Annotated in this window: 106 protein-coding genes (1 of these 106 only partly in view); 56 read left to right on the top strand and 50 right to left on the bottom strand. The window is 63.7% G+C overall.

Going from position 1 to position 112446, the window contains the following annotated elements; all coding sequences use genetic code 11:
• The 4 genes from AC07VU_RS02610 to AC07VU_RS02625 form a co-directional block, all read right to left on the bottom strand.
• Positions 1 to 75: the beginning of an SEC-C metal-binding domain-containing protein gene (locus AC07VU_RS02610; RefSeq protein ID WP_007923047.1), read on the bottom strand. The gene continues 126 nt to the left of window position 1, outside the view; only the first 75 of its 201 coding nucleotides appear in the window; its start codon is at positions 73 to 75; the stop codon falls past the left edge of the window.
• Positions 72 to 566 (bottom strand): LEA/WHy family protein, encoded by a 495-nt coding sequence (locus AC07VU_RS02615; protein ID WP_053259848.1) that lies wholly within the window; start codon positions 564 to 566, stop codon positions 72 to 74. Before AC07VU_RS02615 ends, AC07VU_RS02610 begins: the two co-directional genes overlap by 4 nt.
• Before the next feature lie 73 nt (positions 567 to 639).
• Entirely contained in the window at positions 640 to 1116 is a 477-nt protein-coding gene (locus tag AC07VU_RS02620) for a YchJ family protein (RefSeq protein WP_053259849.1), read from the bottom strand.
• 4 nt (positions 1117 to 1120) lie between these two features.
• Positions 1121 to 1618 carry a DUF6231 family protein gene (locus AC07VU_RS02625; protein WP_009042468.1) on the bottom strand — a complete coding sequence of 166 codons (498 nt, stop codon included), beginning with the start codon at positions 1616 to 1618 and terminating at the stop codon, positions 1121 to 1123.
• A gap of 195 nt (positions 1619 to 1813) precedes the next feature.
• Between AC07VU_RS02625 and AC07VU_RS02630 the strand changes: the two genes are divergently transcribed.
• The 4 genes from AC07VU_RS02630 to AC07VU_RS02645 all read left to right on the top strand — a co-directional run bounded on the left by AC07VU_RS02630 (position 1814) and on the right by AC07VU_RS02645 (position 4476).
• On the top strand, positions 1814 to 2506 hold the full coding sequence (locus tag AC07VU_RS02630) for a PA1041 family peptidoglycan-binding anchor lipoprotein (protein WP_062823485.1): 693 nt from the start codon (positions 1814 to 1816) through the stop codon (positions 2504 to 2506).
• Positions 2507 to 2608: 102 nt separating this feature from the next.
• Positions 2609 to 3328 carry a PA1041 family peptidoglycan-binding anchor lipoprotein gene (locus AC07VU_RS02635; RefSeq protein WP_274306752.1) on the top strand — a complete coding sequence of 240 codons (720 nt, stop codon included), beginning with the start codon at positions 2609 to 2611 and terminating at the stop codon, positions 3326 to 3328.
• 118 nt (positions 3329 to 3446) lie between these two features.
• Complete coding sequence (locus AC07VU_RS02640) at positions 3447 to 3725, top strand: DUF1145 domain-containing protein (protein WP_007923058.1); 279 nt, start codon at positions 3447 to 3449, stop codon at positions 3723 to 3725.
• Entirely contained in the window at positions 3718 to 4476 is a 759-nt protein-coding gene (locus AC07VU_RS02645; RefSeq protein ID WP_087089241.1) for a hypothetical protein, read from the top strand. The genes AC07VU_RS02640 and AC07VU_RS02645 overlap by 8 nt, the downstream gene beginning before the upstream one ends.
• Before the next feature lie 118 nt (positions 4477 to 4594).
• Here AC07VU_RS02645 and AC07VU_RS02650 read toward each other — a convergent pair whose 3' ends face one another.
• On the bottom strand, positions 4595 to 5059 hold the full coding sequence (locus AC07VU_RS02650) for a CopD family protein (RefSeq protein ID WP_495029487.1): 465 nt from the start codon (positions 5057 to 5059) through the stop codon (positions 4595 to 4597).
• 99 nt (positions 5060 to 5158) lie between these two features.
• Between AC07VU_RS02650 and dinG the strand changes: the two genes are divergently transcribed.
• From dinG to pdxH, 5 genes are all read left to right on the top strand, one after another.
• On the top strand, positions 5159 to 7303 hold the full coding sequence (dinG, locus tag AC07VU_RS02655; protein ID WP_007923064.1) for an ATP-dependent DNA helicase DinG: 2145 nt from the start codon (positions 5159 to 5161) through the stop codon (positions 7301 to 7303).
• 95 nt (positions 7304 to 7398) lie between these two features.
• On the top strand, positions 7399 to 9822 hold the full coding sequence (locus tag AC07VU_RS02660) for a beta-galactosidase (RefSeq protein WP_495029488.1): 2424 nt from the start codon (positions 7399 to 7401) through the stop codon (positions 9820 to 9822).
• 219 nt (positions 9823 to 10041) lie between these two features.
• A complete protein-coding gene (locus AC07VU_RS02665; RefSeq protein WP_009042473.1) occupies positions 10042 to 11187 on the top strand; it encodes an EstA family serine hydrolase in 1146 nt (381 codons plus the stop codon).
• A 140-nt stretch (positions 11188 to 11327) separates the two neighbouring features.
• The gene (locus tag AC07VU_RS02670; RefSeq protein WP_495029489.1) at positions 11328 to 12500 is read left to right on the top strand and encodes an OmpA family protein; all 1173 of its coding nucleotides are present in this window, start codon (positions 11328 to 11330) and stop codon (positions 12498 to 12500) included.
• A 31-nt stretch (positions 12501 to 12531) separates the two neighbouring features.
• Entirely contained in the window at positions 12532 to 13179 is a 648-nt protein-coding gene (pdxH, locus tag AC07VU_RS02675) for a pyridoxamine 5'-phosphate oxidase (RefSeq protein WP_150049338.1), read from the top strand.
• 13 nt (positions 13180 to 13192) lie between these two features.
• Here the strand turns inward: pdxH and AC07VU_RS02680 are convergent, their stop codons facing one another.
• Positions 13193 to 13429, bottom strand: coding sequence for a hypothetical protein (locus AC07VU_RS02680; RefSeq protein ID WP_053259856.1), 237 nt, complete (start codon positions 13427 to 13429; stop codon positions 13193 to 13195).
• Between the two features lie 173 nt (positions 13430 to 13602).
• On the opposite strand from AC07VU_RS02680, the gene AC07VU_RS02685 reads away from it, so the two are divergent.
• Positions 13603 to 14067, top strand: a complete 465-nt coding sequence (locus AC07VU_RS02685) for an outer membrane lipoprotein (RefSeq protein ID WP_007923357.1) — start codon at positions 13603 to 13605, stop codon at positions 14065 to 14067.
• Between the two features lie 79 nt (positions 14068 to 14146).
• On the opposite strand, the gene nhaA is transcribed toward AC07VU_RS02685, so the two are convergent.
• Positions 14147 to 15334 (bottom strand): Na+/H+ antiporter NhaA, encoded by a 1188-nt coding sequence (gene nhaA / locus AC07VU_RS02690; protein ID WP_087089228.1) that lies wholly within the window; start codon positions 15332 to 15334, stop codon positions 14147 to 14149.
• A gap of 323 nt (positions 15335 to 15657) precedes the next feature.
• Here nhaA and AC07VU_RS02695 point away from each other — a divergent pair, with 323 nt between their 5' ends.
• Positions 15658 to 16752: a PLP-dependent cysteine synthase family protein gene (locus tag AC07VU_RS02695; RefSeq protein ID WP_495029490.1), complete on the top strand. Its 1095-nt coding sequence runs from the start codon at positions 15658 to 15660 to the stop codon at positions 16750 to 16752.
• A gap of 67 nt (positions 16753 to 16819) precedes the next feature.
• Here AC07VU_RS02695 and AC07VU_RS02700 read toward each other — a convergent pair whose 3' ends face one another.
• From AC07VU_RS02700 to AC07VU_RS02710, 3 genes are all read right to left on the bottom strand, one after another.
• Positions 16820 to 18433, bottom strand: a complete 1614-nt coding sequence (locus AC07VU_RS02700) for an NAD(P)/FAD-dependent oxidoreductase (RefSeq protein ID WP_150049342.1) — start codon at positions 18431 to 18433, stop codon at positions 16820 to 16822.
• 110 nt (positions 18434 to 18543) lie between these two features.
• Positions 18544 to 19227: a COG3650 family protein gene (locus tag AC07VU_RS02705; protein ID WP_457275769.1), complete on the bottom strand. Its 684-nt coding sequence runs from the start codon at positions 19225 to 19227 to the stop codon at positions 18544 to 18546.
• 169 nt (positions 19228 to 19396) lie between these two features.
• The gene (locus AC07VU_RS02710; protein WP_495029491.1) at positions 19397 to 19996 is read right to left on the bottom strand and encodes a short chain dehydrogenase; all 600 of its coding nucleotides are present in this window, start codon (positions 19994 to 19996) and stop codon (positions 19397 to 19399) included.
• A 106-nt stretch (positions 19997 to 20102) separates the two neighbouring features.
• Here AC07VU_RS02710 and AC07VU_RS02715 point away from each other — a divergent pair, with 106 nt between their 5' ends.
• Complete coding sequence (locus tag AC07VU_RS02715) at positions 20103 to 21011, top strand: LysR family transcriptional regulator (RefSeq protein WP_495029492.1); 909 nt, start codon at positions 20103 to 20105, stop codon at positions 21009 to 21011.
• A 133-nt stretch (positions 21012 to 21144) separates the two neighbouring features.
• Here AC07VU_RS02715 and AC07VU_RS02720 read toward each other — a convergent pair whose 3' ends face one another.
• From AC07VU_RS02720 to AC07VU_RS02760, 9 genes are all read right to left on the bottom strand, one after another.
• Positions 21145 to 21648 (bottom strand): DoxX family protein, encoded by a 504-nt coding sequence (locus tag AC07VU_RS02720; RefSeq protein ID WP_495029493.1) that lies wholly within the window; start codon positions 21646 to 21648, stop codon positions 21145 to 21147.
• Positions 21649 to 21650: 2 nt separating this feature from the next.
• A complete protein-coding gene (locus tag AC07VU_RS02725; RefSeq protein ID WP_495029494.1) occupies positions 21651 to 22436 on the bottom strand; it encodes an HvfC/BufC family peptide modification chaperone in 786 nt (261 codons plus the stop codon).
• Positions 22433 to 23317, bottom strand: a complete 885-nt coding sequence (gene bufB / locus AC07VU_RS02730; protein ID WP_238437528.1) for an MNIO family bufferin maturase — start codon at positions 23315 to 23317, stop codon at positions 22433 to 22435. Before bufB ends, AC07VU_RS02725 begins: the two co-directional genes overlap by 4 nt.
• Positions 23318 to 23345: 28 nt before the next feature.
• On the bottom strand, positions 23346 to 23651 hold the full coding sequence (locus tag AC07VU_RS02735; protein ID WP_007926622.1) for a BufA1 family periplasmic bufferin-type metallophore: 306 nt from the start codon (positions 23649 to 23651) through the stop codon (positions 23346 to 23348).
• Positions 23652 to 23951: 300 nt separating this feature from the next.
• Positions 23952 to 24653: an ABC transporter ATP-binding protein gene (locus AC07VU_RS02740; protein ID WP_007926621.1), complete on the bottom strand. Its 702-nt coding sequence runs from the start codon at positions 24651 to 24653 to the stop codon at positions 23952 to 23954.
• A complete protein-coding gene (gene livG, locus AC07VU_RS02745; protein WP_007926620.1) occupies positions 24654 to 25421 on the bottom strand; it encodes a high-affinity branched-chain amino acid ABC transporter ATP-binding protein LivG in 768 nt (255 codons plus the stop codon).
• On the bottom strand, positions 25418 to 26674 hold the full coding sequence (locus AC07VU_RS02750; RefSeq protein ID WP_009042486.1) for a high-affinity branched-chain amino acid ABC transporter permease LivM: 1257 nt from the start codon (positions 26672 to 26674) through the stop codon (positions 25418 to 25420). The genes livG and AC07VU_RS02750 overlap by 4 nt, the downstream gene beginning before the upstream one ends.
• Positions 26671 to 27594, bottom strand: coding sequence for a high-affinity branched-chain amino acid ABC transporter permease LivH (gene livH, locus AC07VU_RS02755; protein ID WP_007926616.1), 924 nt, complete (start codon positions 27592 to 27594; stop codon positions 26671 to 26673). The genes AC07VU_RS02750 and livH overlap by 4 nt, the downstream gene beginning before the upstream one ends.
• Positions 27595 to 27825: 231 nt before the next feature.
• On the bottom strand, positions 27826 to 28953 hold the full coding sequence (locus AC07VU_RS02760; protein WP_457275775.1) for a branched-chain amino acid ABC transporter substrate-binding protein: 1128 nt from the start codon (positions 28951 to 28953) through the stop codon (positions 27826 to 27828).
• A 339-nt stretch (positions 28954 to 29292) separates the two neighbouring features.
• On the opposite strand from AC07VU_RS02760, the gene AC07VU_RS02765 reads away from it, so the two are divergent.
• Positions 29293 to 29604 (top strand): DUF2288 domain-containing protein, encoded by a 312-nt coding sequence (locus tag AC07VU_RS02765; protein WP_457275776.1) that lies wholly within the window; start codon positions 29293 to 29295, stop codon positions 29602 to 29604.
• Positions 29605 to 29931: 327 nt separating this feature from the next.
• Here the strand turns inward: AC07VU_RS02765 and AC07VU_RS02770 are convergent, their stop codons facing one another.
• Positions 29932 to 32115, bottom strand: coding sequence for a hypothetical protein (locus AC07VU_RS02770; RefSeq protein ID WP_007926612.1), 2184 nt, complete (start codon positions 32113 to 32115; stop codon positions 29932 to 29934).
• Positions 32116 to 32307: 192 nt separating this feature from the next.
• Here AC07VU_RS02770 and AC07VU_RS02775 point away from each other — a divergent pair, with 192 nt between their 5' ends.
• Positions 32308 to 33204 (top strand): NAD(P)-dependent oxidoreductase, encoded by an 897-nt coding sequence (locus AC07VU_RS02775; RefSeq protein WP_457275777.1) that lies wholly within the window; start codon positions 32308 to 32310, stop codon positions 33202 to 33204.
• Here AC07VU_RS02775 and AC07VU_RS02780 read toward each other — a convergent pair.
• Positions 33095 to 35383 carry a putative bifunctional diguanylate cyclase/phosphodiesterase gene (locus AC07VU_RS02780; RefSeq protein WP_457275778.1) on the bottom strand — a complete coding sequence of 763 codons (2289 nt, stop codon included), beginning with the start codon at positions 35381 to 35383 and terminating at the stop codon, positions 33095 to 33097. The genes AC07VU_RS02775 and AC07VU_RS02780 overlap by 110 nt on opposite strands.
• Positions 35384 to 35526: 143 nt before the next feature.
• Positions 35527 to 35886: a YkgJ family cysteine cluster protein gene (locus AC07VU_RS02785; RefSeq protein WP_007926609.1), complete on the bottom strand. Its 360-nt coding sequence runs from the start codon at positions 35884 to 35886 to the stop codon at positions 35527 to 35529.
• Between the two features lie 337 nt (positions 35887 to 36223).
• On the opposite strand from AC07VU_RS02785, the gene AC07VU_RS02790 reads away from it, so the two are divergent.
• Positions 36224 to 37570 carry a spinster family MFS transporter gene (locus AC07VU_RS02790; RefSeq protein WP_457275779.1) on the top strand — a complete coding sequence of 449 codons (1347 nt, stop codon included), beginning with the start codon at positions 36224 to 36226 and terminating at the stop codon, positions 37568 to 37570.
• A 75-nt stretch (positions 37571 to 37645) separates the two neighbouring features.
• On the opposite strand, the gene rapA is transcribed toward AC07VU_RS02790, so the two are convergent.
• A complete protein-coding gene (gene rapA, locus AC07VU_RS02795; protein WP_007926606.1) occupies positions 37646 to 40492 on the bottom strand; it encodes an RNA polymerase-associated protein RapA in 2847 nt (948 codons plus the stop codon).
• 219 nt (positions 40493 to 40711) lie between these two features.
• Here rapA and AC07VU_RS02800 point away from each other — a divergent pair, with 219 nt between their 5' ends.
• The 3 genes from AC07VU_RS02800 (at position 40712) to ccoM (ending at position 41707) form a co-directional block, all read left to right on the top strand.
• Positions 40712 to 41059 carry an aspartate-semialdehyde dehydrogenase gene (locus AC07VU_RS02800; RefSeq protein WP_085530013.1) on the top strand — a complete coding sequence of 116 codons (348 nt, stop codon included), beginning with the start codon at positions 40712 to 40714 and terminating at the stop codon, positions 41057 to 41059.
• 212 nt (positions 41060 to 41271) lie between these two features.
• Positions 41272 to 41445, top strand: a complete 174-nt coding sequence (locus AC07VU_RS02805) for a hypothetical protein (protein ID WP_007926604.1) — start codon at positions 41272 to 41274, stop codon at positions 41443 to 41445.
• A 145-nt stretch (positions 41446 to 41590) separates the two neighbouring features.
• The gene (gene ccoM / locus AC07VU_RS02810; protein WP_007926603.1) at positions 41591 to 41707 is read left to right on the top strand and encodes a cytochrome c oxidase subunit CcoM; all 117 of its coding nucleotides are present in this window, start codon (positions 41591 to 41593) and stop codon (positions 41705 to 41707) included.
• Between the two features lie 152 nt (positions 41708 to 41859).
• On the opposite strand, the gene AC07VU_RS02815 is transcribed toward ccoM, so the two are convergent.
• Together AC07VU_RS02815 and AC07VU_RS02820 are read right to left on the bottom strand one after the other, a co-directional pair.
• Complete coding sequence (locus AC07VU_RS02815; protein WP_007926602.1) at positions 41860 to 43335, bottom strand: inorganic phosphate transporter; 1476 nt, start codon at positions 43333 to 43335, stop codon at positions 41860 to 41862.
• Positions 43336 to 43688: 353 nt separating this feature from the next.
• Positions 43689 to 43889, bottom strand: a complete 201-nt coding sequence (locus AC07VU_RS02820) for a hypothetical protein (RefSeq protein WP_009042495.1) — start codon at positions 43887 to 43889, stop codon at positions 43689 to 43691.
• Between the two features lie 633 nt (positions 43890 to 44522).
• Here AC07VU_RS02820 and pcaR point away from each other — a divergent pair.
• From pcaR to pcaC, 11 genes are all read left to right on the top strand, one after another.
• Positions 44523 to 45365: a pca regulon transcriptional regulator PcaR gene (gene pcaR, locus AC07VU_RS02825; protein ID WP_007926599.1), complete on the top strand. Its 843-nt coding sequence runs from the start codon at positions 44523 to 44525 to the stop codon at positions 45363 to 45365.
• Positions 45366 to 45675: 310 nt separating this feature from the next.
• On the top strand, positions 45676 to 47022 hold the full coding sequence (gene pcaK, locus AC07VU_RS02830; protein WP_495029495.1) for a 4-hydroxybenzoate transporter PcaK: 1347 nt from the start codon (positions 45676 to 45678) through the stop codon (positions 47020 to 47022).
• Between the two features lie 311 nt (positions 47023 to 47333).
• Entirely contained in the window at positions 47334 to 48191 is an 858-nt protein-coding gene (locus tag AC07VU_RS02835) for a CoA transferase subunit A (protein WP_457275780.1), read from the top strand.
• A complete protein-coding gene (locus AC07VU_RS02840) occupies positions 48188 to 48970 on the top strand; it encodes a CoA-transferase subunit beta (RefSeq protein ID WP_172833204.1) in 783 nt (260 codons plus the stop codon). The genes AC07VU_RS02835 and AC07VU_RS02840 overlap by 4 nt, the downstream gene beginning before the upstream one ends.
• Positions 48967 to 50172, top strand: coding sequence for a 3-oxoadipyl-CoA thiolase (gene pcaF / locus AC07VU_RS02845; protein ID WP_495029535.1), 1206 nt, complete (start codon positions 48967 to 48969; stop codon positions 50170 to 50172). Before AC07VU_RS02840 ends, pcaF begins: the two co-directional genes overlap by 4 nt.
• Positions 50173 to 50201: 29 nt before the next feature.
• Entirely contained in the window at positions 50202 to 50906 is a 705-nt protein-coding gene (gene pcaH, locus AC07VU_RS02850) for a protocatechuate 3,4-dioxygenase subunit beta (protein WP_007926590.1), read from the top strand.
• A 1-nt stretch (position 50907) separates the two neighbouring features.
• A complete protein-coding gene (pcaG, locus tag AC07VU_RS02855) occupies positions 50908 to 51474 on the top strand; it encodes a protocatechuate 3,4-dioxygenase subunit alpha (protein WP_274305756.1) in 567 nt (188 codons plus the stop codon).
• 130 nt (positions 51475 to 51604) lie between these two features.
• Entirely contained in the window at positions 51605 to 52900 is a 1296-nt protein-coding gene (locus tag AC07VU_RS02860) for an MFS family transporter (protein ID WP_007926588.1), read from the top strand.
• Between the two features lie 47 nt (positions 52901 to 52947).
• On the top strand, positions 52948 to 54312 hold the full coding sequence (locus tag AC07VU_RS02865) for a 3-carboxy-cis,cis-muconate cycloisomerase (RefSeq protein WP_277588033.1): 1365 nt from the start codon (positions 52948 to 52950) through the stop codon (positions 54310 to 54312).
• A gap of 11 nt (positions 54313 to 54323) precedes the next feature.
• Entirely contained in the window at positions 54324 to 55124 is an 801-nt protein-coding gene (pcaD, locus tag AC07VU_RS02870) for a 3-oxoadipate enol-lactonase (protein WP_495029496.1), read from the top strand.
• 10 nt (positions 55125 to 55134) lie between these two features.
• Positions 55135 to 55527: a 4-carboxymuconolactone decarboxylase gene (pcaC, locus tag AC07VU_RS02875; RefSeq protein ID WP_007926582.1), complete on the top strand. Its 393-nt coding sequence runs from the start codon at positions 55135 to 55137 to the stop codon at positions 55525 to 55527.
• Positions 55528 to 55749: 222 nt separating this feature from the next.
• Here pcaC and AC07VU_RS02880 read toward each other — a convergent pair whose 3' ends face one another.
• The 4 genes from AC07VU_RS02880 to emhA form a co-directional block, all read right to left on the bottom strand.
• Positions 55750 to 57015, bottom strand: a complete 1266-nt coding sequence (locus AC07VU_RS02880; RefSeq protein ID WP_274305760.1) for an OprD family porin — start codon at positions 57013 to 57015, stop codon at positions 55750 to 55752.
• A 299-nt stretch (positions 57016 to 57314) separates the two neighbouring features.
• A complete protein-coding gene (gene adeC / locus AC07VU_RS02885) occupies positions 57315 to 58775 on the bottom strand; it encodes an AdeC/AdeK/OprM family multidrug efflux complex outer membrane factor (RefSeq protein ID WP_053259877.1) in 1461 nt (486 codons plus the stop codon).
• Positions 58772 to 61918: an efflux RND transporter permease subunit EmhB gene (gene emhB, locus AC07VU_RS02890; protein WP_277588035.1), complete on the bottom strand. Its 3147-nt coding sequence runs from the start codon at positions 61916 to 61918 to the stop codon at positions 58772 to 58774. Before emhB ends, adeC begins: the two co-directional genes overlap by 4 nt.
• A gap of 3 nt (positions 61919 to 61921) precedes the next feature.
• Entirely contained in the window at positions 61922 to 63079 is a 1158-nt protein-coding gene (gene emhA / locus AC07VU_RS02895) for an efflux RND transporter periplasmic adaptor subunit EmhA (protein WP_009042509.1), read from the bottom strand.
• A gap of 264 nt (positions 63080 to 63343) precedes the next feature.
• On the opposite strand from emhA, the gene emhR reads away from it, so the two are divergent.
• The gene (gene emhR, locus AC07VU_RS02900; protein ID WP_277588036.1) at positions 63344 to 63976 is read left to right on the top strand and encodes an efflux system transcriptional repressor EmhR; all 633 of its coding nucleotides are present in this window, start codon (positions 63344 to 63346) and stop codon (positions 63974 to 63976) included.
• Between the two features lie 162 nt (positions 63977 to 64138).
• Positions 64139 to 65026 carry a DMT family transporter gene (locus tag AC07VU_RS02905; protein WP_009042511.1) on the top strand — a complete coding sequence of 296 codons (888 nt, stop codon included), beginning with the start codon at positions 64139 to 64141 and terminating at the stop codon, positions 65024 to 65026.
• 76 nt (positions 65027 to 65102) lie between these two features.
• Here AC07VU_RS02905 and AC07VU_RS02910 read toward each other — a convergent pair whose 3' ends face one another.
• The 3 genes from AC07VU_RS02910 to AC07VU_RS02920 are packed head-to-tail and all read right to left on the bottom strand — an operon-like array spanning position 65103 to position 67675.
• Positions 65103 to 66152, bottom strand: coding sequence for an alkene reductase (locus AC07VU_RS02910; RefSeq protein WP_007926565.1), 1050 nt, complete (start codon positions 66150 to 66152; stop codon positions 65103 to 65105).
• A 28-nt stretch (positions 66153 to 66180) separates the two neighbouring features.
• Complete coding sequence (locus tag AC07VU_RS02915; protein WP_277588038.1) at positions 66181 to 67347, bottom strand: MFS transporter; 1167 nt, start codon at positions 67345 to 67347, stop codon at positions 66181 to 66183.
• Positions 67348 to 67360: 13 nt separating this feature from the next.
• A complete protein-coding gene (locus AC07VU_RS02920; RefSeq protein WP_007926562.1) occupies positions 67361 to 67675 on the bottom strand; it encodes an ArsR/SmtB family transcription factor in 315 nt (104 codons plus the stop codon).
• 153 nt (positions 67676 to 67828) lie between these two features.
• On the opposite strand from AC07VU_RS02920, the gene AC07VU_RS02925 reads away from it, so the two are divergent.
• On the top strand, positions 67829 to 68410 hold the full coding sequence (locus AC07VU_RS02925) for an acyl carrier protein phosphodiesterase (protein ID WP_053259880.1): 582 nt from the start codon (positions 67829 to 67831) through the stop codon (positions 68408 to 68410).
• 27 nt (positions 68411 to 68437) lie between these two features.
• Here AC07VU_RS02925 and AC07VU_RS02930 read toward each other — a convergent pair whose 3' ends face one another.
• Complete coding sequence (locus AC07VU_RS02930) at positions 68438 to 69232, bottom strand: lysophospholipid acyltransferase family protein (RefSeq protein WP_053259881.1); 795 nt, start codon at positions 69230 to 69232, stop codon at positions 68438 to 68440.
• The gene (gene olsB, locus AC07VU_RS02935) at positions 69232 to 69987 is read right to left on the bottom strand and encodes an L-ornithine N(alpha)-acyltransferase (protein ID WP_007926556.1); all 756 of its coding nucleotides are present in this window, start codon (positions 69985 to 69987) and stop codon (positions 69232 to 69234) included. Before olsB ends, AC07VU_RS02930 begins: the two co-directional genes overlap by 1 nt.
• A gap of 140 nt (positions 69988 to 70127) precedes the next feature.
• Between olsB and AC07VU_RS02940 the strand changes: the two genes are divergently transcribed.
• The 9 genes from AC07VU_RS02940 (at position 70128) to AC07VU_RS02980 (ending at position 79654) form a co-directional block, all read left to right on the top strand.
• Positions 70128 to 71003, top strand: coding sequence for an acyl-CoA dehydrogenase middle domain-containing protein (locus AC07VU_RS02940; protein ID WP_495029497.1), 876 nt, complete (start codon positions 70128 to 70130; stop codon positions 71001 to 71003).
• Positions 71004 to 71175: 172 nt separating this feature from the next.
• On the top strand, positions 71176 to 72273 hold the full coding sequence (locus tag AC07VU_RS02945; protein ID WP_495029498.1) for a serine hydrolase domain-containing protein: 1098 nt from the start codon (positions 71176 to 71178) through the stop codon (positions 72271 to 72273).
• On the top strand, positions 72270 to 72599 hold the full coding sequence (locus tag AC07VU_RS02950; RefSeq protein WP_495029499.1) for an amidase: 330 nt from the start codon (positions 72270 to 72272) through the stop codon (positions 72597 to 72599). The genes AC07VU_RS02945 and AC07VU_RS02950 overlap by 4 nt, the downstream gene beginning before the upstream one ends.
• Before the next feature lie 214 nt (positions 72600 to 72813).
• Complete coding sequence (locus AC07VU_RS02955; protein ID WP_495029500.1) at positions 72814 to 73989, top strand: M20 aminoacylase family protein; 1176 nt, start codon at positions 72814 to 72816, stop codon at positions 73987 to 73989.
• 108 nt (positions 73990 to 74097) lie between these two features.
• Positions 74098 to 75408 (top strand): citrate-proton symporter, encoded by a 1311-nt coding sequence (locus AC07VU_RS02960; protein ID WP_495029501.1) that lies wholly within the window; start codon positions 74098 to 74100, stop codon positions 75406 to 75408.
• Entirely contained in the window at positions 75408 to 76865 is a 1458-nt protein-coding gene (locus tag AC07VU_RS02965; protein ID WP_495029502.1) for an amidase, read from the top strand. The genes AC07VU_RS02960 and AC07VU_RS02965 overlap by 1 nt, the downstream gene beginning before the upstream one ends.
• 86 nt (positions 76866 to 76951) lie before the next feature.
• Positions 76952 to 77719 (top strand): IclR family transcriptional regulator, encoded by a 768-nt coding sequence (locus AC07VU_RS02970; protein ID WP_007927441.1) that lies wholly within the window; start codon positions 76952 to 76954, stop codon positions 77717 to 77719.
• Between the two features lie 185 nt (positions 77720 to 77904).
• Complete coding sequence (locus AC07VU_RS02975; RefSeq protein ID WP_085530028.1) at positions 77905 to 78495, top strand: YceI family protein; 591 nt, start codon at positions 77905 to 77907, stop codon at positions 78493 to 78495.
• Position 78496: 1 nt separating this feature from the next.
• Positions 78497 to 79654, top strand: a complete 1158-nt coding sequence (locus AC07VU_RS02980; protein WP_062823445.1) for a phospholipase D-like domain-containing protein — start codon at positions 78497 to 78499, stop codon at positions 79652 to 79654.
• Between the two features lie 127 nt (positions 79655 to 79781).
• On the opposite strand, the gene bglX is transcribed toward AC07VU_RS02980, so the two are convergent.
• On the bottom strand, positions 79782 to 82103 hold the full coding sequence (bglX, locus tag AC07VU_RS02985) for a beta-glucosidase BglX (protein WP_087089172.1): 2322 nt from the start codon (positions 82101 to 82103) through the stop codon (positions 79782 to 79784).
• A gap of 253 nt (positions 82104 to 82356) precedes the next feature.
• Here bglX and AC07VU_RS02990 point away from each other — a divergent pair, with 253 nt between their 5' ends.
• The 4 genes from AC07VU_RS02990 (at position 82357) to AC07VU_RS03005 (ending at position 85889) form a co-directional block, all read left to right on the top strand.
• A complete protein-coding gene (locus tag AC07VU_RS02990) occupies positions 82357 to 82965 on the top strand; it encodes a LemA family protein (RefSeq protein ID WP_053259892.1) in 609 nt (202 codons plus the stop codon).
• A 73-nt stretch (positions 82966 to 83038) separates the two neighbouring features.
• A complete protein-coding gene (locus tag AC07VU_RS02995; RefSeq protein ID WP_062823442.1) occupies positions 83039 to 83788 on the top strand; it encodes a TPM domain-containing protein in 750 nt (249 codons plus the stop codon).
• Positions 83789 to 83817: 29 nt separating this feature from the next.
• Positions 83818 to 84435 carry a TPM domain-containing protein gene (locus tag AC07VU_RS03000; protein ID WP_007927435.1) on the top strand — a complete coding sequence of 206 codons (618 nt, stop codon included), beginning with the start codon at positions 83818 to 83820 and terminating at the stop codon, positions 84433 to 84435.
• A gap of 236 nt (positions 84436 to 84671) precedes the next feature.
• A complete protein-coding gene (locus AC07VU_RS03005) occupies positions 84672 to 85889 on the top strand; it encodes a class I SAM-dependent methyltransferase (RefSeq protein ID WP_007927434.1) in 1218 nt (405 codons plus the stop codon).
• A 136-nt stretch (positions 85890 to 86025) separates the two neighbouring features.
• Here AC07VU_RS03005 and AC07VU_RS03010 read toward each other — a convergent pair whose 3' ends face one another.
• Positions 86026 to 86922, bottom strand: a complete 897-nt coding sequence (locus tag AC07VU_RS03010) for a DMT family transporter (RefSeq protein WP_053259896.1) — start codon at positions 86920 to 86922, stop codon at positions 86026 to 86028.
• A gap of 326 nt (positions 86923 to 87248) precedes the next feature.
• On the opposite strand from AC07VU_RS03010, the gene AC07VU_RS03015 reads away from it, so the two are divergent.
• Together AC07VU_RS03015 and AC07VU_RS03020 are read left to right on the top strand one after the other, a co-directional pair.
• Positions 87249 to 87830 (top strand): DJ-1/PfpI family protein, encoded by a 582-nt coding sequence (locus AC07VU_RS03015; RefSeq protein ID WP_007927432.1) that lies wholly within the window; start codon positions 87249 to 87251, stop codon positions 87828 to 87830.
• A 78-nt stretch (positions 87831 to 87908) separates the two neighbouring features.
• Complete coding sequence (locus AC07VU_RS03020) at positions 87909 to 88214, top strand: ribbon-helix-helix domain-containing protein (RefSeq protein WP_097136505.1); 306 nt, start codon at positions 87909 to 87911, stop codon at positions 88212 to 88214.
• A gap of 125 nt (positions 88215 to 88339) precedes the next feature.
• Here the strand turns inward: AC07VU_RS03020 and AC07VU_RS03025 are convergent, their stop codons facing one another.
• From AC07VU_RS03025 to AC07VU_RS03040, 4 genes are all read right to left on the bottom strand, one after another.
• A complete protein-coding gene (locus AC07VU_RS03025; RefSeq protein ID WP_007927423.1) occupies positions 88340 to 88693 on the bottom strand; it encodes a DUF6124 family protein in 354 nt (117 codons plus the stop codon).
• 583 nt (positions 88694 to 89276) lie between these two features.
• Complete coding sequence (locus AC07VU_RS03030) at positions 89277 to 91850, bottom strand: TonB-dependent receptor (protein WP_495029503.1); 2574 nt, start codon at positions 91848 to 91850, stop codon at positions 89277 to 89279.
• Between the two features lie 120 nt (positions 91851 to 91970).
• Positions 91971 to 92942 (bottom strand): FecR family protein, encoded by a 972-nt coding sequence (locus AC07VU_RS03035; RefSeq protein ID WP_495029504.1) that lies wholly within the window; start codon positions 92940 to 92942, stop codon positions 91971 to 91973.
• Positions 92939 to 93478 carry an RNA polymerase sigma factor gene (locus AC07VU_RS03040; RefSeq protein WP_009042532.1) on the bottom strand — a complete coding sequence of 180 codons (540 nt, stop codon included), beginning with the start codon at positions 93476 to 93478 and terminating at the stop codon, positions 92939 to 92941. Before AC07VU_RS03040 ends, AC07VU_RS03035 begins: the two co-directional genes overlap by 4 nt.
• Positions 93479 to 93693: 215 nt before the next feature.
• Here AC07VU_RS03040 and AC07VU_RS03045 point away from each other — a divergent pair, with 215 nt between their 5' ends.
• A complete protein-coding gene (locus AC07VU_RS03045) occupies positions 93694 to 94029 on the top strand; it encodes a YegP family protein (RefSeq protein WP_007922249.1) in 336 nt (111 codons plus the stop codon).
• A 200-nt stretch (positions 94030 to 94229) separates the two neighbouring features.
• Here the strand turns inward: AC07VU_RS03045 and AC07VU_RS03050 are convergent, their stop codons facing one another.
• Together AC07VU_RS03050 and AC07VU_RS03055 are read right to left on the bottom strand one after the other, a co-directional pair.
• A complete protein-coding gene (locus AC07VU_RS03050; protein WP_085530035.1) occupies positions 94230 to 95117 on the bottom strand; it encodes a dihydrodipicolinate synthase family protein in 888 nt (295 codons plus the stop codon).
• Between the two features lie 30 nt (positions 95118 to 95147).
• Positions 95148 to 95930, bottom strand: a complete 783-nt coding sequence (locus tag AC07VU_RS03055) for an aldolase (protein ID WP_277588048.1) — start codon at positions 95928 to 95930, stop codon at positions 95148 to 95150.
• Positions 95931 to 96089: 159 nt separating this feature from the next.
• On the opposite strand from AC07VU_RS03055, the gene AC07VU_RS03060 reads away from it, so the two are divergent.
• Positions 96090 to 96632, top strand: coding sequence for a helix-turn-helix domain-containing protein (locus tag AC07VU_RS03060; protein ID WP_007922237.1), 543 nt, complete (start codon positions 96090 to 96092; stop codon positions 96630 to 96632).
• A 151-nt stretch (positions 96633 to 96783) separates the two neighbouring features.
• On the opposite strand, the gene AC07VU_RS03065 is transcribed toward AC07VU_RS03060, so the two are convergent.
• On the bottom strand, positions 96784 to 97803 hold the full coding sequence (locus tag AC07VU_RS03065) for a DUF4917 family protein (RefSeq protein ID WP_274305772.1): 1020 nt from the start codon (positions 97801 to 97803) through the stop codon (positions 96784 to 96786).
• A 156-nt stretch (positions 97804 to 97959) separates the two neighbouring features.
• Between AC07VU_RS03065 and yiaY the strand changes: the two genes are divergently transcribed.
• From yiaY to AC07VU_RS03095, 6 genes are all read left to right on the top strand, one after another.
• A complete protein-coding gene (gene yiaY / locus AC07VU_RS03070; RefSeq protein WP_274305773.1) occupies positions 97960 to 99108 on the top strand; it encodes an L-threonine dehydrogenase in 1149 nt (382 codons plus the stop codon).
• Positions 99109 to 99376: 268 nt separating this feature from the next.
• Positions 99377 to 100123 (top strand): PA3715 family protein, encoded by a 747-nt coding sequence (locus AC07VU_RS03075; RefSeq protein ID WP_495029505.1) that lies wholly within the window; start codon positions 99377 to 99379, stop codon positions 100121 to 100123.
• A gap of 84 nt (positions 100124 to 100207) precedes the next feature.
• Positions 100208 to 100624 (top strand): fosfomycin resistance glutathione transferase, encoded by a 417-nt coding sequence (gene fos / locus AC07VU_RS03080; protein WP_495029506.1) that lies wholly within the window; start codon positions 100208 to 100210, stop codon positions 100622 to 100624.
• A gap of 127 nt (positions 100625 to 100751) precedes the next feature.
• Positions 100752 to 101390, top strand: a complete 639-nt coding sequence (locus AC07VU_RS03085) for a LysE family translocator (RefSeq protein WP_007922230.1) — start codon at positions 100752 to 100754, stop codon at positions 101388 to 101390.
• Positions 101391 to 101500: 110 nt separating this feature from the next.
• Positions 101501 to 102847 (top strand): sensor domain-containing protein, encoded by a 1347-nt coding sequence (locus AC07VU_RS03090; protein ID WP_087089148.1) that lies wholly within the window; start codon positions 101501 to 101503, stop codon positions 102845 to 102847.
• Between the two features lie 138 nt (positions 102848 to 102985).
• Positions 102986 to 103510: a DUF4142 domain-containing protein gene (locus tag AC07VU_RS03095; RefSeq protein WP_274305774.1), complete on the top strand. Its 525-nt coding sequence runs from the start codon at positions 102986 to 102988 to the stop codon at positions 103508 to 103510.
• A gap of 92 nt (positions 103511 to 103602) precedes the next feature.
• Here the strand turns inward: AC07VU_RS03095 and AC07VU_RS03100 are convergent, their stop codons facing one another.
• From AC07VU_RS03100 to AC07VU_RS03130, 7 genes are all read right to left on the bottom strand, one after another.
• Positions 103603 to 104493 (bottom strand): AarF/UbiB family protein, encoded by an 891-nt coding sequence (locus tag AC07VU_RS03100; protein WP_277588052.1) that lies wholly within the window; start codon positions 104491 to 104493, stop codon positions 103603 to 103605.
• 487 nt (positions 104494 to 104980) lie between these two features.
• Positions 104981 to 106222, bottom strand: coding sequence for an MFS transporter (locus tag AC07VU_RS03105; protein ID WP_495029507.1), 1242 nt, complete (start codon positions 106220 to 106222; stop codon positions 104981 to 104983).
• Between the two features lie 243 nt (positions 106223 to 106465).
• Complete coding sequence (locus AC07VU_RS03110; RefSeq protein WP_274305779.1) at positions 106466 to 107242, bottom strand: AraC family transcriptional regulator; 777 nt, start codon at positions 107240 to 107242, stop codon at positions 106466 to 106468.
• 112 nt (positions 107243 to 107354) lie between these two features.
• Positions 107355 to 108620 (bottom strand): NAD(P)/FAD-dependent oxidoreductase, encoded by a 1266-nt coding sequence (locus AC07VU_RS03115; protein ID WP_274305780.1) that lies wholly within the window; start codon positions 108618 to 108620, stop codon positions 107355 to 107357.
• Positions 108617 to 108850 (bottom strand): 2Fe-2S iron-sulfur cluster-binding protein, encoded by a 234-nt coding sequence (locus AC07VU_RS03120; protein ID WP_101337072.1) that lies wholly within the window; start codon positions 108848 to 108850, stop codon positions 108617 to 108619. Before AC07VU_RS03120 ends, AC07VU_RS03115 begins: the two co-directional genes overlap by 4 nt.
• Positions 108847 to 109980 (bottom strand): NAD(P)/FAD-dependent oxidoreductase, encoded by a 1134-nt coding sequence (locus AC07VU_RS03125; RefSeq protein WP_274305781.1) that lies wholly within the window; start codon positions 109978 to 109980, stop codon positions 108847 to 108849. The genes AC07VU_RS03120 and AC07VU_RS03125 overlap by 4 nt, the downstream gene beginning before the upstream one ends.
• Positions 109977 to 110909, bottom strand: coding sequence for a 4-hydroxyproline epimerase (locus tag AC07VU_RS03130; RefSeq protein ID WP_274305782.1), 933 nt, complete (start codon positions 110907 to 110909; stop codon positions 109977 to 109979). Before AC07VU_RS03130 ends, AC07VU_RS03125 begins: the two co-directional genes overlap by 4 nt.
• Before the next feature lie 482 nt (positions 110910 to 111391).
• Between AC07VU_RS03130 and AC07VU_RS03135 the strand changes: the two genes are divergently transcribed.
• Positions 111392 to 112312, top strand: coding sequence for a dihydrodipicolinate synthase family protein (locus AC07VU_RS03135; protein WP_495029508.1), 921 nt, complete (start codon positions 111392 to 111394; stop codon positions 112310 to 112312).
• Positions 112313 to 112446: the final 134 nt, after the last annotated feature.

Here is a 112446-nt window from a genome sequence, read left to right on the forward strand (position 1 = left end):
ATGGCCATGGTCGTGATCGTGGTGGTCATGATCGTGGTTGCAGTCAGGGCCATGGACATGGGGTTGCTGGGTCATCGAGGTTGCTCCGGAATAAAATCGGCGGGAATTATCTCGCCTTTGCGCGCCAGGTGCACGTCATGGCCGATGAATAATCCGGTTTCCAGCAAACCGTCCAGACGATAGGGGATCGGTTGCTGCGGTTCCTTCAGCCATTTCACCACCTGGCGTATCTGCGGCCACAGGTTGGTGCGCACGGGGACCTGGAAGTAGGCGCTGTGCTTGGGGCCGATGGTGAACCAGTGTTCATGCTCACCCTCCGCCAGCAACACGTCGCCGAGATGAACCCGGTATTCCAGGGCGCGGACGGTCAGGTCGGCATCGTTGGGGTTGTCGACCCGAAAGTGCAAGAGTAGGCGCTGCTCCAGCAAATTAGCCTTGATCACCTCGACCTTGACCAGGTGCACCTGCGGGTCGAGGGTGTCGTCGACGAACCACGAGGCACAGCCCGAAAGCGCCAGCACCGTGAGCAGTCCGAGGGTCCGTAGTGCGCGCAGCTGAACGACCATGGGGGGTACTCCGTTTGAACTCCCAGTCTAGCAACCATGGAGCGCACGCGAGGACAGGCTCAGGGGCGGGTATTCAGCTGGTGAAGTAGCTGGCGCAGCACTTCTTGAATTTCTGCCCGCTGGCGCAGGGACAGGCGTCGTTGCGGCCGGCCTTGAGTTGTACGGTCGGGTCGATGAAATACCAGTGCCCGTTGTTCTGCACGAAGGATGAGCGTTCGCGATGGCTGTGTTCGCCGTGGCTGTCGTGCCAGCGCGCGGTGAAGGTGACAAAGGCGTGCTCCGGCTGGCCGCCGAAGACTTCCGAGCTTTCGACTTCCAGGCCCAGCCAGGTGCTTTGCGCGCTCCAGTCGCCGATGGACTGACGATCCAGGCCGCTCTGTTGCGCCGGCAGCGTGGTGGCCACCAGATAATCCACCAGGCCCAGCACGTAGGCGCTGTAGCGCGAGCGCATCAGGGCCTCGGCGCAGGGCGCGGGGTGGCCGGCGTGGTAGTGGCCGCAGCAGGCATCCAGCAGGTTGCCGCTGCCGCAGGGACAAATAGAGGTACTCATTGCATTACCACCAGTACTTTCCGAAGTTTTCCGGATTCGCCCAGAACCTGGAATTGAGCCAGTCGGGCACTTGTTTGTATTCAAGCAGATCGTAGGTGAACAGGGTCAGGACCTGTTCGTCGCGCTGGAAACGTTCGCTGGCCTGCAGGGCCAGGGAGAAAAAGTCGGTCTCCTGCCAGCCGCAGGCATTCAGGTCGGCCAGTACCGCGATGCGGCTGGCATTGAGGTTGCGGATGCCGCCGAGCAGGTTCAGGCCGTCGCGCTTGGGCAGGTGCTCCAGGCAGTCGACCGCCAGCGCCAGGTCGAAACGGCGCGCCGCCAGTTCCGCCGGCAAGGGGCCGGGCGCGGTCTGGGCAATGGCGGTTTCGGGGTGCGCCTGGCGAAACGCCTCCAGGGCCGGAAACCCGCTGGCACCGATCAGCAGCAGCTGTTGCGGGGCGTAGCGATCGAGCAGGGCGGCCAGGGCCTGCTGGGGCGTGCGCGAAGAAATACCTGCGGTCATCGAAGTTCCTCACTCTTTGAGTGGCAAAGACTAGCCTGCCCGGACCCGCGGGCCTAGAGCCGTTTTGTCTGAAATGACAGCCGATCCTGGGTAAATCCAGGGGCAAAGCCCGCCGGCCTGATGCTGGCGGAGATTTAAAGCCAGGTCTTTACTCCCCCAATCGGTTCTAAGCCGATTCCCTCAGGAGATAACTAGATGAGCATAGTTAGGACAGCATTACCCTTGGTTCTGCTAACCAGTGTGTTGACTGGTTGCGCAGGTTTGCAGAAAACCGACTGGCCGACCTGCGCCGCTGTCGGGGGTGTCGGTGGGGCCGCGTTGGGCGCGATTGAAAGCTCGTCCTGGGCAGGCTACGGCGCCTTGCTGGGGGCTGGTGTCGCGGCCGGTTATTGCTGGGTGCACGGTGATGGCGACGAAGACGGCGATGGCGTGCCGGACAGTCGCGACAAGTGCCCAGGCACGCCTAAAGGCGTACAGGTGGACGCCAACGGTTGCCCGCCAGAGCCTGTGGCGGTGGTTGAGGAAGTGGTGGTGGTCAAGGAAGAGACCATTGTTATCCGTGATGTGCACTTCGAGTTCGATTCGGCCAGGCTGACCGCTGCCGACAAGGCCAAGCTCGACACCATCGCCACGCGCCTGAAGCAGGAAGCGCCAAGTGCGCAACTGCGGGTGACCGGGCACACCGACAGCGTGGGCAGCGATGCCTACAACCAGCGCCTCTCGGAAAAGCGCGCGCGCTCGGTGACCGAGTACCTGATCAGCGCGGGCGTACCCCGCAGCAGTTTCGTTTCGGTCGTCGGTGCCGGCGAGAGCCAGCCGGTCGCGGATAACAAGACCGCCGACGGCCGGGCGATGAACCGTCGCACGGAAATCAAAATCAACCGCTGATTGCCCGGCGTGATTGCCTGGCATGGGCGGCTTGTGCAGCCGCCCATGCGGGTCTTTACTCCTGTGTGACCGGTATGGGCCGGTGACACAGGAGCATTCATGATGAGTCTTCTCTCGCGAGCCGCCTTGCCGGTTCTACTGCTCGGCAGCCTGCTCACAGGCTGTGCTACCCACAGCGACGGCACTGCCCCCCTCAACCAGCGTACGTGGCCAATCTGCAGCCTGCTCGGCGGCCTGGTGGGCGGCGGCCTGGGCGCCATTGAAAGCGGTGGCTGGGCCGCGGGTGGCGCGGCACTCGGCCTGGTGACCGGCGGCTTGATCTGCTACGCCCAGGATGGTGACAAGGACGATGACGGCGTGTTCGACCGCCGTGACCGTTGCCCGGATACCCCGGCCAATACCCCGGTCGACAATCGTGGCTGCCCGCTGCCGCAATACCCGGCCGCACCGGCAGCCGAGCCGGCGGCGCAATCCGAGGTGATCACTCTCAGCGATCAGGGCGATGTGCTGTTTGCCTTCGACTCGGCGCAGCTGACCCCCGAAGCGCAAAACCAGCTGCTGGGGCTGCTGGCCAAGCTTCAGGGCGCCGACGTGCAGAGCATCAAGGTCATCGGTCACACCGACAGCCAGGGGACGGATGAATACAACCAGAAACTCTCCGAACGCCGCGCCAGCAGCGTTGTTGCCTTCCTCCTGAACCAGGGCCTGACGCCGGACAAACTGACCAGCCAGGGCAAGGGCGAGAGCGAGCCGGTCGCCGATAATGCCACCGAAGAAGGGCGGGCGCAGAACCGCCGGGTGGAGCTGCATATTCAGCGTTGAGCACCAGGCGCCAGGGCGGCTTGGCAGGGGGCGGCGGGAGAATTTTCGCCGCCCTCTGGCTTATTCCGCGCCGAAGTCGGTACTGTGCGCGCAAAGAAAAATTCGCAAAGGGGGGCATATGAAGGTGTTTTGGGGGCTGGGCAAGCTGTTGACGCTGCTGTTCTGGTTGCTGGTGCTATTTAATCTGGTCAGCCCGCTGATCAATCCGATTCATCTGTTGCTCAATCTGGCAGGCAGCCTGTTGCTGCTGACCCATCTGATGGAGTTGCTGCTGTTCAACGGCAGCCTCAAAGGCCGCGCCCACCCTTGGCGCGATCGCCTGCAGATTCTCCTGACCGGCATTTTCCATCTGCAGACCTTCAAGGCGGCGAAGCCCGCGGAGGCCGGCCATGCGTAAGCTCTGCCTGCTCGCGGTACTGTGCAGCCCGCAGGTTTTGGCCCAGGTGGTGACAGTCGAGACCCACTCCCTGATGCGCCTGCCCAACACCACCAGCAGCCTGCGACTGGAACGCCTGGAAGTGGCCGACTACGGCACCTTACTGATTCCGTCCACGGTCACCGAGGTCAAGGTCGGCGAGTTGCGCCTGGGGCGCGAAGCGCGGATCGCTATCGTTCCAGCTGAACAAAGCCTGCAACTGGACATCGACCATGCCGATCTGGAGGCCGGCAGCCAGATCACCTCCCGCGGGGCTCCGGGGACCTATGAGAAGGTGGCCAAGCCCGGACGTAACCTGACGCTGCGCATCACCTCGCTGCAGGCCGGGGAGCTTTCGGTGGATGCGCGCGGTGGCACCGGCGCGCCGGGTTATGTCGGCCTTGATGGCGCCAACGGCGAGGAGCCGGGTTGCACATGGGGCCAGGCCGGGCGTGGCGCCGATGGCGACAACGGCGGTGATGGCCAGCCGGGGGCGGCGGGCGCCCAGGTGCGGGTCGAACTGCCGCGGGATTATCCGGCGGAGCAGATCAAGGTCTTAGTCGATGGTGGGGCCGGCGGTGTGGCCGGTGCGGGCGGCAAACCCGGGGCCGGTGGCAAGTCCAAAGGCTGCTTCGTCTATCGCGCCGACGGTGGCAAGAGCGGCCGTCCTGGTGCCGAAGGCCATGCAGGGCCGGCAGGCCCCGCGGGTTCGGTAACTGTACAACGCCTGTAGGCGGCCTTCGAACAGGCGCTGCTGACTCTGACGCTATCGCGGGCAAGCCTCGCTCCTACAGGATGGTGCTGTCTGTAGGAGCGAGGCTTGCCCGCGATGCTTTTTCCGGTATCGGCTTTTAGAACATCGGCCGGGCCGCCGCCACCGCCACCAGCAACAGGCCGATGATCAGATTGATCCCCACCAATTTCCGAATATTGCCCAGGGTCGTGGCCCCCGTCGGCCAGTCCTCGGCCGCCACCGCCTGGCGCAGCGCTGGCAGCTGCAACGACTGGATCCGGATAAACAGCGCGGTCATCACCACATACAGGCCCATCATCACCTGCACATAACGCGGCGCGGTCTCGAAGCCGCTGAAACGCAGGTGGATCAGGCCGACGCCGCTGATCGGCAACAGCACCACCGCGACCCAGACCCAGACGAAAAACCGTGGGAACACCTCGCTCCACAGCTTCAACCGCGCCGGCCCCTCAAGGGCCGCCACCGCCGCGGGGCGCAGCACCATCCAGGCGAAAAACATGCCGCCGACCCAGACCAGGGCGGCCAGGACATGCAGGGTGTAGGCAAGGGCAAAGGCTGTCATTCGGGTACTCCGTTCTGCGCGGGATGAATTAGCGGGGTATGATAGCGGCCGATCCGAACCACTGAAAATTTATCCAGCGTTTCTCGCGCCCGAAGAACCATGATCAGCAACGAACTCAAAACCACGATCCAGGGCGCCTACTCGCGTTTTCTCGAAGCCAAGAGCCTGAAACCGCGTTACGGCCAGCGCCTGATGATCGCCGAAGTGGCCAAGGTCCTGGGCGATGTCGACACCGATGACGAAGGCCGTCGCTCCGGCGACCCGGCCGTGGTGGCTGTGGAAGCCGGCACCGGTACCGGCAAGACCGTGGCCTACAGCCTGGCCGCGATCCCGACCGCCAAGGCCGCCGGCAAGCGCCTGGTGATCGCCACCGCCACCGTCGCCCTGCAGGAGCAGATCGTCTACAAGGATCTGCCCGACCTGATGCGCAACAGTGGGCTGAACTTCACCTTCTCCCTGGCCAAGGGCCGTGGCCGCTATATGTGCCTGTCCAAGCTCGACATGCTGTTGCAGGAAGGCCACGCGCAAACCGCCACCGCCCAGTTGTTCGAAGAAGAAGGCTTCAAGATCGAGGTCGACGAGGCCAGCCAGAAGCTGTTCACCAGCATGATCGAGAAGCTCGCCGGCAATAAATGGGACGGCGACCGCGACAGTTGGCCCACCGCCCTGGAGGACTCTGACTGGGCGCGCCTGACCACCGATCACAGCCAGTGCACCAACCGCCATTGCCCGAACTTCGGCCAGTGCGCCTTCTACAAGGCCCGCGAAGGCATGGGCAAGGTCGACGTGATCGTCACCAACCACGATATGGTCCTGGCCGACTTGGCCCTGGGCGGCGGCGCGGTGTTGCCGGACCCGCGCGACACCCTCTATGTGTTCGACGAAGGCCACCACCTGCCGGACAAGGCCATCGGCCACTTCGCCCATTACACTCGCCTGCGTTCCACCGCCGACTGGCTGGAGCAGACCGCCAAGAACCTCACCAAGCTGCTGGCCCAGCACCCGTTGCCGGGCGATCTGGGCAAGCTGATCGAGCAGGTGCCAGAGCTGGCGCGGGAGATCAAGACCCAGCAACAGTTCATGTTCACCGCCTGCGAACAACTGGCCGACTTCAAGACCGGCGAAGACATGGAGGGCCGCGAGCGGCCGCGCCACCGTTTTGTCGGCGGGCTGATCCCCGACCATATGCGCGAAATGGGCATTGAGCTGAAAAAAGGCTTCTCGCGCCTGACCGACCTGTTCACCCGCCTGACCGACCTGCTCAAGGAAGGCATGGACGGCGAGGTCAATATCGGCATCGCCAGCAACCAGGCCGAAGAGTGGTACCCGCTGTTCGGCAGCCTGCTGTCCCGCGCCTCGGGCAACTGGGAACTGTGGACCGCCTTCACCACCGAAGACCCGGAAGACAACCCGCCGATGGCACGCTGGCTGACCCTGGCGGAAAGCGGCTCGCTGTTCGACATCGAGGTCAACGCCAGCCCGATCCTCGCCGCGGAGATGCTCCGTCGCAACCTGTGGAACGTGGCCTATGGCGCGCTCGTGACCTCCGCCACCCTGACTGCCCTGGGCAGCTTCGATCGCTTCCGCATGCGTGCCGGGCTGCCGAAAAAGGCCGTGACGGCGGTGGTGCCTAGCCCCTTCCATCACGCCGACGCCGGGGTGCTGCGCGTCCCCGACCTGCGCGCCGACCCACGGGATGCGCCGGCCCACACCGCGGCGATCATCCGCGACCTGCCGGAGTTGGTGGAGGGCTCGCGGGGCACCCTGGTGCTGTTCTCGTCGCGCAAGCAGATGCAAGACGTGTTCGACGGCCTCGATCGCGACTGGCGCAAGCAGGTGTTCATTCAAGGCAACCTGTCGAAACAGGAAACTTTGAACAAGCATAAGGCGCGGGTTGATGGTGGCGATTCCAGCGTGCTGTTCGGCCTGGCCAGCTTTGCCGAGGGTGTGGACCTGCCCGGCGCTTACTGCGAGCATGTGGTGATCGCCAAGATCCCGTTCTCGGTGCCGGACGATCCGGTGGAGGCCGCGCTGGCCGAGTGGATCGAAGCCAGGGGTGGCAATCCGTTCATGGAAATCTCGGTGCCGGACGCCTCGCTCAAGCTGGTCCAGGCCTGCGGTCGCCTGCTGCGTACCGAGCAGGACCGCGGCACCATCACTCTGCTGGACCGGCGCCTGGTCACCCAGCGTTATGGCAAGGCTATTCTCAATGCGTTGCCGCCGTTTCGCCGGGAAATTTCCTGAGCGCGGCCGGCCTGTGGGCCGGTCGCGTTGTCCATTGCATATCCCTCTGATTGCACACAGGCCGCTCATCGGCCGTTAAGGAGCACCAGGTCCCTATGATTCGCCGTTCGTTACCCGCTGTCTTTGCCCTGCTGTTCGCCACGCCGCTGCTCGCCGCGCCCGCGGGGCAACAGACGCTGTTCAACTTTGTCCGGCCTGCCGATGTGGTGCAGGTGGCGACAGTGGATGCCAGCCTGCCGCAAGCCAACGCGGAGCAGACAGCCGAGGGCGAAGTACTGCGCCGGGTGACCTTCAATCCGGCGATTCAACCCAGCCTGCGCCTGACCCCGCAGACCGGTGCCTGGGACTGGTCGCAGTCCGGGGCCATGAGCCTGCGGATCCAGAGCGCGATGAACTGGGCCCTGACCCTGTACGTGAAGATCCAGAGCAATGACGGCAAGACCCTGGTCAGTCGCATCGACCTGCCGGCCGGCCCGGCGCAGACCCTGCTGGTGCCGCTGGTTGCCAGTTCGCCGCTGAGCCAGGGCATGAAGGCCGGTCCGCCGATGCCGATGACCTTCGAAGGCCAGCGCGTACTGCTGGCCAGCAGCGAAGGCGAGCTGGACCGCAGCCAGGTGATCTCGGTGACCTTGTCCATGGATCAACCGAAAGCCGCCCAGAGCATCCTGCTCGAACGTTTCGGCGTGCAGGACGGCGAGGCGGTGGCCAAGGCGGCCTACGGTGGTCTGGTGGATGCCTATGGCCAGTCGACCCGCGCCAAGTGGTCGGAAAAAATCGCCAGCGACGAGCAGCTCAAGGCCGCCGCGAGCAAGGAACAACAGCAACTGAAAACCTGGCTGGCCGAACGTGAGCGCGCCTCCCTGGACACCTTCGGTGGCTGGAGCAACGGGCCAGCCTTCAAGGCCAGTGGTTTCTTCCGTACCGAGAAGCGCGATGGCCGCTGGTATCTGGTAACGCCCCAGGGGCATCCATTCTATTCCCTGGGGGTCAATGCGGTCGCGGCGGACAACAGCCAGACCTACGTCGCGGGTCGTGAGTGGATGTTCGCGACACTGCCCAACGTCGGCGAGCCGCTGGCCGGTTATTACGGAGAAGGCGACAACCGCGGCGGCAATGGCGCCGACCAGGGCCGCGCCTACAACGCCGGTCGCTGGTACGACTTCTATGGCGCCAATCTGCAGCGCACCTACGGCGTGCCTTGCACTCCGGGCAGCGAAACCAAGGCCGGTGTGGCGGATGCCACCCAGGCCGACGCCCAGGAGGCCCAGGCCGGGCCGGGCACCGAGCCGCCAGCCGCAGCACCTTGCCCTGCTGCGGCCCTGGACCAGAAACGCTGGGCCAGCCACACCCTGGATCGCCTGCAAGCCTGGGGCTTCAACACCATCGGCAACTGGAGCGCGCCGGCGCTGGGCCTGAACGACCGCGTGCCCTACACCTTGCCGCTGTCGATCGTCGGCGACTATGCAAGCATCAGCACCGGCACCGACTGGTGGGGCGGCATGCCCGATCCGTTCGATCCGCGTTTCGCCATGGCCACCGAGCGCGCCGTGGCTATTGCCGCCCGCGATCACCGCGACGATCCCTGGCTGATCGGCTACTTCGCCGACAACGAACTGGCCTGGGCCGGCCCCGGCGATGACCCCAAGTCGCGTTATGCCCTGGCATACGGCACGTTGCGCATGACCACCGACGTGCCGGCCAAGCGTGCGTTCCTCAAGCAACTGCGCGACAAGTACCGTAACCAGGAGGGCCTGTCGAAGGCCTGGGGCATCAACCTGACCGCCTGGGAGCTGATGGAAGACCCGGGGTTCGAGCCGCCTTTGCCTAGCCCGGAACATCCGGAGATTGAAGCCGACTTCAAATACTTCCAGAAGGTCTTTGCCGACACCTACTTCAAGACCATTTCCGATTCGCTGAAGTGGCACGCGCCGAACCACCTGTTGCTGGGTGGACGCTTCGCCATCAGCACCCCCGAGGCTGTGGCGTCCTGCGCTCAGTATTGCGATGTGTTGAGTTTCAACATGTACACCCTCAAGCCACAGGACGGTTACGACTTTGCCCGGCTGAACACGCTGGACAAGCCGGTCCTGATCACCGAGTTCAACTTCGGCTCACGGGATCGCGGCCCATTCTGGGGTGGTGTGACCGAGCTGGTGCGGGAGGAGGATCGCGGCCCGGCCTATACCCAATTCCTCAAACAGGCGCTGAACGAGCCGTCGATTGTCGGCGTGCACTGGTTCCAGTACCTCGATCAACCGGTCACCGGCCGCCTGCTGGACGGCGAGAACGGCCATTTCGGCCTGGTGGGCATCACCGATGTGCCGTTCCAGGGTTTTGTCGACAGCGTGCGCAAGAGCAACCTGCAGGCCCTTGAGCAGTTGGGCAAGGAAGCCGGGAAGGCCAAGGCAGAAGCCGACAAGACCGCGGGTCATGCCGATGGTGGCAAGCCGGGCCATGATGGCAAGGGCGCAGGGCAGGGCGGCGGCCATGCGGGTGGTCATTCGGCGAATGGCCATTAATCGCTGAGCCAGGCCTCTAGGGTACGGCTTCCCTCGTGCGGGCCGGTCCGCCTCTGCAGTCACTCGTAGGGGCTGGCCGGCCCGCGCTACGTTCAATGTCCGTCGATTTCTGAACAATTCTTCCGGTGGATCGCCGCCGGGCTCGCTTCTGTTCCCAAAACCCTCAAGGGCTGGAACAATGCGCATCACTTTGTAGAGCATGGTCTGGGGGAGTCACGGGTGCAGATTCAGGGTCATTACGAGCTTAAATTCGAGGCGGTGCGCGAAGCCTTCGCGGCACTCTTCGAGGATCCCCAGGAGCGCGGCGCGGCGTTGTGCATTCAGATCGGCGGGGAAACCGTGCTCGACCTCTGGGCCGGCACCGCCGACAAGGACGGCAGCGAGGCCTGGCACAGCGATACCATCGCCAACCTGTTTTCCTGCACCAAGACCTTTACCGCGGTCACCGCCCTGCAACTGGTGGCCGAAGGCAAGTTGCAGCTGGACGCGCCAGTTGCCCGGTATTGGCCTGAGTTCGCCGCGGCCGGCAAGGAAGCGATCACCCTGCGGCAGTTGCTCTGCCATCAGGCCGGGCTGCCGGCCTTGCGTGAGCTGCTGGCGCCGGAGGCGCTCTACGACTGGCAAACCATGGTCGATGCCCTCGCGGCGGAGGCTCCTTGGTGGACTCCGGGTGAAGGTCATGGTTATGCGGCCATTACCTACGGCTGGCTGGTGGGTGAGCTGCTGCGGCGGGCTGACGGGCGTGGTCCCGGCGAGTCCATAGTGGCACGGGTCGCCAGGCCGCTGGGGCTGGATTTCCATGTCGGCCTGGCGGACGAGGAGTTTTACCGCGTGGCGCATATCGCCCGGGGCAAGGGCAACGTCGGCGACGCGGCCGCGCAGCGCCTGCTGCAAGTGACCATGCGCGAACCCACGGCCATGACCACCCGGGCGTTCACCAACCCGCCGTCGATCATGACCAGTACCAACAAGCCGGAATGGCGGCGCATGCAACAGCCAGCGGCCAATGGCCATGGCAATGCCCGCAGCCTGGCCGGGTTCTACAGCGGTCTGCTCGATGGCAGCCTGCTGGAAGCGGACATGCTCGAAGAGCTGACGCGCGAACACAGCGTCGGCATGGACAAGACCCTGTTGACCCAGACCCGTTTCGGCCTGGGTTGCATGCTTGACCAGCCGCAGGTGGCCAACGCGACCTTCGGTCTCGGCCCACGTGCTTTTGGCCATCCGGGAGCGGGTGGCTCCATCGGTTTTGCCGATCCTGAGTACGATGTGGCCTTCGGTTTTGTCACCAATACCCTGGGGCCGTACGTGCTGATGGATCCAAGAGCGCAGAAGTTGGTGAGGGTTCTGTCGGATTGTCTGTAAAAAAGTTGCTGTCAGGATTTTTTTTGCCTAAACATGAGTAAAGGCATCAGAAAGGAACCCTGTGGCTTTTATACTTTCAAAGCGTCTGTTTGTACGGTTCGTAGAGACCGTAATTTTTGATCTCATTTTGTGGATATCCCATGTCGTCGAACAAGTCTTTAGCCTTGGCTCTTTGCCTCACTGTCACCGGTTGTGCACAAACTCCACAAAATGACGCAGAAGGTGGGCATTGGTGGTCCTTCGGTTCCGATAAGGCCGCCAGCAAGGAAGCGGTGCAACCGGCAGCAAAAGCAGCTGCCAACGAGGTTTCCGCGGCCAAGTCCGCCGCCACATCCACTGCCAAGTCCGCGACCGCTCCTGCAGTGGCCAAGGTCGAAAACGCAACCGCTTCCGCCGCTGCTCCGGCCGCCAAGGCCGAGACCAGCAACTGGTGGTGGCCGTTCCCTTCCAAGGACACGAGCAAAGACGCAGTCAAAGAGCCAGTAGCCGACGCCAAGGCCAAGGCGGACGCCGCGACCGCGGCTCCGAAGGTCGCCAAGACCGAGACCGGCAACTGGTGGTGGCCTTTCAATCAGCAGCCCACGTCTCCGACCAAGGCAGATGTTAAAGACATCCCGATGCCGGATCCAAAAATTACCCAGGCCTGGCTGGACGACTACGAGCCGCGCCTGCGTGAAGCCATCAAGGACAGCCGCCTGCAACTGGAGCGTCGCGAGAACACCCTGGTGGTGACCGCCCCGGTCGACGGCTCGTTCAACCCGGATCGCCCGGCCATGTTGCTGCCGGTCACCCTGAGCCCGTTCACCCGCGTGGCCAAGGCCGTGGGTACCGACGCCAAGACTTCCGTGCTGGTACTGGGCCATGCCGACACCACCGGTGCCGCGGCGGCCAACCAGAAGCTGAGCCGTGACCGTGCGCAGTCCGTCGCCGCGATTTTCAGCCTCACCGGCCTGAAGCGCGATCGCCTGATGTTGCGTGGCATGGGTTCGGTGATGCCTCGTGCGGCCAACGACAGCGCCGAAGGGCGTGCGCTGAACCGTCGGGTGGAAATCATCGTCACCCAGCGCAGCACCATGCTGGCCCTGCTGAGCAAGTACAACCAGCCGACTCCATCCGAGGCTGAACTGGTTGCCGTGCAGGATGTGAAGTCGGTCGTTCCTGCTGCTTCCTCGAAGAAAGCCGTCGCCGCGAAGAAAGCCGCTCCGGCGAAAAAAGCCCCAGCCAAGAAGTCTGTAGCGAAGAAAGAAACCGCCAAGAAAACCACCACTGCCAAGGCTCCAACCAAGGCAGCGACCGAACAGGCGAAGAACTGATTCATCAGGCATCGGGCAAAAGGAACCTGCAATGACCCAGGGACTGGCGGACATGCGCCGCGACTACACCCGTGACGGACTGACCGAAGCCCAGGCTCCGGTCGAGCCCTTCACGCTGTTTCACCGGTGGTTCGCGGAGGCGGTGAAAACCGAGCAGCCGCCGGTCGAGGCCAATGCCATGACCCTGGCGACCGTTGACGAAGAGGGGCGCCCCCATTGCCGCATCCTGCTGCTCAAGGGGCTGGATACGCAGGGGTTCACCTTTTTCACCAACTACGACAGCGCCAAGGGGCAGCAACTGGCCGCACGGCCTTTTGCCGCCATGACCTTCTTCTGGCCGGCCCTGGAGCGTCAGGTGCGTATCGAAGGGCGGGTGGTCAAGGTCACCGCCGAGGAGTCCGATGCCTACTTCCAGGTCCGCCCGCTGGGCAGCCGTCTGGGCGCCTGGGCATCGCCGCAGAGCCAGGTGATAGCCGATCGCCAGGAGCTGGAAGCCTTGCTCAAGAACACCGAGGAGCGCTTCAGCGATACCCAGCCCCATTGCCCCGAGCACTGGGGTGGTTATCGCCTGCTACCGGAGCGTATCGAGTTCTGGCAAGGGCGCGCCAGCCGTTTGCACGATCGCTTGAACTACCGCCTGCAAGGTGCCGACTGGGTGCGTGAGCGCCTGGCCCCCTGAACCAGGAATCAGGTCATTCGCCGGGATAACCGGCCGCGGCGGCTTCAAGCCACCGTGGCAGGTCCCGGCGTTTTACTTTCTGGCGATGGGCATTCGCCAGTTGTTGCAGCATGAAGGATTTCTTCTTCTCGTCCCCGCCGGCCAGCGACAGCGCCAGGTCCCGGTCCATCCAGCGCTTGATCCGTACATACAGCCACCAATGGAAGTACAGGCCGGCAACGGTGGTCACGACGATGATGAAGTAATCCATGGAAAATCCTTTGGCCGGTGGCGCAACTCGGGAAATAAGCGCTACCGTGTGAAGAGTTTTTATATTCAAGCAGTCTGTACTGCTGCTGAATGGAACACATTTTATCCGGGCGACGCCGTGACAGGCGTCAAGCTGCGGAGTTTAATGATTATCTGTCCTTTGGAGTTGATCCTATGCGTAAGTCTGTTTTGCTGGTTGCTTCCTTTTCCACGATGGCCATGTTGCTCACCGGTTGCCAATCCAATCTGTCCGGTGACTCTTACTCCCGTGACGAGGCGCGTCGCGTACAGACCGTTCGCATGGGCACCATCGAATCCCTGCGCCCGGTGAAAATCGAAGGCACCAAGACCCCGATCGGCGGCCTCGCCGGCGCAGCGGTCGGCGGCGTTGGCGGCAGCGCCATCGGCGGCGGCAAAGGCAGCATCGTGGCGGCGGTCATCGGTGCGGTGGCGGGCGGTCTGATCGGTTCCGCCACCGAGGAAGGCCTGACCCGTACCCAGGGCGTGGAAATCACCGTGCGTGAAGACGACGGCAGCATGCGTGCCTATGTACAACAAGTTGAACAAAACGAAGTGTTCCGCGTTGGCGAGCGCGTACGCATCATGAGCGTCAACGGCACCAGCCGTGTTGCGCACTAAGCGTTAACCGCGACAAAACAAAACCCCGGCCAGGCAACTGGTCGGGGTTTTGTGTTTTCAGCCCTGGCAACGCCGGCGGTTATGCCGGCAGTTGTGGGTTCTTGCGGCTGGCCGCGGCCGTCACCGCGTAGCCGATCAGGGCGGCGAAGAGCGAGCCGGTGAGGATGCCCATGCGGTCCATGCCGGCGTATTCGCTGCTGCCGGGCACAAAGGCCAGGGAACCCACGAACAGGCTCATGGTGAAGCCGATCCCGCAGAGGATCGCCACGCCCAGCACCTGGCCCCAGTTGGCGCCGCCGGGAAGGGCGGCCAGCCCCATCTTCACCGCCAGCCAGGTCAGGCCGAACACGCCGACGGTCTTGCCCAGCAGCAGGCCGATGGCGATGCCCATGGGCACATAGTGGGTGAAGCTTTCCACGGTGATGCCCTGCAGCGACAGGCCGGCATTGGCGAAGGCGAATAGCGGCAGGATGCCGTAGGCGACCCACGGATGCAGCGCATGTTCCAGGCTCAGCAGCGGCGAAGGCTCGGCATTGCGGGTGCGCAGCGGGATGCAGAACGCCAGGGTCACGCCGGCCAGGGTCGCGTGGACGCCACTCTTGAGCACGCAGACCCAGAGGATCAGGCCGATGATCATGTACGGCCCGAGCTTGACCACCCCCAGGCGGTTCATCGCCACCAGCGCCGCCAGGCAGGCAGCCGCGAGTACCAGCGACAGGGTCGACAGGGCGCCGGAGTAGAAAATCGCGATGACGATGATGGCTCCCAGGTCGTCGATGATCGCCAGCGTCATCAGGAACAGCTTCAGCGACACCGGAACCCGCTTGCCCAGCAGGGCGAGCACGCCGAGGGCGAAGGCGATGTCGGTGGCCATGGGGATCGCCCAGCCGCTGAGCGCCGGCGGATTGTCCTTGTTGAGGAACCAGTAGATCAGCGCCGGCACCACCATGCCGCCGATGGCGGCGGCGCCCGGCAGGACGATCTGCGAAGGCTTGGACAGGTGGCCGTCGAGGAGCTCGCGCTTGACCTCGAGGCCGATCAGCAGGAAGAACATGGCCATCAGGCCGTCATTGATCCACAGCAGCAGCGGCTTGGCGATTTTCAGGGCGCCGATCTGGGCGACCACGGGTGTGTCCAGCAGGCCGTTGTACAGCCAGGACAGCGGTGAGTTGTTGATGATCAGGGCAAGCACGGCAGCGGCAATCAATAACAGACCGCTGGCAGCTTCCAACTGAAAGAAACGCGTGAAAGTGCTACGCAGAGGCAAGGTCGCTCTCCATCAGAAAACTAAAAAGGTGGCACACCCTAACCCGTACTGTTAGTTGTTAAAACAAAAGTTATATTCTTTTTTGTTATATGCAGCAGAGCAGCGGCCTGCTGGAAAACCAGCCTAGCAGTTGTGTATCCAATTGATTCAAAACTGTACCTGTGAGAGACCGGGGATGTTTCCTAACATGTCCGGCCCCAGCCCGACGGGCCGGGGACTTTTGCCTGTTGCAGCGCCTGATTTTCCTTGTGCCTGGATCGCCTATGCTGGGTGCACTTCATCTTTCTGCGTCCATGTGGCGTTCGAGCCAACGAGAAAACACCATGAGCGACAACCGTCAGTGGGCCCGCGAGGCCATCCGGATCATCGAAGCCGACTTCCAGCGCAGCGCCGACACCCACCTGATCCCCTTGCCTCTGCCGGGCCTGCCGGGCATCGAGCTGTATTTCAAGGACGAGTCCAGCCATCCCACCGGCAGCCTCAAGCATCGCCTGGCGCGTTCGTTGTTCCTTTATGCGCTGTGTAACGGCTGGCTCAAGCCCGGGGCGCCGGTGATCGAGGCATCCAGTGGTTCGACGGCGATTTCCGAGGCCTATTTCGCGCGCCTGCTGGGCTTGCCGTTCATTGCGGTGATGCCGGCCACCACGTCCCAGGAAAAGATCGCGCAGATCGCCTTCTACGGCGGCAAGAGCCACCTGGTGCAGGACCCGACGCAGATCTACGCCGAGTCGGAGCGCCTGGCCCGGGAGAGCGGCGGGCATTTCATGGACCAGTTCACCTACGCCGAGCGCGCCACCGACTGGCGGGCGAACAACAACATCGCCGAGTCGATCTTCCAGCAGCTGCGCTTCGAGCGTTACCCGGAACCCAAATGGCTGATCTCCAGCCCGGGCACCGGCGGCACCACCGCCACCCTGGGGCGTTATGTGCGGTATCGCCAGCATTGCACCCGGGTACTCTGCGCTGACGCCGAGCGTTCGGTGTTCTTCGATTACTACCAGAGCGGTGATGCCAGCCTGCGCCTGGATTGCGGTTCGCGCATCGAAGGGATCGGCCGGCCACGGGTCGAGGCGTCGTTCCTGCCCAAGGTGATCGATGCGATGGTCAAGGTGCCGGATGCCCTGTCGCTGGCGGCCATGCATTACCTGGCGCAGCGCCTGGGGCGGCGGGTGGGCGGTTCCAGCGGTACCAACCTGATCGGCGCGCTGATGGCGGCGCAGCAGATGAAACAGGCCGGGGAGAGTGGCTCGATCGTCGCCATCCTGTGTGACGGTGGCGAGCGTTATGCGACCACCTATTACGATCAGGCCTGGCTGGCCGCTCAGGGCTACGAATTGAGTGAGTTGATCGAGAGCGTGGCGGCGAGTGTGGAACGTGGCGAGGCGTTGCCGGCCAGCGTATTGCGCGCCGGCATCTGAGCGTGCAAGCCCGCTCCCCCGAGGAGCGAGCCTGTCTGTGACAAGGCCCCTGCAGCAGGGGCCTTTTTTACGCCTCGATTCCGAGGATATTTCGCGCCACGGCTTCGGCGATGCGGATCCCGTCGACACCGGCCGACAGAATGCCGCCGGCATAACCGGCGCCTTCGCCGGCCGGGTACAGGCCTTTCACGTTCAGGCTCTGCATCGATTCGTCGCGGGTAATGCGCAGCGGCGACGAGGTGCGGGTCTCGATTCCGGTCAGCACCGCGTCGTGCAGGGAGTAACCCTTGATCTGCCGCTCGAAGGCCGGCAGCGCTTCGCGGATCGCCTCGATGGCGAAGTCCGGCAGGGCCAGGGCCAGGTCGCCCAGGGCGACGCCCGGCTTGTAGGACGGCTCGACGCTGCCCAGGGCGGTGGACGGCTTGCCGGCGATAAAGTCGCCGACCAGTTGCGCCGGGGCTTCATAGTTGCTGCCGCCGAGCACGAAGGCGTGGGATTCCAGGCGTTCCTGCAGCTCGATACCGGCCAGCGGGCCGCCCGGGTAATCCACTTCCGGGGTGATGCCGACCACGATGCCGGAGTTGGCGTTGCGCTCGTTACGCGAGTATTGGCTCATGCCGTTGGTGACCACGCGGTTCGGCTCGGAGGTCGCCGCCACCACGGTGCCGCCCGGGCACATGCAGAAGCTGTAGACCGAACGGCCGTTCTTCGCGTGGTGCACCAGCTTGTAGTCGGCGGCGCCGAGCTTCGGGTGACCGGCGTACTTGCCCAGGCGTGCGCTGTCGATCAACGACTGCGGGTGTTCGATGCGGAAACCCACGGAGAACGGCTTGGCCTCCATGTACACGCCACGGCCGTGGAGCATGCGGAAGGTGTCGCGGGCGCTGTGGCCGAGGGCCAGGATCACGTGTTTCGAGTGAATCTGTTCGCCGCTGTTGAGCTCGACGCCGACCAGCTGGCCGTCTTCGATCAGCACGTCGGTCACCCGTTGCTCGAAACGCACTTCACCGCCCAGGGCGATGATCTGCTGGCGCATGTTCTCGACCACGCCGGTCAGGCGGAAGGTGCCGATGTGCGGCTTGCTGACGTAGAGGATCTCTTCCGGCGCGCCGGCCTTGACGAACTCGTGCAGGACTTTGCGGCCGTGGTGTTTCGGGTCCTTGATCTGGCTGTACAGCTTGCCGTCGGAGAAGGTCCCCGCGCCGCCTTCGCCGAATTGCACGTTGGATTCCGGGTTGAGCACGCTTTTGCGCCACAGGCCCCATGTGTCCTTGGTGCGCTGGCGCACTTCCTTGCCGCGCTCGAGGATGATCGGCTTGAAACCCATCTGCGCCAGCAGCAGGCCGGCGAAAATCCCGCAGGGGCCGAAACCCACCACGATCGGGCGCTGCTCCAGGTCGGCGGGCGCCTGGCCGACGACCTTGTAGCTGACATCCGGCGCCGGGTTGACGTTACGGTCGTCGGCGAACTTGTGCAGCAGCCTGGCCTCGTCGCGCACGTTCAGATCGAGGGTGTAGATGAAGCACAGCTCGGACGACTTCTTGCGCGCGTCGTAGCTGCGCTTGAACAGGGTGAAGTCGAGCAGGTCCTCGCTGGCGATGCCCAGGCGCTGCAGGATGGCGGGGCGCAGGTCTTCATCGGGATGGTCGATCGGCAGCTTGAGTTCGGTGATTCGTAACATGACAGGGTCCGGTTCGCGGGACGCACCAATGCGTCAGGGCGGTTTTACAAACCGGCGATTATAAGCCGCAAAGCCCGGACCCCGTGAGGTTAAAACGGTTGCCCGTCGCCTCAGTCGCTGCGCGAGCCGCCGAAATAGGCGCAACCGCGCTGGACCTGGCCATCGACCCGCAGTTCCGCCGTCAGGTGCTGCACGCTGCCGGTCTTGCTGTCCATGCAGCGCTGCGGCGCGACCCAGAGTTCGACGTGGCGGTTGTTGGCTTCGCTGCTGAGGTTGAAACGGCCGTCGCCCAGTTGCTCTTCCAGGTAGGGCAACGCCAGCGCCGGCTGGCCGGCGCGTTCGATGCGCATGCCCTTGGCGCTGACGTCGACGTTCCAGTCCGGGGCCTTGCCACTGGCCCGCAGGATCAGGCGCGGGAAGTCGGGATCGCTGCAGGCGTCGTTCGAGCGTTCGACGCGGTACAGCTGGCTCAGCGCCACTTCACTGTCGGCACCGCCGGACTTGCTCGGGGAGAAATGCCCGCGCAGGTCGGCGAACAGCGTGCCCTGCTGGTCGGCCAGGCTGGCGGCTTCCTGAAGGATGCTGGTACCGCCGTTGTCCTTGACCACATAACGCTGCTCGCCGACGCAGGGCTTGAACAGCAACTGGCCGTCGGCGGCGGTCAGCGTGCCCTGCATGCGGGTCTGGCCGGCCTGGGACTGCGTCCGGGACTGGCCATCGAACACCGACAGCATCTGGCAACCGGCAAACAGGGGGAGCAGGGCAATACAAACAAGGGAACGGGCGGCACGCATCGTCGGGTCTCCAATCAAGTGCCGCCACGTTACGCAGCCTGACCGTTCATCACAACCCTGGATCCACTCATGTCTCTGTAGGAGCCAGGCTTGTCGGTGATCCAGGTGCTGCGGTATGCCGGGTGCAGCGTTATCGCGAGCAAGCTTCGCTCCTGCAGAGGCATGTGGGTCAGCCGACGATATAGGTCTGGCCAGTCTGCAGGCCTTCCACGCTCTTGGCGTAGGCCAGCGCCACATCGGCGCCGGGAACCGGTTTGTAGCCACGGAAGTACGGGGCGTAGCTGTCCATGGCTTCTTCCAGCACGGTCGGGCTCACCGAGTTCACCCGCAGGCCGCGTGGCAGTTCGATGGCGGCGGCGCGGACGAAGCCGTCGATGGCGCCGTTGACCAGGGCCGCCGAGGCGCCACTGCGGATCGGGTCGCGGTTGAGGATGCCGGAGGTGAAGGTGAACGAGGCGCCGTCGTTGGCGAACTCGCGGCCGATCAGCAGCAGGTTGACCTGGCCCATCAGCTTGTCCTGCAGGCCCAGGGCGAAGTGCTGGGCGCTCATCTCGCCCAGCGGCGCGAAGCTGACATTGCCCGCGGCGCAGATCAGCGCGTCGAACCGGCCGGTTTGCTCGAAGAGTGCGCGGATCGAGGTGCTGTCGCTGATGTCCACCTGGAAGTCACCGATGCTGCGGCCTATGCGGATGATTTCATGGCGTTGCGACAGCTCTTTGTCGACGGCCGAACCAATGGTGCCGCTGGCGCCGATCAGAAGAATTTTCATGGGGCGGTTCCTCGCGTGGGTTGAACGAGGTTGCAGTCTAGTGCTGGTTTTTCCTGTTGATTAGCGCGCTAATAGGCAACCTTTGGTTTTCAAATGGAAACAATCCATGAGCGAGATGGATGACCTGGCGGCGTTCGCTGTGCTGATCGAGGCCGGCAGTTTCACCCTGGCCGCCCAGCAACTGGGGTGCAGCAAGGGGCAATTGTCCAAGCGCATCAGCACCTTGGAGGCGCAGTTCGCGGTGGTGCTGTTGCAGCGTACCACACGGCGCTTGAGCCTGACCGCGGCGGGCGCCGCCTTGTTGCCCCAGGCCCAGGCGCTGCTGGTTCAGGTCGAGCGGGCGCGCCAGGCGCTGGCGCGGCTCAAGGACGACATGGCCGGGCCGGTGCGGCTGACGGTGCCGGTGTCCCTGGGCGAGACCTTCTTCGAAGGCCTGTTGCTGGAGTTTTCCCGGCAGTACCCCGAGGTGCAGATCGAGCTGGAGTTGAACAACAACTACCGCGATCTGTCCCGGGACGGTTTCGACCTGGCGATCCGTTCGGAAGTGGCCAATGACCAACGACTGGTGGCCAGGCCGCTGCTGGCCTGGCACGAGATGACCTGCGCCAGCCCGGCTTACCTGGAACAGTATGGCGAGCCACAGGTGCCCAGGGACCTGGCCGAGCATCGCTGCCTGCTCAACAGCCATTACAGCGGCCGTGAGGAGTGGCTCTATCACCAGCAGCACGAACTGTTTCGGATACGGGTTTCGGGACCTTTCGCCAGCAATCACTACAACCTGCTGAAAAAGGCCGCGCTGGTGGGGGCGGGGATCGCCCGGCTACCGTCCTACCTGCTGCAGGCGGAACTGGCCGACGGGCGTTTGCGCGGGCTGTTGCGCGACTACCAGACCCGCAGCATGCCGATGTACCTGGTGCACCCATATCAGGGTGGGCTGCCCAGGCGCACCCAGGTCCTGGCCGATTACTTGATCGGCTGGTTCAAGCGCAGCGGCGAAGCGCTGGATCGCCTTTGACCTGACGGTTTGCGCCTGTAGCCGCTGCCGCAGGCTGCGATAAGGCCGAAGGCCTTCAGCGATCTCAAGACCTTGCGTCCCCTTCGGGGCCGATCGCAGCCTGCGGCAGCGGCTACAGCACTACAGCGGGGGCTCAGCGATAGCGGCGGGCGATCAGGTGGTCGATGGACAGCTTGCCGGGGCCGCGGGCCATCAGGTACAGCAGCACCGCCGCCCAGGTGCCGTGGGTCGGGTAGGCGTCGGGGTAGACGAACAGCTGGATGGTCAGGGTCATGCCTAGCAGCGCCAGGGCCGAGAAGCGCGTGGCGAAACCGACCAGGAGCAGCAGCGGGAACAGATGCTCGGCGAATGCCGCCAGGTGTGCGGCCAGTTCGGGGGAGAGCAGCGGTACCTGATACTCGCTCTGGAACAGCGGAATGGTCGAGTCGGCCAGGCGCGGCATGCCGAGCTCGAACGTCCCGGAGAACAGGTCGATGGCCAGGCCCTCGATTTTGGTCTGGCCGGACTTCCAGAACACCGCGGCAATGGAGAAGCGCGCGATAAAGGCGATCAGGCTGTGGGGAATACGCTCCAGCAGCTGGATGAGCCGGTTCACCCCATGGGTGAGCGGGTGATGCTTGGTGCAGTGGGTGTGCATGTTCAGACCTCGGAATGGGGGGACAGGCGAGTGATGGCGCCGCGACCGATCAGCAGCGCCAGGGCTTGGCTCGGCTCGAACGCCGGATCGACAGCCAAGGCATTGGCCGCGGCGACTTGCAGTGGCTGCGAGTGGTGCAGGGCGTGGATGAAGCAGGCGACCCCGGCGTCGATGGCGAACACCTCGACCTCCAGCTCATGACGCAGTACCAGGGCGTCTTGTCCTTGGCACAGGTCGATGTTCTTTAGGTCGACGCCTTGCCAGTCGTCATCGCCCTGGTGGGCGGCCCATACATCGACCACCGGATAGGGCGAGTTCAGCAGGCCGAGCGAGGGATGCAGTTCCAGGTGCAATTGCCCCAGCGTTTGCGGCTCGGCCATGGCCGTCGCGAGCTGCGCCAGTGGCACCGGGCAGGCGTCGGCGGCGTGGTAGGCGGTGACCCGCAGGCGCTCCAGGCGCGCGACATCGGCCAGGTAAGGCACGCCGGCGGCGGGAGGGAAACCACCGATGAAATCGGCGAAGTCATGGCCATAGTCGCTGAGCACGGCGCTGGTGGGCGGGAAGCGCCTGACGTAGAGCGCGGCCATGGCCCGGAAGAACTCATCGCCCACCAGTTGCGCCACCACCGGATAGGCATCGGCCAGGGCATTGATCAACGAGCTCTGCACATTGTTGCGGTACACCGCGAAGCGGCTGGCCGGGTCGGCGCCGTTGCCGCAGTACAGGCCCGCGGGGCAGGGCTGCTCGGAGTCGAGCAGGGCGCTGGCGAAGCTGGCTTGTGTGTTCACGGCAGCCTCCTGGCGCATTGCAGCAGCTCATCCGCCTGGCGTACTTCAGCGTGCAGCACGGAAAACGCCGGCACCTGGTTGTCGCGCTCGATCAGGGTCGCGGTCGCTCCGATCCGTTCCAGCAGCCGCAGGTACAGCGCCCACACGGCGTTATCGATCGGCGCGCCGTGATCGTCGATCAACAGCCGGTCGCCCAGGCTGTCGGTGTCTTCGGCAAACCCGGCCAGGTGGATCTCGCCCACCGCGTGCAGCGGCAGGGCATCGATATAGGCCAGCGGGTCGCGCCGGTGGTTGATGCACGACACGTAGACATTGTTCACGTCCAGCAACAGGCCGCAGCCGGTGCGGCGTATCACCTCGCGGATGAATTCGGCCTCGGCCATGCTCGACTGGCGAAACTCCAGGTAGGTCGCCGGGTTCTCCAGCAGCATGGGGCGGCGCAATGTGCTCTGCACCTGGTCGATGTGTTCGCAGACGCGGTTCAGGGTCGGCCGGTCATAGGCCAGGGGCAGCAGGTCATTGAGAAACACCGGGCCATGGCTGGACCAGGCCAGGTGTTCGGAAAAGGACTGGGGTTGATACCGCTCGATTAGCACGGCCAGGCGTTTCAGGTGCTGTTGGTCCAGCGGACCTTCGGCACCGATCGACAGGCCGACGCCGTGCAGCGACAGCGGATACTGTTCGCGGATCAGCCCCAGGTAGTGATGGAACGGCCCGCCAGCGACCATGTAGTTTTCCGCATGGACTTCAAAGAAGCCGATATCGGGCTGTTCCTTCAGGACCTGGCGAAAGTGCTCGGTCTTGAGTCCCAACCCGGCGCGTTGCGGCAGGCTGGAGACGGTCGCCTGAGTGGCGGGATGCAGGGGGAGTGGTACGGCCATGTTCATCATCGACACTCAGGCAGGTTGCTTACGACTTGGCTTTGTAGGCTTGCAGTTGGCCGAAACCGGTAGGCGAGGTGCTGCTGGCGGTTTTCTCGCAGGTGCCTTTAGGAACCAGCTTCCAGGCGTTGGCCTGGTGGTCGACCTTGGCGGTACCGGCACAGGTGGTGCCCGCGCCTGCCGCGCAATCGTTCTTGCCTTTCATGGCGACGCCAAAGCATTTCTCCATGTCGTCGGCGGCCTGGGCGGTGGTCGGCAGCGCGGCGATGCTCAAGGCAGAACCGAGGGCCAGGGCCAGGGCGGCGGCGGACAGGGTGCGAGTGGTAGCGGTCATGGTGTTTCTCCAGAAAAGGTAGTGGTGTAGGCAGGCATTCGTGCCTGCTTACCCCTCTAGAGAAAGGTCGCTGGGGTTTGTTACAAGCCGCGGTGGAAATTTTTCTGTAGCCGCTGCCGCAGGCTGCGATCGACGGCGAAGCCGTCGCAATCAATGGCAGCGTGGTGTACCGAGCCTTCCGAGTGGTCAGCCTGTGCGGGGCGTTGCCCCGATCGCAGCCTGAGGCAGCGGCTACAGGAGGGGCGATTTCCAGGCGAAAAAAAACGGCCCCGCAGGGCCGTTCTTGTTTGCAGCAAGTGCTCAGCCGCCCAGATAGGCTTCGCGCACCTTGGGGTCGGTCAGCAGGGCTTCTCCGGTGCCTTGCATCACCACCCGGCCGTTTTCCAGTACATAGGCACGGTCGGCGATCTTCAGCGCCTGGTTAGCGTTCTGTTCCACCAGGAACACCGTCACGCCGTCACGGCGCAGCTGTTCGATGATGTCGAAGATCTGCTGGATGATGATCGGCGCCAGGCCCAGGGACGGTTCGTCGAGCAGCAACAGCTTGGGCTTGCTCATCAGCGCGCGGCCGATGGCGAGCATCTGCTGTTCGCCGCCGGACATGGTGCCGCCGCGTTGGTTGAAGCGTTCCTTGAGACGCGGGAACAGGCCCAGGACCTTGTCCATCTGCTCCTGGTAATCGCCCTTGTCGGTGAAGAACCCGCCCATGGCCAGGTTCTCCTCCACGGTCAGGCGGGCGAACACCCGACGACCTTCCGGCACCACGGCAATGCTCTTGCGCATGATCTGCGCCGAGGTTTGCCCCACCAGTTCCTCACCCAGGTAACGGATGCTGCCGCTGTGGGCCTGCGGCGAACCGCAGAGGGTCATCAGCAGGGTGGATTTGCCGGCGCCGTTGGCACCGATCAAGGTGACGATCTCGCCCTGGCGGATCTCGACGTTGACGCTGTGCAGCGCCTGGATCTTGCCGTAGAAGGTGGAAACGTTTTCGAACTGCAGCATTTACGCTTCCCCCAGGTAGGCTTTGATCACTTCAGGATTGTCGCGGATCTGTTCCGGCGTGCCGTCGGCCAGGGGCGTGCCTTGGTTGATCACGACGATGTGGTCGGAAATGCTCATGACCAGCTTCATGTCGTGTTCGATCAGCAGCACCGTGGCGTTGTGCTCTTCGCGCAACACGCCGATCAGCGCCTTGAGGTCTTCGGTTTCCCGCGGGTTGAGGCCGGCGGCCGGTTCGTCGAGCATGAGGATCCGCGGACGGGTCATCATGCACCGGGCGATTTCCAGGCGCCGCTGCTGACCGTAGGCCAGGGTGCCGGCGGGACGGTTGGCGAACTCCTTGAGGTTGACCTTTTCCAGCCAGTACTCGGCGTATTCCATGGCCTCGCGCTCGCTCTTGCGGAACGCCGGTGTCTTGAACAGGCCGGCCAGGAAGTTGGTGTTCAGGTGACGGTGCTGCGCGATCAACAGGTTCTCGACCGCAGTCATGTCCTTGAACAGCCGCACGTTCTGGAAGGTGCGCACCACACCCTTGAGGGCGATCTTGTGGCCGGGCAGGCCCTGGATCGGCTCGCCGTCGAGCAGGATGCTGCCGGCGGTGGGCTGGTAGAAACCGGTCAGGCAGTTGAACACCGTGGTCTTGCCGGCGCCGTTCGGGCCGATCATCGATACCACTTGTTTCTCTTTGACGGTCAGGGCCACGCCGTTGACCGCCAGCAGGCCGCCAAAGCGCATGCTCAGGCCCGTTACTTTGAGGATCTCACGGCTCATTTGCGCAGCTCCATGTGGGGACGTTGCATGGGCAGCAGGCCTTGAGGACGCCAGATCATCATCAGCACCATCATGGCGCCGAACATCAACATGCGGTATTCACTGAATTCGCGCATCAGTTCAGGCAGCAGGATCATCACGGTGGCCGCCAGGACCACGCCCAACTGCGAGCCCATGCCGCCCAGCACGACGATGGCGAGGATGGTCGCGGACTCGATGAAGGTGAAGGACTCCGGCGTCACCAGGCCCTGGCGCGCGGCGAAGAAGCTGCCGGCGAAACCGGCGAAGCAGGCACCCAGGGTGAAGGCCGACAGCTTGATCACGGTCGGGTTCAGGCCCAGTGCGCGGCAGGCGATTTCGTCTTCACGCAGGGCTTCCCAGGCACGCCCCAGGGGCATGCGCAGCAAGCGGTTGATGACGAACAGGGCGAACAGCGCCAGCAACAGCGCGACCAGGTAGAGAAAGATCACCTTGTTGATCGAGTTGTATTCGATGCCGAAGTACTCGTGGAAGGTCTGCAGGCCCTCGGCGGCCCGGCGTTCGAAGGTCAGGCCGAAGAACGTCGGTTTATCGATGTTGCTGATACCGTTCGGACCACCGGTGAGGTCGGTCAGGTTACGCAGGAACAAGCGGATGATCTCGCCGAAGCCCAGGGTCACGATCGCCAGGTAGTCACCGCGCAGGCGCAATACCGGGAAGCCCAGCAGGAAGCCGAAAGTGGCCGCCATCAGGCCGGCGATAGGCAGGCAGATCCAGAAGCTCAAGCCGTAGTAGTGCGACAGCAGCGCGTAGCTGTAGGCGCCCACGGCGTAGAAGCCGACGTACCCCAGGTCCAGCAGGCCGGCCAGGCCGACCACGATGTTCAGGCCCAGGCCGAGCATCACGTAGATCAGCACCAGGGTGGCGATGTCCACCGCGCCGCGGGAGCCGAAGAACGGCCAGACCAGCGCACCGATGATCAACGCAATGATGATCCAGCGCTGGGTGGTCGGCAGGGTCAGGAAGTTACTGGCCTTGGCCGGGATTACCGGCATGTTGGGCGAGGACTTCCAGGCCGCGCTGATCTGCTGGTCGAACAGCACCCGCAGGAACATCAGCACCGAACACGCGGCGATGATCATCAGGGTGGTGGGGCTGGTGCCATGGACTTCCAGGTTGATGCCGACGATGGTCAGTTTCAAACCGAGTATCGGGTAGGCGACGGCCCACACCAGCAAGGCGCTGAAGAACGCCTGTCGAAGATTCCTAGTCATACTTTCTCAACCTCCGGACGGCCCAGCAGGCCGGTTGGCCGGAACAACAACACCAGAACCAGCAGGCCGAACGCCACGACGTCCTTGTACTGGTCGCCGAAGATATCGGCACCGAAGGCTTCCGCCACCCCAAGTACCAGGCCGCCCAGCATGGCGCCCGGAATGCTGCCGATGCCGCCCAGTACCGCGGCGGTGAAGGCCTTGAGACCGACCAGGAAGCCGGCGTTGGGGTTGATCACACCGTATTGCATGCTCAGCAGCACGGCCGCGATCGCCGCCAGCGCGGCACCGATCACGAAGGTCAGGGCGATGATGTTGTTGGTGTTGATACCCAGCAGGTTGGCCATCTTGATGTCCTCGGCACAGGCACGACAGGCGCGGCCCAGGCGGGAACGGGAGATGAACAGGGTCAGGCCGAGCATGGCGATCAGGGTCACCACGAACACCACGATTTGCATGTAGGAGATCAGCACTTCATGTGCGCCACCTGGCCCGATGGAGAAGTTGCCCGGGATCAGGTTGGGGATGGATTTGTCCTTGGAGTCTTGCGCCAGCAGAACCGTGTTCTGCAGGAAGATCGACATGCCGATGGCCGAGATCAGCGGGATCAGACGGTTGCTGCCGCGCAGGGGGCGGTAGGCGATCCGTTCGATGCTGTAGCCATAGGCACTGGTAACGACGATGGTCGCAATGAAGGCCGCGGTCATCAAGAGCGGGACACTGTCGAGTCCCATCATGGTCAGGCCCGCGATGGCGATGAACGCCACATAGGAACCGATCATGTACACCTCGCCGTGGGCGAAGTTGATCATTCCAATGATGCCGTAAACCATCGTATAGCCGATGGCGATCAGGGCATACGTGCTGCCAACGGTGAGACCGTTAACCAGCTGTTGGAAAAAGTGATAGAGGTCAGGCATTACAGCGCTCCTAAAAACCTGATACGCATTTCACTGGTGGAGTCATTTTCCCGCCTGTGCCCCGTGGATCTGCATCCACTTCGGGTCAGGTTTTGCCAGCGAACCGCTGATGACGGTTTTGAGATTTTCAGGTGGGCGGGCTTCCGGATCACGGAAAACAGGCCCAATACGTTCGCAAAACAAAGCCCACGGCACGCCGTGGGCTTTATTGGCAGTCAGTCAGACAGGGCCTTATTGAGGCGAGACTTCGGTTTTAGGTTTGCCGAAGTGCCACTCGTAGACCACGAACTTGAAGTCTTTCAGGTCGCCCTTGGTGTCGAAGCTCAGGTCGCCGGTCGGGGTCTTGAATGTACCGGCGTGGATGGCTTCGGCCACTTTGGTGGCGTCTTCGGACTTGGCGGCCTTGATGCCTTCGGCAATCACTTGGACAGCCGAGTAGGAAGGGAACACGAACGGACCGCTCGGGTCTTCTTTCTTGGCCTTGAAGGCATCCGCCAGGGCCATGTTGGCCGGATCCTGGTCGAAGGATTTCGGCAGGGTCACCAGCAGGCCTTCGGAAGCGTCCTTGGCGATCTGTGAAATGGAGTCGTTACCCACGCCCTCCGGACCCATGAACTTGGCTTTCAGGCCTTTTTCCTGGGCTTGACGCAGGATCAGGCCCAGCTCCGGGTGGTAGCCGCCGTAGTAGACGAAGTCGACGTTGGCTTGCTTGAGCTTGGCGATCATCGAGGAGAAGTCTTTGTCGCCGGCGTTGATGCCTTCGAACACGGCAACCTTGGTGCCTTTCTTCTCGAGGGTCTGCTTCACGGCGGTGGCGATGCCTTCACCGTATTGCTGCTTGTCGTGCAGCACGGCAACGATTTTCGGCTTCACGTGGTCGGCGATGTAGTTGCCGGCGGCAGGGCCCTGGGCGCTGTCCAGGCCGATGGTGCGGAACACCATCTTGTAACCACGGGTGGTGATGTCCGGGCTGGTGGCGGCGGGGGTGATCATGACCACGCCTTCGTCTTCGTAGATGTCCGAAGCCGGTTGAGTGGAGCTGGAGCACAGGTGACCGATCACGAACTTGACGCCGTCGTTGACGACTTTGTTGGCTACGGCGACGGCTTGTTTCGGATCGCAGGCATCATCGTATTCGACGGCCTGGAGCTGCTTGCCATCGACGCCGCCCTTGGCGTTGATTTGTTCGATGGCCATTTTGGCGCCACTGAACTGCATGTCGCCGTACTGGGCTACAGGGCCGGTCTTGGGGCCGGCGATGCCGATCTTGATGGTGTCAGCTGCGAACGAATGGCTGGCGACTCCGGCCAGAACCATAGCGGCAAACAGTTTGGAAATCTGCTTAGTAGCCTTATTCATAGTGCTCCACTCTTACTGTTGTAATTTTTATAGTCCTGGCGCCGTAGCAGCAGAACCGGGTCAGATATCTCTTGGATATCCCCGGAAAATGCCCCCGGCAACTGTACCGGTACAGTGTAGAGCGCCGATTGTTAGCCTGGGAAGCTGGCGCCAGGGGGCAAAATCAGGGGGTGTCGCTTTATTGAAAGAAAAAGACAGAATCGCGGCGGGGTTTTGACCGTATTCAGCGAGCAATCCCTGGCTCTCCTGCACTTCTCTATCGTTGACGCAATTGCAACCGGGTTTGTCTGCCAGAGCACCGACGTTATCATTGCGCCGATTTCTTTTCGGGACAGGCCCATGACTCAAGAACCTAGCACCCTCTATGCCAAGCTGCTTGGTGAAACCGCATCCATTACCTGGAAGGAGCTGGAACCGTTCTTCGCCAAGGGTGCCCTATTGTGGGTCGACGCCAGCCTGGATTTGATCGAGGCAGCCGAGGCCATGGCCGAGAACCAGGCCGAGAAAGTCTCTGCCTGGCTGGCCGCCGAGAAGGTGGGCAAGGTGTCTGCGACGCGGGTGCTGGATCTGGTGGAGCGCGATCCGCTGCTGTGGGCGGTGGTGGTTTCGCCGTGGATTCTGGTCCAGGAAAGGGCGCAGGGCGAAGACTGAGCACCAAAATAGTGCCTGGTTTTTCCGGTTGAAAGTGTGTAGCCGAGTAACCGCGATCAGGGTGATGGCAAGTTGCCCGTGGAGAAAGGCCCCACCCATTTCAGGCTGACGGTGACGTAAGCGGAATGGGAACAGTTTGCAAGGCAGCCCGAGGGCTGCCTGATTGTTTCAGGGGATTAACATCACTTCCCTGTAAACGCCATTTCCCCTGTAGGAGCGAAGCTTGCTCGCGATGGCGTCCTGCCAGTCGACATCGCTTCAGCTCGATGCCGCTGATCGCGAGCAATCGAGCGTCGACCGGCTGTTCCTACAGAAGAGGGACAGCTGTTAGTAAGCCGTCCTGCCCGTATGGTTGTTCAGCGAGATGACCTTGGTCTTGCCGATGCGGTGGCGGTAGATCTCGCGCAGGTACTTGATGGCTTTCTTCACGCAATCGCGGGACAGGCGGATGTCGTTGATCGAGACGAACTTGTCCTTGTCGTTGATCAACTCGCGGTACTTCTTCTCGTACATCGGCTTGATCGCGTACCAGTTGGTATCGAGGATCTTCGCCGGGTTCTCGAACTCGTTGAGCAACTCGTCGATGCGGCTTTCATCGAATGCCTCGCTGACGATGAAGTCGAGGATCGAGTTGTCCAGGGTCTCGTCGAAGCGGTACGGGTTGCGGGCGAAGCAACGCTTGATAAAGGCCACGATCAGGGTCAGGAAGTCGTCCGACAGGCACGGGCTCTTGGCAATCAGGGTGGTCAGCGACAGGTTGGCCGAGGCGCCGATCACCAGGGCGTAACGCTTGAGGGTGGTATTGGGGAACAGGCTGTTGAGGTGGGTCTTGAGCCGGTTCAGGTCCATGTACGACAGCTTGTAGTCCTTGGGCAGGGAGACGATCGACACCACCGACGAGCAGTTCTTGAAGAAGTGCAGATCGTGCAGGGCGGCGGCGTCGTAACCGGAAGCCTTGTATTGCTCCAGCGCCGCGCGATAACGCTTGGACTCGATCGGCAGCAGGCTGATGCCTTCGATGGCCTGGGTCACCTTGTTGAAGTGCGGCAGGTCGATGGAGCGGAAGAACAGGTCGTCGATGTTCAGGCGCTGCGGCTCTTTCTCGAACACCTTGAACTTGTCGCCACTCGGCACCGGGGTTTCCGGGACCACGGACTCGGCATAGGCGATCGCCACCGGGCCGGCCAGGCTCATGAACAGGTCGTTGGCATCCAGGCGGATGGTCTCGCCGATGTCGATGCCGGCGCGGCGGAAGTAGTTCTGGTCGTAATCGGTGGTCACCGCCTGGGCGGTGAGGATGTTGAAGATCTGCTGGGAGATGTACTGGTTGGCGTGCTTCTCCATGGCGTTGACGTCGATGTTCTGGATGTTGCCGTCATCGCTTTCTTCGGCATAACGCATGATGTCGTTGGAGATCAGCATCATCGCGTTCCATGGGCGGATGCGCCCCATGACGCTGGCTTCGCTGCTGTCTTCGTTATCGAAGTTGTAGGAGAAGTCCCATTCTTCCGACAGGTATTTGCACAGCAAGCGTCCGGCGTTGATGTGCAACGCTTCGGACATTTCGCTGCGGTGATCGGAGATGTTCGGCAGTACGCAGATGCCGCTGGTGAAGATCGGCTCGAAGACGAAGGAGTGGCCGCTCTTGCTGTCGTGCTCGTCGATCGGCTTGGTGTCGAACGTCTTGTTCATGTACGAGTACTGCTGGGCCAGGCCGAACTCCGAGGCCATGCCCGAACCGGTACCGCCGCCGGCGCTGAAGATCGAGAAGTACAGGCGCGACTGGTTGGCCTTGATGCCGCAGGAGTCGATCAGGTACGAGTGGATCATTTTCCAGTCGGGGCTGGAGAAGCGCTGCGTGTCCTTATTGAGGATGATCTTGGCCAGGTACTGGCCGAGGATCGGCGCGTTGCCGGCGCCGCCGGCATGGACTTCCGAGAGGTCCATGATCTTCATTTTGCTGTAGTCGCGGATGAAGCCGCTTTTTTCGCCCTTGCGCGAGAAGCGGATGCGCCCGGCGATGTCCTTGTCCAGGTCGCCCAGCATCACCAGCGGTTCGACCAGGAACACCGGTTTGCTGGCCTTGCTCTGGCCCAGGCGCAGGTTGTGGCGGATCCACTGGGCGGGGCTGTAGCCCTTGTCGGCATAGGCCTTGTCGTCGGTGTTGAATTCGTTGAGGTAGAACTTGCGGGCGTTGTACACCAGCTCCGCGACATCCAGGGCGATGTTCGACCCGCAGCGGCCCAGGCCGATCAGGCAGACCGAGGGAAACTCCTGCTCGCGGCGCGCCTCGAGTTCGTCTTCCAGGTGCGGCGCGCGGGGAAATACCGAGTCGCGCAGGCCGTCGAGGTTGTCGAGGATGCGGTCGGTGTTGGTTTCGGTGAAGTAGAGGTATTGCTGGGGCGCCTGCGGGCGCGAGCTGGACAATGGCTTCGAATCTGAAAAGCTCTGGCTGCCCGGGGTCAGCGTGAGTTCGGATACTGCGTTGGCAGAATTGTTTTTAGAAGTCATTGTGCGCCGTGTGTCTGGACTGGTCGGCTCGGTGACAAGATATCAAAGAGCCATCAAGTGGGATCTCGCGACTTTACAGCGCGATATTGGCCCCAGCGATAGGGATAAGTCTGATGGCCGCTAGGGGGAATCCTTTCCTAAGCTCAGATAAATCGGCCAGTTTTTGGTGATCTTTAATCAAAAGGAGGCAAGATGATGGCAACGTTACCCACCCTCGGGTTCGCCGGTATTGGCCTGATGGGCTTGCCCATGTGTCGCCGTCTGCTGGCGGCGGGTTATCCCCTGGTGGTGTGGAATCGCAACCGGGAAAAATGCGCGCCACTGCTGGAGGCGGGCGCGCAACTGGCGCAGACCCCGGCCCGGCTATGCGAGGCAGCGGACCTGGTGCTGCTGTGCCTGGCCAATACCGAGGTGGTGCGCGAGGTGGTGTTTGGCGCCGAGGGTATCGCCCAGGGAGCCCGGGCCGGCCAACTGCTGGTGGACCTTTCCAGCCTGGAGCCGACCGCCACCCGGGAAATGGCCGCGCAACTGGCCAGCAGCACCGGCATGGGCTGGGTCGATGCCCCGGTGTCCGGCGGCACGCCCGGTGCCGAGGCCGGCAGCCTGGCAATCATGGTCGGCGGCGAGGCGGCGGATATCGAACGGGTGCGCCCGGTCCTGCTCAATCTGGGGCAACGGGTGACTCATATGGGCGGCGTCGGCGCCGGCCAGGTGACCAAGGCTTGCAACCAGATGATCGTCACCTGCAATGCCCTGGTGATCGCCGAAGTGGTGGCGCTGGCCGAGCGTTCCGGGGTCGATGCGTCATTGCTGGCCGAGGCGCTGGCCGGTGGTTTCGCCGATTCCAGGCCGTTGCAGATTCTCGCTCCGCAGATGGCCGAAAGCCGCTTCGAACCGATCAAATGGCATGTGCGCACCCTGCTCAAGGATCTGGACGGGGCGGTGAAGTTCTCCCGCGAGCAGGGCTCGGCCACGCCGATCAGCGGATTGGCTGCACAACTGATGCGCCTGCATGGCGGCCAGGGCTATCTGGAGCAGGATCCCGCGACCCTGATCCGCCTGTATCGCGAACCGACGTCAGAGGGCTGACCGCGGCGACGGCGGGCAGCATGCGCTGCTCGATCTCGTCGATCACCCCGGGCAACTCTTCCAGGGGCAGCGCCCGGCTGAGCAGGTAACCCTGGATGAAGTCGCAGCCGTATTGGGCGAGGAACTCGTACTGCTCCATGCTCTCGACGCCTTCGGTCACCACCTGCAGGTGCAGGGTATGGGCCATGACGATAATCGCCTGGACGATTTCCTTGTCCTGGGTCGACTGGGGCACGTCCTGGATGAACGAGCGGTCGATCTTCAGGGTGTTGAGCGGCAGGCGCTTGAGGTAGGCGAGGGACGAATAACCCGTGCCGAAGTCGTCGATCGACAGCGACACCCCAAGATTGCGGATCTGCCGCAACAGGGCCACGGTGCTGTCGATGTTGCCCATCAGGGCGTTTTCCGTGACTTCCAGTTCCAGGCGCTGGGGCGCGACACCGGCGCTGCTCAGGGTGTTGGCGATCTCCTCGGCCAACTCCTCCCGCGCCAGGTTCAGGGCCGAGCAGTTCACCGCGATTTTCAGCTCGGCAAAGCCATGGCGGGACAGGGCGGCCAGGTCCTCGCAGGCCTTGCGCAGGACCCAGTTGTCCAGTTCGGCAATCAGCCCGTTGGCTTCGGCGATCCCGATGAAACGATCAGGGGCCAGCAGCCCGTGCAACGGATGCCGCCAGCGCACCAGCGCTTCGAGCTTGCTGACCTTGCGGCTTTCCAGGTCGTAGATGGGTTGGTAATACAGGGTCAATCCGGCTTCGTGGCGCAGGGCGTTGCGCAATTCTTCCTCCAGTTGCAGCTCCAGGCTCGCCCGGGTCTTCAGGTTGGTGCTGAAGAAATGCAGGCTGTTGCGACCGCTGCCCTTGGATTGATAGAGCGCCAGGTCGGCATGCTTGAGCAGTTCTTCGCAGGTTGTGCCATCGTCGGGAAAGACGCTGATGCCGATGCTGGTGGTCATCACCATGCGCCTTCCTGCCAGCTCGATGGGCTCCTTCATCTTGCTCATGATGCGTTGCGCCATGTGCTGGGCTTCGTCGCGGTGGCTCAAGCTCATGAGGATGCAGAACTCATCTCCACCGAAACGCGCCACCACGTCTTCATGGCTGCGGGTGGAGCTTTTGATATGGCCGGCAATCACCTTCAACAGTTGGTCGCCGGCATCGTGGCCGAGGCTGTCGTTGATCCGCTTGAAGTGATCGATGTCGAGGAACATCACCGCCAGCATGCCGCCCTGCACGGTTTTTTCGATGAGCTTTTCGGCGAACAGCTGGTTGAAGCCGCGACGATTGATCAGGTTGGTCAGGGCATCGTAGTGCGCCACCTGTTGCAGCGCCACCCGGGCCTGGTCCAGTTGGCTCAGCAGGGTGTTGACCCGGCGCAGGTCCTGTTCCTTGTGCTGGAGTTTCTTGTCCGCCAGGGCCGCGCTGATGCTGCTGCCGATGATCAGCAGGGCGATGACGGCGATGGTCAGGCCCAGTTGCAAGGGGTTGTCGTCCACCGCTATCGAAGGCGTGCCCGCCACTGGCATCACCAGTTTCAGCGCCCACATGCCGGTGAAATGCATGGCGACTATGCCGCCCCCCAGCAGCAGGCTGGCCGCGTATTTGAGCAGCTGGTGGAGCACGCCGCTGCCATTGCTCAGGTAGCGGGACAGCAGCAAGGCGACCAGGCTCGCGCTGATGGCGATGGCAATCGACAGGCCGAAGAGGTCGGGTTGGTAGTAGGCCGTGGCTTGTGAGCGCATCGCCGCCATGCCGACATAATGCATGACGCAGATGCCCAGGCCGATCCAGATCGACGCCAGCAGGTAGCGCCACAGTTGCAGCTGGGTATGGCTGAGGGTCTTCATCGCCAGCCAGGATGCAATCACCGCGATCAGCAGCGACAGCAGGGTCATCGGCAGGTCGTAATGGGTTTCGATGGGGATTTGCAGTGCCAGCATGCCAATGAAATGCATGGCCCAGATGCCGCCGGCCAGGCAGAAGGCGCCGATCCAGCGCCAGCGTTGCTGGGCGGCTGCCAGGTCGACGTGGCGCACCCGTTCGGCCATGTCCAGGGTGGCGAAGCTGCCAGCGCAGGCCACCAGATAGGCGAGGATCACCAGCACGGGGTTGTGGCTGCAGGTGAGTAATACCTGCCCGCCTTCGGGGAGCTCGGTAAAAAAATGCAGACCAAGCCATTCCATCGCAGGCCCCGTTTCTTGAGTCATCCAGGGCCAGCCCTGATGGCTGACCAATGGGAGTGAGTATAGGAAGCCGAGGCAAGGCCGGGAGCGATGGTGGCAGATTGACTTAAATGATTTTGGAATTCATCCCATAGCCAATCGAGCTAAGCACTCTGTTCGAAGTACAGCGTCGGCTCCAGGGGCGCGAGCCCGAATGCCGCCCGCGCGGCGTCGCAATCGACGTTCTGTTGGCCATTTTCCCAGGACGCCTCGAACTCGCGGCAGGTACTGGAACGCTGGTGATAGATCGAACAGCTGACTTCCTTGCCGACCTCGCCGGTCAGCGCGGTGCAGCGGGTCGGCTTGCAATCGGTACCGAGCATGGCGACCCGGCTGGGGCTGATGGACGCCACCAGATCGTCGGGGACCGTACCGCCGGAAGAGGCGCATTCACCCCAGAAAAAAGACACACGAAAGTGTGAACAGCAGGCACCGCAATTCAGACACGGACTGGCTTCGGACATGGGCGTATTCAAAGGGGAGGAGGTTGATGAGGGGGTCAGCAAGGCCGCTATTCTAGGCTTCGCAACGGCCTTGGGAAGGGGGCGCGCGAGGTATTTTTCAGGCCCTGCGCAAGCCCTTGAAAAATCGGGCTTTAGCCCCGGTATCCGGGGGCTTGCGGCGGATTTTTCGGGGGCGATGGCGTTGTTCGGGCGGCCGTCGAGCGCGGTCGACGACCTGTGCTTCGGATTGCCTGGTATCAGCCTTACGAATCATTACAGACAAGTGCGGCGGGGCTGACTAGATTGCAACTTCCAGGCTCGGTTGCGTCTGGCCGAATAACAATAAAGAGACCGACCCATGCAGAACTCGACCCAAGCGGCGAATGCCTGGCGCATTCTGTTCCTGTTGTTCCTGGCTAACCTGTTCAACTTCTTCGATCGCACCATTCCGGCCATCATTATCGAGCCGATCCGCATGGAGTGGCACCTGAGCGACTTCCAGATCGGCATCATCGGTACCGCCTTCACCATCGTCTACGCCATTGCCGGCCTGCCCCTGGGGCGCATGGCCGATACCGGGTCGCGCAGCAAGCTCATGGGCTGGGGCCTGGCGGTGTGGAGCGGGCTGACCGCGGTCAACGGCCTGGTGGGCAGCTTCTGGAGTTTCCTCGTCGTGCGCATGGGCGTCGGCATCGGCGAAGCCAGCTATGCGCCGGCGGCCAACTCGCTGATCGGCGACCTGTTCCCGGCCCATCGCCGGGCCCGGGCCATGGGCATCTTCATGCTTGGCCTGCCGCTGGGCCTGTTGTTGGCGTTCTTCAGCATCGGCGCCATGGTCAAGGCCTTCGACAGCTGGCGCGCGCCGTTCTTTATCGCCGCGGTGCCGGGGCTGTTGCTGGCGGTGTTCATGTTCTTTATCAAGGAGCCCAAGCGTGGGGCGGCGGAAGCCGTCAAGGTCTCCCTGGAGCGCGTCGACCGGCCGATCCGCCGGGTGCTGGCGATCCCGACCTTTCTCTGGCTGGTGCTGGCCGGGCTGACCTTCAACTTCGCGACCTACGCCTGCAACTCGTTCCTGGTGCCGATGTTGCAGCGTTACTTCCTGATGCCCTTGCAGGAAGCCGCGGTGGCGACCGGGGTGATAGTCGGGGTGACCGGCCTGTTCGGCCTGACCCTGGGCGGCTGGGTCGCCGACAAGATTCACCAGCGTGTCGCCAATGGCCGGTTGCTGTTCGCCGCCTTCAGCATGTTGATCTCGACCCTGTGCACGGCCTGGGCCCTGCATGCCGGGCGCATCGAGATCGGGGTGTTCGTCGCGGTATTCAGTGTCGGCTGGCTGTTCGCCTACAACTTCTATACCTGCGTTTACACGGCGATCCAGGATGTGGTCGAACCACGTCTGCGGGCCACGGCCATGGCGCTGTTCTTCGCCGGCCTGTATCTGCTGGGCGGAGGCCTGGGGCCGGTGGTGGTGGGGGCGCTGTCCGATCACTTCGCCCATGCGGCGATGTACGCCGCCGGGGCCGGGCAGATGACCGAGGCGTTCAAGGCGGTCGGCCTGCATGACGCCATGTACCTGATCCCGGTGGCGTTGCTGTTGACCATGCTGTTCCTGTTCCTGGCCTCGCGCTGCTTCGTGCGCGATGCGCAGCGGATGAAGGACGGGTTGGTACCGGGCGAGCCGGCGGTGGCGGCGGTGGCGGCTTGAACAGTGCTTCTATAGAAGCAGATAAAAAAGGCCCGCATTGTGCGGGCCTTTTCATTTACCGGCAGAGCAGGGGGATCAGCCCGCCACCAGCACCCGGATCGCTTCCAGGCGCAGCGCGGCTTTCTCAAGCATCGCCAGGCCTTGTTCGCGTTGTTGGCGCAGGGCCACCAGTTCGCTGTCGCGCACGGTCGGGTTGACCGCCTGCAACGCGGTCAGGCGCGCCAGTTCTTCGTCGGTGTCGGCGGCCAGGCGCCGTTGCGCCTCGGCCACGCGCTCGGCGTGACGCGGGGCGATCTTCGCTTCGCCGGCGTTGATCTTCGGCGTCAGCTGGTCGCGCTGGGCCTGGATGAACTTGTTGGCGCTGGCCCGTGGCACGCTTTCCAGCTGGTCGTTGAGGGTCTCGAAGGCGACGCGCGCCGACAGGTCGTTGCCGTTGGCGTCCAGCAGGCAGCGCAGGGCGGCCGGTGGCAGGTAGCGGCCCAGCTGCAGCGAGCGCGGTGCCACCACTTCACTGACGTACAGCAGTTCCAGCAACACGGTGCCGGGCTTCAGCGCCTTGTTTTTGATCAGCGCTACGGCGGTGTTGCCCATGGAACCGGACAGCACCAGGTCCATGCCGCCTTGCACCATCGGGTGCTCCCAGGTGATGAACTGCATGTCTTCGCGAGACAGCGCCTGGTTGCGGTCGTAGGTGATGGTCACGCCTTCGTCGTCGCCCAGCGGGAAGCTGGCGTCGAGCATTTTTTCACTCGGCTTGAGGATCAGCGCGTTGTCCGAATGGTCTTCGCTGTCGATGCCGAAGGCGTCGAACAGGGTTTCCATGTAGATCGGCAGGGCGAACTGGTCGTCTTGCTCGAGGATCGCTTCCACCAGCGCATCGCCTTCGCCGGCGCCGCCGGAGTTGAGCTCCAGCAGACGGTCGCGGCCGGTGTGCAGCTCGGCTTCCAGGCGCTCGCGCTCGGTGCGCGCCTCGTCGATCAGCGCTTGCCACTCGCCGTCGTCGGCTTCTTCCAGCAGCGGCAGCAGGCGCGGGCCGAACTGATGCTGCAGGGCGTTGCCGGTCGGGCAGGTATTGAGGAAGGCGTTCAGCGCTTCGTGGTACCACTGGAACAGGCGCTCTTGCGGGCTGGTTTCCAGGTACGGCACATGCAGCTCGATCACGTGTTTCTGGCCGATCCGGTCGAGACGGCCGATCCGCTGCTCCAGCAGGTCCGGGTGCGACGGCAGATCGAACAGCACCAGATGGTGGGCGAACTGGAAGTTGCGACCTTCACTGCCGATTTCCGAGCAGATCAGCACCTGGGCGCCGAACTCTTCGTCGGCGAAGTAGGCGGCGGCGCGGTCGCGCTCGAGGATGTTCATGCCTTCGTGGAATACCGTAGCCGGGATACCGGAGCGCACGCGCAGGGCGTCTTCCAGGTCCATGGCGGTTTCGGCGTGGGCGCAGATCACCAGGACCTTGGTGCGCTTGAGCATTTTCAGCTGGTCGATCAGCCACTCGACGCGCGGGTCGAATTTCCACCAGCGCTCTTCTTCGCTGGCGTCCGGCTGGGCCTGGAAGCTGACTTCCGGGTACAGCTCGGCGTGCTCTCCCAGCGGCAATTCCAGGTACTCGTCCGGGCATGGCAGCGGGTAGGGGTGCAGCTTGCGTTCGGGGAAGCCTTGCACCGCGGCGCGGGTGTTGCGGAACAGCACGCGGCCGGTGCCGTGGCGGTCCAGCAACTCGCGCACCAGGCGCGCGCTGGCTTCAGTGTCGCCGTCGTTGACGGCGGCGAGCAGGGCTTCGCCTTCGTTGCCGAGGAAACTGTGGATGGTCTTGTGCGCTTCTGGCGACAGGCGTCCTTTATCCAGCAACTCCTGCACGGCTTCGGCCACCGGGCGATAGTTTTCGCTCTCGGCGCGGAAGGCGGCCAGGTCGTGGAAGCGGTTCGGGTCGAGCAGGCGCAGACGGGCGAAGTGGCTGTCCTGGCCCAGTTGTTCCGGGGTGGCGGTGAGTAGCAGGACACCGGGGATCACCTCGGCCAGCTGTTCCACCAGCGCGTATTCCGGGCTGACCTGGTCTTCGTGCCACACCAGGTGGTGCGCTTCGTCGACCACCATCAGGTCCCAGCCGGCGGCGAACAGCGCGTCCTGGGCCTTCTCGTCGTCCACCAGCCATTCCAGGGCCACCAGGGCGAGCTGGGTGTCTTCGAAGGGGTTGGCGGCATCGCTTTCGATAAAGCGTTCTTCGTCGAACAGCGCGACCTGCAGGTTGAAGCGCCGGCGCATTTCCACCAGCCACTGGTGCTGCAGGTTCTCCGGGACCAGGATCAGCACGCGGCTGGCGCGGCCCGACAGCAGCTGGCGATGGATCACCAGGCCGGCTTCGATGGTCTTGCCCAGGCCCACTTCGTCCGCCAGCAGAACCCGCGGCGCGATACGGTCGGCGACTTCACGGGCAATGTGCAGCTGGTGGGCGATAGGCTGGGCGCGTACGCCACCCAGGCCCCACAGCGACGATTGCAGCTGGCGGCTGGTGTGTTCCAGGGTGTGGTAGCGCAGGGAGAACCAGGCCAGCGGGTCGATCTGCCCGGCGAACAGACGGTCGCTGGCCAGGCGGAACTGGATGAAGTTCGAGAGTTGGGTTTCCGGCAGGGTGACGACTTCGTTCTGTCCGTTGAGGCCGTGGTAGACCAGCAGGCCGTCGACGTCGTCGACTTCGCGCACGGTCATTTTCCAGCCTTCGAAGTGGGTGATGGTGTCACCCGGGGAAAACCTCACGCGAGTGAGGGGCGCATTCCGTAGCGCATACTGGCGAGTGTCGCCAGTGGCCGGATAGAGCACGGTCAGCAAGCGGCCGTCCTGTGCCAGAACGGTGCCTAGACCTAGCTCGGCTTCGCTGTCACTAATCCAGCGTTGCCCCGGTTGATACTGCTGCGCCATGCTGCCTGACTCCCGCCTTGAAAAAGCCGACTATGTTAACGGATCGGCGGCCTCAGGCCAAAGGACTCTAACAAAAACAACTACGCTGGAAGGTAGCGTATCGGGCGCATTTGTCGGGGCTCGGGGCACTATCGGGTGACGACTGGGTCACAAGTTTGCGACCGATGGCTCAAGTCGCCCCCGCAGCAGCCGACAGCCTGCCGACAGGAGACCAATAATATGCTGCCCCCGATGCTGCCCTTGAGTGCCGTGCCCGTGACCTCCCAGCAGGATCCGATCCGGCCGCGCCCGGATATCCCGCCGGTGGTGCCGGTGCAACAGAGTTCCAACGAAAGCACCATCGACCTGCAAAAGCGCGATGCCGAACAGTCGGCGCTGCTGCTGCGCGAAGAACAGCAGCGCCAGCAGCAAAGGCACAAACGCCAGCGCGAAGCCGAGGCTGCGGACGATCCCGAACTGCACCTGGCTGTGCCCGGGGACGAGTTGAATGCCGACAACACCGTGCCGGTGGCGCCGCTGATCGAGGACGCGCCACGCCAGGGGCTGTGGGTCGACGTCGAGGTCTAGATGCTGTCCTTTAATGCCTGCAACAGTGGCGCGCAAGGGATCACAGGGTGCACTTCGCGCGATGCTGGTCAAACTGCGGCCCCCCTTTAATTGCGCTCAATATCCGCCGATCACTGGTCAGGCGCCGCGTCACGCCGCATTATTGGCAAACCCGCAAGGGCCGCAGCCGCGCTATCGCTATATAGAGGCTCCGGTCGACATAGACCTGAACGATGCAAGCCAACGCCATGAGCCAAGACGACAACCTGATCGACCTGAACGCCGAACGTGCCAAGCGTGTGCATGACTTGAAGGAAAAGCGCCTGAACGAAGTGCGCCAGGCATTCGAGCAGGCAATGCCTTTGGGCAAGCCGAAGAAGAAACCGAAAAAGCCGAAAAAGCGCTGAATCGGGCGCGATCTGTTGATGTAAGTCAGTTATTTCCCCTCCCTGTCGTCCTGTCTGGGTCGACCATTGACCCCGGTCAATTTTCCCCGCCGCCTCTTTGGTTAACTTAGCCCCATCGCAACAGGGCAAGAGCAGGAGGCCAGTCATGTTTTTCGACAATGTGGTGATCGCCGGAGTGCTGACTGTCGGCCTCATGGTTCTGTTTTTCGCCGGGTTTGGATTTTTCATCTGGAAAGATGCGCATAAACGCAAAAAACCTTAAGTCTTTCCGGTTACGAGCACGCAAGGCATTTTGGGCAACTTCGGTTGCCCTTTTTTTTGCCTGTGTGTTTTGTGGCAAAGCCATCATTTATTTCAGGCACAAAAAAAGGTGCGACCCGAGGGGCGCACCTTTTTTGTCGCGGACCGAGCGAATCAGGTCCCGAGGGCTTTCGAGGCCAGCCAGAACAGACCGGCCGACAGAGCCACGGTTGCCGGCAGGGTCAGCACCCAGGCCAGCAGGATGGTGCGTATGGTGCCGCTTTGCAGGCCGCTTTTGTTGGCGACCATGGTTCCCGCCACGCCCGAAGACAGCACATGGGTGGTCGATACCGGCAGGCTGAAGATATTGGCCATGCCGATCAGGCCGGCGGCGGTGATCTGCGCCGACATGCCCTGGGCATAGGTCATGCCCTGCTTGCCGATCTTCTCGCCGATGGTCTGTACCACACGTTTCCAGCCGATCATGGTCCCCAGGCCGAGGGCCAGGGCCACGGCCAGGATCACCCAGAACGGCGCGTACTCGGTGGTGGCGGTCAGGTCTTTGCGCAACTTGTCCAGGTCAGCCTTTTCACGGGCCGCAAGGTGCGGCAGCTTGCCGACTTTCTTCGCGGTGTCATCCAGGCAGAGCAGGTAGCGACGCACTTCGATACGGCTTTCGGCCGGCAGCGAGTGATAGTCGGCTACCCCCTTGAGGGTGCCCAGCAGCGCGGCGATGGTCGGTTCGGTCTGCTGCGGGTTGCAGCGGAACTTGCCTGGCAGGTCGTCTTTCACGCTTTTGCCCAGGGCCAGGAACTCGCCCAGGGAGTCCTCGTTACGCTGATAGAACTGGCTCAGGTGCAGGGTGGCGTCGCGGGTACGCTCGATCTGGTAGGTGGTGCTGTTCAGGTCGAGCACGAACTGCGCGGGCACGATACCGATCAGTACCAGCATGATCAGGCCGATGCCTTTCTGGCCGTCGTTGGAACCGTGCACGAAGCTCACGGCCATGGCCGAGATCACCAGCACCAGGCGATTCCAGAAGGGCGGATGTTTCTTGTCGTCGACCTTGCGGCGTTGTTCCGGGGTCTTGTGCATCTTCGAGATCGGGCGCCACCACTTCAGGCCGATCAGCACCAGGGCGGCAATCAGGAAACCGGCCATGGGCGAGAACACCAGGGAAGCACCGATGTCGATCGCCTTCTGCCAGTTCACGCCATCGCCCAGCGGGATGTCGTTGAGCAGGGCATTGGCCAGGCCGACACCGAGGATCGAACCGATCAGGGTGTGGGAGCTGGAGGCGGGAATACCGAAGTACCAGGTGCCCAGGTTCCAGGTAATGGCCGCGGCCAGCAACGAGAAGACCATGGCCAGGCCGTGGCCGGTGTTGACATTGATCAGCAGCTCGACCGGCAGCAGATGGACGATGGCATAGGCCACGCCGACACCGCCCAGCAGCACGCCGAGGAAATTGAATACACCGGAAAAGAATACGGCCAGGTGCGGCGGCATGGCTTTGGTGTAGATAACAGTGGCAACCGCATTTGCGGTGTCATGAAAGCCGTTGATGAACTCGTAGGCGAGGACAAAAGCCAGGGCGAGCAAGAGGCTCACAAGCACCCAAGCATCCAGTCCGCTGAATAAATCGATCATGAAGGTTTTCTGACCCGGTCATAAGGGGGCGCGATTATGCCAGAAAACCCTGGTAATCGATGCACTAGGTGCTGGTTGGTAACATTCTTCAACGAAAAAGCCGGAGGCAGGCCAATGGCCATGCCTTTTTTCGGGGCATGGGCAAGCCATTGATTTTACTGGGGCTCATCCTCAAGGTCAGGAGCACAACGCTGAGCCAAACGTCTCAAACGCTTGTATGAAATTTCAGTGCCATGACACTTTTTGAGCCCTTTGGGGCCATTCGCTGCCACACGGCGGATGCCAGGCCGACCTTGCGATCGACCTTTATCTGCAAGGGCATCGAGCCGTGCGAAAGTTTCAGGCGAACAGCGTCACGGCTGGTCTGCCTTGAGCTCTTTTTCCATCTTTTGCAGTTCTTGGGTGAAGGCCTGGTCGAGAACGCTGGCGCGCTTGCGCCAGGGTTTGCGTTCCGGTTCAGGCTGGGCGGCGTAGGTGGTGACTTCGCCTCCGTAAACTTCCTTGTAACGTTGTTCCTGGCGCTCAAGTTCCGCGCGCAGTTCGTCTTTCGTCACAGTGTTACCTAATTGAGTTGAGATTATCCCGATGATACGCATTGCCTAGATCGGGTTTATCAAACCGCCTCGTACTCGGCTCGATTAAAGGAGCCTGGATTGCGATGGGGCTCGCCAAACCGCTTCTTGTTGCATGCGGCCACGCCACCGGACAAGAACAGCTGTCGTAGCAACAGTTACTTTTTTGCAAACGCATTGGCCGGGCATATTGAGATGAGCGTCAAGCGCTTGCTGCAGGAGGCGTCATTTACTCTACGCAGCCTGATGATGCTGCCGAACGCAGAAAAGCGTCGGTGATCACTTTACTCATTATAGCGGCGGCCATGAATAACTCTATCGGCAATAAGTTAAAAATCATCAACTTGATATCAGGGTTTTGTTACACGAAAGTTTTAATCCGGATGACGAGAGCAGTTCTGTAACAAGGCCTGACAAGTTGCCTGGACTAATGCGGAAGAAATGAGAGTTTTATTGGCGGCGAAAAAGCGGCACATCGCATGGCAGGCATTTATCGCGATGGATTGCGATTATCGGTCGATGGTTCGATAATCGCCCAATGTTGGCCGTGCAGGCTTGTGCATCCTCTCCAGTACGGCTTGTAATAAGCCGGACTTCCGTCGCAGAGAACCTGAAATGAACGATCAATTGCGTAATTCCTTCGCTTCCGCCGCGCCGCCGATTGTCGCTTCGCCGGCCAAGCGGATTCAGGCGCTGACGGGTGATCCGGATTTCATGACCTCTCTGGCTCGCGGCCTGGCGGTGGTCCAGGCCTTTCAGGAGCGCAAGCGCCATCTGACCATCGCCCAGATCAGCCACCGTACGGAGATTCCCCGTGCCGCTGTGCGCCGCTGCCTGCATACCTTGATCAAGCTCGGTTACGCCACCACCGATGGCCGCACCTATTCGTTGCTGCCCAAGGTGCTGACGCTGGGGCATGCCTATCTGTCTTCCACACCGCTGGCGGTATCGGCCCAGCCTTACCTGGACCGCATGAGCGAGCAACTGCACGAAGCCTGCAACATGGCCACCCTGGAAGGCGACGACATTCTGTACATCGCCCGTTCGGCCACCACCCAGCGCCTGATCTCGGTCGATCTCTCGGTGGGTGGGCGCCTGCCGGCCTACTGCACATCCATGGGGCGGATCCTGCTGGCGGCGCTGGATGACGCCTCGTTGCGCGAATACCTCGACCATGCCGACCTGCAAGCCAAGACCAGCCGTACCCTGCACACGCCGCAGGCGCTGCTCGAATGCCTGCAACAGGTCCGGCAGCAGGGCTGGTGCATCGTCGATCAGGAACTGGAACAAGGCCTGCGCTCGATCGCCGTACCGGTGTACGACGCTTCGGGCCAGGTACTGGCTGCGCTCAATGTCAGTACCCATGCCGGTCGCGTTAGCCGCGCCGAGCTGGAGCAGCGCTTCTTGCCGGGCCTGCTCAGCGCCAGTCGCGACCTCAGCGCCCAATTGTTCGCTTGAGGGCTGTCTGCTTAAGCTGTTCGATAAACGCACAGATACGCGCTTGCTGAATTGACGCTCTTTCCCTTGCCTCATTAATGTCGCGGCAGCGTCATCCGGCCACTGGAGCACCGCCTCTGCAATGGCCGCGTGACGCCCCCATAATAATGAAGAGGCCACCCCCCCATGAGCATCGCCCGCGCGCCCAGCCGCGCTCCTCTATTCTGCCTTCGCCTGCCGACGGCCTGATCCCGCAAGACCCTTTTCGATCTGAACCGACCAGCTCTGGCTGGCACCTGTGCGCCTGCGTTTTTCGCGTGGAATAAAAATAATGAACCAGCCTCAATCCGCTGTAGGGAACTGCCTCGATGTGCAGTCCTTTATCAATGCCCAGCCGCTGTCGCGCTATCAGTGGCGGGTGGTGATCCTGTGTTTCCTGATTGTCTTCCTCGATGGCCTCGATACCGCGGCCATGGGCTTCATTGCGCCGGCGCTGTCCCAGGATTGGGGTATCGACCGCGCCAGCCTCGGCCCGGTGATGAGCGCGGCGCTGATCGGCATGGTCTTCGGGGCGCTGGGCTCCGGCCCGCTGGCTGACCGCTTCGGGCGCAAAGTGGTGCTGGTGGGGGCGGTGCTCCTGTTCGGTGCCTTCAGCCTGGTGTCGGCCTACAGCAGCAATGTCGACCAGTTGCTGGTGCTGCGTTTCCTTACCGGCCTGGGGCTGGGCGCCGGCATGCCGAATGCCACCACGCTGCTTTCCGAATACACCCCCGAGCGCCACAAGTCGTTGCTGGTGACCAGCATGTTCTGTGGTTTCAACCTGGGCATGGCCGGCGGCGGTTTCATTTCCGCCAAGCTGATCCCGGCATTTGGCTGGCACAGCCTGTTGCTGATCGGCGGGATTTTGCCGCTGATCCTGGCAGTGGTGCTGCTGGTCTGGCTGCCGGAGTCGGCGCGTTACCTGGTGGTGCGCAATCGTGGCACCGACAAGGTTCGCAAGGCCCTGGCGCCCATCGAGCCGGGCACGGTCGGCCAGGCCGCGAGCTTCAGCGTGCCGGAGCAGAAGACCGTGAAAGCGCGCAATGTGTTTGCGGTGATTTTCTCCGGGACCTACAGCGTCGGCACCTTGCTGTTGTGGCTGACCTATTTCATGGGGCTGGTGATCGTGTACCTGCTGACCAGCTGGCTGCCGACCCTGATGCGCGACAGCGGCGCGAGCATGGAGCAGGCGGCCTTTATCGGCGCGCTGTTCCAGTTCGGCGGGGTACTCAGCGCGGTGGCGGTGGGCTGGGCTATGGACCGCTTCAACCCGCACAAGGTCATCGGCACCTTCTACCTGCTGGCCGGGATCTTCGCCTACGCGGTCGGGCAAAGCCTGGGCAACATCACCTTGCTGGCGACCCTGGTGCTGGTCGCCGGCATGTGCGTCAACGGCGCGCAATCGGCGATGCCATCCCTGGCCGCGCGCTTCTATCCGACCCAGGGCCGCGCCACCGGCGTGTCGTGGATGCTTGGCATCGGTCGCTTCGGGGCGATCCTCGGGGCCTGGATGGGCGCCACGCTGCTGGGGCTGGGCTGGAATTTCGAGCAAGTGCTGACCGCGCTGGTGATCCCGGCCGCGCTGGCGACCACGGCGGTGGTGATCAAGGGCATGGTCAGCCATGCGGATGCGACCTGATCGAATGAGCAAGGCGCTCCTCAAGGGAGCGCTGAATACCTGTAGCCGCTGCCGCAGGCTGCGATAAGGCCGAAGGCCTTCAGTGTCCTGAGATCTTCGCGATCGTTCTCCGAACGCGGCCCGGGTCGATCGCAGCCTGCGGCAGCGGCCACAGCACAATCGATAGTCAGACAACAATCTGTTCGATAAACGAACGCTCAGTCGATTATCGGATTGTTTGGGTTTTTCCCTCGGCTTAATCTTCAGTCACTCCGGCGCATCCTTCGGCGCCTTTTTCTTCCAGTCGCTCAATAACAATCGGGAGATCCCCCATGGCTGAAATCCTTTCGCTGCACGACGCGGTGAAGCAGTTCGTCAACGACGGCGATACCGTCGCGCTCGAAGGCTTCACCCACCTGATCCCCACGGCCGCGGGTCATGAAATCATTCGCCAGGGCAAAAAAGACCTGACCCTGGTACGGATGACCCCTGACCTGATCTACGACCAGTTGATCGGTGCCGGTTGTGCCCGCAAGCTGATTTTCTCCTGGGGCGGCAACCCGGGCGTCGGCTCCCTGCATCGCCTGCGGGATGCGGTCGAGAAGCAATGGCCGCACCCCCTGGAAATCGAAGAACACAGCCACGCCGACCTGGCCAATGCCTACGTGGCGGGCGCCTCGGGCCTGCCATTCGCGGTCTTGCGCGCTTATGCCGGCTCCGACCTGCCGAAGGTCAACCCGCTGATCAAGAGCGTGACCTGCCCATTCACCGGTGAAGTGCTGGCGGCGGTGCCATCGGTACGTCCTGACGTCACCGTGATCCATGCGCAGAAAGCCGACCGCAAGGGCAACGTGCTGTTGTGGGGCATTCTTGGCGTACAGAAGGAAGCCGCCCTGGCCGCCAAGCGCTGCATCGTCACCGTGGAAGAAATCGTCGACGACCTGAACGCCCCGATGAACGCCTGCGTGCTGCCGACCTGGGCCCTGAGCGCGGTCTGCCATGTGCCGGGCGGCGCCCATCCGTCCTACGCCCACGGCTATACCGAGCGCGACAACATCTTCTACCAGGCCTGGGACCCGATCGCCCGCGACCGTGAAACCTTCACCGCCTGGATCAACGAATACATCCGCGACAGTGCTGACTTCAGCGAATTCCAGGCCAAGCTGGCCGCAGCAACGGGGGCCAAATAATGACTTACTCCACCAATGAAATGATGACCGTTGCCGCCGCCCGCCGCCTGCAGAACGGCTCGGTGTGTTTTGTCGGGATCGGCCTGCCGTCCAAGGCCGCCAACCTGGCGCGCCTGACCTCGTCGCCGGACGTGGTGCTGATCTACGAATCCGGCCCGATCGGCGCCAAGCCCAGCGTGCTGCCGCTGTCCATCGGTGATGGCGAGCTGGCCGAGACCGCGGACACCGTGGTGCCGACCGGCGAGATCTTCCGCTACTGGCTGCAAGGCGGGCGGATCGACGTCGGTTTCCTCGGCGCCGCCCAGGTCGACCGTTTCGGCAACATCAACACCACGGTGGTCGGCGACTACCACCAGCCGAAAGTCCGCCTGCCGGGCGCCGGCGGTGCGCCGGAGATTGCCGGCTCGGCCAAGAGCGTGCTGATCATCCTCAAGCAGTCGTCGCGTTCCTTTGTCGACAAGCTCGACTTCATCACCTCGGTCGGTCACGGCGAAGGCGGCGACTCGCGCAAGCGCCTGGGCCTGCCAGGGGCCGGGCCGGTGGGGATCATCACCGACCTGTGCATCATGGAGCCGGAAGCCGGCACCCATGAATTCGTGGTGACCTCGTTGCACCCGGGCGTGACCCGCGAGCAGGTGGTCGCCGCCACTGGCTGGGCGATCCGTTTCGCCGACCAGGTGGCGGAAACCGCCGCCCCGACCGAGATCGAATTGACCGCCCTGCGTGACCTGGAAGCCCGCACCGCCGCGGCCCATGGTCAAACCCCGGGAGAAGCCTGATGCGCGAAGTGTTTATCTGTGACGCCATTCGTACCCCCATCGGCCGCTTTGGTGGCGGCCTGTCGACGGTCCGTGCCGACGATCTGGCCGCCGTGCCGATCAAGGCACTGATCGAGCGCAACCCGTCGGTGGACTGGAACGCGGTGGACGAGGTGTTCCTCGGTTGCGCCAACCAGGCCGGCGAAGACAATCGCAACGTGGCGCGCATGGCGCTGCTGCTGGCCGGGCTGCCGGAAACCATTCCGGGCGTGACCCTCAACCGCCTGTGCGCTTCGGGCATGGATGCCATCGGCACCGCCTTCCGCGCCATCGCCAGTGGCGAGATGGAGCTGGCCATCGCCGGCGGCGTTGAGTCGATGTCCCGCGCGCCCTTTGTCATGGGCAAGGCCGACACCGCCTTTTCGCGCAACATGAAGCTGGAAGACACCACCATCGGCTGGCGTTTCATCAACCCGCTGATGAAGGCCCAGTACGGCGTGGATGCGATGCCGCAGACCGCCGACAACGTCGCCGACGATTATCAGGTGTCGCGTGCCGACCAGGATGCGTTCGCCCTGCGCAGCCAGCAGCGCACCGCCGCGGCGCAGGCTGCCGGGTTCTTCGCCGAGGAAATCGTCCCGGTGCGTATCGTCCACAAGAAGGGCGAGACCGTGGTCGAGCAGGATGAGCACCCGCGGGCCGATACCTCGCTGGAAACCCTGGGCAAACTCAAGCCGGTCAACGGCCCGGACAAGACCGTCACCGCCGGCAACGCCTCGGGCGTCAACGACGGGGCGGCGGCGCTGATCCTGGCGTCGGCCGAGGCGGTGAAAAAGCACGGCCTGACCGCCCGTGCCCGGGTGCTGGGCATGGCCAGCGCCGGCGTGGCGCCACGGGTGATGGGCATCGGACCGGTGCCGGCGGTGCGCAAGTTGACCGAACGCCTGGGCGTGGCAGTCAGCGATTTCGATGTGATCGAACTCAACGAAGCCTTCGCCAGCCAGGGCCTGGCAGTATTGCGCGAACTGGGCCTGGCGGACGACGCGCCACAGGTCAACCCCAACGGCGGCGCCATCGCCCTCGGCCACCCGCTGGGCATGAGCGGTGCGCGCCTGGTATTGACCGCGCTGCACCAGCTGGAAAAGACCGGTGGCAAAAAAGGCCTGGCAACCATGTGCGTGGGTGTCGGCCAGGGCCTGGCATTGGCCATCGAGCGCGTCTGACGCGCTTCTTATAAGAACGAGGAACGAGCATGACCGACAAGCCCGGTTACCGGCGCCCGCAACCAGGTACTCAGCCTGATTACCTGCACCCGGCCTACAAATCCACCAACACCCGCTCGCCGTCCAAGCCGCTGGTGTTCCTGCCCCATTCGCTGTCGGAAATCACCGGCCCGACCATCGGCGCCGATTACCTGCAGGACAAGGACAACGACCTGACCGCCCAGCATGCCGGCGAGCCCCAGGGCGAGCGCATCATCATCCACGGCCGGGTGCTGGACGAGAACGGCCTGCCGGTGCCGGGGATCCTGGTGGAGATCTGGCAGGCCAACGCCGCCGGTCGCTACAACCACGACCGCGACCTGCATGACGCACCGCTGGACCCGAACTTCACCGGCACCGGGCGTACTGTCACCGATGCCGATGGCTGGTACCAGTTCCAGACCATCAAGCCCGGTGCCTACCCCTGGGGTAACCACCACAATGCATGGCGTCCGGCGCATATCCACTTCTCGCTGTTCGGCCCGAGCATCCTCACGCGCCTGGTGACCCAGATGTATTTCCCGGGCGACCCGCTGCTGGCCTACGACCCGATCTACAACTGCGTGCCGGACACCCGCGCCAAGGAACGCCTGATCGCCAGCTTCGACCTGGAGAAAACCATTCCGTCCTACGCCCTTGGCTACCGTTGGGACATCGTCTTGCGCGGCCGCGATGCCACGCCGATGGAGAAATAAGATGACGCTGACTGCGACCACGTCCCACACCGTCGGCCCCTACTACCACATCGGCCTGACCTGGCTGAACCGCGAAGACCTGACCCGGGCCGAGACCCTCGGCGAGCGGGTGGCGATCAGCGGCCAGGTGGTGGATGGCAACGGCGATTTCGTCAACGACGCCATGCTGGAAATCTGGCAGGCCAACGCGGCCGGCAAGTACGACCACCCGGAAGACGATCAGGCCAAGGCCCTGGACCCGAACTTCCAGGGCTTCGGCCGGGTGCCGGTGGATGGAGAAGGGCGTTTCCGCTTCACCACCATCAAGCCGGGTACCGTACCTGGCCTGAAAGGCTCGACCCAGGCGCCGCACCTGGTTGTACTGGTATTTGCCCGGGGCCTGGTCAAGCACCTGCTGACCCGTATCTACTTCGACGGCGAGCCGGCCAACGCCGCCGATCCGCTGCTGGCCTGCGTGCCCGAAGAGCGTCGCGCCACCTTGCTGGCCAAGGCCGATGCGCCGGGCCACTACCAATGGAACGTGATCCTGCAGGGTACCGACGCGGAAACGGTGTTCTTCGATTATTGAGTGTGCCTGGGGGGAGTGGGGGCTGGTTCGCGAGTAGGCTGAACCGGTCGCTCCCCCCAAGGTCGTCTTGCGGAACGGGACTGTTACAAAGTATGTCTAGACTCACCACGTCCCCAAAGAGTGAAAAGCCATGACAACGTTAACCAGTCACTACACGACCGAGGAGCGCAGCAAGAGGATCTTCGCGATCGTCGGCGCTTCCTCCGGCAATCTGGTCGAATGGTTCGACTTCTACGTCTACGCCTTCTGCGCGATCTATTTCGCCCCGGCGTTTTTCCCCTCCGACGACCCCACGGTGCAACTGCTCAATACCGCCGGCGTGTTCGCCGCCGGGTTCCTGATGCGTCCTATCGGCGGCTGGCTGTTCGGCCGGGTGGCCGACAAGCACGGGCGCAAGAATTCCATGATGATTTCGGTGCTGATGATGTGCGCCGGCTCCTTGGTCATCGCTTTCCTGCCGACCTACGCCAGCATCGGCGCCTGGGCGCCGGCGTTGCTGTTGATGGCGCGCTTGTTCCAGGGCCTGTCGGTGGGCGGTGAATATGGCACCACCGCGACCTACATGAGCGAAGTCGCGCTCAAGGGCCAGCGCGGGTTCTTCGCGTCCTTCCAGTACGTGACCCTGATCGGCGGGCAACTGCTGGCGGTGCTGGTGGTGGTGATCCTGCAACAGTTTCTCGACGAGGCGCAGCTCAAGGCCTGGGGCTGGCGGATTCCGTTCGTGATCGGCGCCATCGCGGCCCTGATCTCCCTGCTGCTGCGGCGCTCGCTGAAAGAAACCACCAGCAAGGAAATGCGTGAAGACAAGGACGCCGGCAGCGTGGCCGCGCTGTTCAAGCATCACTCGAAGGCCTTTGTCACGGTGCTTGGCTACACCGCCGGCGGCTCGCTGATTTTCTACACCTTCACCACCTATATGCAGAAATACCTGGTGAACACCGCCGGCATGCACGCCAAGACCGCCAGCTACATCATGACCGGCGCGCTGTTCCTGTACATGTGCATGCAGCCGCTGTTCGGCATGCTGGCGGACAAGATCGGTCGGCGTAACTCGATGCTCTGGTTCGGCGCGCTGGGCACGCTGTGCACCGTGCCTATCCTGCTGACCCTGAAAACCATCACCAGCCCGTTCCTGGCCTTCGTGCTGATCACCCTGGCCCTGGCGATCGTCAGTTTCTACACCTCCATCAGCGGCCTGGTAAAAGCCGAGATGTTCCCGCCGCAAGTGCGGGCGCTGGGGGTCGGCCTGGCCTATGCGGTGGCCAATGCGCTGTTTGGCGGTTCGGCGGAGTACGTGGCCCTGGGCCTGAAATCCCTGGGCATGGAAAACACCTTCTACTGGTACGTGACGGCGATGATGGCGATTGCCTTCCTGTTCAGCCTGCGCCTGCCGAAACAGGCGGCGTACCTGCACCACGATCTGTGACCTGTCCGCGTGCGTCCGTCGCGGACGCACGCCCCAAAGGATTGTTTATGAGCACACCGGCGAGCAACCAACTGTTCGATGCCTACTTCACCACCCGCGATATGCGCGCGGTGTTCTGCGACCAGGGGCGGGTCCAGGCCATGCTCGACTTCGAGGCCGCGCTGGCCCGGGCCGAGGCCCGGGTCGGGGTAATCCCGGCCGCTGCGGTGGCGCCGATCGAGGCGGCCTGCCGGGCCGGGCTCTATGATTTTGCCGCTTTGGGCCAGGCTATCACCACCGCGGGCAACTCGGCGATTCCGCTGGTCAAGGCCCTGGGCAAGCAGATCGCCAAGAGCGATGCCAGCGCCGAGCGTTATGTGCACCTGGGCGCCACCAGCCAGGATGTGATGGACAGCGGGCTGGTCCTGCAACTGCGGCAGGCGCTGAGCCTGATCGACAACGACCTGGCGCGCCTGGGCGGCATCCTGGCCGCGCAGGCCCAGCGCTATGCCACCACCCCCATGGCCGGCCGCACCTGGCTGCAACATGCCACGCCGGTCACCCTCGGCATGAAGATCGCTGGATGGTTGGGGGCTGTGAGCCGCAGCCGCGAGCGTCTGGCGCAGCTCAAGCCACGCCTGCTGGTGCTGCAGTTCGGCGGTGCCTCCGGGACCCTAGCGGCCCTGGGCGAGCAGGCCCTGCCGATTGCCCAGGCCCTGGCCGAGGAGTTGCAACTGAGCCTGCCGGAACAGCCCTGGCACACCCAGCGCGACCGGCTGGTGGAGTTCGCCTCGGTACTCGGCCTGATCGCCGGCAGCCTCGGCAAGCTCGGCCGTGACATCAGCCTGTTGATGCAGACTGAGGCGGCGGAAGCCTTCGAGCCGTCGGCGCCGGGCAAGGGCGGTTCCTCGACCATGCCGCACAAGCGCAACCCGGTGGGCGCGGCGGTGTTGATCGGCGCGGCGACCCGGGTTCCCGGGCTGCTGGCGACGATGTTCAGCGCCATGCCCCAGGAGCACGAACGCAGCCTGGGGCTGTGGCACGCCGAATGGGAAACCCTGCCGGAGATCTGCTGCCTGGTGTCCGGCGCCTTGCAACAGGCGCTGCTGGTGGCCGACGGGCTGGAAGTCGACGCCGCGCGCATGGCCAGGAACCTCGACCTGACCCAGGGGCTGGTGCTGGCGGAAGCCGTGAGCATCGCCCTGGCCCAGCGCCTGGGCCGCGAGACCGCGCACCATCTGTTGGAGCAATGCTGCAAGCGCGCGGTGGCCGAACAGCGGCATCTGCGCGCGGTGCTGGGGGATGAGCCGCAAGTGACCGCCGAGCTGTCGGCGGCGGAACTGGATCGCCTGCTGGACCCGGCGCATTACCTCGGCCAGGCACACGCCTGGGTCGAGCGCGCCGTGGCCGAACATTTAGCCTTGAACGCCTGAAGGAGACTGCCGTGGCATTCGTACAACTCGCCGATGGCGAATTGCATTACCAACTGGACGGCCCGGCCGATGCGTCGGTGCTGGTCCTGTCCAACTCCCTGGGTACCGACCTGCACATGTGGGATATGCAGATTCCGGTCTTTACCAAGCACTTCCGGGTGCTGCGTTTCGACACCCGCGGCCACGGCAAATCCCTGGTCACCGAAGGCCCCTACAGCATCGAGCAGTTGGGGCGCGACGTGCTGGCGCTGCTGGACGCCCTGCATATCCAGCGTGCGCATTTCTGCGGCCTGTCCATGGGCGGGCTGATCGGCCAGTGGCTGGGTATCAATGCCGGCGAGCGCCTGAACAAACTGGTGGTGTGCAACACCGCGGCGAAGATCGGCGACCCGTCGGTATGGAATCCACGCATCGAAACCGTGCTGCGCGACGGCCAGGCGGCCATGGTCGCATTGCGCGATGCCTCGATCGCCCGCTGGTTCACCCCGGACTTCGCCGCGGCGCACCCGGACCAGGCCAAGCTGATCACCGACATGCTGGCGGCTACTTCGCCCGAGGGTTATGCCGCCAACTGCGCGGCGGTGCGCGATGCGGATTTTCGCGATCAATTGTCGGCGATCGAGGCGCCGACCCTGGTGGTGTCCGGTACCGAAGATGCGGTCACGCCACCTTCGGGCGGGCACTTTATCCAGGAGCGCGTACGCGGCGCCGAATACGCCGAGTTCCATGCGGCGCACCTGTCCAACGTCCAGGCTGGCGCTGCGTTCAGCGAGCGGGTCGTGGCATTTTTGCTGGCCGACCAGCGTATTTAAGGAGCCCCCCGTGGACGAGAAACAACGTTACGCCGAAGGCATGCAAGTGCGTCGCGCGGTGCTGGGCGATGCCCATGTCGATCGCAGCCTGAGCACCCTGACCGAGTTCAACTCGGAGTTCCAGGAAATGATCACCCGGCATGCCTGGGGCGATATCTGGACGCGTCCGGGCCTGCCGCGCCATACCCGCAGCCTGATCACCATCGCCATGCTGATCGGCATGAACCGCAACGAAGAGCTCAAGCTGCACCTGCGTGCCGCCGCCAACAACGGCGTGAGCCGCGCCGAGATCAAGGAAGTGATCATGCAGAGCGCGATCTACTGCGGCATTCCGGCGGCCAACGCGACCTTCCACCTCGCCGAGTCGGTGTGGGACGAGCTGGGTGTCGAATCCCGCGGCTGATAACCCACGCCTATAAAGGAGCGCGGCGCCGAGCAACTCGGCGCCGCTGCGTTTTCCCTGTCGGAGCGAGCTTGCTCGCGATGAACCTGAGAGCACCACGTTCAGCCAGTCAGTACGCGCCATCGTTGACGATCATCGCGAGCAAGCTTCGCTCCTACAAAAACAAGGCCAGCCCCGGGGAATGGGGCTGGCCTTGTTTTTGGTGTGGGCGAGCGAGTGGGCTTACAGCAGGCTGATCGGGTAGCTGATGATCAGGCGGTTCTCGTCGAACTCGTTGGTGCTGAAGTCGCGGCGCATGGTCGAGTTGCGCCATTTGACGTTGAGGTTCTTGAGCGTGCCGTTTTGCACGGTGTAGGCCAGTTCGCTCTCGCGTCCCCATTCCTTGCCGTCGGTGATGGTGCCGGTGTGCACGTTGTCGCCCTTGATGTAGCGGTTCATCAGGGTCAGGCCGGGGATGCCGACCGCGACGAAGTTGTAGTCATGGCGCAGCTGCCAGGATCTTTCCTGGGCGTTGTCGTAGCTGGCGTTGTAGCTGTCGTTGGCCAGGGTGCCGCCGCTGGTGCCGTTGACACGCATCCAGGCGTTGTCGCCGGTGAGCTTCTGCAGGCCGACGTAGAAGGTGTGGCCGCCGTACTTGGCCGAGAACAGGCCCGACCAGGTCTTGTTGTCCAGGTCGCCGGCGCGGGCGCTGCCATCCTCCTTGCCGTAGAAGAAGCCGATATTGGCGCCGAGGGTCCAGTCGCCCAGCGGCTGGCTGTGGATCAGGTTGAGGTATTGCTGGCTGTAGATGTCCTTGAGCTGGGCGTTCCACACCCCGACCTGGGTGCGCTTGTCGTTGAAGCTGTATTCGCCGCCCTGGAAGTTGAAGCGGTCGGAGGTGAAGGCCGCTTTGCCGGTCATCGACATGTCGCTCATGCTGCTGTCGTCACGCGGGCTGTTGGCGCGGAACTGGCCGCCGTAGAGGGTCAGGCCATCAATTTCCTTCGAGGTGATCTGGCCGCCGCGGAAGGTCTGGGGCAGGGAGCGACCGTCGTCCGAGCGCAGGATCGGCAGTACCGGCATCCATTCGCCGACCTTGACCTCGGTCTGCGACAGGCGGGCCTTGAATGCCACGCCCGTGCGGCCGAAGTGGTCGGCCGGGCGCCCGTCGTGATCCAGCGGCAATAACTGGGTACCGCCGGTGCCTTTGCCGCCATCGAGCTTCAACGAGTACAGCCCCAGCACGTCCATGCCGAACCCGACGGTGCCTTGGGTGAAGCCGGATTTGGCGTCGAGGATGAAGCTCTGCGTCCATTCTTCAGCCTTGCCCTGGGCCTTGCCCGGGTTGGTGAAGTTGCGGTTGATGTAGAAGTTGCGCAGGTTCAGGTTGACCTTGGTGTCTTCGAGAAAGCCGGACTCCGCGGCCATGACCGGCAGGGCCGTGCTGGCGATGCTGACAGCCAGCAGGCTGGGCAGCAGTGAATAGGGAGTGCGAGTGGATGGCTTCATGGATCGGGCTCTCTAATTGTTAGGGGTGAGGCTGGGCGCTGCCGCAACGTCAGGTTGCAGACAAGGTTGAAACCGGGAGGGTGGATGGAACGGAATCAGCCGGAGCGGGCAGGGCGCGGGGTCATGATGACGAACCTGTTGTTATTGGTTTTTGTAGGTGCGGGGAATGGTGCGTTGGATCAACGGCCCTGTTCAATTGGCCTTGGCGGGTTTTGGGCGATTAACGAACACAAGTGACGGCGGTCTGCGGCCCATAAAAAAACCCACCGCAAGGTGGGTTTTTTTCAAGCGTCATGCACTCAGAACAGCTTCAGTGGCGGTGCCTCTTTGCTCACTTCCGCTTGCTGCGAACCTTGCTCGTTCCAACCGCCGCCCAGGGCCTTGTACAGGTTGACCTCGCTGGTCAGCTGCGCAAGCCGGTCGGTGATCAACGCTTGCTGCGCGCTGAACAGCGAGCGCTGGGCGTCGAGGAAGGTCAGGTTGCTGTCGACACCGATACGGTAGCGACGCTCGGCCAGGCGGTAGTAGTCCTGGTTGGCATTGACGAAGTCACGCTGGGCCTGCAACTGCTGGTTGTAGGTCTGGCGTGCGGCCAGGCCATCGGAGACTTCCTGGAAGGCGGTCTGGATGGACTTCTCGTACTGTGCGACGTTGATGTCTTTCTGGATTTTCGAGTAATCCAGGCTGGCGCGCAGGCTGCCGGCGTTGAAGATCGGGATATTGATCTGCGGCGCGAACGACCAGGTGCCCGAACCGCCCTTGAACAGGCCGCCCATATCCGGGCTCAAGGTCCCGGCATTGGCGGTCAGGCTGATGCTCGGGAAGAACGCCGCGCGTGCCGCGCCAATACTGGCGTTGGCGGCTTTCAGGTTGTGCTCGGCGGCGAGGATGTCCGGACGGCGTTGCAGCAGTTCCGACGGCAGGCCGGCGGGCAACTCGCTGAGCAGGTCGGCCGACAACGGCTGCGGGCTCGGCAAGTTGGCCGGGATCGAGGTACCCAGCAGCAGGGTCAGGCTGTTTTCGTCTTGGGCCACCTGGCGGGTATAACGCGCCAGTTGCACCCGGGCGTTTTCCACCGAGGTCCGCGCCTGGCTCAGGTCCAGGGCCGAGGCCACGCCGACTTCGTTGCTGCGCGAGGTCAGGCGGTAGCTCTCCTCGTAGGCCGCCAGGGTGTCCTGGGTCAGCTTGAGCAGTTCCTTGTCGGCCTGCCAGGTCAGGTAGGCGTTGGCCACGCTGGCCACCAGGCTGATCTGCGTGCTGCGCCGGGCTTCTTCGCTGGAGAAGTAGGTCTGCAAGGCCTGCTCGCTCAAGCTGCGAACGCGACCGAACAGGTCCAGCTCATAAGCGCTGACACCCAGGGTTGCCGAGTACTGGCTGGAGATGGCCGCTTCACCGGTCTGCGACAGCCGTGCCGGGGTGCGTTGACGGCTGCCGCTGCCGTTGGCCGAGATCGCCGGGAACAGGTCCGCGCGCTGGATCTGGTACTGCGCGGCGTAGGCGTCGATGTTCAGTGCCGCGACCCGCAGGTCACGGTTGTTCACCAGCGCGGTCTGGATCAGCTGCTGCAGGGCAGGGTCATGGAAGAATTGCCGCCAGCCCTGTTCGGCGGCTGCCTGGTTGGCAGCCTCCGCAGGCGAATAGGCCGGCCCTTGCGGGTATTGCGCCGCGACCGGCGCTTGCGGCTGCTGATAATCCGGTATCAGCGAGCAACCACTCAGCACGGCGGCGGTGATTGCGAGGGAGAGTAGCGACTTGCTCATTGGCCAGCCTCTTCAGGAGTTTCGGTAGGTTGCGCTTCGAGTGCCTTGCGGCGGCTCATCGAGGACACGGTGACGAAGAACAAAGGCACCCAGAATATCGCCAGGACAGTCGCGGTGAGCATACCGCCAATCACCCCGGTACCGATCGCATGCTGGCTACCCGAGCCTGCGCCGGTGGAGATGGCCAGCGGTACCACACCGAGCACGAAGGCCAGGGAGGTCATGACGATCGGACGCAGACGCATGCGGCAGGCTTCGATCGCCGCGTCCACCAGGCTGCGGCCCTCTTCGTGCAGTTCCTTGGCGAACTCGACGATCAGAATGGCGTTTTTCGCCGCCAGGCCGATGGTCACCAACAGCCCCACCTGGAAGTACACGTCGTTGGACAGGCCGCGCAGGCTGGTCGCCATCAGCGCACCGATGATCCCCAGCGGCACCACCAGCATGACCGCGATCGGAATCGACCAGCTTTCATACAGCGCCGCCAGGCACAGGAACACCATCAGCAACGACAAGGCGTACAGCGCGGGAGCTTGCGAGCCCGACAGGCGTTCCTCGTAGGACAGGCCGGTCCAGGAGATACCGACACCGGCCGGCAGCTTCTTGGCGATGGCTTCGACTTCGGCCATGGCTTCACCGGTGCTGTAGCCCGGCGCCGGGGCACCCAGGACTTCGACCGCTTCCACGCCGTTGTAACGAGCCAGTTTCGGCGAACCGTAGATCCACGTGCCCTTGGCGAAGGAGGCGAACGGCACCATGGTCCCGGCGCTGTTGCGCACGTACCACTTCTTCAGGTCCTCGGGGCTCATGCGAGCGTTAGGCTGACCCTGGATGTACACCTTCTTCACCCGACCGCGGTCGATGAAGTCGTTGACGTAGCTACTGCCCAGGGCAATCGACAAGGTGTTGTTGATGTCGGAGATGGTCACGCCCAGGGCGCTGGCCTTCTCGTCATCGATTTCCAGCTGGTACTGCGGCTCGTCGTTCAGGCCATTCGGACGCACCTGGGACAGGATCTTGCTTTGCGCCGCCATGCCGAGGAACTGGTTGCGCGCTTCCATCAGTTTCTCGTGGCCGATACCGGCGCGGTCCTGCAGGAACACGTCGAAACCGGTGGCGTTACCCAGCTCCAGTACCGCCGGCGGGGCGAAGGCAAACACCATCGCATCGCGGAAGCTGAAGAAGTGCTGCTGGGCCCGGGCCGCCAGGTTGAACACGCTGTTTTCCACGGAGCGTTCGTCCCACGGCTTGAGCATGATGAACGCCATGCCCGAACTCTGGCCACGACCGGCGAAGTTGAAGCCGTTCACGGTGAAGACCGAGGCCACGGTGTCCTTTTCCTTGTCCAGCAGGTAGGCGCGCATTTCATCGACTACCACCTGGGTCCGCTCGGAACTGGAACCGGCCGGGGTTTGTACCTGGGCGAACAGTACGCCCTGGTCTTCTTCCGGAAGGAACGCAGTCGGGATGCGGGCGAACAGCCAGATCATGCCGACCACGATCAGCGCGTAGGCCAGCAGATAAGGCGCCTTGTGCCGCAGGATGTTGCCCACGCCACGCTCGTAGCTTTTGACGCTGCGGTCGAAGGTCCGGTTGAACCAGCCGAAGAAGCCGCGTTTCGGCGTGGCGTGTTCGCCGTGGGGAATGGCCTTGAGCATGGTGGCGCACAGGGCCGGGGTGAAGATCAGGGCAACCAGGACCGACAGGGCCATGGCCGAGACCACGGTGATCGAGAACTGCTTGTAGATCACACCGGTGGAACCGCTGAAGAATGCCATCGGCAGCAGTACCGCCGACAGCACCAGGGCAATACCGACCAGGGCGCCCTGGATCTGGCCCATGGACTTCTTGGTCGCTTCCTTGGGCGACAGGCCTTCCTCGGCCATTACCCGCTCGACGTTTTCCACCACGACGATGGCGTCGTCCACCAGCAAGCCGATGGCCAGCACCATGCCGAACATGGTCAGGGTGTTGATGCTGAAGCCGGCGGCCGCAAGGATACCGAAGGTACCCAGCAACACCACCGGAACGGTCATGGTGGTAATGACGGTGGCGCGGAAGTTCTGCAGGAACAGGAACATCACCAGGAACACCAGCACGATCGCTTCGACCAGGGTTTCAACCACACCCTTGATCGACTCGGTCACCACCGGGGTGGTGTCGTACGGGAATACCACTTTCATCCCTTGTGGGAAGAACGGCTCCAGGTCGCTGATGGTCTTGCGCAGGGCCTTGGCGGTGTCCAGGGCGTTGGCGCCGTTGGCCAGTTTCACGGCCAGGCCGGAAGCCGGGGCACCGTTGAACTGGGCACTGACGGAGTAGTTTTCACCGCCCAGGGCCACATCCGCGACATCGCCCAGACGCACTTGCGAGCCGTCCGCGTTGACCTTCAGCAGGATGGCCTTGAACTGCTCGGCAGTCTGCAGGCGGGTCTTGCCGATGATGGTGGCGTTCAGTTGCTGGCCTGGCAGGGCTGGCAAGCCACCGATCTGGCCGGACGACACCTGGACGTTTTGCGCCGCCACGGCGTTTTTCACGTCGACCGGAGTCAGGTTGAAGTTGTTCAGCTTGGCCGGGTCGAGCCAGATACGCATGGCGTACTGGGCACCGAACACCTGGAAGTCACCCACGCCCGCGGTCCGCGAGATCGGGTCCTGCATGTTGGACACGATGTAGTTCGACAGGTCGTCCTTGGACATGCTGCCGTCCTCGGAAACCACACCGATCACCAACAGGAAGTTCTTCACCGCCTTGGTCACGCGGATACCCTGTTGCTGCACTTCTTGCGGCAGCAGCGGGGTGGCCAGGTTCAGCTTGTTCTGTACCTGGACCTGCGCGGTGTCCGAGTTGGTGCCCTGCTCGAAGGTCGCGGTAATGGTCATGCTGCCGTCGGAGTTACTTTCCGAGGACACATAACGCAGGTTGTCGATACCGTTGAGCTGCTGCTCGATGACCTGGACCACGGTGTCCTGCACGGTCTGTGCGGACGCGCCTGGGTAGGTCACGGAGATGGCGATCGCTGGAGGCGCGATGCTCGGGTATTGGTTGATCGGCAATTTGAGGATCGATAGAGCCCCGACCAGCATGATCACCAGGGCGATTACCCAGGCGAAAATCGGACGGTCGATAAAAAATTTCGACATGGTTTACTCCCCTTTGCCGCCTGCAGCTTTGTCAGTTGCCTGTGCAGTGGCCGGGTTTTTTGCTGGAACGTTGGTCGCTTCGCTGGCTTTGACTTCGACGCCAGGTCGGACGAATTGCAGCCCTTCGGTGATCAGGCGATCACCGGCCTTCAGGCCGTCCTCGATCAGCCACTGGTTGCCGACAGTGCGGCTGGCCTTGAGCTGACGCAGTTCAACCTTGTTGTCCGGACCAACCACCAGGGCGGTCGGTGTGCCCTTGAGGTCGCGGGTCACGCCTTGTTGCGGGGCGAGGATCGCCGCGGCATTCACGCCGGCCTGCAGTTGCGCGTGCACGAACATGCCGGGCAGCAGGGTGTGTTCCGGGTTCGGGAACACCGCGCGCAGGGTCACGGAACCGGTGGTTTCGTCGACTGACACTTCGGAGAACTCCAGCTTGCCGTCGAGCTTGTACTGGCTGCCGTCTTCCAGGGTCAGCTTGACCTTGGCGGCGTTGTCGCCAGCCTTCTGCAGGCGACCGCTTTCCAGCTCGCGGCGCAGCTCGAGCAGCTCGACCGACGACTGGGTGACGTCGACATAGATCGGGTCGAGTTGCTGGATGGTTGCCATGGCGGTGGACTGACCGTTGCTGACCAATGCGCCTTCAGTGACCGAAGAACGGCCGATACGCCCGGAGATCGGCGACAGCACCTTGGTGTAGCGCAGGTCGATCTGGGCGCTCTGCAGCGCGGCTTCCGATTGCAGGCGGTTGGCGACGGCGGTGTCGTATTCCTGGCGGCTTACGGCTTGCTCGTCGACCAGCTGCTTGTAGCGATCGGAGATCGACTTGGTCGATTGCAGGTTGGCCTGGGCGCTCTTGAGGGTCGACTCATAGACCGACGGATCGATCTGATAGAGCTGCTGACCTTCCTTGACGTCGCCGCCTTCCTTGAACAGACGCTTGAGAATGATGCCGTTGACCTGAGGACGGACTTCGGCGATCCGGAACGCAGTGGTGCGCCCTGGAAGCTCGGACGTCAGGGTAAAGGCTTGAGGTTGCAGGGTGACTACGCCGACCTGAGGGGCTTGTGGGGCGGGAGCCGCCTCTTCCTTTTTACATCCGCTGAGCAGCGATGCCAGGGCGACGGCAGTGACCAGAGCGGTAACAGCTGGCTTGAGTTGCATGAAGATCCTCGGGTCAGGCGCGCAAAATGCGCACTCGAAAAGTGGAAGGGTAAAAAACGAGTGCTGAGTGGATAAGTAGCTTGCTAAGGAATATACTTACGTTCATGGTTGTTTGTAAATACCTTGGCGGCGTACCCATTCGGTTACAAAAGCCGTTGCAAGTGTCGAATTGTAGGCTGGGCAAACGGCACCCGAGATGCCGTTCCATATTTATTCAGATGAGCTTCATGCATCGCTGAAACATCCTGATCGAGGTTTACTGCCATGGTCCGTCGTACCAAAGAGGAAGCTCAAGAAACCCGCAAACAGATACTCGAGGCGGCTGAAAAAGCCTTCTACGAGCGCGGTGTGGCGCGTACCACCCTGGCCGATATCGCGGCGTTGGCCGGTGTCACGCGTGGAGCTATTTACTGGCATTTCAGCAACAAGGCGGATCTGGTGCAGGCCATGCTCGATACCTTGCGCGAGCCGCTGAATGAAATGGCCAGGGCCAGTGAAGACGAAGAGGAAGTCGACCCGCTGGGATGCATGCGCAAGCTGCTGATTCATTTGTTTCATCAAATTGCCCTGGACCCGAAAACCCGACGCATTAATGAGATTTTGTTTCACAAGTGCGAATTCACCGATGAAATGTGCGACTTGCGGCGCCAGCGTCGCGCGGCCAGCCTGGATTGCAACGTGCATATCGAGCTGGGGTTGCGTAATGCCGTGAAGCGGGGACAACTGCCCGAGAACCTCGATACTGCCCGGGCGGCCATCAGTATCCACGCCTATATTGATGGCATTCTTTATCAGTGGCTGTTGGCGCCGGACAGTTTCGAACTCCATAAGGAAGCGGAGCGCTGGATCGATACCGGATTGGACATGCTGCGCCTGAGTCCCAGCCTGCGTAATTGAGACAAAATGCGGAATTACGTCAGCAGATGTCAACGTTTGCGCGTTATAAAACGCGATGTTTCATTCGTCATGGCTCACCGGGATGCCTTTATATACGTGCCGACTTTATCTTGATAGATAGCGAGCTACGTATTTTGTAGGGAAATTGTTGCGAGTATGTGAATGAGTGTGAGTACCGCAGCTTATAAGGGCACCGAGCAGCCGGTGAAAGGTATAGCACTGATTTGCCTGGCGGTTTTGCTGTTCGCCAGTCATGACACCCTGTCCAAATACCTGTCCGGGTTCTATCCCATCGTCATGGTGGTCTGGGCTCGGTATGTGGTGCACACGCTGTTGATGCTGGTGGTGTTCGTGCCGCGCAGCGGTTTCTCCGCCGTGGTGCGTACCAAGCGCCCGGGCCTGCAACTGTTGCGCGCCTTGTGCCTGATCGGCACCAGCCTGTTTTTCACCACCGGCCTGCGTTATATCCCCCTGGCCGAGGCCACCGCGGTCAACTTCCTCGCGCCTTTGCTGGTTACCGCCTTGTCCGTGCCGCTGCTGGGCGAGCGGGTGACCCGCAGCCAGTGGCTGGCGGTGCTGGCCGGTTTCGTCGGGGTATTGATCGTGATTCGTCCGGGCGGCGCCTTGTTCACCCCGGCGATCCTGCTGCCGCTGTGCTCGGCCTTGTGTTTCGGCTTCTACCAGTTGCTCACCCGCAAACTCAGCGGGGTCGACAGCCCCACCACCAGCAACTTCCTCACCGGGATTCTCAACAGCCTGATCATGAGCGCGGCGCTGCCGTTCTTCTGGAGCACGCCGACCCTGGGGCACGCCCTGTTCATGATCGGCCTCGGGACCTGCGGCATGCTCGGCCACCTGTTGCTGACCCAGGCTTTCCGCCATGCCGCGCCGGCGATGCTGGCGCCATTCAGCTACGGGCAGATCCTGTTCGCCGGCATGTACGGCTACCTGATCTTCGATCACACCCCGGACAGCTTCGGCATAGTCGGGATCGCGGTGATCTGCCTCAGCGGCCTGGCCGTGGCCTGGGGCCAGCGCAAACGCGGCTGATCGCGCCCCACCTTCAGGTGAACGGGCATGAAAAAGCCCCGGCTCTTGCGAGTCCGGGGCTTTTTATTGAAGCGTCTTACAGCGTCGGGTAGTCGATATAGCCGACCGGGCCCTTGGCGTAGAACAGCTCGGGACGCGCGTCGTTCAGCGGTGCATCGGCCTTCAGGCGGGCCGGCAGGTCCGGGTTGGCGATGAAGGGCACACCGAAGGCCACGGCATCGGCCTTGCCGCTGGCCAGCCAGGCGTTGGCGCTGTCCTTGGTGAAGCGTTCGTTGGCGATGTAGGGGCCGCCGAAGGCTTCTTTCAGTTGTGGGCCGAGGCTGTCGGCGCCTTCTTTCTCGCGCGAGCAGATAAAGGCGATACCGCGTTTGCCCAGCTCGCGGGCGAGGTAGGTGAAGGTTTCCGAGAGGTTCTCATCACCCATGTCGTGCAGGTCGGCACGGGGCGACAAGTGCACGCCCACACGGCCGGCGCCCCAGACTTCGATCGCCGCGTCAGTCACTTCCAGCATCAGCCGCGCACGGTTTTCCAGGGAGCCGCCATACTGGTCGGTGCGCTGGTTGGTGGAGCTTTGCAGGAACTGGTCCAGCAGGTAGCCGTTGGCGCCGTGGATTTCCACGCCGTCGAAGCCGGCGGCCTTGGCGTTCTCGGCACCGACGCGGTAGGCGTCGACGATGTCGGCGATTTCAGCAGTTTCCAGGGCACGCGGGGTCGGGAAGTCGGCCAGCGGACGCACCAGGCTGACATGGCCCTTGGGCTGGATGGCGCTGGGCGCGACCGGCGCTTCGCCGTTCAGATAGCTCGGATGGGAGATCCGGCCCACATGCCACAGTTGCAGGAAGATCTTGCCGCCGGCGCCGTGAACGGCCTTGGTCACGTTGCTCCAGCCGCGCACCTGGTCGTTGGACCAGATGCCCGGGGTGTCCGGGTAACCCACGCCTATCGGGGTCACCGAGGTGGCCTCGCTGAGGATCAGGCCGGCGGAGGCGCGTTGTACGTAGTACTCGGCCATCAGCGCGTTCGGTACGCGGCCTTCGTCGGCGCGGCAGCGGGTCAGCGGCGCCATGATGATGCGGTTGGCCAGCTCGAGGTCGCCGAGTTTGATCGGATCGAAAATAGTCGTCATGAAATACACCCTTCTTTAGATGAACGTATCAGTTGGTGGCAGGAGCCAGTTCGGCATTGCCGCCCTGGCGAAAGGTAATCAGCGTCACCAGCAGGGCCAGGACCGCCAGCGCGGCGGCCGCCAGCGGCACGTTGACCAGGCCGTAGCCGTGGGCGATGACGCTGCCGCCGACCCAGGCGCCCAGGGCGTTGCCGATGTTGAAGGCGCCGATGTTCAGCGTGGACACCAGGTTCGGCGCGGCCTTGCCGAAGGTCACCACGTTGACCTGCAGGGCGGGCACCGCGGCGAAGCAGGCGGTGGCCCAGAGGAACAGGGTGACTTCGGTGGGGATCAGCGCGACGCTGGTCCAGGTCAGCACGGAGCTGGTCACGGCCATGGCGATCAGCACGCCGACCAGGGTTCCCGACAGGCTCTTGTCGGCCATCTTGCCGCCGACGATGTTGCCCAGGGTCAGGCCCAGGCCGATCAGCACCAGGGTCCAGGTCACGCCCTGGGGCGAGACGCCAGTCACCTCGCCCAGCAGCGGGGCGACATAGGTGAACAGGGTGAACACCGAGGCGGAGAACAGCGCGGTCATGCTCAGCGACAGCCAGATCCCGGCGCCCTTGAGGGCGATCAGTTCCGAACGCATGTCGAGCTTCTCTTCATCGCGCTTGGCGGGCAGGAAGCGGATCAGGCCGATCAGGGCAATCACACCGATCACGGTCACCGCCCAGAAGGTCGAGCGCCAGCCGGCCTGCTGGCCCAGGGCGGTGCCCAGCGGTACGCCGAGCACGTTGGCCAGGGTCAGGCCGGTGAACATCAGGGCCACGGCGGAAGCGCGCTTGTTGGCGGGCACCAGGCCTGCCGCGACCACCGAACCGATACCAAAGAAGGCGCCATGGCACAGGGCGGTGACCACACGGGCGAACATCAGCACGTCATAGTCACTGGCCAGGGCACACAGCAGGTTGCCGACGATGAAAATCCCCATCAACGCCACCAGGGCGGCCTTGCGCGGTAGCCTGGCGGTGGCCAGGGCCATGAACGGCGCGCCGATCGCCACGCCCAGGGCGTAGCCGGTCACCAGCCAGCCGGCGCCGGGGATCGACACACCCAGGTCGTTCGCCACATCGGGCAGCAGGCCCATGATGACGAACTCGGTGGTGCCGATGGCGAAGGCGCTCAAGGCCAGGATGAGGAGCGAGAGGGGCATTGTCGGGTCCTTGTCAGTCTTTGATGCGAAGTTCTGCGGTCAGCTTCTCGAGGAAGGCCTGGATCACATCTTCGTTGCGTTTGAAAAAGTGCCACTGGCCGGCTTTCTGGCTGCTGATCAGGCCGGCCCGCTGCAAGGTCGCCAGGTGCGCGGAGACGGTCGACTGCGACAGGCCGCAGCGTTGGTCGATCTGTCCGGCGCAGATGCCGTACTCGTGGTTGTGGGTCTGATCGGGGAACTGGACCTTCGGGTCCTTGAGCCAGATAAGGATGTCTCGTCGTACTGGGTGCGCCAGGGCTTTTATTATTTCGTCGAGGTCGATGGACATGGCGGTGCTCGGTTTCCGTAAAACGTTATATCGCGATGAAGCGAACTTTAAATCGCTATTTCGCGATATACCAATATGATTTTGATCTGAGATCAGCATTAATCGGTATATCGGGTTATAACGATATGTGAGGCGCGGTGCTAAGCTGCGCGAATGAATTATCTCGCACATCTGCATCTCGGCGGCCAGCGCCCCGGTCAATTACTCGGCAGTTTGTATGGCGACTTCGTCAAAGGGCGCCTGCAGGGCCAGTTCAACCCGGAAATCGAGGCGGCGATCCAGCTGCATCGCAGCATCGATATCTTTACCGACCGTCATCCGTTGGTGGGTGAGTCGCTGTCGCGTTTTTCCCTGACCCGCCGGCGTTATGCCGGCATCGTCCTGGACGTGTTTTTCGACCACTGCCTGGCCCGTGACTGGATGCTCTATGCCGACCGGCCGTTGGAATTGTTCACTTCGGACGTGTACCGGGTGCTGGCGGCCGAACCCCGGTTGCCCGGGCGCCTGGCGCAGATCGCGCCGCATATGGCCGCCCATGACTGGCTGGGTTCCTACCGCGAGTTCGAGGTGCTGGAGCAGGTGTTGCGGGGGATTGCCCGGCGCCTGTCACGCCCGGAAGAGCTGGCGGCGGCGATGGGCGAGCTGGAGCGGCTGTATCAGCCGTTGAGCGAGGACTTCCGGGCGTTCTACCCGCAGTTGCAGGCGTTCGCCGCGCAACATATGCAGCCGCGGTAGGAGCCGGCAAGGCCGGCTCCTCCAGGCTCAGGCGGCGATCAGGTCGCCGGCACGCCGTGGCTCGGCTGGCTGGGCGATGTCGCCAAACAGAACCTTCTGCACCGCCTGTTGCGCCTGGAACGCCAGCGCGGCGCGCTCCTGGCCCTGACAGGCAATCGGCTGGAGCAGATGGATTTCCACCCGGCCCTGATCGTTGGCGAACAGGCGCATCAGGTGCGACAGCAAATCATCGTCGCCGATGAACGGCGCCAGCGGATCGATATCGCCATCGCGCAGGTAACGAATGGCCACCGGCTGCAACGCCACGTCGGCGTCGATGGCGCTGGCCAGCAGGCGACCGTGGAACGTGCGCAGGCTGCGGCCGTCGGTGGTGGTGCCTTCGGGGAACATCAGCAGCGGGTGGGTTTGCTGCAGATGGCGGGTCATCTGCTTGCGGATCAACTGGCTGTCGCCCGAACCGCGGCGGATAAACAGGCTGCCGGCCTTGGCGGCCAGCCAGCCGGCGACCGGCCAGGTGCGCACTTCGGCCTTGGACAGGAACGACAGCGGTGTCAGCGCACCGAGCAACGGGATATCGGTCCAGGACACGTGATTGCTGACCCACAGCATCGGCTGCTTCGGCACCTCGCCGTGCACCGTCACGCCGAAGGGCAGGGCATTGCTCAGGCGCGCCATGAAAAAGCGCGACCAGCGCTGGCGCCGGACCATGGAATGGGCGACGCCCAGGCGCTCGAACACGCCGAACACGCAGGCCATGCTCAGGCCCAGCGCCACCACCAGCAGCACCCGGGCGATGCGCCCGTAGACCCGTAGCCGGCGCATCACACGGCCGCCTTGAAGTGACGGGCGTAGCGCGGGCACAGCTCATCGCGCTTGAGCAGGATGAACACGTCGGCCACTTGGAAATCCTGGTCCCAGCACGGCTCGCCGCAGATCTTCGCGCCCAGGCGCATGTAGGCCTTGAGCAGCGGCGGCATCTCGGCGATGACGTTGGACGGGATATCGAGGTTCGGCAGCGGGTTCTTCGGTTCGGCGCGCAGGTGCTCGGTGCACAGGTAGCGTTCGCGCAGGCGCTGCATGATCGCGTGGGCCTGCACGCCGCCGTCCTGCATCGGGATACTGGCGCAGCCCATCAGGTAACTGTAGCCGCCCTGGTTGAGCACTTCGGCCAGCTCGCCCCAGAGCACGGCGATGGTGCCGCCATTGCGGTAGGCCGGGTCGACGCAGGTGCGGCCGATCTCCAGGATCGGGCCCTTGAGCTGGACCAGGCCGTGCAGGCTGAATTCTTCTTCGCTGTAGAAACGCCCCAGGCTGCTGGCGGCCTGGTGGTCGAGCAGGCGGGTGGTGGCGACCAGGCGGCCGCTGTTCAAGTCACGCACGCCGATGTGGCTGCAGTGGACATCATAGTCATCCATGTCCAGACCCAGCTCCGCGCCTTTCAGTTTGGCGTTGAACTCGCCGCTGAAGACGTTGAAGCGCAGGGCCTGGGCTTCTTGCAGGGCCGCGGCGCCCACCAGGCGCTCGGCTTGCAGGCGGCGTTCATTGCCGGTGTCGCTGATGCGGGCGATCTGAGTCATTGTGAATCTCCGTGCGGGCCACTGACCCGCCTTGGGTTGCAGCCGATCGACTTTGTTGTGCAAAGTCAGGCTATGTAGCCCCGGTGTCATCGCCATGAAGCTTTGGTGATGCTTATATGACAGCCCCTGAGGACCCGCTTATGCCCTGGCAAGCCCTGCTGCACAGCCGTCGCCGGCTGCCCGCCCACCCGGACCTGGCCGAAGGTTATGCCGCGTTGTTACAGGAACTGGGACCGGTGACGCCCTTCGAGCTGGCGGTGCGCGGTGGGAGGTTGATGGCCACCCCGGGGCTGGCCTTCCTGGTGGGCTACCAGGCGGCTTTGCGCATGCTCTGGCCCAGCGCGCCGCTGAGCCTGGGTGCGCTGTGCGCCACCGAGCAGCGCAGCCTGCGCCCGGCCGATATGCAGACCCGCCTGCAGGACCTGCACCTGAACGGGCGCAAGGATTTTGTCACCGCCGGCGATGCCGCCGACTGGCTGCTGATCGCCGCTCGCTGCGAAGCGCCAGGCGAGTCGCCGCGCTTGAACCTGGCGGTGGTCTATGCCGGCGAGCCCGGGGTCAAGGTCGACAAGCTGCCGGCGATCCCGCTGATGCCGGATATCAGCCACGGCCGCCTGCAACTGGATAACGCCCTGTGCGAACGGCTGGCGGGCGACGGTTGGGATGCCTACGTCAAACCCTTCCGCACCCTGGAAGACATCTATGTACTCAGCGCCATGACCGCCTGGCTGTATGGCGTCGGCCAGGACAACGACTGGCCGCAGACCCTGCTCCTGCAATTGCTGGCCTTGCTCGCCGGTTGCGCGGAAGTCAGCCGGCAGAACCCCTCACTGGGCAGCGGGCATGTGTTGCTGGGTGGCCTGTTCGCCCAGTTCGACGGGCTCAAGCCGGCCCTTGAGCAGGCCTTTGCCGATGGCCCGCCGCAGTGGGCCGAATTGTGGAAGCGCGATCGGGCGGTGCTGGACCTGGCGGCGGGCGCGCGGAGCAAACGCCTGGCCAAGGCGCTGGCTCTATAGAAGGAGGGGGCCGCTGTGCGGCCCATCGCGAGCAAGCTCGCTCCTACATAAGCAGGGTCGCTTTTCTGTAGGAGCGAGCTTGCTCGCGATAGGTCCGCAGGAGCGTCGGCCGGACAAAAACTGTCATATCTCTGGTCTACCCTCAGCGGGTTACCCTGTCTGAGTTCCCGCCATGCTCAAAGGCTCAACCCTGCTGCTCGCGCTGCTATTCATACTCCCACCGGCCTGGGCCGAGAATTGGCCCGGCGCGCAATGGAGCAAGGGGCCCGCAGCCAGCGGCCCGGCCCTTGAGGCATTGGAGGCTTATGCCTTCGCGCCCCGGAACGAGGCGACCCGCCTGGGCATCCGCAGCGACGCCTTGCTGGTGATCCGCGACGGCCAGTTGATCTATGAGCGTTACGCCGGCCCGACCAACGCCGACACCCCGCACCTGACCTGGTCCATCAGCAAGAGCCTGTTGGCCGCGGTGCTGGGCGTGGCCTATGGCGAAGGACGTTTCCAGTTGCAGGACAAGGCCGCGCGCTTCCTGCCGGCGCTGCGCCAGCACCCGGACATCAACCTGGCCGACCTGCTGCACTGGGCCTCGGGCCTGGACTGGCAGGAGGATTACGAGTACGCGCCCCTCAAGTCCTCGGTGGTGGCCATGCTCTACACCCGCGGCCACGGCGATATGGCGAGCTTTACCGCCGAGCACCCGGCCTTCAGCCCGCCGGGGCAGGTGTTTCGCTATTCTAGCGGCGACAGCAACCTGCTGTCGGCGGCCCTGAAAGGCATGCTGGGCGCCCAGCGTTATGCCGACTATCCCTGGCAGGCGCTGTTCGAGCCCCTGGGCATTACCCACGCCGTGTGGGAAAGCGACGCCACCGGCACCTTCGTCGGTTCCTCCTATGCCTACCTCACGGCCCGCGATCTGGCGCGGGTCGGCCTGTTGATGCTGCGCGACGGGCGCTGGGGCGAGCGCCAGTTGCTGCCCAGGGACTGGGTCGAATTCAGTCGCACGCCGTTCGCCGGTTATCAGGCCAATCAGGACGAGCTGGTGCCCGGCGGTCATTGGTGGCTCAACCGCGCCTTTGGCGGAGCCCCGTCGCCCTGGCCGGACGCGCCGGCCGATACCTTCGCGGCGCTGGGCCATTGGGGGCAGGCGTTGTACGTGATTCCCAGCGCCGGGCTGGTGATCGTGCGTTATGCCGACGACCGCGACGGCAGCTATAGCCACAACGCATTGCTCAAGCTGGCGCTGGCGGCCTTCGCCCGGCAGGCGCAGCCATGAGCCGGCGTCCGTGGCTCGCGCGCCATCCCTTCGCCAGCCTGCTGTTGCTGGCGCTGTTGGCCTTGCTCGGCTGGGGCTGGAGCGAGCGGGTCGCCCTGCGGGCCTTCCCGGACATCCTCAGCGCCTACAGCGCCAAGGAGTACTGCTCCTGCCGCTACGTGATGCATAACGCCGCCGAGTACTGCGAAGGTTATGTGCAGCAGTACCTGCCGCTCAAAAGCCTGCAGGACGATGCCGAGCACAAGCGGGTCAGCGCCAGCGGCCTGGGACGCAGCCACAGCGCTGTCTGGCTGGGCGAACGCCAGGGCTGTCGACTGGAGCCCTGAACGGCGCCGCGTAAAGATCGGTAATCCTTTCCCGGGGCTTCCAGCCCCCGTGCTGATTGGCTCCCCGCACAAGGTTCCACCCTGTGGAACCACATTTGATTGTCGCGGCAGGCGGCTCGCGGTTATCTGAGGGCACGCCGCGATCACGCCTTGCCGCACCGTGAGACGCTCCGAAAAAAAGAACGGGATTACACCCGGCCCGAGGAGATACGTCATGACCCGTTTCCCGCATATCTTTGCCTGGCTCGACGACGTCGCCAGCGACCTGCGCGCCGTGCGCCAGGACATCCACGCCCATCCCGAACTCGGTTTCGAGGAGAACCGCACCTCGGCGCTGGTCGCCCGCTACCTGGAGGAGTGGGGTTACCAAGTGCATAGCGGCATCGGCAAGACCGGCGTGGTCGCTGTGCTGCGCAATGGCAACAGCCCGCGCAGGCTTGGCCTGCGCGCCGACATGGACGCCTTGCCGATCATCGAGAACAGCGGCGTGGCCTACAGCAGCCGCCACAGCGGTTGCATGCATGCCTGCGGGCACGATGGCCACACTGCCATGCTCCTCGGCGCGGCGCGTTACCTGGCGGCCACGCGCCAGTTCGACGGCACCCTGACCCTGATTTTCCAGCCGGCCGAAGAAGGCCAGGGCGGCGCCGAAGCGATGCTCGCCGACGGCCTGCTGGAGCGTTTCCCCTGCGACGCGTTGTTCGGCATGCACAACATGCCGGGGCTGCCGGCCGGCCACCTGGGTTTTCGTCAAGGGCCGATGATGGCCTCCCAGGACCTGCTCACCGTGACCCTCGAAGGCGTGGGTGGGCACGGTTCGATGCCGCACCTGACGGTCGACCCGCTGGTGGCCGCGGCCAGTGTGGTGATGGCCTTGCAAACCGTGGTGGCGCGCAACATCGATGCCCAGGAGGCGGCGGTGGTGACGGTCGGTGCGCTGCAGGCCGGCGAGGCGGCCAACGTCATCCCGCAACAGGCGCTGCTGCGCCTGAGCCTGCGGGCGCTGAACGCGCCAGTGCGCGAGCAGATGCTCGAACGGGTCAAGGCGATCATCCACACCCAGGCCCAGAGCTTCGGCTGCTCGGCCAGCATCGAACACCGCCCGGCCTATCCGGTGCTGGTCAACAGCCCGGAGCAGACCGAATTCGCCCGTCAGGTCGGGGTGGCGCTGCTGGGCGAGCAGGCGGTCGACGGCAACACGCGCAAGCTGATGGGCAGTGAAGACTTCGCCTGGATGCTGCAGCGCTGCCCCGGCAGCTACCTGTTTATCGGCAACGGCCTGTCCCGGCCGATGGTTCACAACCCCGGCTATGACTTCAACGACGACATCCTGCTGACCGGCGCCGCCTATTGGGCCGCGCTGGCCGAGAGCTGGCTCGAGCCGGCCTGAGTTCTCCCTTTCTTCTGCCGCTGAATCGGGCGCCGTGGCGCCCGGCACTTCCCATAAGGGGCCGACTCGTTACCCGAGAGGCCCGACAAGAATAGAAGGACAGCGCTCATGCACACCTCGAAATCCAGTGTTTCGCGTACCCGGCAAGTGGTCGCCGCGGTGATCGGCAACGCCCTGGAGTGGTACGACTTCATCGTCTACGGCTTTCTGGCCAGCATCATCGCCCGGCAGTTTTTTCCCTCCGACGACGAGTACGCCTCGTTGCTGATGGCCCTGGCCACCTTTGGCGTGGGCTTTTTCATGCGCCCGGTGGGCGGCATCCTGCTGGGCATGTATTCCGACCGCAAAGGCCGCAAGGCGGCCATGCAACTGATCATCCGCTTGATGACAGTCTCCATCGCCCTGATCGCCTTTGCCCCCAACTACGCGGCCATCGGCATGGGCGCGCCGCTGATGATCGTCGTCGCGCGCATGCTGCAGGGCTTCGCCACCGGCGGCGAATACGCCAGTGCCACGGCCTTCCTGGTGGAAAGCGCGCCGGCGCACCGCAAGGGCCTGTACGGTTCCTGGCAATTGGTCGGGCAATGCCTGGCGGTGTTCTCCGGGGCGGCGATGGTGGCGCTGGTCACCCATCTGTTCTCGCCCGAGGACCTCGATCTGTGGGGCTGGCGCCTGCCGTTCGTCATCGGCTTGCTGATCGGCCCGGTGGGCCTGTGGATCCGCAAGTACATGGAAGAGCCGGAAGCCTTCGTCGAGGCCCGCAGGCAGGTGCGCGGCAACGGCCCGGGCCTGATGCAGGTGCTGCGCGAGCACCGGCGCAGCATCCTGGTGTCCATGGGCCTGGCCTGCGGGGCGACGGTGTCGTTCTACGTGGTGCTGGTGAACATGCCGACCTTCGCCCACAAGAACCTCGGCTTGCCGCTGGACCAGGTGTTGCTGGTGCAGATGTTCGCGGTGGCGCTGATGACGGTGGTGATTCCGTTGTCCGGCGCCCTGTCGGACCGGCTGGGGCGGCGCCCGGTGTTGCTGGCCTTCACCCTGGCGTTTTTCGTCATGGTGTACCCGCTGTACGTCTGGGTCGCCGCGGCGCCCTCGATCGAGCGCCTGCTGGTGATGCAGGTACTGCTGTGCAGCGCCATCGGCGGTTTCTTTGGCCCGGCGCCGACGGCGCTGGCCGAACAGTTCCCGGTGCAGGTGCGTTCCACCGGGGTGTCGGTGGCTTACAACGTGTCGGTCATGGTCTTCGGCGGTTTTGCCCCGCTGATCGTGACCTGGCTCAGCAAGGTACTGGGCACCCCGGTGGCTCCGGCGTTTTATGTCTTGTTTGCCTGCGTGTTGACGCTGCTGGGCACTTATTGCCTGCATGAGGCACCCAAAGAGAAGAAACCGAGCACACTGAATTTCGGGGTGAAGCCTTGATGGATATCGCAATACAAGACCTTGGACCTATTGTCGAGCTGGGCGCCGTCGAGCTGTCCCGGGCGATCCACGCCCGCAGGTTTTCCTGCCGCGAAGTGATGTCGGCCTACCTGGACCGGATCGAGCGCTGCAACCCCCGGGTCAATGCTCTGGTGTCCCTGCGCGAGCGCCAGGTACTGCTGGCCGAGGCCGAGGCGCGCGACCGCCAGCTGGACCGGGGCCAGTCCCTGGGCTGGATGCACGGCATGCCCCAGGCGATCAAGGACCTGGCGGCCACCGCCGGGCTGCGCACGACCCTGGGCTCGCCGCTGTTCGCCGAACAGATCCCGGTCCATGACGCCATTTGCGTGGAGCGGGTCCGGGCCAGCGGGGCAATCATCGTCGGCAAGAGCAACGTGCCGGAGTTCGGCCTGGGCTCGCAGACCTACAACAAGGTGTTCGGCACCACCGGCAATGCCTACGACCCGACGTTGAATGCCGGCGGCAGCAGTGGCGGGGCGGCGGTGGCCCTGGCGCTGCGCATGCTGCCGGTGGCCGATGGCAGCGACATGATGGGCTCGTTGCGCAACCCGGCGGCCTTCAACAATGTCTTCGGCCTGCGCCCGTCCCAGGGCCGGGTGCCCCACGGCCCGGCACCGGAGCTGTTCGTCCAGCAACTGGCCACCGAGGGCCCGATGGGCCGCAGCGTGGCCGATATCGCGCGTCTGCTGGCCACCCAGGCCGGGTACGACCCGCGGGTGCCCCTGTCGCTCAAGGACGACCCGGCGATCTTCAACGAGCCCTTGCAGCGGGACTTTCGCGGCACGCGTGTGGGCTGGCTGGGGGACTACGACGGCTATCTGGCCATGGACGATGGCGTGCTGGCGCTGTGCGAGTCGGCGCTGGGGGATTTTCGCCAGCTGGGCTGCGAGGTCGAGGCCTGCCAGCCGGCGTTTTCCATGGCGGCGCTGTGGCAGTGCTGGCTGGTGCACCGGCATTGGCTGGTCCAGGGCAACCTGGGGCCGCTGTATGCCGACCCGCAGAAGCGCCAGCTGCTCAAACCCGAGGCGCAGTGGGAAGTCGAGGGCGGGCTGCGCTTGAGCGCGGCGGATGTCTACCAGGCCTCGCAGATTCGCAGCGACTGGTACCGGGCCCTGGAGCGATTGTTCGAGCGTTACGATTTCCTGCTGTTGCCCAGTGCCCAAGTGTTCCCTTTCGATGCAGGGGTGCCTTGGCCGCGACTTGTCGGAGGGCGGGAAATGGACACTTACCATCGCTGGATGGAAGTGGTGATCGGCCCGACCCTGGCCGGCCTGCCGAGCCTCAGCGTGCCGGTCGGCTTCAATCCGGCGGGCTTGCCCATGGGCATGCAGATCATCGGCCCGGCCCAGGCCGACTGGGCGGTGTTGCAGCTCGGTCATGCCCACGAACAACTGACGCAGTGGGTCAGGCGCCGGCCGCCGGGTTATCCGTTGTAACCCTCGAACCGGGGTGTGCGGGTTTATCGGGCCCGCATCTTGCTGCGTAAAACGCTCATCCATCCGCTTATCAGGGAGGTCGGCATATGGCCAGCAAGGTAGAAACCGGCAGTGTGCGTTCGGTCGAACGGGCGTTGGCGATCGTCGAATTGCTGGGCCAGCACCAGGCCCTGGGCCTGGAGGAGCTGCACTACCTGACGGCGCTGCCCAAGGCCACGGTGTCGCGCATGCTCCTGACGTTGCAGGAGCAGGGCTGGATCTATCGCGGCCTGAGCGACCGGCGCTACCGGCTGTGCGCCAGGCGGCTGTTCGGCGACCAGCAGCAACGCTTCAAGCGGCAACTGGTGGAGCGCGCCGCGCCCTGGTTGCAGGCGTTGAGCGAGCGCACCGGGCTGGTGGTCGACCTGTCGTGTTTCGACGGCGAGCGCCTGGAGGTCATGGAAAGCTCGATCCCGGCGGTACTGCGCAAGCGTTATCCGCATAACTGCCAGATCGTCGGCCACTATTCGAGCCTGTTCCATTCGGCGATGGGCAAGGCGTGCCTGGCCGAGCTGGATCACGAGCAGGTCCAGCGCCTGGCCGTCCGCGAGCGGGTGCCCCAGGAGGACCAGTACCGCGCCTGCGAACAATCCCAGCATCAAGGGTTCGGCCAGCGCACCGAAGGTTATTGGGAGTACCCGGTGCGGCTGCCGTTCCTGATCCGCGCCGTGGCCTTGCCGATTCGTGACCAGGGCCGGCTGGTGGGCAGCATGGCCCTGCACTGGCCGATGGACCAGGCGCCGGTGGAGCGGGTGCTGAGTTTGCACCTGGACAGCCTCGCGGCGACTGTCCACGATGTCGAGCGCAGCCTGTAGCCGCTGCCGCAGGCTGCGATCGGCCGGCACGGCCGTGACATTCTCGCGGGCGCAGGAGGTCCTGCGGACCTTTCGCAGCCTGCGCCAGCGGCTACGGAATTCACCGTTCGGGGCTGGTCGCTGTTTGCAAGCGCACGCGGGCCGGTTAAGGTTCGGCTCAGATTTCTCGACCCCATGAGTCTTCCATGTTCAACGCTTCTTTCCCCAAAGCCCTGGGCGCTTTGCTGCTGGCCTGCGCGGCCTGGCCGGCCCAGGCCAACTGGTACCTGGACAACGAGTCCTCGCGCCTGTCGTTCGTCACCACCAAAAACGCCAATGTTTCGGAAGTCCATCGTTTCCTGGTCCTGCACGGCAAGGTCGACGCCAAGGGCATGGCGCAGCTGGAAGTCGAGCTGGACTCGATCAACAGCGGGATTCCGCTGCGCGACGAGCGCATGCGCAAGGAGCTGTTCGAGATCGAGCGGCATCCGGATGCCCTGATCAACGCACAGATCAACCTGCGTCCAATCAACGACCTGGCGCCCGGCGCGCAGATCGAGCTGCGTTTGCCGGTCAATGTCACCCTGCACGGCAAACAGCATGAATACAGCGCCGAACTGCTGGCCACGCGCCTGGACGATCGGCGTTTCCAGGTGGTGACCCTGGAGCCGTTGATGCTCAACGCCGCCGATTTCGACCTGGTGCCGGGGCTCGAAACCCTGCGCAAGGCGGCCGGCCTGTCGGCGATCAGTCTGTCGGTGCCGGTGGGTGCGGTGCTGATCTTCACGGCGCGCTGATATGGCGGGCGCGGTCTTTCCCTGGCGTGAAGGCAATCGTTTCGAGTTGCTGATCGACGGTCCGAGTTTTTTCCCGCGGATGCTGGTGGCGATCGCCCGTGCCCGTGAGCAGGTGGAACTGGAGCTGTACCTGGTGGAGGCGGGCGCCTGTGCCGAAGCCATGGTCCAGGCCCTGACCCAGGCCGCGGAGCGCGGGGTGCGGGTGCGTTGCCTGTTCGACGACTACGGCAGCCTGGCCTTCACCCTGGGCCTGCGCCAGCGCCTGACGGGCGCCGGGGTCGAACTGCGCTTCTACAATCGCCTGAGCTGGCGCCGCGGGGTGCGCAACCTGTATCGCGACCATCGCAAACTGTTGCTGGTGGATCAGGAACTGGCAGTGGTCGGCGGCACCGGGGTGACCGATGAATTCTGGAACCCGCTGCAGGACAGCTGCGACTGGCATGAGGTCATGGTGGAAATCAGCGGCCCGCTGGTGCTCGACTGGCAGATGCTGTTCGACCGGCAGTGGATCGCCAACCGCCATCGCACCGCCTGGAAGCCGGCGTCGAACTTCGGCTTGCCACGCCTGCCGCGGGTGCCGGCCCAGGGCGAGGGCATGGGCCGGGTGGCCTATGCCGACGCCCGGCAACACCGGGATATTCTGCAATCGCTGGTGCGCGCGCTGAACAGCGGGCAACGGCGAATCTGGCTGGCGACCCCGTATTTCCTGCCGACCTGGAAGGTCCGCCGCTCACTGCGCCGTGCCGCCGGGCGCGGAGTGGACGTGCGCCTGCTGCTGACCGGGCCGCGCACCGATCACCCGTCGGTGCGTTATGCCGGGCATCGTTATTACCCGCGCCTGCTGCGGGCCGGGGTGAAGATCTTCGAATACCAGCCGCGTTTCCTGCACCTGAAGATGGTGCTGATCGACGATTGGGTGAGCATCGGCTCGTGCAATTTCGATCACTGGAACCTGCGCTTCAACCTCGAGGCCAACCTCGAAGCCCTCGACATGCCGCTCACCGATGCGGTGGTTGCAAGCTTCCTCGCCGACTTCGACCAGAGCCAGGAAGTCAGCCTCGAAGCCTGGAAGAACCGCCCGCTGTGGCGGCGGGTCAAGCAGCGGATCTGGGGCTGGGTGGACCGACTGGTGGTCAACCTGCTCAATCGCCGCGACTGAGCCGGCCCGGCGTTCTGTAGGAGCCAAGCTTGCTGGCGATACGGGCAACGCGGTGTGTCAGCAGAATCGCTATCGCGGGCAAGCCTCGCTCCTACATGGGGGGCAGGAGCGAGGCCGAGGGGGAGGGTTACAGCAGTTCGAAGCTCTGTTGCTTGACGTCCCGGGAGTCCAGGCCGATCTCGACCTTGAACTCGCCCGGTTCCGCGGCGTACTTGAGCTGGGCGTTGTAGAACTTCAGGTCGTCTTCGCTGATGCTGAAGTGGATCACCTTCTGTTCGCCGGCCTTGAGCTGCACTTTCTGGAAGTTTTTCAGTTCCTTGATCGGGCGGATCATGGAGCCGGCGACGTCCTGGATGTACAGCTGCACCACGGTTTCGCCGTCGCGCTTGCCGGTGTTCTTCAGGGTCACGCTGGCGTCGAGCTTGCCGCTCTTGTTCAGGGTGGTCGACGACAGGGCCATGTCCGACAGGCTGAAGGTGGTGTAGCTCAGGCCATAACCGAACGGAAACAGGGGACCGGTGATGTCGTCGAAATACTGCGAGGTGTAGTTGCCTGGCTTGCCCGGGGTGAACGGCCGGCCAATGGTCAGGTGGTTGTAGTAGGTCGGGATCTGCCCCACCGAACGCGGGAAGGTGATCGGCAGCTTGCCGGACGGGTTGTAGTCGCCGAACAGCACATCGGCGATGGCGTTGCCGCCTTCGGTGCCGCTGAACCAGGTTTCCAGGATCGCGTCGGCCTGTTCGTTCTCGTCGAGCAGCGCCAGTGGCCGGCCGTTCATCAGCACCAGCACCAGCGGCTTGCCGGTGGCCTTGAGGGCCTTGATCAGCTCGCGCTGGCTGGCCGGGATGTGCAGGTCGGTACGGCTGGAGGATTCGTGGGACATGCCCCGCGATTCGCCCACCGCCGCCACCACCACGTCAGCCTGCTGCGCGGCCTTTACCGCTTCGTCGATCAACTGCTGGGCCGGGCGCGGGTCGTCCACCACTTCCGGGGCATCGAAGTTGAGGAAGTTCAGGTAGTCGACCACCGCCTTGTCGGCGGTGATGTTCGAACCACGGGCGTAGATCAGTTGCGCCTGGTCGCCCAGGGCGCGGCTCATGCCGTCGAACAGGGTGACTGATTGCGCCGGCACGCCGGCGGCGGCCCAACTGCCCATCATGTCGATCGGCGCCTTGGCCAGCGGGCCGACCAGGGCGATCTTGCCGGCCTTTTTCAGCGGCAGGGTTTCATTGGCGTTCTTCAGCAGCACCAGGCTGCGGCGCGCCACATCGCGGGCATCGCTGCGGTGCAGGCGGCTTTCGGCGTTGGTGTCGGCCGGGTCTTCTTCGGCCTTGCCGATGCGCAGGTAGGGGTTGGCGAACAGGCCCATGTCGTACTTGGCGGCCAGCACTTCGCGCACGGCGTTGTCCAGGTCGCGCTGGCTGACGTCGCCGGACTTGATCAGCCCCGGCAGTTCCTTGGCGTACAGCGAGTCGTTCATGCTCATGTCGATGCCGGCCTTGATCGCCAGCTTGGCGGCTTCGCGGCCGTCCTTGGCGACGCCGTGGCGCATCAGTTCGACGATGGCGCCGTGGTCGCTCACCGCCAGGCCCTTGAAGCCCCACTCCTTGCGCAGCAGGTCGTTCATCAGCCAGGTGTTGGAGGTGGCCGGCACGCCGTTGATCGAGTTCAGCGCCACCATTACCCCGCCGGCACCGGCGTCGATCGCGGCGCGGTAGGGCGGCAGGTAGTCCTGGTACATCTTCACCGGGCTCATGTCGACGACGTTGTAGTCGCGACCGCCTTCCACCGCGCCGTACAGGGCGAAGTGCTTGACGCTGGCCATGATGCTGTCGGCGTTCTTCGGGCTGTCGCCCTGGTAGGCCTTGACCATGACCTTGGCGATGCGCGAGACCAGGTAGGTGTCTTCGCCGAAGCCTTCGGAGGTGCGGCCCCAGCGTGGGTCGCGGGAGATATCGACCATGGGCGCGAAGGTGATGTCCAGGCTGTCGGCGCTGGCTTCCTGGGCGGCGATGCGCCCGGAGCGGCCGATGGCGTCCATGTCCCAGCTCGACGCCAGGGCCAGGGGGATCGGGAAGATTGTGCGGTGGCCGTGGATCACGTCATAGGCGAAGAACATCGGGATCTTCAGCCGGCTGCGCATGGCCGCGTCCTGCATTGGCCGGTTTTCCGGGCGGGAGATGGAGTTGAAGGTGCCGCCGATGCGCCCGGCGGCGATTTCCTTGCGGATCAGTTCGCGGGGCATTTCCGGACCGATGCTGATCAGGCGCAACTGGCCGATCTTTTCATCCAGGGTCATCTGCTTGAGCAGGTTGTCGATGAAAGCGTCCTTGTTCTGCAGGACCGCGTCCGAAAAGGGTTTTTCCTGGGCCGATACCGGCGTGGCGGCGGCGAGGGCAGGGTGACTGGCCAGGCTGATCAGCAAACCCAGCAAACACAGCTTCTTCATGAATATTGTTCTCTAGGGCCTAAAACAGACGCGATCAGTACGCGTCGAGCGGCCGAAAATGGGGGAGCGGCCAATAAAGGAACGACTATTGTTGTTCGGATAAATGCAGCACACTTCTGAACTCTTTTTCGCGCTGGGCATCTTTTAGCCGATTGGCCCGATGCAATCCAGTGGTGGCGGCAGATTATGCCCGATGCACTCGATTCAAAGGGTTACAGGTTCCATCCCCTAGGTTGCAAGGAGCGTCACCACCATGAACGTACGACAGAGCCTTCGCTCAAGCTGGCCCGTGATGGCATTGCTGCTGCTCGGCAGCCTGCTCAGCGGCTGCGGGATCAACAACATCCCGACCCTCGACGAACAGGCCAAGGCGGCCTGGGGTCAGGTCCAGAACCAGTACCAGCGTCGCGCCGACCTGATCCCCAACCTGGTGGAAACGGTCAAGGGCTACGCCAAGCACGAACAGGAGACCCTGACCGCGGTGATCGAGGCGCGGGCCAAGGCCACGTCGATCCAGGTCGATGCCAGCACCCTGGACAACCCGGAAAAACTCAAGCAGTTCCAGCAGGCCCAGGACCAGCTGACCGGCGCCTTGAGCCGTTTGATGGTGGTGTCCGAGCGGTATCCGGACCTCAAGGCCAACCAGAACTTCCTGGCCCTGCAGTCGCAGCTCGAAGGCACCGAGAACCGCATCGCCGTGGCGCGTCGCGATTTCATCCTCGCGGTGCAGAAGTACAACACCGAGATCCGTACCTTCCCCGGCCGCCTGTGGCACAGCGTGATGTACAGCAACCTGCAGGTGCGCGAGACCTTCGAGGCCACCAGCCCCGACGCCGACAAAGCGCCAGAAGTGAAGTTCTGATCAGCTGCGGCTACCCGCGGATCGTGCGAGCGACCGCGGGATCCGCCCCGGCGTTACCACGGATGAGGTTCCAATGCGCGTGTTGAGAGTGGGTGTGGTGCTGTTGCTCTGGGTGTTGGCGATAACGGCCCAGGCCGAGCTGAAGTTCCCGGCGCTGAGCGGGCGGGTGGTGGACAACGCCCAGATGATCGAGCCGGCGGTGCGCCAGCAACTGACCCAGGAGCTGGCCTCCCACGAACAGTCCACCGGCGAGCAGGTGGTGGTCGTGACCCTGCCGGACCTGCAAGGCACCAGCATCGAGGACTTCGGCTATCAGCTGGGGCGCTACTGGGGCATCGGCCAGAAGGACAAGAACAACGGCGCCTTGTTGATCGTCGCCCGCGACGATCGCAAGCTGCGCATCGAAGTCGGTTACGGCCTGGAAGATCGCCTGACCGACGCGCAAAGTTCGGTGATCATCAACCAGGTCATCACCCCGGCCTTCAAGGCCGGCCATTTTAGCAAGGGCATCAGTGATGGCGTATCGGCCATGCTGCTGGTGCTGGGCGGCAATCCACTGGACGAACCGAGCGCTGCCTATGACGGTGGCGGCGAGCGCGGCAGTGAGTTCTTCGAGCGGCATCCCGGCGCGCTGGTGTTCCTGGTGCTGCTGTTTATCGTGACGATCTTCGTCTGCCAGTTGCTTGGCATCCTGCCCAGCGGTGGCGGCGGGCGTGGCGGTTCCGGAGGCTTCGGCGGGGGCGGTTTTGGCGGCGGAGGCGGTGGGGGCTTCAGCGGCGGCGGTGGTAGTTTTGGCGGCGGCGGATCGTCAGGCGGCTGGTGACTAACAATAATCGATGAGTATGGGAAGACATGGCACTACTGAGTGAGTACGAACAACGGCAGGTCGCCGAGGCGATCGCCCGGGTCGAACAGCAGACCGATGCCGAACTGGTCACCGTGCTGGCCGCCCGCGCCGACGACTACGCCTATATCCCATTGCTCTGGGCCAGCCTGCTGGCGCTGATCGTGCCGGGCGTGGTGCATTACGCCACCGGCTGGATGAGCATGCACCTGTTGCTGCTGGTGCAATGGGTGACCTTTATCGTGCTCTGCCTGGTGTTTCGCATCCCGCGGATCACCACCCGCCTGATTCCGCGTTCGGTACGCCACTGGCGCGCCTCGAACCTGGCCCGCCGCCAGTTTCTCGAACAGAACCTGCACCACACCGTCGGCAGCACTGGAATGCTGATCTTCGTCTGCGAAGCCGAGCGCTATGTGGAAATCCTGGTGGACGAGGGCATTTCCAGGCGCCTCGACGACAAGACCTGGGACGCCATCGTCCAGGCTTTCACCCAGCAGGTGAAGCAGGGGCAGACCCTGCAAGGCTTCATCAACTGCATCGAGGCCTGCGGCGAACTGCTCAAGGTGCATGTACCGGTGACCCATGTGCGCAACGAACTGCCCAACCGCCTGGTGGTCCTGGCCTGATTTCCCCGCTCCTGTAGCCGCTGCCGCAGGCTGCGATCGGCCGCAAGGCCGTGGCGTTCTGAAGATCGCTGGAGGTCCTGCGGACCTTGCGCAGCCTGCGGCAGCGGCTACAGGAGGCCCCATCGCCTGGAATTCTGCGCCGCCGGGTAAATAACTCCGTGCCCCGGCGGGCCATCCCCCCTAAAATACCCGCCATTCCCCGATTCACACCCCGCATCGCCCGAGGCACCTTTTACATGTCTGCAACCGCAACCCCCGCCAGCCTCGCGCCGGATCATCACGCCCAGTTTCTCGAATTGCTGGAAACCAGCCTGGCGCAGAACGCCTTTATCAAACTGGTGCTGGCCAAGCATGTGGGGGCCGAGGCGGATTTGCAGCGGCTGATCATCAAGCAACTGACGGTCAAGGAGCAGCCGTGCCTGTCCTTCGTCTACCGCTACAAGACCCGCGACATCACCAAGAATTTCCCCCTCGATGAAGGCGTGGCGCTGATCGCCGGGCTGCTGCCGGCGTCGTTCAAGAACGCGCACCTGCTGTCGCTCACCGATGAGGTGCAGCTCGAATACAGCAAGAAGGGCAAAAGCTCGCTGTTCAAGGGCAAGGCCCAGCAGCAGCGCGAAGTGCCGTCCGCCGAGCACAACCGCGAGAAGAACCGCTACCTGGAGCTGAGCCGGCCGTTCCTCACCGACCTGGGGGTGACCAACAAGCAGCACGAACTGATCCCGGCGATGTCGCGCAAGTGGAAGCAGATCAACAAGTTCATCGAGGTTTTCAGCCATGCGCTGAGCTCGTCGCCGATCGATCTGCAACAGCCGGTGCGGGTGGCGGACTTCGGCTCCGGCAAGGGCTACCTGACCTTCGCCATCCACGATTACCTGTGCAACACCTTGCAGGCGCAAGGGCAGGTGACCGGCGTGGAGCTGCGCGAAGACATGGTGACCCTGTGCAACGCCGCGGCGGCGCGCCTGGACCATCAGGGCCTGGAGTTCAAGTGCGGCGATGTGCGCAGCGTGGCGCCGAGCGAGCTGGATGTGATGATCGCCCTGCATGCCTGCGATATCGCCACCGACTACGCGATCCATACCGGCATTCGTTCCGGCGCGGCGATCATCATGTGCTCGCCGTGCTGCCACAAGCAGATCCGCCCGCAGATGCAGAGCCCGGCGTTGCTCAAGCCGATGCTGCAATACGGCCTGCACCTGGGCCAGCAGGCGGAGATGGTCACCGACAGCCTGCGTGCGCTGTTCCTCGAAGCCTGCGGCTACGAGACCAAGGTCTTCGAGTTCATCTCCCTGGAACACACCAACAAGAACAAGATGATCCTCGCGGTCAAACGCGCCGAGCCCCAGGATCCGACCCAACTGCTGGCGAAGATCGGCGAACTCAAGGCGTTCTACCACATCAGCGAGCACTGCCTGGAAACCCTGTTGCGGGCCGACGGCTACCTGGGCTGATCACGCGCCTGTAGCCGCTGCCGCCGGCTGCGATCGGCACCGAAGGGGCCGCAAACCAGGCGACGCGCTACATCTGACAGGGCCGAGATACCGCCTTTGCGCCGGCTACGCCGTCGATCGCAGCCTACGGCAGCGGCTACAGTTTCGCGGTGATCAGCGGTGCCGGACGCACAGCGGTCTTGCGCCCGAGCATCACGGTGAGGATCACGCCGACGGCGAACAGCCAGGTGACCGGTTCCACCTGTTCGCCGAAGAACAGCGCCGAGAAGGCGATGGTAAAAAAGATCTGCAGCAGCTGGATCTGGCTGACCCGGGCGATGCCGCCCATGGCCAGACCGGCGTACCAGGCAAAAAAACCGATGAACTGCGAGAACAGCGCCACGTAGCCGAAGGCCCACCAGGTCTTCGCCGAGACCGCGCCCTGATGCTGTGCCGCGAGGTACCACACTGGGCCGATCAACAGCGGCGTCGACAGCACCAGCGCCCAGCAGATCACCTGCCAGCCGCCCATCTCCCTGGCCAGCCGGCCGCCTTCGGCATAACCCAGGCCGCCGACCGCGATCGCCCCGAGCATCAGCAAGTCGCCGGCCTGGATACTGCCGGCGCCGCTGATCAGCGCGTAGCCCAGGACCAGGGCGCTGCCCAATGCGGCGCAGCCCCAGAAGGCTTTCGACGGCCGCTCATGGGACAGCCACGCCGCGTACAGCGCCACGCACAAGGGTTGCAGGCCGTTGACCAGTGCGCCATGGGACGCCGGCAGAGTCTGCATGGCCCAGGCCGACAGCACCGGAAAGCCCAGGATCACCCCGGCGATCACCAGGCTCAGGCCCTTGATCTGCTTCCAGGTCGGCCACTTTTCCCGCCGCCAGAGCAACAGCAGCGCCGCCGGGATCGCCGCGAACAGCGCCCGTCCCAGGCCGTTGAGTAGTGGGTGAAGTTCCTGCACCACGATGCGGGTGAAGGGCAGGGTCAGGCTGAAAATAACCACGCCGAGCAGGCCCAGGGCCATGCCGGTATTTTCGCGGGAAGACATGATGACAACCGTTTTTTATTGGGGAAGGGCAGGTGCGCTTATCTAGCCATAAACCCACCGCGGCACCCTGTTACAGCTGTACGCAGAGTTATCCATACAGTTCGGCTTCTGTAGGAGCGGCCGGTCGACGCTCGATTGCTCGCGATGAACGATAACGCGGTGTGCCAGGTAATCCGCGTTGCCTCTATCGCGGGCAAGCCTCGCTCCTACGGGGCCGGGGTATTGATGCGTTTCTGGGGTGAGGCGTAGTACCGGGTTATTACCCGGCCCCGCGGATAGGGACTACCTTGAATACTCCTGTTTTCCCTTGAAGAGGAGTCATCTCCATGGCCGCGAAAAAAATCCTCATGCTGGTCGGCGATTACGTCGAGGACTACGAAGTGATGGTGCCGTTCCAGGCGCTGCTGATGGTCGGCCACACCGTGCATGCGGTGTGCCCGGACAAAAAGGCCGGGCAGACCGTGCGCACCGCGATCCACGACTTCGAAGGCGACCAGACCTACAGCGAAAAACCGGGCCATCAGTTCGCCCTGAATTTTGACTTCGCCAAGGTCGAGGCCGCCGATTACGACGCGCTGCTGATCCCCGGCGGTCGCGCCCCGGAATACCTGCGGTTGAACGAGAAAGTCCTGCAACTGGTACAAGCCTTCGACCAGGCCGGCAAGCCGATCGCCGCCGTCTGCCACGGCGCCCAGCTGCTGGCCGCGGCGGGCATTCTCGAAGGCCGCGAGTGCAGTGCGTACCCGGCCTGCGCTCCGGAAGTGCGCTTGGCCGGCGGTACCTACATCGATATTCCCGTGACGGACAGCCACGTCCAAGGCAATCTGGCGACGGCGCCGGCCTGGCCGGCGCACCCCAGCTGGCTGGCCGGTTTCCTCGGTTTGCTGGGCACCCAAATCACCCTGTAAGCGGATGATCCACTGGCGCTGTTTTTCTGTCAGGAAGCAGCGCCATCGTCCTACCCCTACAACGGAGGAGCGCCCAGCATGTGCGAGCTCTACGTCAAAGCCGACCCGATCCTCTACGAGTCCCGTTCGCGCTCGCTGCGCATCTGCGGGGTGGTCACCACCCTGCGCCTGGAAAACCAGTTCTGGGACATCCTCAGCGAAATCGCCGAGGTCGATGGCATGACCACCAACCAGCTGATCGCCAAGCTCTACGAAGAGGTGATGGACTACCGCGGCGAAGTGGTGAATTTCGCTTCGTTCCTGCGGGTCAGCTGCACCCGCTACCTGAGCCAGCGCCGCAGCGCCACGCCGGAACTCAGCGTGGTGCGCAGCGCCACCCAATAACCCCGCACCCTGTAGCCGCTGCCGCAGGCTGCGATCGACCCGAAGGGGCGCAGCGATCTTGCGGCCGTCTGAGGTCCTGCGGACCTATCGCAGCCTGCGGCAGCGGCTACAGGATTCGTTTCATATCAAGAGGTCGGGCGGGTGCCGTCGAGCAGGGCATCCACCACTGCGCGAGCCATTTCCACCGAATGCACCATGGACCAGATCAGCCCGCGTTCGATGCCGCTGGCGCGTTCGGTGATTTCATCGGACACCTCCTCGGCACATTTGAGCAGCAGGGACACGTGCATCAGCGCGTCTTCGGCATTGACGCCGGGCTGCACGGCGAACAGCGGATGGCCCTGGCCATCGCGCAGGCCAAAGGGGCGGCGGCGCGTGCCTTGCAAGGTGGCGATCAGGCTGGCGTTGGCGCGATCCAGTTCCGGGTCGCGCAGTTTACGAGGGGATTGCAGGGGGGGATCGGGGACGAGCTTTTTCATGAGGTTGATCTCTTCAGTCGTTCAAGGAACCGCCGGATCTCACTTCCACATGAGAAGGTGGCAGCCGTACGCAGGTGTGGAAGACCGGGACTGAAGAGCCGGCGCACCCGAGGGTGCCCCACGTACAGCCGCCATAAAACGACTTCACCAGCACCGAAAGTTACTGATGTTCGTATTGAGACGAATTGCACGCTCTTCAGAACCAGACTTCCACATCCGGGCCGCTGATTTTGCAGCGACCCAGGCAGACTGCCTGATCGATCTGAGGGGGACAAGGCGCTCAAAGGCGTTGGGGATTTTCTAGGAAATACCTTACAAAACAAAGCGAAACCTCTCCGCTTCTCACCAGCATCCCCTGACAAAACACGACCTGTAGCCGCTGCCGAGCCTGCGAGGCTGTGATAGGTCCGCAGGACCTCAGACGGTCGCGAGATCGCCGCGCCCCTTCGGGTCGATCGCAGCCTCGCAGGCTCGGCAGCGGCTACAGGGGTTACAGCAGTTACAGCAGTTGCAGCAGTTACAGCGGTTATAGGGGTTATAGGGGTTACAGGAGTTACAGGAGTTACAGGGGCAGCGCCCCGGCTCAGAAGAACCGGGTCACGCTGATCTTGGCGTTACGCCCAAGGCTGGAGGCGTTTTCGCCGCTCAGGGGCGGGCGGTAATCGCGGTTGAACATGTTGTCCAGGGTGAAGTTGACCTCGGTGCCCTTGAGGTACGGCTGCTGCGGTTTCCAGTTGGCGAACAGGCCCTGCACGTTGTAGCGGTCGTTCTCGTACTGGTCCCAGTAGGAATCGCCCAAGGCGCTGGCCGGGCCGCTCGGGTAGACGTCGCTCGGCACGCGGTCGGTCTGGCGTACCCACTGGCCCTGCCAACCCACCTGCGCATCCCACTGCGGGATTTTCACCCCCAGGGTGGCGACCCACTTGCGCGGCGGAATGTCCCGCGCCCAGACATTCGGCCCCCAGGGATTGGTGTAGGCGCCTTCATGCTTGCCGGTGATCCAGGAGTAGGACAGCGAGCCGAACAGGTAGGTCGAATCGTAGAAGCTCTCGACCTCGAAACCCTTGATCGTCAGGTCGCCGATATTGCGGTAGACCCCGATCGTCGGCTGGTTGCACACCTGGCCGATGTTCTTGCCGCTGCTCAGTTGCTCGGGGCAGCCGATCCCCAGGTTCTTCATGATTTCGTCCTTGATCTCATTGCGGAACACGGTGGTGCGGATTTGTACGCTATCGGCATCGCTGAGCACATTGGCGAAGCTGGTGATGTTACCGGCGCGCAACGCGGTGATGCGCTCCGGGTCGAGGTCGCGGCTGGTGGCCGAGCGGGTAGTGCCCGGTGCCTGGACTTCGTATTGCTCGTCGATCACTGGCGCGCGCCAGGTCTTGCTGTAGTCGGCGAACAGGGCGAATTGCGGGGTGACCGTCCAGAACGCCGACAGCCGTGGCGACCAGCCGGTGTAGGTCTTGTCGCCATAATCGTGGCCGACCACCGGGTTGGGGCTGTTGTAGATCGGCGCGTCGTTTTTCTGCCCACGGTTGCGCACATGGTCGTAGCGCAGGGACGGGGTCAGGGTGAAGTCGCCCAGGGTGATGGCGTCCTGGATATAGAAGGCGTTGTTGTCGACCTTGCCATGGGGCATGAAGCCCGGCTGGTAATGCCCGTTGTTGTACTTGGGCACCTCGTAGGTCTTGCCCGGCATCCACATGTCCACCTCGCGGGTGTGCTTGCGGATCTGGATGCCATGGGTCAGGGCATGTTCCAGCGGGCCGGTGTTGAAGCGGCTGGTGTTTTTCAGCGAGAGGATCCTGTCCTCGTAACCCACGGTGATCTTGCGTCCACCGGAGGCGGGCTGGGTGTAGGCGTTCGGGCCACGCTCGTCGGTCTGGTCGGTCTTGGAATCGGAGTACTTGGCCTCGAAGTCGATCCACGGGTTGTCCAGCGGCGTGTACTGGTACTTGGCCTGCCAGGTGGTATCGACGGTATTGCGTTGGGCCAGGAAGCGCCGGGTGGCGCCGTCGTAGCCGTACTTGTCGATATCGCTCTGGGTCGGTGGCGTCGGGTAGCTCTTGGCCGAGAAGGGCGCCCAGATGTCGCTGTTGGAACGCATGTAGCTCAAGCCCAGGCGATGTTCGTCGGTCAGTTGCATGTTCAGCTTGAACAGCTCGCCGTCCAGGTCCTGGGCGGTGTTGGGCAGGCGCTTGGGGTTGATCGGATAGGCATTGCGCGGGTCCGGCTGGGCGCTGGCCAGCTTCATGTCGTCGCCGTCGCGTTTGGTCCAGTAGGCCAGGGCATCGAAACGCCGGTCCTCGGTGCGTCCGTACACCGCGCCGGTGTAGGCCTGCTCATGGCTGTTGCTGCTGTAGCCGTACTTGAGCATGGCGCCGCTGTCGCGGTCTTCCAACAGCAGGTCCGGGGCGTCCTTGGTCTCCATGTGCACGGTGCCGCCGAAACCGCCGTTGCCGGTCTCGGGCGAGTGCGGGCCCTTTTCCACTTCGATGCGTTTGATCAGTTCCGGCTCGATGAAGATCGAACCCTGCTGGTAGCGTTCGAAGCCGCTCTTGGTCGCGCCGTCGACGCTCATCGGCACGTCTTCGGCGTCGCCCAGGCCCCAGATGTTGATGGTCTGGCCGCCGGGCTTGAGCGAGCCGCCGAGGCTGACGCCGGGCAGGGTGGCGATCAGGCTGGGAATGTTGGTGGCCTGGTGGCGATCGATCTCGGCCTGGTTCAGGGTCGAGCGGCCGACCGTGGCGGAGTCCACTTCCAGGCCGCTGCCGATGACGCTCATGGCCCCCAGCTGCAGCGCCGAACTGCGGGTGCTGCTGTTTTCCGCGGGGCGCACCACGTAGGTCTTGTCGACCTTGACCAGGCTGAACTCGCTGCCACCCAACAGTTGCCGGATCGCCGCCTCGGGGCTGAAATCGCCCTTCAGCGCCGGGGCCTTCACGTTGCGCAGCAACTCTTCGTCGAACAGCAGCTGGATCTTCGCCTGCTGCGCCACCTGGCTCAGCGAGGCCGCCAGCGGTTGGGCGGGCAGGGCAAAGGTGAACGATTCGACTTGAACCTGGGCCTGGGCCTGCAGGCTGAACGCTAGGCAGGTGGCGAGCAGGGTCGGACGCGAACAGATGAGCTGCAAGTGATAAGGCGCGCGAAACATGAAATCCCCCGGAGCGGCGACAAAGGCCAGAAAAGGTGTGCGTAAACAACGCAGACCGGAGGAAGACGCGTCAGCAAAATAAAACCTCATATGCGAATGCAAAATATTCGCATATGGGTTTCAGCGTCGGGCTTCGATACGCACGCGGCCGTCGGCCAGGGCCACGGTTTTCACCGGGATCAGCGCTGGCAGGGCCTTGATCAGGGCGTCCGGGTCCTGCACATCGAGGTTGCCCGAGACCTTGAAGTTGCCTAGCGCGCCATCGGCCAGTTGCACCGGCTGGCGGCGATAGAGGTTCAGCTCGTCCACCAGGCTGGCCAGGTCGCGATTGCGAAAGGCCAGGTGGCCGCCGCGCCAGTCGGCGACCTCGGCGACGTTCACCGCCTGTTCCCGCAGGGTGCCGCTGACGTAGTCATAGATGCCGCGCTGGCGGGCGCCGAGCAGCAGCGAATTGGGCTTCTGCGCGTCGGGAACGAACGCCACCTGGCCGTGGGCGACGCTGACCACCAGTTGTTTCTCACCGCGGCGCACATCGAAGCCGGTGCCGACCACCCGCACCCGGGCGTTGCCTGCATGCACCCACAGCGGCCGTTCCTTGTCGGCGGCCACTTCCAGGTACAGCTGGCCCTGGTCCAGGTAGAGGTTGCGCTGCTGCGCGGTGAAGTCGATGCGCAGTCGGGTGTTGGCGTTGACGTACAGGGTGCTGCCATCGGGCAGGTTGAAACTGCGCATGCCCGTGCTCTGCGCGGCGATCTGTTGCGAATGGATCGCCGGCGGGGCGCCCAGCTCGATGGCCAGCAGCGCGCAGACCAACGCGGCGGCGACCGCCAGGGCCGGGCGCCAGCGCGGCTTTTTGCGCACTGGCAGCGGCGTCGGTTGGTTCAGTGGTTCGAGTTCGGTCAGGTCGGCCCATAAGCGCTCGAACTCGGCGTAGGCCCGGGCATGGGCCGGTTCGCGGAACCACATCTTGAAGGCGTCGCGCGTGGCCTGGCTGCGATCGTCGCGATTGCGGGTGAACCAGCCGGCCGCCTGGGCATCGATGCTGTCGATCTGGTGCTCGTGCTCATGTTGAGGGTCGCGGGGGCGGGTCATTGGGCTTGCTCCTTGCCGTGTTCCTGCTCCAGGCGCTGCTTGCAGTGCAGCAGGGCAAAGGCGATGTGTTTTTCCACCATGCTCAGGGAGATGCCCATGCGTTCGGCGATCTGCGCCTGGCTCAGGCCTTCGAAGCGGTGCAGCATAAGGGCTTCGCGGCGGCGCGGCGAGAGTTCGGCGAGCACGCTCTTCAAGCGCTCCAGGCGTTGCAGGCGCTGGGCCGCGGGCAGTGGCTCGTGATGTTCATCGGCCAGTGGCTCGGGTTCTGCTGCATGCGGTTCGTGGTGCACCTTGTGCCTGACCTTCTGCCGGCGCCAGTGGTCGCGCAGCAGGTTGCGCGCCATCTGGAACAGAAAGGCGCGGGGTTGTTCGACCTTGGCCCGGTCGCGGTAATCGAGCCATTGGGTGAAGACGTCCTGGGTCATGTCCGCCGCATCGCTGGCGTTGTCCGTGCGTTTACGCAGGTAATGCAGGATGTCCGCATAGAACCCGCGGACGGGGTCCGCCGAGGTGGGGTCGGGCTTGAAGCGAGACATGAAAATCCTTCGCAAGTACTGCCGGGCAGAAAGGTCGCGAATGATATCGAGAATTATTACTATTTGTCTGCATGAGTTTCGCATCATGAACCGGATGCGATTTTTCCTGTCTGATGCTGCGTGCCTCAGCAACACACCCCAAACGCTGGTAAACCGGCAAAGACAAGCTTTAATCCGAAGTGCATTCGCATCTTTGGACACTCAGGAGCAGGACCATGGCTGGATGGTATGAATTAAGCAAAAGCAGTGACGGGCAGTTCCGCTTCGTTCTCAAGGCTGGCAATGCTGAAACCATTTTGACGAGTGAGTTGTATTCCTCCCGCAGCGCCGCCGAAAACGGCATCGCTTCGGTGCAGACCAACAGTCCCAACGAGGCCCGCTACGCCAAGGAAGTCTCCAAGGACGGCAAACCTTATTTCAACCTCAAGGCCGCGAACCACCAGATCATCGGCAATAGCCAGCGCTATTCGTCCGAGGCGGCGCGCGACGCGGGCATTGCCAGCGTGCAGACCAACGGTCCGAGCACGACCATCAAAGACAAGACCGCCTGACGTTTTGCACTGAAACAAAAAAGCCCGGCAGGACAACCTGCCGGGCTTTTTGTTGGGCGCTGCTTTTGTAGGCGTCAGACAACGCGTGGTGTCTGATGCGCCGCTATCGTGAGCAAGCTTCGCTCCTACAGAAGCGGACGGTAGGAGCCAGGCTTGCCGGCGATGAGGCCCGCAAGCTCGCCCCTACAGCCAGGGCCCGATCAGCGCACTGCGTTCAACATGGCCTGCAACTGATTACGTCCGGCTTCATTCAGCGGGAACACCGGCAGGCGCGGGTCGCCGACTTGCAGTCCGGTCATGTTCAACCCGGCCTTGATGGTGGTCGGTAGACCGCCCTTGAGGATGAAGTCGAGCACCGGCAACTGGCGGTAGAACAATTCGCGCGCGCGCTCCAGGTCGTTGTCCAGCACCGCCTGGTACAGGTCCAGGTTGAGCTGCGGGATCAGGTTCGCCGCGGCGGTGCACCAGCCCTTGGCGCCGGCGGCGAAGGCTTCCAGGGCAAGCGGGTTGCAACCGTTGTAGAACGGCACCTGGCCTTCGCCCAGCAGTTGCAGCTTGTGCATGCGCTGGATGTCGCCGGTGCTCTCCTTGACCATGGTCACGTTTTCCACCGCATGGAAGATCCGCAGGATCAGCTCCACCGACATGTCGGTGCCGCTGGTGGCCGGGTTGTTGTAGAGCATGATCGGCACGCCGACGCTGTCGCCGATGGCGCGGTAGTGGGCAAGGATCTCGGCTTCGCTGAGCTTCCAGTAGGACGTCGGCAGGACCATCACCGCATCGGCGCCCTTGGCCTCGGCAAAGCGCGCGCGGCGCACGGCCTTGGCGGTGGTCAGGTCGGAAACGCTGACGATGGTCGGCACGCGCCTGGCGATGTGCCGGATGCTGAACTCGGCGACCTGGTCCCACTCGGCGTCGCTCAGGTAGGCGCCTTCGCCGGTGCTGCCCAGGGGCGCGATGGCCTGCACGCCGCTGTCGATCAGGCGATCGATGGAACGGCCGAGGGTGTCCAGGTCCAGTTGCTCACCGTTGGCGGTGAACGGGGTGATGGTGTAGCCGATGATGCCGTGAATGTTGGCGTTCGACATGGCGACGCTCCTTTAGCGAATGAGGTGGGTTCAGTTCAGGCAATCGGCGTGTTGCTTGAGGTTCTGCCGAGCGTAGTAGTTGAAGGCGGCGGCGTGACGCTTGGGCTTGGAGATCCAGTCATGGGCCTCGCGGCCGAGCTCCGGCTGGATCGGCTTGATGGTGCCGGCGGCCATGGCCAGCAATTGCAGCTTGGCGGCGCGCTCGATCAGTTGGGCGATCACGCAGGCTTCCTCGATGCTGGCGCCGGTGGACAGCTGGCCGTGGTGCGACAGCAGGATGGCGCGCTTGTCGCCCAGGGCCGCGGAGATGATCTCGCCTTCTTCGTTACCCACCGGCACGCCCGGCCAGGCCTTGAGAAAGGCGCAGTCGTCATACAGCGGGCACAGGTCCATGTGGGAAATTTCCAGCGGCACTTCGATCATCGACAACGCGGCGATGTGGGTCGGGTGCGTGTGGATGATGCAGTTCACGTCGGGGCGGGCGCGGTACACCCAGCTGTGGAAACGGTTGGCCGGATTGGGCATGCCGTGGCCTTCGAGCACCTCCAGGTCTTCGTTGACCAGCAGCAGGTTGCCCGCGGTGATTTCGTCGAAACCCAGGCCCAGTTGCTGGGTGTAGTAAGTGCCCGGCTGCGGGCCACGGGCGGTGATCTGCCCGGCAAGACCGGAGTCGTGACCGTTCTCGAACAGGATGCGGCAGGTCAGGGCCAGCTTTTGCCGATCGGTCCACGTATTATCCGCCAGGGTGTTTTGCATCTGGGTCAGGGCTTGCCTGACCAGTTGCTCTTTGGGTAGTGCTAATGTCTTGGCCATATCGGTGTCCTTTGGTCGTTGCAATGGACGTCGGATTTGCCAGCTCCCGCTGCTCGCAAGGTCGTTGGGTGAAAGCAAATGACACTAAAGAGGCTATATGACACCTTGTGTCATTGGCAAGGACAAATCGTCGCCTCCTTGATGGGTTAACCGTTCTACATGTCTATCCGTTTGAAATTATTGAGAAAAAAACTTGGCGTGACGCTGGAGGCCCTGGCCGAGAAATCCGGCATGACCAAGAGCTACCTGTCGAAAGTCGAGCGCGGCCTGAACACGCCCTCGATCGCCGCGGCGTTGAAACTGGCCAAGGCGTTGAACGTGAACGTCGAGGAGCTGTTCGCCGAAGACAAGGTCAGCCTCGACAGCTACAGCCTGGTACGCAGCGACGAACGCCAGTCGCTGGCGGCCAACGACCAGGCGCCGGGTTATGCGGTGCTGGCGCATCAGGTCAGCGAGCGCAGCCTGTTGCCGTTCATCATCTACCCGCCCAGGGAGTTCACCGACAAGAGCTTCAAGGAACACCTGGGGGAGGAGTTTCTGTTTGTCCACGAAGGGCAGGTGGAAGTGGATTTCATGAACGAGCGGGTGATCCTCAACCGGGGCGACGCGCTGCACTTCAACGCGCAGAAACCCCACCGCCTGCGCTCGGTGGGCGAGGTGCAGGCGCAGTTGCTGGTGGTGGTGCACAGCGGCGAGGAATAAGGGACACGATGTAGCCGCTGCCGAAGGCTGCGATAAGGCCGAAGGCCTTCAGCGATTCAACACCGTGCGTCCCCTTCGGGGTCGATCGCAGCCTCGCGGGCTCGGCAGCGGCTACAGAGGTGGCGCTCCGCAGACGCCTGCCCGCGATCTTTCAGCGCTCGACCGGCACCGACAGCGCAGGATTGCCCAGCGCATGGCTCTTCGAATCGAAGAAGCGCAGCGTCACTTCCATCCCCGCGAACAGCTTGGCGTAGCGCCGCTTCTGGTTCTGGATGAAGGCCTTGCTGCGCGGCTGGATCGAGATCGCCAGGGTCCGCACTTTGGACTGGCGGATGGCACTCACCAGGTGGCTGTCCTGGGAGCCGAGGTCGTGGCCGAAGATGCACAGCGCGTCGCTGTGATTCAGCAACTGCTGGTAGCAGAACGACAGGTAGTCGCTGCCGCGAATGGTCTTGAGCTTGTCCGCCACCGGGCCCTCGCTGACGAACAGCGGCACATCGTCGAGGGTCTTCAGGGTGTTGTTGATGGCGAAGTTGCCCAGCAGCGTGCCTTCGGTGGAACCCAGCTTGCGCGCGGTGCCGTCCTGGTTGCGCACCAGGTGCAGGCCGCCGTGCAGGTACAGCACGCGGGTCCGTTCACTGGCGGTCTGGCTGATGTCGAAGCTCGGGTCGGCGCCCTGGAACAGGTCGTCAATGCCCTGGGCATCGTGCTGGATCGCCCAGTAGTTGAGCAGGTCGTAGTTGCTGGTGAACACCGTGCGGTAGCGGCGCAGTTCCTGGTTGATCTGCGACAGTGTCGCCGGCTGTACCAGGCGCCACGGAATGTGCACCGCGTGCACGGTATTGATCAGCGCTTCCTTGATTGCGTAGTAGCGATTGCGCGGCGCCGCGGAGCTGACGGCCAGGGCCTTGTTGACCCGGCTGGTGGTCTTCAGCGCGCCCAGCACCTGTTCGAAACTGCGAGTCTGCAGGGCTTCGAACACGCTCAGCTCGGAGGGGCTCAGGGGCTTTTCTTCGACAGTGCGGGCGTTCTCGAACAGCGAATCGTAGGCGAAGTCTTCCCACACCGCGCGGCTGGCGCCGTTGCCGATCAGCAGGCCGGTGATCGGCGTGCTGGCGCACAAGGCGTTCCAGTCTTCAAGGTCGGCATCAAATTCCTGGAAATCCATCATCGCGGTTCGTCGTCTCAAGGCAGAAGGTGTACAGGGCGCCGACTTTATCACGACCGACCCTTGAGCCAGATCAACAACGCGCGTGACCGATGGGTCGATCCTGTGCGCATTTGCCGGATCGGCACGGCTGATCCATCCCAGCCTGGAGGACGCGCCATGAGCAGCACTTTTTTCATTCCCGCCGTGAACATCATGGGTATCGACTGTCTCGACGAGGCCATGGTCGCGATTCGTAACTACGGTTTTCGCAAGGCGCTGATCGTCACCGACGCCGGCCTGGCCAAGGCCGGGGTGGCCGGGATGATTGCCGAGAAGCTGGCGATGCAGGACATCGATTCGGCGATCTTCGACGGCGCCAAGCCCAACCCGAGCATCGGCAACGTCGAGAAGGGCCTGGCGCAATTGCAGCAGAGCAACTGCGACTTCGTGGTCTCCCTCGGCGGCGGTTCGCCCCATGACTGCGCCAAGGGCATCGCCCTGTGCGCCACCAATGGCGGGCATATCAGCGACTACGAGGGCGTCGACCGTTCGGCCAAGCCCCAGCTGCCACTGATCGCCATCAACACCACCGCCGGCACTGCCAGTGAAATGACCCGTTTCTGCATCATCACCGACGAGCAGCGCCACGTGAAAATGGCCATCGTCGACCGTAATGTCACGCCGCTGCTGTCGGTCAACGACCCGGCGCTGATGGTCGCCATGCCCAAGGGCCTGACCGCCGCCACCGGCATGGACGCGCTGACCCACGCGATCGAAGCCTATGTGTCCACCGCGGCCAACCCGATCACCGATGCCTGCGCGCTGAAAGCCATGACCATGATCAGCCAGAACCTGCGCCAGGCGGTGCACGACGGCAGCGACCTGGTCGCCCGGGAAAACATGGCCTACGCCCAGTTCCTCGCCGGCATGGCTTTCAACAATGCGTCGCTGGGTTTCGTGCATGCCATGGCGCACCAGCTGGGCGGTTTCTACGACTTGCCCCACGGTGTGTGCAACGCCGTGCTGCTGCCCCATGTGCAGAGTTTCAATGCCATGGTCTGCGCCGGACGCCTGACCGACGTGGCCCACGCCATGGGCGCGGACATTCGTGGCTTCAGCCCGGAGGAGGGCGCGCAGGCGGCCATCAGCGCCATTCGCAGCCTGGCCCGGGATGTCGAGATCCCCAGCGGCTTGCGTGACCTGGGCGCCAAGCTGACGGACATTCCGGTCCTGGCCGCCAACGCCCTGAAAGATGCCTGCGGCCTGACCAACCCACGCAGCGCCGACCAGCGTCAGATCGAAGAGATCTTCCGCAGCGCGTTCTGAACCATCCCTTGTAGGAGCGAGCTTGCTCGCGATCGATCGCGTCAGCGATCTGGGCGATGTTCCGCGTTGTTCTGACGAATATTCCTACAGAGGGGCATAACTGGCGTTTGCGAATCGAGCCCCCAAGCTTGCATGCAGTCGAAAACCGGCAGGCTTGTTCATATGAGGGCGCGGGAGTCAGGCTTGAATGGGTTGAAAGAGTCGATTGGGCGGGGGATAGTGCGTGGCTTAAACGTGGTGATCGTCGATGGGCGCAGGGAGCGGAGCAATGACATCGAGATATGGTGCGCTGGGTTGCTGGGTCATGATCGGACTGTCGCTGGGCACGACTCATGTCCATGCCCAATGTGTCTCACCCGAACTCAAGGACGGCGTGGTGGGATACTCGGAGTGCAAGGCGTGGCCAGCCTATCCTGGAGTGAGCATTACTGTGAGTTCGCAGCTCGAGGCGCACTCGGCTACTGAAAATCCCTATGACCAAGGCACCTATGATCTCCGCCTGGCTCTGGTTGCGAGTGAAGATGGCGCCGCCCTGGCCACATATTCTCAGGCCTCATCATTCAATTCCGACGCGATCAGCTTCAATGGGCTGAGTATTGATACTGCCCGTTATAGTCTCACCCCGCAGTTACGTGCATTCGGTATTCGCGCTGCTTTCCGAGGGTCGTCACGGGCCAACCCTTTCGGTGAAGCCTGGCTGTCACTCTACGTCAAAGAGGGCAACACCCTGCGTCCGGTGCTGGAGTCGCTGGTTGTCGAGTCCTATGGGGGAGAATGGGACACCAACTGTGAAGGCGAATTTCATGAGACCAAACGCACCCTTCAGATGGCCAAGAGCAGCAGCCACGGTTATGCCGACCTGATCGTCAAAACCCAGTCAAGTGGTTCGACCAATGTTCGCAAGGGCGAAGAGTGCGTTTCCGTATCCCGTGCCGAGAAGCCGGCAGTGACCACCCTGCGTTACGACGGCAAGCAATACGTGGTACCGGAAGGCCTGAAAGGTCGCTCATTCTGATGCGTTGCCTGATCTCCTGATGTTGGCTCGTCTGTTAGTCGTGCTGGCCACGGGCGAGGCGATGGACTCAAAGGTATCCAAGACATGCTGACCGGCCTCAACCACCTGACCCTCGCCGTGACCGACCTGAACCGCAGCCTGGGGTTCTACCATGACCTGCTGGGCCTGCACCTGGACGCCAGTTGGGACAGCGGCGCCTATCTGTCGCTGCCGGGCCTGTGGTTGTGCCTGTCGCTGGACCCGTCGCGCCGCTCGGCCGAAGTGCCGGACTACACCCACTATGCCTTCGGCATCGAGGCCGGGCATTTCCTGGCGTTCGTCCAGCGCCTGCGGGCTGCTGGCGTACGGGAGTGGCGCGACAACCGCAGTGAAGGCGCCTCGTTCTATTTCCTCGACCCCGACGGCCACCAGCTGGAAGCCCATGTCGGCGATCTGGCCTCGCGCTTGCGCGCCTGCCGGCAGCAGCCCTATGCCGGGATGACGATCTTTACCGACGAATGACCGCTCGCCGCCGCTTCAAGACGGCTGGCTGTCGTTATGGCGACCATTATGGGGTGGTGCGGGGGGGCGCAAGCCGGCAGAATCCTGCGATCAAAACCGCGCCACCTTCGGCGCTTCGGAGTGTGGCATGACTTCTTCGCTGTTACTGGCCGTTCTCGCCTCGGGCTTTATCTACGGCATTACTCCCGGGCCGGGCGTGCTGGCGGTCTTCGGTATCGGCGCGGCGCGCGGGCGGCGGGCCGGGGCCGGCTTTCTCTGCGGGCATCTGCTGGGCGACGTGATTTGGTGCAGCACCGCGCTGATCGCCATCGTCGGCGCGAAGGAGATCGGCAGCAGCGCCTTCGATGTGCTCGGCGTGCTCAGCGGCCTTTATCTGTTCTGGCTCGGCCTGCGGGCGATCCGCAGCCAGCGCAGCAATGGGCAGGAACCCCAGGGCCCGGCGCGCCAGCCGTTCTGGCACGGCATCCTGTTCGGCCTGACCAACCCCAAGGCGTACCCGGTGGCCGTGGCGACTTTCACCGCGCTGCTGTCCAGTCGTGCCGAGCTGCTCAACTGGTCGATGCTGCCCTGGCTGATCTTCCTCAGTTTCCTCGGCGGCATCGGCGCATACGCTATTCTGATTGGCATCGTCGGTGCGCGGCGGGTGCGGACCCTGTATCAGCGCCACGAACTGGCGATCACCCGGCTTTGCGGCGTGATGTTCATCGGGTTTGCCATCAACGCCTTGCTGCATGCCGTTCCGGGATTGCTGGCGAACAAGGCATAAAGGCTGTCCGCAAGGTTGCGGCAGCCACGGACCAGCAGCGGCCCTGCGCCGCTGCCAGAACCAGGGATTGATACTCGGCGCTTTATCTTCACAGGCAGTGTCGTTCCCTGATGGCAACCAACAACTCCGCGCCCCTGGCCAGTTTCATCGACCTTCTGCTGGACGCCGTCTGTGCGGTGGATGTGGAAGGCCGTTTCGTCTTTGTCAGCGCCGCCTGCGAGCGGATTTTCGGTTATACGCCGGACGAACTGGTCGGCCGGCGCATGATCGAGCTGGTGCACCCCGCGGACCGCCTGCGCACGCTGCAGGCCGCCGAGCGGATCATGGCTGGCGAACCCATGCCCAACTTCGAGAACCGTTACCTGCGCAAGGACGGGCAGGTCGCGCATATCCTCTGGTCGGCGCGCTGGTCCGAGGTCGACCAGTTGCGCATCGCCGTGGCCCGCGACATCACCGAGCGCAAGCAGGCCGAGTCGCGGCAGGCGGCGTTGTATGCAATTTCCGAGGCGGCCCATGCCACCGAGGACCTGCTGGCGTTGTTCCGGCGCGTGCACCGGATCATCGGTGAATGGCTGCCGGCGCTGAATTTCTCCGTCGCGCTGTACGACGAGCAATGCCAGGCGCTGAGCTTTCCCTATCACGTCGACGACCGCGAGCGTTGTCCGGAGCAGCCGGGCACGCTGACCGGCAGCCTGTGCGCCGAGGTGATCCGCAGTGGCCAGCCGTTGCTGCTGACTCCCGGCAATTATGGGCCGCTGTCACCGCTGTCGGATGCCGCCGCCCCGTACTCACCCTGCTGGCTCGGTGTGCCACTCAATTCGCAGAAAGGCACCATCGGCGCGCTGATCGTCAAGAGCGCGCCGGGCGACGAGCGATACACCGAGCAGGACAAGGAACTGCTGCAATACGTCTGCGCCCAGCTCGCCACCGCCATCGAGCGCAAGCAGCTGCATGCGCGCCTGCAGTACATGGCCCAGTACGACCAGCTGACCCAGTTGCCCAACCGCGAATTGCTCCGCGAGCGCCTGCGCAGTGCCCTGGCCCGTGCCCGTCGCGAGTCCGGGCGCATGGCCTTGCTCTACGTCGACCTGGACCGGTTCAAGCAGGTCAACGACACACTTGGCCACGCCGTCGGCGACATGCTGTTGCAGGCGGTGGCCAACCGGCTCAAGGCCTGCGTGCGCGAGAGCGACACCGTGGCGCGGATCGGTGGCGATGAGTTCGTGGTGCTGCTCGGCTGTATCCAGCATGCGGAAGATGCCGGCATCGTCGCCGGAAAGATTCGCCGGGCGCTCGACGAGCCGCTGCGCCTGGATGGCCATCAGTTGAGTATTCTGCCGAGCATCGGCATCGGCCTGTTCCCCGAACACGGCCATGACGAAAAGCAGCTGTTCAAGCACGCCGACGAGGCGATGTACGCGGCCAAGCGCGCCCAGCGGAGCCCGTCCCGGGCCTGAAAGAAACGGCCGATCAGGGCGTTTTTTTGCCAACCGTTCGTCGTGGCCGATGCAACTTTTTCAAACCTTCGGTGGCCTGAAAACTCTCACTCTGTGCAGGCGCCGTGCGCCGTCAACTGATCAAAGGAGGCCGATACCATGAGCTTCATGGCCACCCATCTGTCCCGCACCTGCCTCGCGCTGCTGCTCGGCCTGAGCGCCAGCGCGGCATTCGCCCAGTCCCCCGCGGAGTTTATCGATGAGGCTTCGGCCAAGGGCATGGCAGACATCGAGGCCAGTCGCCTGGCCCACCAGAAGACCTCTTCCAAGGCGGTCAAGGACTACACCATCGTGGTCATCAACGACCGCACCACCGCCAACCAGCACCTGGCTAAAATCGCCAGGAAACTCGACCTGCCCGTGGCGCCCCGGGAAGAAGTGATCAACAAGGCCAAGGCGCTGATCCCCGAGGTTCCGGAAGGCGAAGCCTTCGATGCCGCCTATGCCGAGAACCAGGTCAAGGCCACCGAAGAAGCCATCGAACAGATCCAGCAACAGGCCGAAATCACCGAGGTCCCCGAACTCAAGGCCTTCGCCGAAGAGACCCTGCCGAAACTGCGCAATCACCTGCAAATGGCCAAGGCCCTCAAGGCTGGCCGGCCTCTGGATCAGTTGGACGGCTGAGTACCGTCCCACCACCGATGCGCCTTCGGGCCTGACCTGAAGACGCACCGCGTCTGGTGTCGCCGTCTCTCCCAGGCATTTTCAGCATCGATTCAACTCGGCTTCTGCTGTTGCTCGGGCAGATCGCTGATTTCACGCTGGAACGCCGCTTGTGCCCGGGCGCAGGTGAGGATGCGGTAGCGTGTGCTGCGTGAGACGGTTCGGTCACGAAAGCGCTGGTACACCGGCTGGAAGACGGTGCGATCCAGATTGGGGTGCTCCGCGTTCAGGTACGCCTCGCAAAGCCGGTCGTAATCCTGCTGCGCGATGAAGCGCCGGAACCAGAAGCGGTAGAAGTAACCCAGCAGGAAACCCAGGCTGAAGTCGCGGTCGAGTACCGAGTGGGCGCAGCACTCGAAGTCGATCAGGCGCAGGCGGCCATCGGCGGCGACCAGAATGTTTTTCGGGTGGGGGTCCATGTGCACGAAGTCGTCGTCGAGCATCTGGCCGAACAGCCGGAAGATTGCCGGCAACAGGGTTTCAGCCTGCTCGGGATGGGCCAGCAGGCGGTCGTCGACGCTGCAATGATCCGCCCAGAAACCCACCAGCAAGTACTCTTCGCGCAGGAACGGAAAGCGCCCCTTGTAGCCAAACGCCGAGACCTGGGGCGAGAGGGCGGATTTGCCCGATACCACCGACAGGTTGATGAACTCATTGGTCAGGTCGTGCAGGCCGAAGCTGCGCTTGAGGCCGAGGAAGTTCTGCAGCTGCTTTTTCCAGTGAGTCAGGCGGTTGCGCTTGAGCACCCATTGGCGTTCGCCTTCGAGCAGGAACACGCCCCGGGTGTCTTCCGGAATATCCAGCGTGGGATATTGTTCGGGCTTGGCCAGAAAGCGCCGTATCAGCGGGTCCAGTTCGTGCCGATGGGATGGATCGAAATGGAAGGTCACGCCATCGATCTGCTGTCGATGCAGCGTTCGGGTGAAGCTCCTGAGGTGAAGCATGTAGGGTTCCTGGCTTGGGATTACGAACGAGGGGGCGCTGTGAGCCTGCGCTGAAACGCGAGCCGAAAGGGCGCGCATCATAATTCATCGCAGGTCCTGGCGTTCACGAAATTCATCCGGGTTCTGCGGCCTTGTGTGCCCTGGCGATGGGAACAACCATGCAACGATTTGCCCGGGCGCAGACTGTTTTGTCCGAGGCGGTTCGCCGGGCAGCAGGCGCGAGGTGTGTTCCAGGCGCACCTTGTGGGGTCATCTGCCGTGGGGTGAGGTGGAAGATGCGTTTTGCAGTAGCGCTCCAGCTGGGCGAATGATGCAGAGACAGCGGGCGATAAGGTGCTGACGACGTTGGAGACGCTGAGGGCTATTACATCGCATGTGCGGTGGTTCGCTCCGTGGTCGGTGCCAAGCGCATCGTCCAAAGGGACACTCAGCGTCACCTCGATCTTCCGTTTGAAATACCCAGTACCTGGCACTGAGTCGGACCGCCTCAGGTATTGACCTGCCAGCGAGACTGGCGACTGCCGCGCCAGTTGAAGCTGCTCAGTGCCAGCAAGAGTAAGAGTATCGAGTAGATGGCGTAGGTCCCGAGCCTGTCGTAGGCCCAGCCCGCCAACAGAATGCCCACGAGCCCGGCAAAGCGGCTGATGAAGTCTATAGAGCCATACCAGCTACCAATGATTTCCTTGGGCACGGTGAGTTGGATGGCGCTGGCCGTGGTACGGAAATACAGCGTGGTACCGAACTGGAATACGAACATGCCGGTGCCCGCGAGCCAGATGTTGCCGCGCAGGCATAACGTGATGCAGACCCCCGAGATCATGATCAGGTGCGACAGTAATATCGTGCCCGGCACCCGGGAGGTCTGGCCACTGGCGCGCAAGGCGAGTCCGCCGGCTATGGCACCTGCCGCTCCAACGGAGAACAGGTAGCCGGTCTGCACTTCGGAAAACCCATGAAAGCCCCGCAGCAGGGGGACCCACAGGAGCGCCAGCACGCTGACCACCAGCAGGCAGGTGGCATAAGAGGCGAGGAAATACCGCCAACGTGGAGCGCGCAACAGATCGATGGTGGCTCTCGAAGCGCCGGTGACACTTTCCTGGAAGCGTTGGGCAAACGAGGTGCTGGCAATATCGAGGGGCGTGGTTTGCCCATTCAAGGCGCTCAGGCTGATCGTCAAGGCGAGCGCGGCCAGCATGAAGGCAATGGAGGCCAGCAGTGAGATCGACAAGCCGACGTTGAAAATGACCAGGGCCCCGATGACCGGCCCCAGGGTCCTGGCGACGCCATTGAAGGTGGCGAGCAGGCCGTTGATTCTGGGGATGTCGCCAGCAGTGAAAAGGAACGGGATCAAGGCAAACAGGATCAGCCGTGAATACTGATGGATCAGGTCGACGAAGAAGGCAAAAAACCACACCCACTCCACGGAGCTGTTGTAGATCCTGAGGACAGGAACGGCCAGGGCAAACACCGCGATGTTTACCAGTTGCGTGGCAATGAACAGTTTCCATTTGTTGAAACGATCGATAAAACCCGCGCCTAGCAAGGTCACGAGTATTTCAGCGCTATAGCCGATGGCGTAGGTGGTGGTAACGGCCAGCGTTGTTCCGCTGATGGAGTAGGCAAGGTTGGCGAATACCAGGTCGTAGATGGCTTCGGAAAGTATGAGTAATACCCCCAAGGCCACAAAGGACCAGACTGACCGCGCCGTTGAACTGAAGGAGGTGGGCACAGAAATTTAATCCGTTAAATTTTCTATCACGGGGCCAGGGCGTCGATGTGGGCGGGTAGGCGCGGCTGGGCTGTTCAACGTTTACGGGGTGTTTTTCCCGTCGCCATCTTATGCCGTGCGGGGGCATGAAAAATAGCGGAGTCATGAGGCCGATATGGAACATTAGGTTATGAGCCAGGGGCTTCTGGCTCTAACGGGATGCTCTTTTATCAAGTGTCTGGCCCCAGGAAAAAAGGGCCCGGGTCAATGCGCGGCGTTCTGCCGGAACTGCCGTGGGCTGACGCCGGTCAGCGCCTTGAACTGGCGGCTGAAGGCGCTGTGGTCGGTGTAGCCGCATTGCAGGGCGACGTCGGTGATTGGCAGTTCGCCGAGCAGCAGGCGCGAGGCGTGTTCCAGGCGCACCTTGTGGATCATCTGCCGTGGGGTGAGGTGGAAGATGCGTTTGCAGTAGCGCTCCAGCTGGGCGATGGACAGGTCGGCGATATGGGTCAGGTCGTCGAGGCGGATCGCTTCGTTGTAGTGCTCGCGGATATGCCGGTCCACCGCGGCCAGGCGTTGGTAGGCCGGGTGCGCGTCGCGGGCGGCCTGCAGGTCTAGGGAGATGCCGGCCATGCCGATGATCCGCCCGTCGCGCCCGTGCAGCGGCAGCTTGTGGGTCAGGCACCAGCCGGGTTCGCGGCTGCCGTACAGGTGCAGTTCCAGCTGGCCCTTGATGGTGACGCCCTGGCGCAGCACGCGCTGGTCCTGCTCGGTATAGACCGGGCCGAGCACGGCGGGAAACACCTCGGCCGAGGTCTTGCCCAGCAGCGGCGCGACGCTCTTGAAGCCGCAGCGCTGGGCCAGGGTCAGGTTGGCGGTGAGGTAGCGGGCTTGCAGGTCCTTGATGAAAAACACCGCGTTGGGCAGGGTGTCGAGCAGCGGGATCACCAGGGCCATGCTGCCCAGGAGGCTGTGAATATCCTCGGGCGCCTGGTTGGCGATAGCTTCGGGCAGGCGGTGCAGCTGAGCGGTATCGATCATCAAGGGCTGCTCTTGTTGTGGGACGGGGCGCGCCCCGCGACTTTGGGTCTACTGGCTCATCCTTGAATTGCGCGGCGCCGTTGGCGGGCGGCCCGCGGCAACGGTCTGCGCCTCACTTCACGCCGGGCGTCGACGATTCCAGCAGCAGCGTCTCGATCCGCGCCGGCACCAGGGGCGCTCGTGGCGTCGGCGCGGTCCAGCCGAACAGGGCCTGTGCCGCCGTGGCGCAGACTCGCCCCTGGCAGGCGCCCATGCCGCAGCGACTGTGCAGTTTGGCCTCGCTCCAGCTCGCTTCGCCAGCTACCTCGGCGTAGGGCACATCCTCGCAGCGGCACAGCAGCGTATCAGCTCGCGCCAGGCGCAGAAGCGCCGGTCGCAGGGCGAAGGTTTCCCGCACTCGCTCGGCGAAAGCCTGCCAATGGGCCCGACGCTGGATCAGCGCGATGGCCTCCCGGGTCTGCCCGCTGGCGGCCAGCCCGGCGATCTCGCCTTCGACCCTCGCCAGTTCGCTGCCGCCGACCCCGGTGCATTCGCCGGCCGCGTAGACCTGGGCCAGGCTGGTGGCCTGGTAGCGATCCACGGCAATGGCATTGGCCTGCAGCTGGCAGCCGAGGTGGCTGGCCAGGGTGGTGTTGGGCACCAGCCCGAAACCGCAGGCGAGACGTTCGCAGGGTATTTCCCGAACCTGCTCGCCTTGCTGGATACGCACCGCTTGCAGGCGATCTTCGCCCAGGGCTTCGAGCACATGGGCGTTGTAGCGATAGGCTGTGGTGGCCAGCCCGGCGGCCTGGCCGAGCTTGGCCGGCCAGCGCCAGAGCCCGGCGGTGAATGTCGCCAGTGCGGCCAGCGGGGCCTGCTCCAGGACCGCCTGCACCCGGGCGCCGGCCTGGCGGGCGGTGGCGGCGCTGGCCAGCAGCAACGGCCCGCTGCCGGCGATGACCACGCGCTCGCCGGCCAGCGTCAGGCCGTTTTTCAGCAGCGCTTGCAAGGCTCCCGCGCCCGTCACTCCGGGCAAGGTCCAGCCGGGGAAGGGCAGCAGCAGTTCGCGGGCGCCGCAGCACAGGATCAGACTCTGGTAGCGGACCAGCAAAGCCTGCTCGGCATTTTCCAGCAGCAGGGCATTGGCGCCGGCGCCGGCCACCACCCGGGTGCCCGGCAGGTGACGCAACCGAGGATGCTCCAGCACCTGCAAGGCGTCGCGGGCGATGCCGGCGAGCGTGACGCCGGGCCCGTTGCGCCAGATCTGGCCGCCGGGGCGCGGGTTGTCGTCGAGCAGGATGATCGAGAGATCGCTGCGGCTCGCCGCCCGGGCCGCCGCGAGGCCGGCCGGGCCACTGCCGACGATAAGGATGTCGCAGCTCAGGCGCTGTTGACTCATGGCGTGCGCTCCACATGCATGCCTTCGCGGCACAGGGTCTGGCAGGCCAGCTGGCGCCGGCCGTCGATGGTCATGCGGCATTCCTGGCAGATGCCCATGCCGCAGAAGGGCGCCCTGGGCTGGCCGGTGCAGGAGGTTCGGGTACGTGGGTCGCCGCTGGCGGCGACAGCAGCGGCGACGCTCAGGCCATCGCGTACGGTCAGCGCCTGACGGTCCAGGTAAATGATCATGGGGCAGTTCCAGTCAGGGAGGCGGTCAACTCGGCGAAGCGTTCGGGGCGATAGGCCTGGGCGTCGATATCCGGCCGTTCGCCGAGCAGCAGTTGGGTCAGCAGCCGGCCGCTGCCGGGGGCGGTGGTGACGCCCAGACCTTCATGCCCGACCGCCAGCCACAGGCCTGTGTGGCGTGGGTGTTGGCCAAGGATCGGCAGGCCGTCCGGGGTGGCGGCGCGAAAGCCGGTCCAGGCGCGGATGCCGTTCAATTGCGCGAGCCCCGGCAGATAGGCCACGGCCCGTTGCAGCATTGGGGTCAGTACTTCGGGCTCGATAGCCGGGTCGAGGCTGTCGAACTGCCGGGACGAGCCGATCAGCAATTGCCCGGTCGGCCGTGGCTGCACATTGAACGCCACCGAAGTGCCGTTGCTGGCGTGGGCGCTGGCGGCGTAGCCCAGCTCCACCAGTTGGTGGGATACCTGCCGGGGGTAACGATCGGTGATCAGCAAATGGCCTTTCTTCGGCCGCAGCGGCAACTCCGGCAGCAGGTTCTTCGCCGCCAAACCGTTGGCCAGCACCACGTACTCGGCACGCAGCACGCGGCCGTCATCCAGCGCCACGCGGTGGTCGGCGATGGCGCTGACCGTGGCCCGCTCGCAGCTGATCCCTGGCGTGTTGTGCAACAGCCAGTGGGCGGTGGCCGGGGCGTAGAGAATGCCGTCGCCGGGGATCTTCAGGGCGCCGCCAAGCCCTTTGCGCAACAGGGGTTCGAGTGCAGCCAGGGTCGCGCTGTCGAGCAATTCGCCCGCCACTCCGTGCTGGGCCAGGTTGATTTGCTTGGCCCGGGCCAGGTCCATTTCCGCAGCGTCCGCGGCCAGCCACAGGGTGCCGCAATTGCGGTAGGCGCAGGTGGCCGGCAGTTGCGCGCGCAGCTGGTTCCACAGGCCGATGGAGTAGTGACTCAGCGCCAGTTCGGCGCGGTTGTCGTCCATCGCCACCAGGTGGCCCATGCCCGCGCCGGTGGCGCCGCCGCTGGCGTTGTCGAGCACCCGTACCCGCAGGCCGCGGCGGGCCATTTCATGGGCGCAGGCGGTCCCGACTATGCCGCCGCCAATCACCAGGACATCGGCTTCGGCCGGCTGGCTCACGAGACGATGCCCCAGCCGAAAGGATCGCTGTCTTCGATCAGCAAGGTGGCTTCGGCGCTGATGTGAGCGGTGCCGCGAAGGGTCGGGATGACCTGCTCGCCTGCCTGCTCGTAGCTGGCGCTGAACTGGCTGCCGATCACGCTGGCCTGGCGCCAGGTTGCCCCGGGCGCGAGTTTACCGTCGGCGGCCAGGCAGGCCAGCTTGGCGCTGGTGCCGGTGCCGCAGGGGGAGCGGTCGTAGGCCTTGCCGGGGCACAGCACGAAGTTGCGGCTGTCGGCCTGCGGGTCGTCGGCGAACAGCTCGATATGGTCGATCACACCACCGTCGGCGCCGCTGATGCCGGCGGTCTCCAGGGCTTCGCGCACGGCCCAGGTGTAGTGGGTCAGGGCTTCGACGTTATCCAGGGCGATACGCTGGCCATGCTCGCTGATCAGGAAGAACCAGTTGCCGCCCCAGGCGATATCGCCACGGACTTTGCCGTGGCCGGGCAGTTGCAGTTCGACGCCGCTGCGGTATCGGTAGGCCGGCACGTTGCGCACGCTGACCGAGAGGTCGTCGTGCAGGGTGGCGCTGACGGTGCCCACCGGGGTTTCGATGCGGTGTACGCCGGGTGCGATGCGCCCCAGGTGATACAGCGAACGCACCAGGCCGATGGTGCCGTGGCCGCACATGCCCAGGTAACCGCTGTTGTTGAAGAAGATCACCCCGGCACAGGCATCCGCCGCTTGGGGGGCGCACAGTAGGGCCCCCACCAGCACGTCGCTGCCCCGCGGTTCCAGCACGCAAGCCGTGCGCCAGCGATCGTGGCGTTCTTGCAGGATCGCCAGCCGTTCGGCCATCGAGCCGTTGCCCAGATCGGGAAAGCCGTCGACAACCAGGCGAGTCGGCTCGCCCCCCGTATGTGAATCAATGACGGTTATTTTTTTCATGGCAGCACCTGACGGAAAAGGCCTACAGATTGGCTCGTGAAAGGGCTGCATCGCTTGTGGGTTTTCTCTGCGGCGGATGACGAAATCGGCACAGTGGTGAACCCCGCCCATCTGTAGCCGCTGCCGAGGTACGAGGCTGCGATCGGGTTGGGCGGCATTCCGACGAAGCGGCCGCCAGCCTTGTGTCCTCGGTCTCTCTGACAAACCGAATTGCCGGGTTTACGACTGCTGCGCAGCCGATCGCAGCCTCGTACCTCGGCAGCGGCTACAGGTGTGCGGTGCGGCTGCTGGTGCAGGAGATTTCAGGCAGGTCGAAGGAGGCGCAATGGACGGAAAAGGTCGCTGGGCGATTGGGTAAATGTGCCGATTTCGTCTTGCTTGAGCGGGAAAAACCTCAAGCTGCGAGGCGGTGAAAGGCGGAATCTGTTTTTCGTTTCCAACGCCTGTCGGCCCCGACCGACTCAACCAACAAGGACAAGACCATGAGCCGTAAAGCCATCTACTGGAGCGGTGTATTCCCTGCCGTCAGCACCCAGTTCAAACCCGACTTTTCCCTGGACCTGGACGCCACCCACAGCGTCATGCGCAACCTGGTGGCCGACGGTGTGTCGGGCCTGGTGGTGTGCGGCACCGTGGGCGAAAACACCTCGCTGAGCACCGCGGAAAAACTCTCGGTGATCGAGGTCGCCAAGGACGCTGCCGGCGGCCGCGTGCCGGTGATCGCCGGGATCGCCGAGTTCACCACCGAGTTCGCCCGCAACACCGTGCGCGAAGCGGCCAAGGTCGGGGTCGACGGGGTGATGGTCATGCCGGCCCTGGTGTATTCGGCCAAGTCCCATGAAACCGCCGCGCACTTTCGTGCCATTGCCACCGGTACCGACCTGCCGGTGATGGTCTACAACAACCCGCCGATCTACAAAAACGACGTCACCCCGGACGTGCTGATCGCCCTGCAGGACTGCGAAAACATCGTCTGCTTCAAGGACTCCTCCGGCGACACCCGGCGCTTCATCGACCTGCGCAATGCCGTGGGCGACCGCTTCGTGCTGTTCGCCGGCCTGGATGACGTGGTGGTGGAAAGCATCGCCGTCGGCGCCGAAGGCTGGGTATCCGGCATGTCCAACGCCTTCCCGAAAGAAGGCGAGACGCTGTTCCGCCTGGCCAGGGAAAAACGCTTCGAAGAGGCCCTGGCGCTGTACCGCTGGTTCATGCCGCTGCTGCACCTGGACGCGCGTCCGGACCTGGTGCAGTGCATCAAGCTCTGCGAGGAACTGGTCGGTCGCGGTTCCTCGATCACCCGCCCACCGCGCCTGGCCCTGCAGGGCGAGACCCTGGCCGAGGTCAAGGCGATAGTCGCCAAGGCCCTGGCCGAGCGTCCGCAGTTGCCGGACGTCGGCCTGTAAACCCGCCGACAGGCCGCCCCCGCGCAGTGGCTCGCGGGGCGGCCTGGTCCACGAGAAGAACCATCAGGCACTCGCGCAGTGCCGTGTTTCACCCCGTCGGCCGCCTGCCCGCAGGAGGCCGGCGCGACATTCGA

The sequence above is a fragment of the Pseudomonas sp. GW821-FHT02B10 genome (genome assembly GCF_059421865.1).

Coding starts and splice junctions, on each gene's coding strand:
- AC07VU_RS02615 (WP_053259848.1), bottom strand. CDS start 566: ATGGTCGTTCAGCTGCGCGCACTACGGACCCTCGGACTGCTCACGGTG.
- AC07VU_RS02620 (WP_053259849.1), bottom strand. CDS start 1,116: ATGAGTACCTCTATTTGTCCCTGCGGCAGCGGCAACCTGCTGGATGCC.
- AC07VU_RS02625 (WP_009042468.1), bottom strand. CDS start 1,618: ATGACCGCAGGTATTTCTTCGCGCACGCCCCAGCAGGCCCTGGCCGCC.
- AC07VU_RS02630 (WP_062823485.1), top strand. CDS start 1,814: ATGAGCATAGTTAGGACAGCATTACCCTTGGTTCTGCTAACCAGTGTG.
- AC07VU_RS02635 (WP_274306752.1), top strand. CDS start 2,609: ATGAGTCTTCTCTCGCGAGCCGCCTTGCCGGTTCTACTGCTCGGCAGC.
- AC07VU_RS02640 (WP_007923058.1), top strand. CDS start 3,447: ATGAAGGTGTTTTGGGGGCTGGGCAAGCTGTTGACGCTGCTGTTCTGG.
- AC07VU_RS02645 (WP_087089241.1), top strand. CDS start 3,718: ATGCGTAAGCTCTGCCTGCTCGCGGTACTGTGCAGCCCGCAGGTTTTG.
- AC07VU_RS02650 (WP_495029487.1), bottom strand. CDS start 5,059: ATGACAGCCTTTGCCCTTGCCTACACCCTGCATGTCCTGGCCGCCCTG.
- dinG (WP_007923064.1), top strand. CDS start 5,159: ATGATCAGCAACGAACTCAAAACCACGATCCAGGGCGCCTACTCGCGT.
- AC07VU_RS02660 (WP_495029488.1), top strand. CDS start 7,399: ATGATTCGCCGTTCGTTACCCGCTGTCTTTGCCCTGCTGTTCGCCACG.
- AC07VU_RS02670 (WP_495029489.1), top strand. CDS start 11,328: ATGTCGTCGAACAAGTCTTTAGCCTTGGCTCTTTGCCTCACTGTCACC.
- pdxH (WP_150049338.1), top strand. CDS start 12,532: ATGACCCAGGGACTGGCGGACATGCGCCGCGACTACACCCGTGACGGA.
- AC07VU_RS02680 (WP_053259856.1), bottom strand. CDS start 13,429: ATGGATTACTTCATCATCGTCGTGACCACCGTTGCCGGCCTGTACTTC.
- AC07VU_RS02685 (WP_007923357.1), top strand. CDS start 13,603: ATGCGTAAGTCTGTTTTGCTGGTTGCTTCCTTTTCCACGATGGCCATG.
- AC07VU_RS02695 (WP_495029490.1), top strand. CDS start 15,658: ATGAGCGACAACCGTCAGTGGGCCCGCGAGGCCATCCGGATCATCGAA.
- AC07VU_RS02700 (WP_150049342.1), bottom strand. CDS start 18,433: ATGTTACGAATCACCGAACTCAAGCTGCCGATCGACCATCCCGATGAA.
- AC07VU_RS02705 (WP_457275769.1), bottom strand. CDS start 19,227: ATGCGTGCCGCCCGTTCCCTTGTTTGTATTGCCCTGCTCCCCCTGTTT.
- AC07VU_RS02710 (WP_495029491.1), bottom strand. CDS start 19,996: ATGAAAATTCTTCTGATCGGCGCCAGCGGCACCATTGGTTCGGCCGTC.
- AC07VU_RS02715 (WP_495029492.1), top strand. CDS start 20,103: ATGAGCGAGATGGATGACCTGGCGGCGTTCGCTGTGCTGATCGAGGCC.
- AC07VU_RS02720 (WP_495029493.1), bottom strand. CDS start 21,648: ATGCACACCCACTGCACCAAGCATCACCCGCTCACCCATGGGGTGAAC.
- bufB (WP_238437528.1), bottom strand. CDS start 23,317: ATGGCCGTACCACTCCCCCTGCATCCCGCCACTCAGGCGACCGTCTCC.
- AC07VU_RS02735 (WP_007926622.1), bottom strand. CDS start 23,651: ATGACCGCTACCACTCGCACCCTGTCCGCCGCCGCCCTGGCCCTGGCC.
- AC07VU_RS02740 (WP_007926621.1), bottom strand. CDS start 24,653: ATGCTGCAGTTCGAAAACGTTTCCACCTTCTACGGCAAGATCCAGGCG.
- livG (WP_007926620.1), bottom strand. CDS start 25,421: ATGAGCCGTGAGATCCTCAAAGTAACGGGCCTGAGCATGCGCTTTGGC.
- AC07VU_RS02750 (WP_009042486.1), bottom strand. CDS start 26,674: ATGACTAGGAATCTTCGACAGGCGTTCTTCAGCGCCTTGCTGGTGTGG.
- livH (WP_007926616.1), bottom strand. CDS start 27,594: ATGCCTGACCTCTATCACTTTTTCCAACAGCTGGTTAACGGTCTCACC.
- AC07VU_RS02760 (WP_457275775.1), bottom strand. CDS start 28,953: ATGAATAAGGCTACTAAGCAGATTTCCAAACTGTTTGCCGCTATGGTT.
- AC07VU_RS02765 (WP_457275776.1), top strand. CDS start 29,293: ATGACTCAAGAACCTAGCACCCTCTATGCCAAGCTGCTTGGTGAAACC.
- AC07VU_RS02770 (WP_007926612.1), bottom strand. CDS start 32,115: ATGACTTCTAAAAACAATTCTGCCAACGCAGTATCCGAACTCACGCTG.
- AC07VU_RS02775 (WP_457275777.1), top strand. CDS start 32,308: ATGATGGCAACGTTACCCACCCTCGGGTTCGCCGGTATTGGCCTGATG.
- AC07VU_RS02780 (WP_457275778.1), bottom strand. CDS start 35,383: ATGGAATGGCTTGGTCTGCATTTTTTTACCGAGCTCCCCGAAGGCGGG.
- AC07VU_RS02785 (WP_007926609.1), bottom strand. CDS start 35,886: ATGTCCGAAGCCAGTCCGTGTCTGAATTGCGGTGCCTGCTGTTCACAC.
- AC07VU_RS02790 (WP_457275779.1), top strand. CDS start 36,224: ATGCAGAACTCGACCCAAGCGGCGAATGCCTGGCGCATTCTGTTCCTG.
- rapA (WP_007926606.1), bottom strand. CDS start 40,492: ATGGCGCAGCAGTATCAACCGGGGCAACGCTGGATTAGTGACAGCGAA.
- AC07VU_RS02800 (WP_085530013.1), top strand. CDS start 40,712: ATGCTGCCCCCGATGCTGCCCTTGAGTGCCGTGCCCGTGACCTCCCAG.
- AC07VU_RS02805 (WP_007926604.1), top strand. CDS start 41,272: ATGCAAGCCAACGCCATGAGCCAAGACGACAACCTGATCGACCTGAAC.
- ccoM (WP_007926603.1), top strand. CDS start 41,591: ATGTTTTTCGACAATGTGGTGATCGCCGGAGTGCTGACTGTCGGCCTC.
- AC07VU_RS02815 (WP_007926602.1), bottom strand. CDS start 43,335: ATGATCGATTTATTCAGCGGACTGGATGCTTGGGTGCTTGTGAGCCTC.
- pcaR (WP_007926599.1), top strand. CDS start 44,523: ATGAACGATCAATTGCGTAATTCCTTCGCTTCCGCCGCGCCGCCGATT.
- pcaK (WP_495029495.1), top strand. CDS start 45,676: ATGAACCAGCCTCAATCCGCTGTAGGGAACTGCCTCGATGTGCAGTCC.
- AC07VU_RS02835 (WP_457275780.1), top strand. CDS start 47,334: ATGGCTGAAATCCTTTCGCTGCACGACGCGGTGAAGCAGTTCGTCAAC.
- pcaH (WP_007926590.1), top strand. CDS start 50,202: ATGACCGACAAGCCCGGTTACCGGCGCCCGCAACCAGGTACTCAGCCT.
- pcaG (WP_274305756.1), top strand. CDS start 50,908: ATGACGCTGACTGCGACCACGTCCCACACCGTCGGCCCCTACTACCAC.
- AC07VU_RS02860 (WP_007926588.1), top strand. CDS start 51,605: ATGACAACGTTAACCAGTCACTACACGACCGAGGAGCGCAGCAAGAGG.
- AC07VU_RS02865 (WP_277588033.1), top strand. CDS start 52,948: ATGAGCACACCGGCGAGCAACCAACTGTTCGATGCCTACTTCACCACC.
- AC07VU_RS02880 (WP_274305760.1), bottom strand. CDS start 57,015: ATGAAGCCATCCACTCGCACTCCCTATTCACTGCTGCCCAGCCTGCTG.
- adeC (WP_053259877.1), bottom strand. CDS start 58,775: ATGAGCAAGTCGCTACTCTCCCTCGCAATCACCGCCGCCGTGCTGAGT.
- emhB (WP_277588035.1), bottom strand. CDS start 61,918: ATGTCGAAATTTTTTATCGACCGTCCGATTTTCGCCTGGGTAATCGCC.
- emhA (WP_009042509.1), bottom strand. CDS start 63,079: ATGCAACTCAAGCCAGCTGTTACCGCTCTGGTCACTGCCGTCGCCCTG.
- emhR (WP_277588036.1), top strand. CDS start 63,344: ATGGTCCGTCGTACCAAAGAGGAAGCTCAAGAAACCCGCAAACAGATA.
- AC07VU_RS02905 (WP_009042511.1), top strand. CDS start 64,139: ATGAGTGTGAGTACCGCAGCTTATAAGGGCACCGAGCAGCCGGTGAAA.
- AC07VU_RS02910 (WP_007926565.1), bottom strand. CDS start 66,152: ATGACGACTATTTTCGATCCGATCAAACTCGGCGACCTCGAGCTGGCC.
- AC07VU_RS02915 (WP_277588038.1), bottom strand. CDS start 67,347: ATGCCCCTCTCGCTCCTCATCCTGGCCTTGAGCGCCTTCGCCATCGGC.
- AC07VU_RS02920 (WP_007926562.1), bottom strand. CDS start 67,675: ATGTCCATCGACCTCGACGAAATAATAAAAGCCCTGGCGCACCCAGTA.
- AC07VU_RS02925 (WP_053259880.1), top strand. CDS start 67,829: ATGAATTATCTCGCACATCTGCATCTCGGCGGCCAGCGCCCCGGTCAA.
- AC07VU_RS02930 (WP_053259881.1), bottom strand. CDS start 69,232: ATGCGCCGGCTACGGGTCTACGGGCGCATCGCCCGGGTGCTGCTGGTG.
- olsB (WP_007926556.1), bottom strand. CDS start 69,987: ATGACTCAGATCGCCCGCATCAGCGACACCGGCAATGAACGCCGCCTG.
- AC07VU_RS02940 (WP_495029497.1), top strand. CDS start 70,128: ATGCCCTGGCAAGCCCTGCTGCACAGCCGTCGCCGGCTGCCCGCCCAC.
- AC07VU_RS02945 (WP_495029498.1), top strand. CDS start 71,176: ATGCTCAAAGGCTCAACCCTGCTGCTCGCGCTGCTATTCATACTCCCA.
- AC07VU_RS02950 (WP_495029499.1), top strand. CDS start 72,270: ATGAGCCGGCGTCCGTGGCTCGCGCGCCATCCCTTCGCCAGCCTGCTG.
- AC07VU_RS02955 (WP_495029500.1), top strand. CDS start 72,814: ATGACCCGTTTCCCGCATATCTTTGCCTGGCTCGACGACGTCGCCAGC.
- AC07VU_RS02960 (WP_495029501.1), top strand. CDS start 74,098: ATGCACACCTCGAAATCCAGTGTTTCGCGTACCCGGCAAGTGGTCGCC.
- AC07VU_RS02965 (WP_495029502.1), top strand. CDS start 75,408: ATGGATATCGCAATACAAGACCTTGGACCTATTGTCGAGCTGGGCGCC.
- AC07VU_RS02970 (WP_007927441.1), top strand. CDS start 76,952: ATGGCCAGCAAGGTAGAAACCGGCAGTGTGCGTTCGGTCGAACGGGCG.
- AC07VU_RS02975 (WP_085530028.1), top strand. CDS start 77,905: ATGTTCAACGCTTCTTTCCCCAAAGCCCTGGGCGCTTTGCTGCTGGCC.
- AC07VU_RS02980 (WP_062823445.1), top strand. CDS start 78,497: ATGGCGGGCGCGGTCTTTCCCTGGCGTGAAGGCAATCGTTTCGAGTTG.
- bglX (WP_087089172.1), bottom strand. CDS start 82,103: ATGAAGAAGCTGTGTTTGCTGGGTTTGCTGATCAGCCTGGCCAGTCAC.
- AC07VU_RS02990 (WP_053259892.1), top strand. CDS start 82,357: ATGAACGTACGACAGAGCCTTCGCTCAAGCTGGCCCGTGATGGCATTG.
- AC07VU_RS02995 (WP_062823442.1), top strand. CDS start 83,039: ATGCGCGTGTTGAGAGTGGGTGTGGTGCTGTTGCTCTGGGTGTTGGCG.
- AC07VU_RS03000 (WP_007927435.1), top strand. CDS start 83,818: ATGGCACTACTGAGTGAGTACGAACAACGGCAGGTCGCCGAGGCGATC.
- AC07VU_RS03005 (WP_007927434.1), top strand. CDS start 84,672: ATGTCTGCAACCGCAACCCCCGCCAGCCTCGCGCCGGATCATCACGCC.
- AC07VU_RS03010 (WP_053259896.1), bottom strand. CDS start 86,922: ATGTCTTCCCGCGAAAATACCGGCATGGCCCTGGGCCTGCTCGGCGTG.
- AC07VU_RS03015 (WP_007927432.1), top strand. CDS start 87,249: ATGGCCGCGAAAAAAATCCTCATGCTGGTCGGCGATTACGTCGAGGAC.
- AC07VU_RS03020 (WP_097136505.1), top strand. CDS start 87,909: ATGTGCGAGCTCTACGTCAAAGCCGACCCGATCCTCTACGAGTCCCGT.
- AC07VU_RS03025 (WP_007927423.1), bottom strand. CDS start 88,693: ATGAAAAAGCTCGTCCCCGATCCCCCCCTGCAATCCCCTCGTAAACTG.
- AC07VU_RS03030 (WP_495029503.1), bottom strand. CDS start 91,850: ATGTTTCGCGCGCCTTATCACTTGCAGCTCATCTGTTCGCGTCCGACC.
- AC07VU_RS03035 (WP_495029504.1), bottom strand. CDS start 92,942: ATGACCCGCCCCCGCGACCCTCAACATGAGCACGAGCACCAGATCGAC.
- AC07VU_RS03040 (WP_009042532.1), bottom strand. CDS start 93,478: ATGTCTCGCTTCAAGCCCGACCCCACCTCGGCGGACCCCGTCCGCGGG.
- AC07VU_RS03045 (WP_007922249.1), top strand. CDS start 93,694: ATGGCTGGATGGTATGAATTAAGCAAAAGCAGTGACGGGCAGTTCCGC.
- AC07VU_RS03050 (WP_085530035.1), bottom strand. CDS start 95,117: ATGTCGAACGCCAACATTCACGGCATCATCGGCTACACCATCACCCCG.
- AC07VU_RS03055 (WP_277588048.1), bottom strand. CDS start 95,930: ATGGCCAAGACATTAGCACTACCCAAAGAGCAACTGGTCAGGCAAGCC.
- AC07VU_RS03060 (WP_007922237.1), top strand. CDS start 96,090: ATGTCTATCCGTTTGAAATTATTGAGAAAAAAACTTGGCGTGACGCTG.
- AC07VU_RS03065 (WP_274305772.1), bottom strand. CDS start 97,803: ATGATGGATTTCCAGGAATTTGATGCCGACCTTGAAGACTGGAACGCC.
- yiaY (WP_274305773.1), top strand. CDS start 97,960: ATGAGCAGCACTTTTTTCATTCCCGCCGTGAACATCATGGGTATCGAC.
- AC07VU_RS03075 (WP_495029505.1), top strand. CDS start 99,377: ATGACATCGAGATATGGTGCGCTGGGTTGCTGGGTCATGATCGGACTG.
- fos (WP_495029506.1), top strand. CDS start 100,208: ATGCTGACCGGCCTCAACCACCTGACCCTCGCCGTGACCGACCTGAAC.
- AC07VU_RS03085 (WP_007922230.1), top strand. CDS start 100,752: ATGACTTCTTCGCTGTTACTGGCCGTTCTCGCCTCGGGCTTTATCTAC.
- AC07VU_RS03090 (WP_087089148.1), top strand. CDS start 101,501: ATGGCAACCAACAACTCCGCGCCCCTGGCCAGTTTCATCGACCTTCTG.
- AC07VU_RS03095 (WP_274305774.1), top strand. CDS start 102,986: ATGAGCTTCATGGCCACCCATCTGTCCCGCACCTGCCTCGCGCTGCTG.
- AC07VU_RS03100 (WP_277588052.1), bottom strand. CDS start 104,493: ATGCTTCACCTCAGGAGCTTCACCCGAACGCTGCATCGACAGCAGATC.
- AC07VU_RS03110 (WP_274305779.1), bottom strand. CDS start 107,242: ATGATCGATACCGCTCAGCTGCACCGCCTGCCCGAAGCTATCGCCAAC.
- AC07VU_RS03115 (WP_274305780.1), bottom strand. CDS start 108,620: ATGAGTCAACAGCGCCTGAGCTGCGACATCCTTATCGTCGGCAGTGGC.
- AC07VU_RS03120 (WP_101337072.1), bottom strand. CDS start 108,850: ATGATCATTTACCTGGACCGTCAGGCGCTGACCGTACGCGATGGCCTG.
- AC07VU_RS03130 (WP_274305782.1), bottom strand. CDS start 110,909: ATGAAAAAAATAACCGTCATTGATTCACATACGGGGGGCGAGCCGACT.
- AC07VU_RS03135 (WP_495029508.1), top strand. CDS start 111,392: ATGAGCCGTAAAGCCATCTACTGGAGCGGTGTATTCCCTGCCGTCAGC.